The following is a 115,343-nucleotide window of genomic DNA, read 5'->3' as shown; positions in this document are numbered from 1 at the left end:
GAATATTTGCCAAGAATTGATTTCCTAAGCCCTCTCCTTTACTAGCTCCCTTTACCAAACCAGCAATATCTACAATTTCTACTGTGGCTGGCATCACCCTTTCAGGCTTAACCAATTCTTCCAATTTTTCTAATCTAGGATCCGGCACGTTTACCACACCAACGTTAGGTTCTATGGTACAAAATGGAAAGTTTGCACTTTGCGCCTTGGCGTTGGACAAACAATTGAATAAGGTTGATTTACCCACATTAGGCAATCCTACAATTCCTGCTTTCATATAATAGTATTAGTTCATTTGTAACTTTCCACCACAGTGGAAATGCGGCGCAAAGTTAACCAATTATACGATGTATTAAACAAAAAATCCTGAGTTGTTCTCAGGATTTAAAGATGTATTCTAAAAATTGTGTTCGAATTAATCTTCAGGGTGCATAAAGCGTTGTTTTCCTAGTAATTCTTCATCTGTTTCCACATTGTCATCATCTGGAACACAACAGTCCACAGGACATACCGCAGCACATTGAGGCTCCTCATGGAATCCCTTACACTCGGTACACTTATCTGGAACTATATAGTATATTTCGTCACTCAGTGGCTCCTGCGCCTCATCAGCATTTACAGACTTGCCGTCAGGTAAAATCACATCCCCATTTAAACTGGTTCCGTCATTGTACCTCCAGTCGTCGGCACCTTCATATATAGCTGTATTTGGGCATTCCGGTTCACAAGCTCCGCAATTTATACATTCATCCGTTATAATTATTGCCATAGCATTTTTTCTATTTCAGCGTTTAAATTTTCTAACTTTGTACAAAAATAAAGCCAAAACCATTCATAACCAAACACAGAATGAATTTACCAGAAAGAATTGATGCATTCGTAAAATTAGGTGATTTTTTAAGTCAGTTTGCTCAATCTGATTTTATAAAAAAAGAAAATATTCCTCATAACGATCTTTTCTTCGAAGGCTTCAAGCATCAAATAAATTTGGCCAATGAACACAATGGCTGGTTTACGAAAGAGAATATTGTTTACGCATTAAATGGATGGTCTAACTCGTTGACAAAAAGTAATATTGAAAAATGGTTGTTAAAGTATAACTTCAACCAAGAGTCTTCTAAAAAAGTGGCCATTATTATGGCTGGAAATATTCCTTTGGTAGGGTTTCACGACTTTGTTTCGGTGCTTATTGCTGGTCATGATGTTATGGTAAAGCAATCTAGTAACGACAAGCAATTACTTCCCTTTTTGGCAAAATATTTGGAATTTGTCGAGCCCGGTTTCAAAGGAAAAATCAGTTTTACAGAAGAAAAACTAGAGAATTTTGATGCCGTTATTGCTACCGGAAGCGACAACACTGCTCGCTATTTTGAATACTATTTTAAAGACAAACCTTCCATTATTAGAAAAAACCGCAATTCCGTAGCGCTTCTTACAGGTAATGAAACCGAAGAAGAACTCAAAGAGTTATCCAACGACATCTTTAGATATTACGGATTGGGCTGCAGAAATGTTTCCAAATTGTTCATCCCCAAAAACTATGATTTTGATGCCTTTTTCCAAGCCATGTACGATTGGAACCCTATAATCAACGAAACTAAATATGCCAATAACTACGACTACAATAAAGCGGTATATTTAATGAGTGAGTTTGATATTTTGGAAAATGGATTTTTGATGATTAAAGAGGATGAAAATTACGCCTCGCCTATTGCAACGGTTTTCTACGAGTATTACGATTCCATCGAAGACTTAAAGCATAAACTAACCGCTGAAAAAGAAAACATTCAATGCATTGTTTCCAACAATGTTACGGCTGGTGAAATCCCTTTCGGACAGACACAAAACCCACAACTTTGGGATTATGCCGATAATGTAGATACTATTGAATTTTTATTACAAATTTAGCTGATAAATTATTAATTTATTAACGCCTTTTTTAATATTATTTATCAACTTTGCCTTCAACACAATAAAAATTACAACTAAAAGGATTTTTCACCACAAAAATCTCTTAAACAATATATTAAACTACATTATAGATTATACATTCTAACAACACAATTTTAATATTATTCAACAAATGAAAAGACACAATTTTAGTGCAGGCCCATGTGTATTGCCGCGGGAAGTGATCCAAAAGGCATCTGAAGCTTTATTGGATTTTGATAATGGCCTGTCACTTATTGAAATATCACATAGAAGCAAAGCCTTTGTCGATATTATGGAGAATGCAAGAGCCTTGGCTTTAGAACTCTTGGGTCTTGAAGGCAAAGGCTATAAAGCCCTGTTTTTGCAAGGTGGTGCCAGCACACAGTTTTTGATGGTTGCTCTAAATTTGCTTGAAAAACGTGCGGGTTACCTTAATACTGGAACCTGGGCAGATAAAGCTATCAAGGAAGCTAAAATTTACGACGATATCTATGAGGTGGCCTCTTCAAAAGATGCCAATTACAATTATATTCCTAAAGGATACGATATCCCAACAGATTATGATTATTTCCACTGTACATCAAACAATACAATCTTCGGAACTCAAATAAAGGAATTCCCAGACTGCCCAATACCAATGGTATGCGATATGAGTAGTGACATTTTTTCCCGCACTCTTGATTACAGTAAATTCGATTTAATTTATGCCGGTGCCCAGAAAAACATGGGGCCTTCAGGGACTACATTAGTGGTAGTTAAGGAAGATATCTTAGGAAAAGTGTCCCGTAAAATCCCTTCCATGATGGACTATAAGCAACATATTGACAAAAGCAGTATGTTTAACACGCCGCCTGTATTTGCGGTATATACTTCCATGTTGACTTTGGAATGGCTTAAAAACCTTGGTGGAATTTCGGAAATTGAAAAAATAAACGAGAAAAAAGCTCAACTTATTTATTCTGAAATAGATTTAAACCCTTTGTTTAAAGGTTTTGCCACTAAAACCGACCGTTCTTTTATGAACGCCACCTTTAACCTTACAAATGAAGATTTAAAGGAAACTTTTGACACCATGGTTGAAGAAGCTGGAATTAATGGCCTCAACGGTCACAGAAGCGTAGGCGGCTATAGAGCCTCCATGTACAATGCACTTTCTTTGGAGAGTGTTGCAACGCTTGTTGAAGTAATGAGTGAATTGGAACGTAAGGCTTAATAAGTTTTTAGCTGCTAATTCAATAAAATTTAAAGCAACCAAAATAGGTTGCGACCAAAAAAATAAGCTTTAATATTTTAAAATAAGAACATGAAAGTATTAGCTAACGACGGAATTTCTAAAAGTGGAATCGAAGCCTTGGAACAGGCCGGTTTTGAAGTAAGCACCACTACCGTTGCACAAGAACAATTAATCAATTACATCAACCAAAATGAAGTAGATGTATTATTGGTAAGAAGCGCTACAAAAGTAAAACAGGATTTAATTGATGCCTGTCCAAGCATAAAAATCATTGGTCGTGGCGGTGTTGGTATGGATAATATCGATGTGGACTATGCACGCAGTAAGGATATCCACGTAATCAACACGCCTGCAGCTTCCTCCCACTCTGTAGCAGAGTTGGTATTTGCTCACTTGCTAGGTTTGGCTCGCTTTTTACACAATTCCAATCGCGATATGCCTCTTGATGGAGATACGCGCTTCAAGGATTTAAAGAAAAGCTACTCCAAAGGCATTGAATTAAAAGGCAAGACCATCGGGATTCTTGGATTTGGAAGAATTGGACAAGCTACCGCAAAAGTTGCTATTGGTCTAGGAATGAAAGTTGTAGCCTACGATCCTTTTATGGAAACCGTAAATTTAGAATTGGACTTTTTTGATGGCCAAAAACTGAATTTTGAAATCAATACCATTTCAAAGGACGATGTTCTAAAACAGTCAGACTTTATTACCCTTCACGTTCCTGCACAAAAAGAATATGTTATCGGTAAAAAGGAATTTGATGAAATGAAGGACGGTGTGATCATAGCAAATGCTGCCCGCGGTGGTATTATCGATGAAGTAGCCCTTGTTGACGCCATCAATAGCGGAAAAGTTGCAAGAGCCGCTTTGGATGTTTATGAAAGTGAACCTAAACCTGAAATTCAGTTACTTATGAACCCTTCCCTATCGCTTACGCCACACACTGGAGCAGCGACCAATGAGGCTCAAGATAGAATTGGAACCGAATTGGCAGCACAGATTATACAACTGCTTAGAGGATAGGATTTTACAAACAAAAACTTACTAACAAAAGCCTGTAAATCAATTTTTTACAGGCTTTTTTTTGTACATTATAGTCACAATCAAAACTACAGTATAATGGACGGAATTTTAGATTTATTCAATTCGGATTTGGGAAAATCCATCGTAAATGGCCTTTCCCAACACACTAACCAGCCCACCGACAAAACACAGGATATTCTCACCATGGCTTTACCTTTAATGACACAAGCCATGAAAAACAATGCCCAATCACCACAAGGTGCCGAAGGGCTTTTAAATGCCCTGAACAACCATCATGAAACGGGCCTTTTGGATGATTTGGAAGGATTATTCAAAGGAGGTGTGGACCAAAATGTTCTTGCAGATGGCGAAAAGATATTGAGTCACGTATTGGGTGAAAAACAGCAGAACGTCACCAATGTTCTAGGGCATCAATCCGGAATAGACACTAGCTCTATAGCCAATATTCTCAAAGTTGCCGCACCGATTCTTATGGGGTATTTGGCAAAACAATCTAGGCAAAGAAATGTTTCAGGCTCTTCTGATCTCACAGACATGTTAGGAGGCTTATTGGGAGGTAGTTCGGCACATAGAGAACAGGATTTCTTAACCTCAGTTTTGGATGCTGATGGAGACGGCAGTGCCATTGATGATATTGCAGGAATGGTTTTAGGAAACAGCAAAACAAAGGGAGGCTTAGGTGGAATGCTTGGGGACATTCTGAAAGGAAACACCTAACCACCTTTTATAGATTAATTCTGGCCAAGACAATCATCTTGGCCTTTTTTATTACAGATTGTTCTGTAAGGTAATTACAGGCTTTTTTCGTATCTTTAATAGAAACTCAAAACAATGAAAACCTTTGTTTCAATTATATTGCTCACCATTCTAATCTATAGTTGCCATAGTACCCAAAAAGTAGCCAGCAGCACAGTGGATACACAAATAGCGGAAAATGATACGGTAAGAATTGCCAATGACGAATTGGAATATGAAATCATCATTTTTGATCCTGGATTCAGCACATGGCTGAGAAGCATGGCAAGGCCTGAAGGGTACTATTCTCAAGAATTTATGGAAACAAGAAACTACCAATATGTGGTTTCTTGGAACCAAAGAGTACTCCAACCACAAGTTTATGACCCTAATTTATATGGCATGCAAATAAACTATGAATCCAACATTGATTACGGCTACGAGGTCAACTATAAGCTCTACAATTATTTCATTTACTTTCAATTGACTTACCGGCAACAATTAACAGGTTTTATTCCTAGAATTTAAAGTATATTTGCGCAGATTATTTTGTCTATGGAAAAATTCAAAGCAAAATGGGAAATACAGAACAATTGGCAATTGATATTTCCCCTTTTCGGACTTATAGCCCTATTCTACAGTAGTTTTAAATTAGCGAACGTGTTTTTTGAAAGTCCCAACCTACTTTTGGCACTACCTATTAGTCTAATAATATTCTACGCGCTTTTAAAGCTTACTTTGTGGATTTTTAAACGGTTGGAGCACAAATGGATTGTGACCTATAAATGGGAAATGATAAGGATTTTTATTGTTTTTGCCATTACTGGTTCCTCTTCTGTTTTTGTGGGAAGACCTTTGATTGCCTGGGCCGGAATTACTAAAGAAAACTTAAATCCTGTGCTGTATTGGGTATTATTTGTTATCATTGGCCTCATTTTTTATCAAATTCTTTTGGTAACCTTTGGTTGGCTGCTTGGACAGTTTCAGTTCTTTTGGGAATTCGAAAAGAAAATGTTACGTAGATTTGGATTGGGAAAGTTTGTAGATTAGTGCTTTAACAAATGCAACAACAAAAGCAACATACGGTTTTTAAACTAGCCACTACCCTTTTGGTAGTAGCATTGTTGCTTCCTTATATTACCAAGTTAACTCACGTTTTTACCCACCACCATCATGAGGTTTGTAAAGGAGAAAGTCAAGCACACCTTCACAGCTTAGACCAAGATTGTAGCTTTTACCAGTTTAAAATAAACAACACCTTTGTTCTTACAAGCTTCAGTTTTATAGTTCCAAAAATTGTGCCTGTAAAGGAAACCTCTATTGAGTTATACAACTTTAAATACAATCATCAGCAATTATCTTTTTCGTTACGTGGCCCTCCTGAACTAGCCTAACACTGCCAAGCTTTACCCAAAGTCTGGACTTACTACTTAGCAAACGTTATAAGTAACACATTATTTAAATACATAATGTGTGGTTAGTCATGAAAAAGAATATGAAACACCTCTTTATCACTGCCATCACCACCCTTTTAGGACTGTTGGTCCATGGTCAAAATTGTGATATTATCTTTTCAGGTAAAATTGTGGATTTCCACAATGGTGAGCCTATTATAGATGCAACTGTGCATGTTGAATCGTTGGATATTTACACAACCACTGACCTGGATGGTAAATTCATTCTAAAAAATCTATGCCGAGGACCTCTCAAGATCACTTTTTCGCATTTGTCATGCGAAACAAAAACCATTGAGATTGATTTGATAGAAAATTTAGAAAGAACCATCTATCTAGAACATCATGTTGAAGAACTGGAAACCATTGTCGTAAAAGGCGCTGAAGTGAAAAAGAAAACCACGGCAGCCCAAGAAACCATCATAAAAACAGATGTAATTGATGATTATAGTTCGGGAAGTTTAGGCGATGTCATTAAACAGGTTAGCGGCGTGACCTCAATTACTACAGGTAGTAAAATAGTAAAACCTGTTATTAACGGGCTTCACAGCAGCCGCGTTCTTGTAGTAAATAACAACGTTAGAATGGAAGACCAAGATTGGGGCATTGAACACGCTCCAAATATTGATGTCAATGCAGCTGACAATATTTCGGTGATTAAGGGAGCTGGCACTTTGGCCTATGGAGGTGATGCCATTGGTGGTGTTGTGATTTTGGAACCTAAGCATCCGCATTTGGTAGATTCGCTTTTTGGTAAAACTATCACCGGGTTTCAAAGCAATGGACTGGGGTACAACATCAGTTCTTCACTCCATAAAACCTTTGAGTCTGGCTGGTACGCAAATGGCGTTTTGGGATACAAGCAAAATGGCGATTTAAAAGCTCCAGATTACTACTTGAACAACACAGGTTCTAAAAGTTTCTCGGCAAGTTTGCAGGGTGGTTTTAAAAGCTTTGAAAAGGGTTTTGAAGTATACTTAAGCCATATCGATAATGAAATAGGTATTTTAAGTGCCTCTCACATTGGTAATACCGAGGATCTGGTCAATGCTATAAACAACCGAGAACCTTTGGTAAATGAGGATTTCAGTTACAGGATCAAGGCTCCAAAACAAGATGTCAACCATACATTGTTAAAAGCTACAGGTTTTAAGCGTTTTAAATCGTTTGGAAAGCTAAACTTTCAATACGACTATCAGAACAACCAACGCTTTGAATACGACAAAAGAGTTGGAAGCGATAAAAACAAACCTGCGGTGGACCTTAACCTTCAAACGCACAGTTTAAGAACCGATGTTAGGGTTGATAAACTTGAAGGCTATATCATGGATTTTGGAGTTTCAGGGAGGTTTCAGGACAACTTTGCCAATCCAGATACCGGGGTAAGACGACTCATTCCTGATTACGAAAAACTTGACTTTGGCATTTACGGTATAGTTAAGTCATATTTTAACGACAAACTAACAGGAGACTTGGGTGTTAGATACGATTACAACCATATTGACGCCAAAAAGTACTACAAGACAAGTAGATGGGAAGAGCGCGGTTATGATGAAGATTTCAGTGATATTATCATAGATGATTTGGGAACACAACTTTTAACAAATCCAAAGTTTTCATTTCATAACATCTCATTATCTACGGGCTTGTTATATAACCTTAACCAAAAAAATGAGGTATCGTTTAACTATAGCCTTTCGTCACGCCCTCCAAACCCATCAGAATTGTTTAGCGACGGTTTGCACCACTCGGCAGCAAGGATTGAGTTGGGAGATTTAAGAATCAACAAAGAAATTTCCAATAGACTGGGATTAAGCTATAGGTTAAATACCAAGAGAATTGTAATGAACCTAGAAGCGTACTTTAATCATATTAATGATTTCATCTACATCAAACCTACGGGAACAGAAGCCACAATACGCGGTACTTTTCCTGTATGGGAGTATTTTCAAACCAATGCTATCCTCACGGGTATTGATGCTAGTTTTGATGTGCTGTTGTCCAATAATTGGAATTTCAACAATAAATCTTCCTATGTCTATGGTCAGGATACCAAAAATGATTTACCGGTAATTGATATACCTTCGTTTAGGCTGAGCAATACACTTTCGTATTCTAAAGCCAATTGGAAAGATTTAAACATTGCTTTAAATTATGAATTTGTTGCCAAACAAAACAGGTATCCAGACTACAGCTTTGAAACTTACATCGCTTCTAGCGATAGTTATGTGCTGGTTGATATCAGTACGCCGCCTGCCGCTTACAATTTATTTAACCTTTCTGCAGATGCCACATTCGACATTTCGAATAAAATGTCATTAAATGTGATGGCTGCTGTAGAAAATATATTTGACACCTCTTACAGGGAATATTTGAACAGACTAAGGTATTTTGCTGATGATACTGGAAGGAATATAACTGTTCAATTAAAGTTTAATTATTAAATCAAAAAAATTATGAAAACTATTTTAAAATTTCTACCATTATTATTTGTTGCGCCTTTTGTAACCTCTTGTTCTAGTGACGATGATACTCCTGCTCCAGTAAACGAAGAGGAAGTGATCACTACCCTAACCGCTACATTTGTACCAGTTGGAGGCGGCACTACCGTGACATTGCAAACCCAAGATTTGGATGGCGATGGCCCAGATGCACCCGTAGTAACTGTTTCAGGAGCATTTGCTAGCAATACCACTTACAATGGCTCTGTTGAATTTTTGAATGAATTGGAATCGCCGGCTGAAGACATCACGGAAGAAGTGGAAGAAGAAGGTGATGAACACCAAATATTCTATACTACCACCAATGATTTAGGAACCTTTTCTTATAATGATTCCGATGCAGACGGAAACCCTATTGGAGTAGAATTTACGTTCCAAACCGTTGAAACTTCAACTACATTAGAAGGTGTAATGACTATCATTTTAAGGCACGAACCTAACAAGGATGCTACAGGTGTTAGCGATGGAGATATTACAAATGCTGGAGGGGAAACCGATATCCAAACTTCATTCAATATTTCAGTTGAATAAATATCATAAAGTTTGAAAAAAAGAGCGGCTTAAGTAGCCGCTCTTTTCATTTACTAAACTTCTATGATAGTTTCTTTCTTCTTACTAAAAACATAGGTGTACAACCACATGATGGTAAAGGTTGGAATAACATCTAAACCAGGCATAGCCTCTTCTACAAATGAAATGCCTGCAGCTATCCTCCCTTTTTGGCCTTTATACATTTTGGTCATGATCCATGCTGAAACTGGCGCCCAAATGATATCGGCAAACTCACCAATGCCAGGAATAACAAAACTTACATACCCCATAGCATCCAAAAGTATGCTCAAGGCCAACTTACCGTATGGCTTATTATTTTTATATTTCATTTTATAGTTTTAACCTTCTGAAAGCAAGAAGTATACCAAAAGAAATCTATGACAATTTTTCACTAATGAGCTTCAAAAACTCATTCCGGGTTTCTATCTTTTCAAACTGCCCCCGAAACCCTGAAGTGGTCGTCACCGAATTCTGTTTTTGCACTCCACGCATCATCATGCACATGTGGGAGGCTTCAATAACCACGGCTACTCCTTGAGGTTTCAGTGTATCATTGATACAATCCAGTATTTGCTCCGTAAGGCGTTCCTGCACCTGAAGTCGTCTCGAAAACACATCCACAATCCTAGGAATTTTACTCAGTCCAACGATATAACCATTTGGAATATAAGCTACATGCGCCTTCCCAAAAAACGGTAAAATATGGTGTTCGCACAAGGAATACAATTCAATATCCTTAACAATGACCATTTCGTTGTAAGATTCCTTAAACATGGCACTTTTCAGAATTTCTGCGGCATCTTGAGAGTACCCTTGGGTTAAATACAACATGGCCTTGGCAGCACGTTCAGGTGTTTTTAGCAAGCCATCCCTGTTAACATCTTCCCCTAATTCTTCGATAATGCCATTATACCGAGCTTTAATATCATCGGTAATTTGGATGTTGTACTCTTCAAATTTTTCGTAAGGCATGGTGCTTAAATAAGTTTACTTCCTTAAAAATAAACAAAATAACCGAGTTAAACCATTCAACTACAAGAGCTTTCATTCATATGAACGTTATGATTTTCACAATACAACAGCTTCCCTCCTTTTTATATGAATTTCTAATTGTGCATCACACCTTAAAATAGTATTTTCACCCTATGATTCACAACAATATGATAGAGGCGAAAAACATCCATAAATATTACAATAACCTACATGTTTTAAAGGGTGTGGACCTCTCAATTTCAAAAAGCGAGATTGTATCCATTGTAGGAGCTTCGGGCGCCGGAAAAACCACATTACTGCAGATTTTGGGAACTTTGGACAAGGCGTCACAAAAAGATACCAATAGCTTACTGATTAATGGTACGGATATTTTAAAGCTGAACGATAAAGCTTTGGCGAAATTCAGAAATGAGCATATCGGTTTCATTTTTCAGTTTCACCAATTGCTGCCTGAATTTACCGCTTTGGAAAATGTGTGCCTTCCTGCCTTTATCAAAAACACCCCAAAACCACAGGCCGAAAAACGCGCTAAAGAGTTATTGGATTTTTTGGGACTGAGTGAACGTTACGACCACAAACCCAGTGAACTTTCTGGTGGTGAGCAACAGCGTGTAGCCGTAGCCAGAGCTTTGGTAAACAACCCTGACTTGATTTTTGCCGATGAACCTTCGGGGAATTTAGACAGTGAATCGGCCGAAAACCTTCACAAACTGTTCTTTAGGCTTCGTGATGAATTTGGGCAAACCTTTGTGATTGTTACCCACAATGAGGACTTGGCCAATATGGCGGACAGAAAATTAACGATGGTTGATGGAAATATTGTGGGGTAACCCTAAAGCTCGAATGCGACTTTTATCCCCTGGATAATCATGCTGGTACCGATAATAGCAATAATCAAACCCATTATCTTACTAATTACAGTAATTACATTGTTGCCCAGCTTTCTAACAATAAAGTCACTGATGTTAAAAGCCCAATAGGTCAGGTAACAGATAAATCCAAATACTACAATAACAATTCCTATTTCGGCATAATCCCCCTTTGACACAAAGTTCATGGCCGTAACAATGGTTCCTGGCCCTGAAAGGATTGGAATCGCCAATGGAGACACGGCAATATTTTCATCGATTACAGCATTTTCCTTTAAGTGCTTTACACTCGATTTTTTGGACTGAAGCATTTCAAAACCAACAAAAAATATCAAAATACCCCCAGTAATTTTAAAGGCGGGAATGGTAATCCCGAACAGTTCAAAAATAAATTTACCCAACACCACAAACATCACCACAATTAAAAAGGCAATGATGGTTGCATTTTTACTGATTTTTCTTTTGGTAGCCTCATCTGCATCTTGTACCAACGAAGAAAATATTGGCACATTTGCAATAGGATTCATAATCGCAAAAAAACCTGTAAAAACGGTAAGTGTAAAAGGTAAAAGTGTATCCATATATTTAATATGTGTATAAAGATAGTTTTTTTAATTCGCTATCAAAACACTTGCAAATGTATTAATATTGCAACTGCAATATGATGATTCAATCCAGAAAAAAGTTCAAAACAAACAAATAAAATGCAGCAGCTTACATCTGAAGAACTTACAGAGTTTCTCAATGAAAAGACATTACAATACAACAATCCAAAATTCATTGAAACCGACCCTATTCAAATTCCTCACAGGTTTTCAAAAAAAGAAGATATTGAAATTGCAGGCTTTTTAACCGCTACCATTGCCTGGGGCAACAGAAAAAGCATCATTAACAATGCTAATAAAATCACGGAACTCCTAGAAAATGCACCTTACGACTTTGTTATGAACCATCAAGAACAGGATTTGGAGCCACTAAACGCTTTTGTCCATAGAACGTTCAATGGCATAGACCTTATTACCTTTATCAAGGCTTTACAACATATTTATAAAAGGCACGAAGGATTGGAAAACTTATTCCACAAACATGCTTCTCCAACTAGCATGCAAAATGCCATCCATGAATTTAAAAACACCTTTTTTGAAATAGAGCACCTGCCACGAACTAAGAAGCACATTAGCGATCCTCACAAAAAATCGGCAGCCAAACGCATCAACATGTTTCTACGATGGATGGTGCGAAATGACAATGCCGGTGTGGATTTTGGCATCTGGAAATCCTTATCTCCAGCACAACTCTCCTGCCCTTTGGACGTGCATTCAGGCAATGTAGCAAGGAAACTGGGCCTATTGAACAGAAAACAGAATGACGCCAAAGCTTTAGCTGAGTTGGATACCGCATTGCGTTCCATGGATCCTTCAGACCCCGTAAAATACGACTATGCATTATTTGGATTGGGCGTTTTTGAAAAATTTTAAATGAGAAGACCTATCTTTAACCTTATTTATTAAACATTACATAATGAAACTCAAATTACTAACACTATTCTTGCTCTCCGTAATGAGTGGTATTTCCCAAAACAGAACCATTCCTACGGATACCTTAATCACAACAGCACATTCTATTGAGGTTAAAGGCCAAAAAATTGATTACGACGCCACCTTTGGAATGCAACCTGTTTGGGATGACAAGGGAGAACTTGTTGCCGCGCTATCTTTCACCTATTACAAGCGAAAAAATGTTAAGGACAATAATCGGCCAATTATTTTTTCGTTTAATGGAGGACCTGGTTCGGCTTCAGTTTGGATGCATATTGCCTATACGGGACCAAAAATGTTGAATATTGACGACGAAGGCTACCCTTTGCAACCCTACGGCGTTAAGGACAACCCTTATTCTATCATTGACGTGGCCGACATTGTCTTTGTAGACCCTGTAAACACAGGCTACTCAAGAAGTATTGCCAACAAGGATGGAAAACTACCGGATAACAAACTGTTCTTCGGAATTAATGCCGATATCAAGTATTTGGCGTCCTGGATGAATACTTTTGTGACCAGGCACAACCGTTGGCAATCACCTAAATACATTGTTGGTGAAAGTTATGGTGGGACACGCGTTATGGGATTGTCTTATGAATTACAGAACGCCCAAAACATGTATTTAAACGGTGTGATTATGGTATCCCCTGCAGACTATAAAGTATTGACCTCAGGAAACCCAATATCGGATGCCGTTCATGTACCATATTACACGGCAACAGCATGGTACCATAAAATGCTGCCTTCGCATTTACAAAGCAAAGATCTGGAAGACATCCTTCCTGAAGCTGAAAGTTTTGCCATAAACTCCTATTTGCCTGCCATTTCAAGAGGAGGTTTTGTATCAACCGAAGAAAAAACAGCCATTGCCCAACAATTGGCCAACTACTCTGGATTAAGCCAAGACATTATCCTAAAAAACAACTTAAGAGTACCTTCCAGCTTTTTTTGGAAAGAATTATTGAGAGACAAAGGTATGATTATTGGAAGGTTAGATTCCCGCTATTTAGGGATTGATTATGACGATGCCGCAGATAGCCCAAGCTATAACCCTGAATTGGATTCTTGGTTGCATTCCTTTACACCTCCAATCAACATGTACATTAAAAATGAATTGAAATTCGAAACTGATGTGCCTTACCACATGTTGGCCAACGTACATCCTTGGGATCGTCAAAACGACAACACTCGTGAAGGCTTAAGAATGGCAATGGCCCAAAACCCTTATCTAAAGGTATTTTTCCAATCTGGATATTATGATGGAGCAACCACATATTTCAATGCCAAGTACACCATGTGGCAAATTGATCCAAGTGGTAAAATGAAAGACCGTTTTAGCTTTAAAGGCTACAGAAGCGGCCATATGATGTATTTGAGACAAGAGGATTTGAAATCAGCCAATGAAGACCTTAGAACCTTTATTAAGTCTTCCCTATCCAATGGAAAGGCCGCGAAATATTAAGGTTGAACTCTACAAGAGTTTATATGAATTTTATCGAAGCGGGACTTATTATAGGTCCCGCTTTTTTTGGCATAAAGCATGGCTCTTAGAGCAAATCCAAGAAAAAAAACCATGTTATATTTTTGTAATATTTTTCATATTGTAATAAGTAATTTTCTACAAAAATATTTTTTTAATATGTTTGCCGCTTTTAACATATTAAACAAATTATCATGAAAAAAAACTACCTATTATTAACCTTACTTTTAGCTTCAACATTAGGGTTTGGCCAAACCATACATGTAATTGATGACTTTGTAACAGGTGAAACCCCTGCTTACACCACTTCTACTCCAGAAGAGATCACTAACACAACCCAGTATTTTGGTGTTACCAATGAAACCGAAGTTGATGCAGTGGTTGATATAGAAGACCATAATTTTTTTGGAGCCCGCCAACTTTCATCTACCGAAAACCTTACATATTCAGGCTTTGATGTCACTGGAGAAACCAACTTTACAATTGCCATAGGTGTTGCTGAGGACGATGCCGAAGATGGTCTTGAAGATTGGGATGCTGAGGATACAGTTTCTTTTCAATACCGACTTGATGGCGGATCTTGGATGGATCTATTCGTCTTTTCAGGAACTGGAACAAATACCGCTCCTCATCTTGTTGGTGAGGGAACTATTTTAACTGATGATGTTGAGGAATTTATGGAAACAGTTGAAATTTCAGGAAATACAACTTTGGACATAAGAGTGCTTTTTGAAGGTTTAACTGAAGTAGATGAAGATATTGCGATTGAGTTCATTGCTGTTGTTTCGGATATCGAAGACCTACCTTCGATTGAAATAACTTCTCCTGAGGAAGAAACAAACTATCCAAATGAAACCACTTCTGTAGATATCAATTATACGGTAACGGGAAGTGCCGATGAGATTTTTATTTACATTAACGATGAAAGTTATGCTTTAAACACAAATGCAGGGGATTACACCTATACTGTTCCCGTAAGCAATGATTCTACTTATGAAATTGAATTGGTTGCCCTGGTAGACGGCTATAACATTTGGGGTGACGATGCCACTTTGATCATTGGATCAGGATCTCCTGTATTATCAAGTGAAACCAACCAAATTGAAGATTTCAAGGTATATCCAAACCCTGTGAAAAACAATAAATTTTCAATTTCATCTTCTAGTAATGAATTGAAAGAAATCAAACTTTACAATGTTCTTGGTAAATTAGTGCTAAGTGCAACTGCCAAAAACAATGAGTTTATCAATGTAGATCACCTAACGTCTGGTGTATACGTTTTAAAAGTTGTGGAAGGGAATAATGTGTCAACAAAAAAACTAATTATTGAATAAGCAACAAAGCTTTGTAAATAGAAAAGGGGAAGTCAAACAACTTCCCCTTTTTTATTATTGAACTATTTCATCATTTACATATTCTCACTTTGGTTTAACCATGCATTTCTTAACTCAATTTGCTTTTTCGTTGCATTTGGGTTCTCTACCAAAGTTCTATTGGTAGTAAATGCAGGAGTCAAAGTTGTTTTAATTTCAACGGTCTCTCCATTTCTATCCAATTGCACATCTACTTTTTTACCGGTTTCCCAGGCAAATATTTGGCTTACCACAAACTTGATGTTCATGTCTGATAATTTAAAGCCGTTTATACCCACCAATTGATCCCCGGGTTGAACACCTTGCTCATTCCAGAAAGAATTGTCTTCTACATTGTCTGTAAAGAACATTTCTTCAGTCTCTTTATTTCTATCCAAGACCAAACCATTGGCAGACTGTACGTAATTAGTCGCTACTTTTGTGTCTTCGTAGTGTAGTCCTACTTTTTCAAAAAACGCGTCATAATCGATAGGCTCACTTCCAACTACATGATTTTGCAAAAAGGCAGCAACCGAAGGATAAGTCATTTTTGAGATTTCGTCTATAATGCTATCATCATCAAAAGGTTTGTCCTTCCCGTATTTTGCAGACAATTCTTTGATTAAGGTCAACATGCTACGTGTTCCATCACTTTCCTCTCTCATCAAGATATCCAGACACATCCCAATTAAAGCGCCTTTTTGATAAACGTTCACATAATTGTAGGCATAAGGTTCTTCGGTAATGTTCTCACTCATTTCCGTAAAGCTTATAGTATCGTTGAAAAAGCTGGCATGCTTAATCTTTCCATCCATTGTATCGAAAAACTCTTTTGACGTTACCAAACCTTCGTATACTTGGAAATGTTGCGCAAAATACTCCGTCACCCCTTCATACATCCATAAATGCTTTGAGAATGTTGGGTTGTTATAATCGAAATAATGAATATCCTCTGAATGCACCGTTAACGGTGTAACAATATGAAAGAACTCGTGAGATACCACATCCACCATTGATTGGGCAAGCGATTCCTTAGTATCCCATTCCCTTAACACAACTACTGTAGATGTATGATGCTCCAAGGCTCCAAAACCTTTAGGTGCTTTGGCACTACCATCAGACAAAAATAAGTAGATATCATATCTCTGCGTGCTATTGATAGACCCCAAATAGTTTTTCTGAGCTTCCATCATCTGATACATGGTTTCCTTTAAGCTTTCGGCGGTGTGCTTTTTATTTGGCGAATACACACTCAAAACAATCTTGATATCTCCAACCATAAACTCCTCAACATCCAATTTCCCATACATCATTGGGTTGTCTGTGATATCAAAATAACGAGGTGCAAAATAGCTCGTGGTTATTTTTTCTCCATCGGAACTAGCACTTTCTGCAACTTTTTGCAAGGCAGAAGTTCTTTCGAAATTAGTAGGAGACACAACATCTAAAGTATACTGGCTGTTTTTAAGACTGTCAAAATATCCGATAAACCCATGAAGGTTCAACACAAAGTTGTTTGGTTCTATATTGGTACCTCCTGGAGAAAACAAATTTGGATAGTTGGGATTGCTTTCAACATCAAAAGTATCGTTAACCAAATACGTCAATTTATCCAATTGGGTAGCATTGGTAATTACCCAGGTATTTTTGTCAACTTTTTCTACCGGAAGTGCCTTCCCTTCATAATCCAATGCTTTAAAATCATCTACAAAGGCACCAAAATCACTGATATCGTAAGTTCCTTGTACAACGCGAGGCAATCTATACGTTATGGTATCTTGGATAAAACGTCCCGGATTAATGGTTACGGGTACCATATCATTCACAACAGCGGTTAAGTCCATGGAGGATTCAATTGGGCTTGAAATTGCTAATTCATTAGAAGTTCTTGGGGAGGAACCACAGGATAACATCATCATTCCAAACCCTATTAGGGCTATCACTTTCTTCATATACTCATTTTTTTAAACGAGGGGCAAATTTACGCAATCGGATGCGTTTTTCGAGTAAAGGTTTTGTTAAAATATTTTTGTATGTACCTTAGTATCATGAAACAAGACCTCGTAAGTGTGTTAACACCGTTCAAAAATACAGCCGATTTTTTACCGGCCTGCATCAAGTCCATTCAAAGCCAAACACATACGTTTTGGGAGCTCCTAATTGTAGATGACCACTCCACCGATAGCAGTTACGATATCGTCAAGTCTTTTGCTGAAAAAGACCCGCGGATTAAACTTTTCAAAAACAATGGCACTGGAATTATTTCGGCACTTCGCCTAGCATTTAAAGAAAGTAAGGGGACATTTATTACCCGAATGGACAGTGACGATATCATGAATCCAGACAAATTGCAATCCATGCTCCTTGATCTTAAAGACCACGGAAAAGGACATATTGCATTGGGACTGGTACAGTACTTTTCAGATTCAGGATCCTTGGGTGATGGATTTCAGCGCTATGAAACTTGGCTCAATAAGCTCACTTTGAAAGGTGATAATTTTAAAGAAATCTATAAAGAATGCGTCATCCCCTCCCCTTGCTGGATGGTATTCAGAGCTGATTTGGTCTCTTGTAAAGCCTTTGAGCCGAATCGTTATCCTGAAGATTACGACCTGACATTTAGATTTTACGAAGCACAATTGAACTGCATCCCAAGTAAAAAAGCACTGCATGAATGGCGGGATTACCCAAATAGGGCTTCCCGAACCGATGCACACTATTCCAAAAACCATTTCATTCCTTTAAAACTCCGTTATTTCCTAAAATTGGATTTTGATAATAGCAGACCTTTAGCCCTTTGGGGCGCTGGAAACAAAGGAAAAATGGTTGCTAAGAAATTAATAACTGAAGGCATTGCCTTTACTTGGCTGTGCAACAATGAAAAGAAAATTGGAAAGCATATTTACGACCAAGAATTGTATAGTTTCAGGCAATTACAAAACTTAAAACAACCGCAGTGCATCATAACCGTTGCTAATCCGGATGAGCAAGCTACAATCAAGCATCACTTACAATCTTTGGGAATGCAACCTATGATTGATTACTATTTCTTTTGTTAAAATTCTTGAAAGCCAAAGAGTATTATCGTCTATCATTTTCTATATTTGAATACTTGTACATTTAATCCACACGAATGCAGTTTAAATACCCGGAACTTCTTTACGCGCTTTTCCTACTTATCATTCCAATAATTGTCCATTTGTTTCAATTAAGACGCTTTGAAAAAGTGCCTTTTACCAATGTGCAGTTTTTAAAGAATGTAACGCTACAGACCCGTAAAAGTTCTCAAATCAAAAAATGGCTTACCTTAATTACAAGATTATTGTTGCTTGCAGCCATTATCATTGCATTTGCCCAGCCTTATATTACAAAATCCAACAGCTTTAATAGTAGTACAGAAACTGTTATTTATTTAGACAATTCCTTTAGCATGGAGGCCAAAGGAAAAAACGGAACCTTATTGAATACCGCTGTTCAGGATCTTTTGGAAACGGTTCCAGAAAATGACCCGATTACCTTTTTCACCAACGATTCCTATCATCCAAATACAACGATAAAAGCACTAAGAAATGAATTGATTCGTTTGAAAACATCTTCCAATCAACTCACTTACGAAGCTGCTATTTTAAAAGGAAGAAAAGCTTTTTCAAACGACCCTAGCGCTACCAAAAATTTGGTAATGATATCAGATTTTCAGGAAAAAGGGACTCCTTTCAACTTTAAGGCAGATAGTACTTTTCATGTAAACACGGTGCAATTGGAACCTGTCAATACCCGAAACGTAAGTATTGACAGTGCCTACATTTCTAAAAAGGATGTTGAAAATTTAGAGTTAACCATTACTTTAAATAATTACAATCAAAATATTTCAAATCAATCAGTTTCATTATTTAGTAATGATAATTTGACTGCTAAAAATTCTGTTGACTTTGAAGAAGGGAATACCGCAGTTTTCACACTCCCTATTAACCAGGAGGTAGATGGAAAACTGCTAATTGATGATCCCAACCTGCTTTATGACAACACCCTTTATTTCAACCTAAACCAGCAGGATGAAATTAAAGTCTTGTCTATAAATGAGGAAGACGATACATTTCTAAGAAAGATTTTTACCGAGGATGAATTTGTGTATACTTCTGCCCAGTTCAAATCTCTGGATTACAACATGATTGAAGACCAAAATTTAATCATCATTAATGAATTGAAAGACATCCCAACTTCATTAAGCACAGCTTTAAAAGCTTATAATGACAACGGTGGTTTTATTTTAATTATCCCTTCAATAGAGACAAACTTAAATGAATTAAATCAACTACTTACAAATCTAAACACAAGTTCGTTTAACAACTTCATTGAAAGCGAAAAGAACATTACCAATATCAATTTTGACCACCCTCTTTTCACCAATGTATTTGACAAAAGAGTGACCAATTTTCAATACCCAAAAACCAATTCCTACTTCACATTACAATCCCCGAATTCTTCGGCTATTTTGAAATTTGAAGATGGCACTTCATTTCTATCACAATATCATCATGTGTTTGTATTTTCGGCCGCATTGAACGACGATAATTCCAATTTTAAAAATTCACCACTTATTGTTCCCGTAATCTATAATATTGGAAAGCAAAGCTTAAAATTGCCGCAATTGTATTATACCTTAGGACAGGAAAACACCATTGACATTAACACACAACTGCAACAGGACGATATCCTTTCCCTTAAAAGTGAAGAGCAGTCTGTGATTCCGCTCCAACAAACCTACACAAATAAGGTAGAATTGAAAACCAATGAGTTTCCTGAAACCGCAGGAATCATCACGGTTATGAATAAAGATAAGTCTCTCAAAAAGTTAAGTTTCAACTACGACAGAAGCGAAAGCCAATTGGCTTACCATAACCTTTCATCAGTTGATGGAATTTCAAGCAGCAATAGTGTTTCCTCCATGATTAACGAGATAAAAAGTGCCTCCAATGTTAATGAGCTATGGAAATGGTTTGTTATTTTTGCAATAGCTTTTTTAATCATTGAAATGCTTATCTTAAAATTCCTAAAATGACCTTACTTATAAAATCTGCAACAATAGTTGATTCCAAAAGCGATTTTCACAATCAAACTGTTGATATCTTAATTGAAGACGGGAAAATTTCCCAAATCTCAGAAACCATAGAAAACACTAAAAACCACAAAGAATTAAACTTGGAAAACCTCCATGTTTCCCAAGGCTGGTTTGATAGTAGTGTAAGTTTTGGAGAGCCGGGATATGAAGAACGTGAAACGATTGTAAACGGATTAAAAACCGCTGCCCTTTCTGGCTTTACGGATGTGGCAGTAAATTCTAACACCCATCCTGTAATTGACTGTAATACGGATATCTCTTTCCTAAAGGCAAAAGCATTTGGAAATGCCGTAAACCTTCACCCAGTTGGAGCTTTGACCAGAAACAGTGACGGTGTGGATTTGGCTGAATTATACGACATGCAAAATGCAGGTGCCGTGGCTTTCTATGATTACCAAAAGCCAATTTCTAATCCTAACCTAGTGAAGATTGCACTGCAGTACGCAGGAAACTTTGGAGGGTTGGTATTGTCATTTCCTCAGGAATCAAAAATTACAGGTCTAGGAGTCATGAATGAGCATATTACCAGTACTTCCCTTGGATTAAAGGGAAATCCTGCACTGGCAGAAGAATTGCAAATAGCTCGTGATCTTTTCATTTTGGAATACACCGAAGGAAAACTTCACATTCCTACAATTTCAACTGCTAAATCTGTTGACCTTATCAGAAAGGCAAAAGCAAAGAATTTAAACGTCACTTGTAGTGTGGCCATACACAACCTGGTGTTTACAGATAAAAACTTGGTAGGTTTTGACACTAATTTCAAAGTATTGCCTCCATTAAGAACTCAAGAAGACATCGATGCCCTAATTGAAGGTTTAAAAGATGGTACCATTGATATGGTTACCAGTGACCACAATCCACTGGATATTGAACATAAAAAAGTAGAGTTTGATCACGCTCAATACGGAACAACTGGTTTAGAAAGTGCTTTTGGAGCCTTAAATGCAACCCTATCCACTAAAAAGGCTATAGAATTGCTTACCAATGGAAAAACACGTTTTGGCATTGAAAACCACCCAATAAATATTGGGGAAACGGCTTGTATTACCTTGTTCAACCCGAATGATACTTTTGTATTCTCTGCTGAAGACATCTTGTCTACTTCCAAAAACAGCTGCTTCGTAGATCATAAACTTAAAGGGAAAGCCTACGGAATTTTCGCAAACAATCAATTGGTTATAGAATAATGACAGAACAAACGATTAAAGAAGGAAAGGGCCTTGCCATTGTAAGCTATATGACATTTGTTGGGCTGATAATAGCAGTTATTATGAACCTGGAAAAGAAAAACCCGTTTACCAGCTTTCATATTCGCCAAATGCTGGGATTGATTTTAATGCTATTAGTTTCAAATGTTACGGAAAAGTATATCAATAGTTGGTTAGGTACGGTACTTTGGACCATCACCTTTGTATCCTGGGCGTTTGGTTTATTCAATGCTATCAAAGGTTCCGACAAGCCAATTCCTCTCGTTGGAGAATATTTTCAAGACTGGTTTCGCAACATCAACTAATCCCGAATGACAAATTTAGCTTTATACCACATTACCAGACCTTCATCCTTAAAAGAAAATGCCCCATTACTGATCATGTTTCACGGGTATGGGAGCGATGAAAACGACTTATATTCGTTTGCTTCGGAATTACCGGAAGAACTGTTTATCATCTCTGTAAGAGCGCCCTACCCTATGCAACCTTACGGAAATGCTTGGTACGCCATTAATTTTGATGCAGAAATGAACAAGTGGAATGACAATGAACAAGCCGCACAGTCTCGAGATTTAATTGCAACCTTTATCGATCAAGCCTGTGATACTTACCCCGTCAACAAACACAACGTTACACTTTTAGGGTTTAGCCAAGGAAGTATTTTGAGCTATGCTGTAGCAATGACCTATCCTGAAAAATTAAAAAATGTAATTGCCTTGAGTGGTTATATCAATGAAGAAATTTTACCGGAAAATCTAGACAGTAAGGATTTTAGCAATTTAGACATTTATGCCTCTCATGGAAGTGTGGACCAAGTAATTCCTGTAGAATGGGCTCGCAGAATTCCTAAATTCCTAAGTACCCGCAACATAAAACACGTCTATTCTGAATTTCCTGTAGGGCATGGCGTTGCCCCACAGAACTTTTACGAATTCAGAAAATGGTTATCGGACCGAATTTAATATGACGGTGGTGGATACATAAAGTACTCCACCACTTTAAATTTCAACTCTTCAGATTCGGAAATTTCATAGGTCAAGAAAATCTGTCCCCAGTATTTTCCATCACTAAAATCGGCAATGATCCATTTATGGTTCAATAATTTAATTTTATTGATCATCATTTTTCCATCAGTCATAGATGCATAAGGCACCAACGGATGGTCATCACCTTCGTAGACATTCAACTTATAAATTTCATCCTTAATAAAAGGAATCAATTCCTCTACATCGTAACCTTTGTTTTCAAAATAAGAAAGGGCATCCTCGTCAGTTTCAATATCAAAGTACATCAACTCTAGATTCTCATCATGCAAAGCTTCAATTTCTACTTTGTCCTTTTCCAATTTTTCCTTTAGCTGTTTGATATCCTTTTCATAGGAATCCAAAATGTTTTTAGAATTCGCATATTGGAAAACAATCAACAATACCGAAAAAATAAACAGGTACATAAAAATTCTGCTCTTCATAGTTTAAATTGAAATTTGTAGGTTATCATACGCCAAGAAAACGTTGCTTGGCAATTTTTGTTGTACGTCGTCGTGAAATCCCAAAAGATGACTGATGTGCGTAAGATAGGCTTTCTCTGGCTTTACACGCTCTATAAAATTCAAGGCTTCTTCTAAATTAAGGTGGGACATATGCGGCTCAATACGCAGGGCATTCACCACCAAAACTTTTAAATGCTTCAGTTTTTCCACCTCTTCATCTACAATGGTTTTCATATCCGTTAAATAGGCGAAATCGCCAAATCGGTATCCAAAAACCTGCAGTTCGTGGTGCATTAAATTCACAGGAATTATTTCCAAACCTCCTAATTTAAAAGGTTCACTGCTAATTACATTAGATATTACACCAGGCGCCCCAGGATATTTATTTTCGGTTTCAAAAATATAATCAAAGCGTTTCTCCAGACCTTCAATAACACGTTCATGTGCATAAATGGGCATATCGCCTTGCCTGAAGTTGAAAGGTCTGATATCGTCAAGTCCAGCGGTATGGTCGGCATGTTCATGAGTAAACAAAATACCATCCAATTTTGTGCAATCTGTCCTAAGCATTTGCTGTCTAAAATCAGGGCCGCAATCTACCACATACGCGTGGTCATTCCACTCCACCAAAACTGAAACACGCAACCTTTTGTCTTTCGGATTTTTACTCAGGCACACGGGATGTGTATTACCAATAATGGGGATTCCCTGGGATGTTCCTGTGCCTAAAAACGTAACTTTCAAATCATCTGAGTTTGGAACAAAAATAATGTTATTTTTTTGTTTACCATGGTATTTTAATACCTTTGTGCAGTACTTAAAACCCGGATTTAAAAAGATGGAAATAACCTTAAAGGGAGATAAAGAATTCGATGATGTTCCTTCGTTAAAGTCGAAAGCACTTCGAATTAACCTTAATGAGAATATTTATGGAACTTTTGCTGAAATTGGCGCTGGACAGGAAACTGTACGCCAATTCTTTAGAGCAGGAGGCGCTTCTGGGACCATCGCTAAGGCCATGTCGGCCTACGATAAAGATTTTAGTGATGCTATCTATGGAATTGAAGATGATAAACGTTACGTAACCGAAGCTCGATTGCGTAAAATGCTTAACCACGAGGTTAACTTAATTGAAAAACGACTTCCTAGAGATAAACACCCTCACAAATTATTCTTTTCTTACGCCAACACTGTGGCAACTATTGACTTTGCCAAGAACTATAAAGGACATGGTTGGGTAGGTATTAAATATCAGGTTGATCCAGAGCAGGAATACAACGAAATCATCCTGCACCTACGTTTCAAAGAAAACGATGCAAGGCTGCAACAGGAAACTTTGGGAGTACTTGGTACCAACTTGATTTACGGAGCATTTTACAAATACAACGAACCAAAGAAGCTTTTAAGATATCTGTATGACCATTTGGATAAAGACCAATTGGAAATTGATACCATCAACTTTAGCGGTCCAATCTTTAGCGAGGTTGACAACCGTTTAATGAGTTTACAACTGGTGAAAAATGGCATGACCGATGCGGTAATGTTTGCTCCAGATGGAAACAACGTGCTTCCGGCAAGAGTGCTGTACAAAAAGAACATCTTGGCATTCCGTGGTAGTTTTAGACCTGTAACTAAGGTGAATATGGACATGTTCCATAAATCTTATGACATGTTTGTTAAGGAGAATAAAGTAGATCAAAAAAACACTCAGGTAGTTTTTGAAATCACGCTTTCCAACTTACGTGCCGAAGGGGAAATCAATGAGCAGGACTTTATGGACCGCGCGAAACTATTGTGTTCTTTAGGACAAACTGTTTTGATTTCCAATTTCCAAGAGTATTATCGTTTGGTGGAGTATTTCTCCCAATATTCTAAAAACAGAATGGGACTGGCCATGGGCGTAAATAACCTTGTAGATATTTTCGACGAAAAATACTATCGCCATTTAAGCGGTGGTATTTTGGAGGCCTTCGGAAAACTATTCTTTAAAGACCTTCGCGTATACTTGTACCCAATGGTTACCAAGGACGGTACATTGGTAAACAGCGAAAACCTCAAGGTACATCCACGTATGAAAGAATTGTACAAATTCTTTAAGTACAATGGAAAAGTGGTTGATATTACCGATTACGATCCAAGTATTTTGTCCATTTTCTCCAGAAAGGTGCTTAAGATGATTACAGAAAATGAAGATGGTTGGGAAAATATGTTGCCCGAAGGTGTCGCCAAATTGATTAAAGAAGAAAACTTATTTGGATACGAAACCGAAGAAGTCTATCACGAAGAATAATTCGAATACATAACCGTATATAAAATAAGACCTTTTGAGTAATTCAGAAGGTCTTATTTTTTATGCCAAAATTTGATCTGTATGTGCCTTTGTTTTCACCTTAAGAATAACATCTTCAATAAGCCCATTTTCATCAATAACAAACGTGGTTCTATGAATGCCATCATACTCACGCCCCATAAACTTCTTAGGTCCCCATACCCCATAGGCATTGATCACCTCCTTGTCCTCATCGGCTAAAAGCGGATAAGGAAAATCATATTTCTTTTTAAAATTGGATTGGCGCTTTTGTGAATCTGCACTTACCCCCAAAATATCATATCCCAATGCTTTAAAACGCTCATAATTATTGCTTAAATCGCAAGCTTCCGCTGTACAACCAGGTGTACTTGCTTTGGGATAAAAAAACAGCACTAATTTTTTTCCTTTATAATCCGAAAGTGTTACGGTATTTCCTTGTTCGTCCTTTGCTGTAAAATCTGGAGCCTGATCTCCTACCTTTAATTGGGTCATAATTATTAACTTTGAATTTTGTACAAAAATACAATTTATGACCAAGCAAGAAAAAGTGGATTTCGTAATTACCACTTTAAAGGAACTCTATCCAACCATTCCAATTCCATTAGACCATAAAGACCCCTACACACTGCTGATTGCCGTGTTAATGTCTGCACAAAGTACAGATGTTAGGGTAAACCAGATTACCCCACTTTTATTTGAAAGAGCAGACAATCCGTATGATATGGTAAAACTTTCTGTGGAAGAAATTCGGGAAATTATAAAGCCGGTTGGTCTTTCGCCAATGAAAAGTAAAGGCATTCATGGATTATCACAAATTCTAATTGAAAAGCACAACGGAGAAGTCCCTCAAACCTACGAAGAGTTGGAGGCATTGCCTGCGGTAGGCCATAAAACGGCTGCGGTTGTACTGTCCCAAGCATTTGGCATTCCCGCCTTTCCTGTAGACACTCATATCCATCGGTTGATGTACCGTTGGAATTTAAGCAATGGCAAAAACGTGACACAAACTGAAAAGGATGCCAAACGCCTTTTTCCTGAAGCATTATGGAATGATCTTCATTTACAGATTATTTGGTACGGAAGGGAATACTCCCCTGCCAGAGGCTGGGACCTTGACAAGGATGTCATTACCAAAACCATTGGTAGGGCTACGGTAATTAACGACTACTATAAAATGAAGAAGCCCTGATTTCTCAGGGCTTACAAAGTTTAGTTTAGAAGTGCTTCAAACTTCAATTTATTACAATGTATAACACTTAAAGCCTTCGAATAGTTTAAAAGAAACTCTATCGTCTCCTTTTTAGGGTTCAGATTGTCTTTCTTTGGGGGTGTGCATTCTGAGTAAAGTTTTGCCATTATTAAATTTTTAGGTTCTTATAATTTCAATAACGCACAAAAAATCACTTTATTATATCAATTTGTTAAAATTATATTATTTTTTTCAATTACCTTTCTCAAATTGATCAATGCATAGCGCATTCTACCTAAAGCGGTATTGATACTCACGCCCGTAGCATCTGAAATTTCCTTAAAACTCATGTCCTTATACATACGCATTACCAAAACCTCTTTTTGGTCTTCTGGCAACTCTTGAATGAGACGTCTGATATCGCTTTCCACCTGATCCTTTATAATCTGTTTTTCCGCATTTAAGGCCCCATCACCCAATACCGAAAAAATACTGAACTCCCCAGAATTGTCAAATTTTGGCATCCTATTGGTCTTTCTAAAATGGTCGATTACCAAATTATGGGCAATACGCATTACCCAAGGCAAAAACTTTCCCTCTTCATTGTATTTTTTCAATTTTAGGGTTCGTATTACTTTAATAAAAGTGTCCTGAAAAATATCTTCGGTAACATCTCTATCCAAGACTTTGGAATAGATAAAACTGTAAATCTTTTGTTTATGCCTATAAATAAGTACGGAAAGAGCGCTCTCATCTCCGTTAATATAATTCCTTACTAAAACAGCATCAGTGATAAGTTCGTTTTTCATAATAATTACTTTAATGGCTCGAAGTAAAACTTCCTAGCTTGGGGTTAATTTTCTAAAGTAATATTATGTTATAGGCAAGTGGTTTTATGATTGCTTGAAGTCCAAATATAACAACTATAAAGACAAAAAAGCAAAATTTAACATTAAACTTTAACATTTTATTTATACTAAAACAGGTATTCCATGATAAACATCGCACAATTTTCACGGTAGTATCAAGAGCAACTGCACCTCTATTTTATCCATGATAAATTAATTTATTCAGATAAAATACTTGTAGTATCTTTGCAAATCTATTAGCAAAAGGCATTATGAACATTAATATTTCCGAAGTAAATCCAAAAGAGAATATCATCATTAAAGGTGCAAAACTTCACAACTTAAAAAATATTGATGTTGTTATTCCACGGAATAAATTAGTGGTAATCACAGGGCTATCAGGTTCTGGAAAATCCAGTTTGGCATTTGACACCCTTTATGCCGAAGGCCAAAGACGCTATGTGGAAAGTCTGTCCAGTTATGCCCGTCAGTTTTTGGGAAGACTCAATAAACCGAAAGTAGATTATATCAAGGGAATTGCCCCAGCCATTGCCATAGAACAAAAAGTAAACTCTACAAATCCGCGCTCTACGGTAGGGACCACCACTGAGATTTACGATTATTTAAAACTCTTGTTTGCCCGCATTGGCAAGACCTACTCTCCCATTTCCGGAAATGAGGTGAAGAAGCATACTACACAGGATGTTTTGAAATATATCAAGCAGTTTGAAGATGGTGATAAATTGCTGCTCCTCTCACCTATTATCCTCGAAGAAGGACGCACCATGGAGAACAAACTTAAGGTATTGCAGCAGCAAGGGTATGCCAGAGTAAAATATCAAGATAACGTCCTTAGAATTGAGGATGCCCTTCAAAAAGAACTGACTTCGGACATTGTTTTGGTCGTGGATCGTGTTATTGTAAGGCATGAAGAGGATTTTTATAACCGTTTGGCAGATGCTATTGAAACAGCCTTCTTTGAAGGAAAAGGTTCTTGTACAATTGAATCACTATCCAATGGAGTACAACGTTCTTACAACAATAAATTTGAACTGGACGACATGACCTTTTTGGAACCTAACGTTCACTTGTTCAGTTTTAACAATCCTTATGGGGCCTGTCCCAAATGTGAAGGTTATGGTGATGTAATTGGTATAGATGAAGATTTGGTCATACCAAATACAGGCTTATCAATCTATGAAAATGCCATCTTTCCTTGGCGTGGTGAAAGTATGAGCTGGTACAGGGATCAATTGGTGAATAACTCACACAAATTCGATTTCCCTATCCACAAGCCCTATTTTCAATTATCAGAGGCCCAAAAACAATTGGTTTGGGAAGGGAACAACTATTTTGAAGGCCTAAATTCCTTTTTTGAAGAACTAGAGGCCAAAGCCTATAAAATCCAAAACAGGGTGATGTTATCCCGTTATCGAGGGAAAACAAAATGTACGGTCTGCCACGGAAAACGTTTAAGAAACGAAGCCAATTATGTAAAAATTGGAGATGCCACCATTACCGATTTGGTTGAATTGCCATTAAACCAATTGGCTGATTTTTTTGATAAACTTCAACTAAACGAATACGATACAAAAATAGCTGAGCGACTGCTCAAGGAAATCACTAATCGCTTATCATTTCTTAAAAATGTAGGTCTTGAATATTTAACCTTGAACAGACGTTCCAACACTTTGTCTGGAGGAGAAAGCCAACGAATTAACCTTGCTACATCTCTTGGAAGCAGTTTGGTTGGTTCCATGTATATTCTGGACGAGCCTAGTATAGGACTCCACCCGAAGGACACCCAAAAACTTATAAAAGTATTGGAGTCCCTTCGAGATTTAGGCAATACGGTTATTGTGGTAGAACATGACGAAGATATCATGAATGCAGCTGATGAAATTATTGACATAGGTCCAGAAGCAGGAACCTTTGGTGGTGAAGTGGTTGCTACGGGTACTTACAAGGACATTCTAGCTTCCCATTCGTTAACAGCCCAATACCTTAATGGCCAATTGGAAATTGAAGTGCCCCAAAAAAGACGGACTTCGAAATACCATATAGATATTCTAGGAGCTCGAGAAAATAACCTTCAAAATATTGATGTGACGTTTCCTTTGGAAATGCTCACGGTAATTACTGGGGTTTCTGGAAGTGGAAAAAGTACCTTGATCAAAAAGATTCTCTTTCCAGCCATTCAAAAGAAATTAACCGATTTCAGTGACAAACCAGGCCAATTTACAGAGCTCAAGGGAAATTTTAAAAACATTAAACATGTTGAGTTTGTAGACCAAAATCCAATTGGGAGGTCTTCGCGCTCCAATCCTGTCACCTATATCAAAGCCTATGATGATATTAGGGCCTTGTTTGCTTCTCAAAAGCTGAGCAAGATTCGTAATTATCAAGCAAAGCATTTCAGTTTTAACGTGGATGGGGGGCGTTGCGAAACCTGTAAAGGTGAAGGTGAAGTGACCATTGAAATGCAATTTATGGCAGATGTACACTTAACCTGTGAAACCTGTAACGGGAAGCGCTTTAAAAAGGATATTTTGGAGGTCACTTTCGAAGGAAAGACAATTGACGACATATTGAACCTTACCATAGATGAAGCCATAGCATTCTTTTCGCAGCATAATGAAAAAAGAATCCAAACAAAACTACAGCCGCTTCAAGATGTTGGTTTGGGGTATGTAACCTTAGGACAAAGCTCCTCCACCCTTTCTGGCGGGGAAGCACAACGTATTAAACTGGCATCCTTTTTAGGAAAAGGAAGTAAAAGTGATAATGCCTTATTTATTTTTGACGAACCTACCACAGGATTGCATTTCCACGATATCCAAAAACTACTCAAGTCGTTTCAAGCCCTTATTTCCAAAGGGCATTCCATAATCGTTATAGAGCACAATCTAGATCTTATCAAGTGCGCCGATTATATTATTGACCTAGGACCAGAAGGCGGGCAACAGGGAGGACAATTGGTAGCCATGGGTACTCCAGAAGAAATTGTAAGAAATGAAGGTTCTATTACAGGGAAATTTCTCAAAGAAAAACTTTAATCGATTTTAACAGATATTAGACTTTTTATTCCTCTAAAAAACAGTATCTTGCGCCCTCGCTAAAAGCAATTGAAACCCCTTTAATTTATTAATCTACATATAGCAGGAAGCTTGTCTCATTAGTTTTGAGGCAAGCTTTTTTAGTAAAACATAAATGCGGAAAGTCCCATTACTACCACTGCCAATGGGATTACAAACATTAAAAAGGCAAAGGAAATAACATTGCATTTTACAAAACTTAAAAACCACCCCTGCCCATAAAACCGCTTTATGGCTATCAAGAGATAAAAGAAGGTAGAAAACATGACAACACTATTTATCCAACCGGGAAATCCTTTCCATATCAAGTTACAGATTACAAGAATACTAAACACCATAAACAAGAACGAGAAGAAATAAAAGGTAAATACAAGATGGTGGGCATACTTCCCCTTTTTGTAAAAAAACACTTTTAGGATCAACGCAAAAATTGGAAGCAAAATAAACATCGAAATTGGAATGCTATCATAAAATGCCTGCAGAATAGATCCTCCGCTCCTATTTTTATAAAACTTCAAGGCTTGATGGTACAATCGCCTAACAAAAGCACTGTCTCCATCATTCATCCCCATTTCTTTATAAATAACTTCATCTGATGCACCAGCCGCAATTAAAGAATCTATTGCTTCCTGATTGAAGTTGAAACCTGTTTCCACCACTTTTTTGTCTTGAGAGGATTCTAGGGAGTCCAAAACTTTAAAACCAGATTCATCCAATTGAAACCCCACATTGGCATCCTTCAGTTGTTTGTTTAAGTCTGCTACTTTTACAGAATCTGAAACCGCTTGTTTAATGGAATCTATATATTCCTGCTTATGCTCAAATTCAGATTTTAGTGCAGTATCCAGCTTCTGAGTTTGTTCTCTAGCTACGAATGAAAACACAAAGAAAAACACTACCGAAATAAACAAATACATTTGTGCAGGATGCAAATACAACAAGCGTTTTCCGCCTATAAATTTACTCGCCAAATATCCCGGTCTGGTCATTAAAGGAATAAAACTCTTAAAAAAACGGGCATCAAAAGAAAAGTAATTACTAATGGTATTGTAGAACAAGACTCCTAAAGTTAACTGCTCATCTACCTTTTGGCCACAAAAAGGACAAAACTCAAAATTGGCATCAAAGTCCCTTTCACAGTTCTTACAAGTAATTTCAGATTCACTCATCTACTAAGGTTTGGCAGTTAATGAGTTAAAAGTAATAAAAAAGAATTTTACTACATATTTAAACGCATGGATTAAAATGAATAAACCACAAATTAAATTAACCGCATAAAAAAGACCTTAAATAAGGTCTTTCCAAATTCATGTTTCCATTGAATCTTATCTAGCAACAAAATCACTTAAGAAAATAAAGATATGCCCGGTTTTACCATCTATTTCCATATTGTATTTTGTAGGGTAATTGCTTCCTGGGTTTTCAAACTGCAAGGGCTGCGTAAAATCTGAAGTAAACTCTGTAGCGGTTTGTAAAAAGTCCAAAGCAAACTTTGTTTCGACAAACACATGTTTTTGATTATAAGATCCATGTATGATTCCTGTGTCAAAGTCATTGTTTACTGCTAAGAAATCAAAAGGCAACCAATGCTTTCCAGCATAAGGATAATACCCCAATTGTCCTGGTAATTTTAAAAAGCCCACAGGCATTTTATTCACATCGGGGAATACATTTACAGCATCTACAATCGCCTGATTATTGTCATCATACGGAAGGATTTGCAAGCGTTCTTCTTCAGGAATCTCAAAAAAATGAACATCAAAATGGGGAATCCAATAGGCCGGAGCATGCCCCATTGGCTCCCAGTTAAGGGTAATATGCTCATAGGCCGTCAATTGTTTGGCCTTTAAATGAAGAGGAATTGAAGTAATTGCATCATCTTCTGGCAAACTTTCTAAATCTTCCAATGCTTCAGGGGTAATTTCAATGCCGAATGCCACAGGAAAATCATTGTCATCCACACTTACCCAAGATCTCACCTTACCTAATCCAAAATCAACCTGAGGACCTTTAAACACTAGTAATTTATCAGCCTCTCGCTTGGCTGAAGGAACATTTTCCGTTGGTATTGACACAACGGATTCTTCAATTAAATCTGTTTCCTGAGTAGAACAGGAATACATCAAAAAAGCCACAAATATCCACAGATATACAGTAGCACAACTGCAACGTTTTTTCATGATTATTGGTATTAGAATTATACAAGCAAAACAAATCATGAGCTATATCAACGACTCATGATATTAGTTACTATTATTAGAATACCTTAGGAAGAGAATTTTGTAAAAGAATAGTAACTCCTTTACTACATAAAAATAGGTAATTTAAAAAGTGGGAATTGTTGTGATAGACAAAGAAAAAGGTTTGGTAGACAGAAACATGTTTTTAATAGACGAAAAGAAAATGTTACACCCTTCCTTCATACAATTGATCAATAACGTGGCCATAACTACTTCCCACGGGAATGGATACTTTTCCAATTTCAATATCGTAATTGGTAAACGCCGTAATTTTTTTAATTGCCAAAATATACGAGCGATGTGTGCGGATAAATAAGTGTTTTGGCAAAATGGCTTCGGTGACGCTTATGGACTGCTTCACTTTGAGCTCAGGATGATCTTCACGATGGATGATGATATAATCCTTGAAACTTTCTATGTAAAGAATGCTTTTTAAAATTACCTTAACCGTTTTTCGTTGTGCCTTGAAATACAAAAATTCCTTGTTTAAAGCTCCTTCTGCTGAAAGGTTAAAATAATAACCATTGGTGTATTTTTTTACGGCCTGCAGAAACCTATCGTAAGAAATGGGTTTGGACAAATAATCTAAGGCCTCCAACTGAAAGGCCTCTATTGGTTTGTTTTTATGGGAAGACATGTAGATAACCTTAGGTGTATTTTTATGGATTTTCATAAATTCCATAACGGGTAAACCTAAACAGCCTACATCTAAAAACAATAAATCTACCTGCTCTCCTTCCAATGTACCAAAAGACTGTTGGGCACAACTAAATACCCCCACCAATTCCATTTGTTTAATAGATGCAATATGGTCCTTCAAAATTTTAATTGAAGGAGGTTCATCATCTATTATCAAACATCTACAGATCATGATTGGTTAGAAAGCACAGAAGTGCAGTTAGCTATTCTAAAGTTACATAATTATAAATTATGTGATACTTTTTTTTAATTATATGGATTTTAACTGGTATCACTCAGTATATAATTCAACAAATATCCATCTAACAAACAAGGCTATAGCTGAATAAAATCAAATGCTTTAAAATAATTTTCTCTAATTCATTTAATTATCAAATCATATTTGGCACGCTGTTTGTTTTGTATAAACCGAACCCTTAAAATCTTCTAATATGAAAAAGATTATTTTATTATTTACGAGTTTACTTCTAGCAGGGGTATCTGTAAACGCAACATCTACTTATAACAATACAAAGGTTTCCCATACCTATGTGGGAGGTTATGGCAATTCATTCATCTTTATGGAAGGCGGCATTGAATTTTCGGTATTTCCAGATGGACAATTCGATTTTTACGTACCAAAATATGGCCCTGATGTAAATGTGGCTTTTAATTCTCCTAATTTCTCCATTAGTTTCAACTCTGGATACAACTACAATCCTTATATTCAGTATGATGACTTTGGTGCTATTGTTCAAATTGAACATGTGCCTATATTCTATGATTACTACGGCAGAATTGTGCGTGCAGGAAACGTAAATATCTTTTACAACAATTTTGGTCGTATTGCAAGAATTGGAGGCCTATATGTGCACTACAACAACTACAGAGCATATACGCACTGTACTGGTTACATCAACGTATACAACAGAGCATATGTGTATCGTCCTTGGCATAGATATTATGTGGCTCCATCCTACAATTATTGCATGGTAAGTCCACAACCTTACAGAAGATATTATACTCCGGTAAGACATGCTTATTACAGACCTTATCATAACAATGTAAGACACGTAAATGTAAATGGACGTAGAAGTGCTGTTGCCAATAATTCAAGACGAACCAGTACGCAACAAAACCGAACTCATGAGCGTTATAAACAAGAAGCTGTTCCGCAAAGACGGGTAACAAGGACCAATAACAGCAATAATAGAAGCACAAACCGCTCCCAAATGAATACCAACGAGCGAAGAACTGCAAATTTTTCAAATAATAATAGTAGAAGTCAAAATTCTAGAACACAAACAACTAGAACGACAAATTCTAGACAAACCGTTAGTACCTCTACAGAAAAAAGAAAAAAATTAGAATCGAAACAACCAAATCGATCTAATGAACGTACATATACTAGCAGACAAACGAACAGTAAATCTGCTCAAGTAACACAAAATAGAAACACTACTTCTTCAAAGAAAAGAGCAACCAGTAACGGTTCTCAAAGAAGTTCTGGAAGAAGATAACATATTGAAAACTTTTTGGTTGGTTAGTTAGAAATCCCCTGTGAGAAGTATGCCTCAAAGCACCTCACGGGGTTTTCTCATTTATACTCTATTACAATTTTGAAAGAAATTTTTTTAGAACACTATTGATGTCTTCCGAGATATGAAGCTTGAAAACCATTAGCCCATACCCTAAAACTATCAGCAATGATTTTAGGGCCATATTGATTAAGGGATGAAATGGAAAGTCCCAAAAATAGAAGACTCCAAAACCTAATATGATTAGGAAACTTAACACCAAACTCCCTTTGGTTAAGGGCCACATCCCAAACTTCAATTTTACAAAGTAGATTTTTATGGAATTGTAGATGAATATCGCGATAAAAGTTGCTATTGCAGCACCATTCATTCCATACTTAGGAATAAAGGCTAAATTCAACAATACAATTAAAATGGTCAACAATACTCCAAAAAACAAGACCATTCTATAATAATCACTATTGAATAAAATGGCATTATTGTTCCCCATTACATTATCGTATAATTTTGCAGTGCTAATCAAAAACACTACCAACAAGCCTTCTCTAAACTCCTTTGGAATAATTAAATAAAGCTCATTGATATTCAAAACAATCAACAAAAAAATCAAACCACTTATGACGTACAGATTTAGAGATGACCTTTGGTAAAGTCCCTTTAACTCCACCATGTTTTTATCATTTAACAACTTTGCGGTTAAAGGCATCATAATTTGGTGCATCGCCCTTTGGGGTACCGCAATTACGGTTGCTATAAAAATGGCCACACTGTAATAGGCTACTTCTTCAATATCGGGGCGTAATTTCCCCAGCATGAACTTATCGATATCCAAAATAAGCGTAGCAATAGAGCCTGCTATAATGATAAGTGACGAATACTTTAAAATAGCGCTCAGATTTTCAATTTTATTAAATCGAATCACGGGCCAACGCACATTGTAAGCATATAGTTTCATCACCACCATTCTTAACACATATACACCCACCAAAGCATTTATAAACTGTTCTACGGTAAGCCAATTGAAATAAACAGAAAATAGGAGAATCATAATTGCTATTCGGTGGAAGACTTCCTTCATGAAATTTCCGAAAACCGTTTGCATCTGAACTTTGGCCCAAGCAAAAAATACTTCAAAATAGGCCATAGCAACAGCTGTAATAAAAATATGCCACACATAACCTTTCACGATTTCATTTTCGGCACCTAGCCAATTGGAAATCATATCATGGGCAAAAAAGCCAATAATCCCTATTGGAATGGCCATTGCCAAAGGCAGAAACAACATTAAGGTTAAAAAGCTGTTGATGCTATTATTGGTTTTATAGGTAGAATAAAACTTGATCATGGTGTTTTGTACCCCAAAAGCCATTAAAGGCATCATGATATTGGCTGCAGACAATATAAAACCAACCAATCCGTAATATTCATCAGAAATGAAATTGGTATACAAAAACAAGGTATTGATGGCCCCAATACCAAATCCTAGATACGTACTGACGGTGTTTTTAAAGGATTGTTTAATGACAATTCCCATAGAAGTTCAGGTTGGTTTATATTAGTTTGGACAGTTTTTCAGTCAACGATTTTCTGCTGTATTGTTGCAAACCAATAGGCTGTGTTACCAATGAATTTGCTTTGTAAGCTTCAAAATACAATAATATTTGCGACTTGATACGCTGCTTTTCATCGTAGTAAAAATAGTGTCCCGTATTGGTTTCCTTAATAATTCGTTCCACATCAGACTGTCTAGGCCCAATGGCAATTATGGGCGTATTGGAAATCATATACTCAAACAATTTCCCGGGAATGATCACTTTGGTATCTTCAGAATCTATTTCGATTAACAATAACACCTGCGATTGCATTTGAGCTTTTATAGCTTCGGTATGCGGCACATATCCCTGCAAGTGAACATACTCCTTTAAATTATGAATATAAATGGACTGCAATACGTCGTCACTAACCACCCCTGTCAAATTCAGTTGAAATGCTTTCCGAAAGTCTTCATTTTCATCAATCAACTCAGAAATAGCTTGCCACAATTCAACGGGATTACGTTCAGACAATAGCGACCCAATATGGGACATCGTAAACTTTGTATCCTTCTCTGGTCTAGCTACCTTATGAGTATCATATCCGTTGGTGATCACGGTAATCGGCTGGCTCGTTTTGGTTTCAAACTCCAATTTGGTATTGTTGCTGGTTACCAAAATATGGTCGGCCGTTTGCAACACTTGCTGCTCCAGTTTTATGTGCTTTTCCTTAGATGATTTTGAAAGCTTCAGTTCCTTATGATATCCAATCGTAGTCCAAGGATCCCGGAAATCAGTAATCCAAGTCACTCCTAACCTGGCCTTTAATTGCATTCCTATTAAATGCAAACTATGTGGCGGTCCTGTGGTTATAATAGTTTCAATGTTATTCTTTGAGATATATTCTGAAAGAAATTCAACCGAAGGGCTTACCCAGTTTTTTCGAGCATCCGGAATAAAAAAGTTTCCACGTACATACAGCAACAACTTTTGAATAAAGGATTGCTTTTTGGCTTTTGGAATCACACCAGAGCTAATCTCACTGGCTTTGTTCTTGGAAATGAAATTGGCAAAACGATACGGTTCTTTTATAGGTAGTTTTAAAACAGTAGTGCCTTCCGGAACTTCATTCAACATATTTTGGTCCACAATGGGATAATTGGGGTTCTCCGGACAAAACACGATAGGTTCCACAGCAAATTGTGGCAAATACTTTACGAATTTCAACCAGCGTTGCACCCCAGGTCCGCCAGCTGGAGGCCAATAATATGTTATGATGAGTGCTTTTTTAGGCACTTTCATTCATTTTTTTATATCCTAAAAATGCACCTCCAATAAGTAACAGCATCAATACGATGGAACTCGCTAAGGAAATCTTACTACCTGTGGCGATTACTTTAGGCTCAAATTTAAACTCTATGGTATGCGTACCCGATGGCACCTTCATTCCTCGTAAGACATAATCTACTCGAGTATGGTCCGCTGCTGCACCATCAACATACGCCTGCCAACCTTGACCATAGTAAATTTCAGAAAACACTACAAAACCGTCATTTGAGTTATTGGATGTATATTTTAAGTAATTCGGTTTAAAATCGGTTAAAGTGATGGTCACCAAAGAATCTACCGTAAATTTTTTCGCTTCAATTGGCAAAGAAGAAATCGCCGTAGTTTTGGTATTCAAACTATCCAATAACAAAATTTCCTCATTGGCCGTTTCCACAGCTTTCAAGTCCGAAACAAACCAAGCATTACCATTGGCTTCTTTATTGGTGTAAGGAAACACATTTCCTTTTTCATCTTGAGCTATGATGTACTTTGTATTTAGCATATTGAGGACTTCCATATTGTTTTTGGACACATGGAATTCATACAATTCATTATAACGTCCCAATTTCGCAGCGTGATATCCACTTAAAGAGTTATGGAAATAAGAAGCTCTAGCTCCTCCTGAAGTTAAATCAAATACTCTATAATGCGATTGATCCTTCATTATTTCCAGATCCACCGCAGAAGCTTGATAAGGATTGTTCACCTTTAAAGGGGATACAAAATTATCATTGTTTACATAGCGTCGATCCACACCAACCAAGTCAAACACAATCAATAAGGCCATTACCAAAATGACCTTCCCTTGGGATAATTTTTCACGGAGAAATAAGAAAATAGTGCCAGAAGCCAATAGTACCAAAACCAACGTTCTAACGGTATCTGCTGTAAACATAGACTTTCTGTCTTCTCTTAAGGCATCTACAAAACTTTGACCATATTCGCCATAAGCCTGACGGAAATAACCATCATTAATTCCCACAAAATCCAAGAATGAAGATTTGAACAATAAGAAGATTAAAGCCAAACCACCGGTGATCATAGCTGAGTACTTTAAGGCCTGCTCTTTGGTTTCCTTACTATCCTCATTTTTAAACAATTGAGCAAGCCCCAAAATCGCCAACACAGGAATGCACAGTTCCAAAATTACTTGAATGGAACTAACCGCTCTAAACTTATTATATAGTGGCATGTAGTCAATGAATAAGTCCGTTAGGAACCCTAAATTCTTTCCATAGGACAACAATAAAGACAATATAGAACCTCCCACAAGCCACCATTTCAAGCGACCTTTCATCAAAAACAAGGCTAAAACAAACAAGAACAACACAACCGCTCCTATATAGGCCGGTGCTTCCACAATGCTTTGGTCTCCCCAATACGTCGGTGCGGCTTGTACTTCTCTTGCAGCTTCTACAGGCGATGCTCCAATATTGGTATAAAATTTATACATGGCCGAATCTGACCCAACATCTTCGTGACTTCCACCTCCCATAAATCTTGGGATATACAAGTTGAAAGTTTCCAACAAGCCATAGCTGTACTCCGTGATGTAATCTTTGCTTAAGCCATTGGTTACTTCTTTTGGAGAGCCATCTGCATTAATGGTCAATTCGCTTTTACCACGGGTACTTTCCTTAACATATTCCTGAGTCGCCATGATGTTAGTGGCATTCAGTCCAACTGCTAAAATTGCCGCCACAGCAATGATTCCAACCGATTTAAAGAAATGAGACAATGCTTTGTTTCTATAAGAATCGACTAAGTAGGTTGCACCTAACACCAATACTAACAACAGTAAATAATAGGTCATTTGGAAGTGGTTGGCACAGATTTCCAATGCCAAGGCAACCACTGTTAAAAGAAAACCTGAGATGTACCTCTTTTTAAAAATGAGCAAAATTCCACTCAACACCAACGGCATATAAGCAATAGCATGTGCCTTGGCATTGTGCCCTACTCCCAAAATAATAATGAGGTAGGTTGAAAAACCAAAGGCCAAAGCACCTAAACCTGCCAGCTTAAAGTCTACCTTTAATACCAACAACAAAATATAAAACCCTATAAAATATAGAAATAGATAATCGGCTGGCCGTGGTAAAAACCGAAGGGTTAAATCTAATTTCTTGATGTAGTTATGTGGGTAATGTGCCCCTAATTGATAAGTTGGCATTCCTCCAAAGGCACTGTTGGTCCAATAGGTTTCGGAGCCTGTTTCCTCTCTAAAATCGTTTTGCTGTTTGGCCATCCCCTTATAGTGCATAATATCACTTTGGAAGATTTCCTTTCCTTTTAAAACCGGACTAAAATATGCTAATGAAACAACTATAAAACCTACTAAAACCAGTAAGTGTGGAAGAAATTTTTTGATTGGAAAATGCATGAATATATATTATCGAATGATTGCGAAAATTAATCAATTTCTTCGTAATCTATATATTCTCCTACGGTTTTATTTGAAGCGGCATCGGTTTTGGGCATCTTATCAATAACCGTTTCCCCTACGTTTTGTTTTTCCTTTTCTCTATGTGGTTGCTGCTGTTGGAATTGCCCTCCAAAACGTTCTTGCATCTTTTTGGACATATAACGCACTAAAAGCGGTGCAAAAATCCTAGAAAGGATTTTCAATCCGTAATAAATCAGCAGTATAATTAGTATTGTTCGTAAAAGGCCCACCGCAGATGCTGTTTGCAACATGAATTAGTTTTTGTCAAAAATACAATTCTCTTTGCTTAAACGCCCCCTTTAAACCTTAAAAAAAATATAAAATAGATTCTTGCCCATCCTTATTATTGTTTGATTTTAGAATGAAAAAAATTGTGTAGTTTTGAATTCAAACAGAGAACCAACAAAGCCCAACACCCAAAATTATTATGTACCAAATGAAACCCATGAAATCCTATTTATTGTTTTTGGCCTTTTTAACCACATCCTTATCCTTTTCCCAATATACAGATGTTATCAACTCCAATCGCCCCGGTGTCTCGAGAAGTGCCTTTTCTGTTGGAACCAATGTACTACAATTTGAGATGGGACCTTATTATGTAAAAGAAAAACACACTCCGCTTCAATATGAGGTGTCTGGATTTGGGGTGGATTTTATGGCACGGTATGGGCTGTTCTTTGAACAATTGGAAATCAATTTAGAAGGCACCTATCAAAATGATAAGTTTACGGATAATCGTTCTGCCATTTCAGACGAAACAAAACGCTCCAACTTTAAAAACTTTACCCTCGGTGCCAAATATTTAATTTACGATCCTTACAAAAACCAAGAGGACAAGCCCAATTTCTATAGCTATCACGCCAACAGGAGATTTCAGTGGAAATCGTTAATTCCAGCTGTTTCGGCCTATGTCGGTGCCAATTATGATTCCAAGGACAATCCATACACTGCACCGGATGTGGAAGGTTTTAGCCCTAAAGTTATGATTGCTACCCAAAACAATTTTTCCAATGGTTGGGTATTAGTTTTGAATTTTATAAAAGACAGAATAGGTTCTGATTATTCAGATTTTCAATATATCATTACCTTGACCAAGTCCTTAAACGAACAATGGGTACTATTTGGAGAAACACAGGGCATTAAAAGTGACTTTTATGCTGATAATTTGTTTAGATTTGGGGGCGCTTATCTTTGGAACAAGGATTTGCAATTGGACACAGCTATTACACTAAATACTAAAGACACTCCTTCAGTTTTCAATGTGAATTTTGGAGCGTCCTACAGGTTTGATTTCCATAAAGATAAAGAGCCGGATAACAACAATTCGGCCAAAGATGAAATGAAGCGTAAGCAACGTGCCAATAAAAACAAAAAGAAAATTGACACAGATTTTTAATGACAGTGGCAAATAGTTTGCCCGAGGAGACACATGATTACAGTAAAAGAAATACATTCCAAAAAAGATTTAAAAGCATTCGTTAAATTTCCCTTCAAACTATACAAGGACAATGAATATTGGGTTCCCCCAATGATCAATGATGAAGTTGATAGTTTTGATCCTGAGTTAAACCCTGTATTTAAACACGCACAGGCATCTTATTTTTTGGCTTATAGAAACAATGAAATTGTTGGAAGAATAGCAGCCATTATTAATTGGACCGAAGTAAAAGCCCAGGACAAAAAAGTAAGATTTGGCTGGTTTGATGTGATAGATGATATTGAAGTTACCAAAGCACTGCTGGAAAAGGTCATTGAATATGGGAAAGCTCATAACCTAGAATTTATAGAAGGCCCTATGGGGTTCTCCAACTTAGATAAAGTGGGTGTTTTAACCGAAGGATACGATCAATTAAGTACCATGGTTACCTGGTATAATCATCCCTACTATGTGACTCATCTCGAAAAATTGGGTTACATAAAACAAAAGGAATATATCGAGGGGTATTTTGATGTTGATAAGGTAAAACCGGAACAGTTTGAGAGAATGGTTCCGCTTATTTCCAGAAGGTATGGTGTACGAGCACTTAATTTCACAAATATTGATGAGCTCTTGCCTTATGTAGACAAAATGTTTGACTTGTTCAATGAAACCTATTCCAAATTGGCTTCTTTTGTGGCCATTTCAGAAGAACAAAAAGCGTATTTTAAAAAGAAGTACATCCCTTTAATCAACCCTAACTATATCAAATTCATTCTAGATAAAGAAGATAACATCATTGCATTTGCCATAGTATTGCCTTCTTTTTCCAAGGCTATTCAAAAGGCTAAAGGAAAATTATTTCCGTTTGGATTCTACCATTTGTTGAAAGCTAAAAGACATAACACTGAAGCCGTGTTTTATTTAATTGGAGTACATCCGGAATACCAAAATAAAGGGGTAACAGCCCTTATTTTTAAGGAATTCTACGACTCCTTTAAAAAAGACGGAGTAAAGCGCTGTATCAGAACTCCTGAATTGGAAGAAAATATGGCCATCCACCAATTGTGGAAAAACTTCGACTCTCCCATAACAAAGCGACGAAGAACGTACAGAAAAGATTTCTAGCATAAAAAAAGCCACTTCAAAAGTGGCTTTTCTATTTAATATACTTTACTAATTACTGTTCCATTGCAGCGGCAACAGCGGCAGAAAGTCTTTTATAAGTTCCATTTTCCAAACGCTCACGAATTGCAGAGAAAGCTTCCAATGTTTCATTGATATCTTCCATCGTGTGAGTGGCTGTTGGGATCATTCTTAGAAGAATCAATCCTTTAGGAATTACTGGATATACTACGATAGAACAGAAAATTCCATAGTTTTCACGTAAATCCTTAACCAAAGCCATCGCTTCAGGAATACTACCTTTAAGGTACACTGGTGTCACACAACTTTGGGTAGTTCCTAAATCGAAACCACGTTCTCTAAGACCTGATTGCAATGCGTTTACATTCTCCCAAAGCTTGTTTTTAAGTTCTGGCATGGTCTTCAACATTTCCAAGCGCTTTAAGGCTCCAACTACCAATTGCATTTGCAATGACTTGGCAAACATTTGGGAACGTAAGTTATATTTCAAGTAATCGATTATTTCTTGGTCTGCAGCAATAAAAGCTCCTGTACTAGCCAATGACTTCGCAAAGGTTGCGAAATATACATCGATACCGTCCTGTACGCCTTGTTCCTCACCTGCTCCAGCTCCGGTTTTTCCTAAGGTTCCAAAACCGTGGGCATCATCCACCAAAAAGCGGAAGTTGTATTTTTCTTTAAGCGCTACTATTTCTTTAAGTCTACCTTGCTCACCACGCATTCCAAACACACCTTCAGAAATCACCAAGATTCCCCCTCCGGTTTGCTCAGCCATTTTTGTAGCTCTTTCCAAGTTTTTCTCTAAACTTTCAACATCGTTGTGCTTGTAGGTAAAACGTTTCCCCATATGCAAACGCACACCATCTATAATACAAGCGTGAGCATCAACATCATAAACAATGATATCGTCTTTTGAAACCAAAGCATCGATGGTTGACACCATTCCTTGGTAACCAAAGTTTAAAAGGTAAGCAGCTTCTTTACTAACGAAATCTGCCAATTCATTCTGCAATTTTTCGTGCAAATCTGTGTGACCAGACATCATACGAGCACCCATTGGGTACGCTGAACCATAAGCGGTTCCAGCTTCTGCATCTGTTTTACGAACTTCTGGGTGGTTAGCTAATCCTAAATAATCATTAATACTCCAAGTGATAACTTCCTTGCCTTGGAATTTCATCCTGTTGGAAATTTGTCCTTCCAATTTTGGAAATACAAAATAACCCTCAGCCTGAGAGGCCCATTTTCCTAAAGGTCCCTTATCCTTGTATATTTTATCAAATAAATCTTTCATTAAAGCTAAAATTTGTCTAGTTACTGCGGCAAAATTAATTAATTCTATCCGCTTTGCATAATTAATTTATAAACTTGTGTTCATAATTTTACAGCACAAAAAAACCTATCATCTAAATAGTTATATGATAGGCTTTCTTATTGAAATATGAATCTTATTTTACGTATTGAATCGCTTCAATTTCTGTTTTACTATCAAAGAAGCCTTGGTCTTCCATCCATTTGTCACTGTATACTTTACTCATGTAACGTGATCCATGGTCTGGGAAAATAACAACAACTTTATCCCCTTCTTTAAACTCACCTTCAGCACTCAATTGCTTAATGGCCTGCATGGCAGCACCACTGGTGTACCCAACAAAAAGTCCCTCTGTTCTAGAAATTTCTCTAGCTGTATGGGCACTTTCTTCATCAGTTACCTTGATAAATTTATCAATTACATCAAAGTCTGTAGCTGTTGGAATCAAGTTTTTACCCAAACCTTCAATTCTATACGGATAGATTTCCTTTTCGTCAAACTCTTTGGTTTCATGGTACTTTTTCAGCACAGAACCATAAGCATCTACTCCAATTACCTTAACATCAGGATTTTGCTCCTTAAGGTACTTAGCTGTTCCTGAGATAGTTCCTCCTGTACCACTACACGCTATTAAGTGTGTGATTTGACCTTCGGTTTGTTCCCAAATTTCAGGGCCAGTACTATGGTAGTGAGAATCTGTATTAAGCTGATTGAAATATTGGTTGATGTAGACAGAACCTTTAATTTCTTCATGTAAACGCTTAGCTACTTGGTAGTAAGAACGAGGGTCATCTGCTTTAACATGGGCCGGGCAAACGTATACCTTGGCGCCCATAGATTTTAGCATGTCAATTTTATCTGCTGAAGATTTTGAGCTTACGGCCAGGATACACTCGTATCCTTTGATAATGCTTACCATTGCCACACTAAATCCAGTATTTCCAGAGGTAGTTTCGATAATGGTATCTCCTGGTGACAAAATTCCTTTTTTCTCTGCTTCTTCAATGATGTGCAGTGCAATTCTGTCTTTAGACGAATGTCCTGGATTGAAAGCTTCTACTTTAGCATAGAAGTCACCATCGAAGTTTGAAGTCATCTTGTTTAATTTGATAAGCGGTGTTTTCCCTATGAGTTCCAACACATTATCAAATACTTGTAAGTTTTCTTTCATAAATGCTATTTATCAGTCACAAATTAAAAAAATGTCACCTAAAACCTCGCAAAAATAACGTTTTTTTTTAAACTAGTTATTAATATTCTCCAAGTCTAGCAAAAATGCATACTCTTCCGCATCTTCTTTTAAGGCTTCAAAACGTCCTGAAGCCCCGCCATGACCTGCTGTCATATTGGTTTTAAGCAGTAATTTGTTACTATCGGTTTTCAACAATCTTAATTTGGCTACCCATTTAGCCGGCTCCCAATATTGCACCTGTGAATCGTGCAAACCAGTAGTAACTAAAATATTTGGATAGTCTTGAGCTTTGACATTATCATACGGAGAATAGGATTTCATATAATTGTAATATTCCACATCATTTGGGTTTCCCCATTCATCATATTCTCCTGTGGTTAGTGGGATGCTATCATCCAACATGGTTGTTACCACATCCACAAAAGGAACCGCTGCAATCACACCATTATACAGTTGGGGTGCTAAATTTATAACAGCTCCAATAAGCAATCCACCTGCACTGCCTCCCAAGGCGTATAAATGTTCTTTGGAAGTGTAGCCTTCAGCAATCAAATGCTTTGAACAGGTAATAAAGTCTGTAAAGGTGTTGGTTTTGGTCAATAATTTTCCATTTTCATACCATTGACGCCCTAGGTATTCTCCACCGCGAACATGCGAAATCACATAAATAAATCCACGATCCAACAAACTCAATCTAATAGTTGAAAAATAAGGATCAATAGTTGAACCATATGAGCCATAGGCGTATTGTAGAATTGGATTGCTCCCATCTTTTTTGATGCCTTTGCGGTACACCATAGACATCGGGATTTTGGTGCCGTCATCCGCAATGGCCCAAATACGCTCGGAAACATAATTCTCCTTATCAAATTTACCTCCCAAAACTTCCTGTTCTTTCTTAACCGTTTTAGTTTTGTTTACCATATTGAAATCGATGGTCGAGGAAGGCGTTGTTAAAGAGCTGTAACCGTATCTTAAGATTTCGGAATCAAAATCGACGTTGGTTCCGGTGTATGCCGTGTAAGTTTCATTATCAAATGGCAAGTAATAATCATCGGTTCCATCCCAACGAATGATTCTAATTTCATTCAAACCATTACTTCGTTCACTTACCACCAAAAAGTCCTTGAAAATGTCAATATCTTCAAGTAACACATCTTCACGATGCCCTATGACCTCTTGCCAGTTTTTAATTTCCGTAGCATTTTCAGGGGTTTTCATCAACTTAAAGTTGGAAGCTCCATCCGTATTGGTTACCACGTAGAAAGCATCTTCAAAATGGGAAATACTATACTCTACTCCCCTAATGCGCTCTTGAAACAACTTGAAAGGTTCGTTAGGTGTATCTGCCTTTAAAATGTGATATTCATTAGTTAGTGTACTATAACAGGCAATAACTAAATATTTTCTTGATTTGGTTTTATATACCGTAACCCCAAACGTATCGTCAGTTTCATGAAAAACGAGAATATCATCCGCTTCAGTAGTTCCCAATTGGTGTTTGAAAATTCTATCAGACCTTAAAGTTTCAGTATCTTTTTTAGTGTAAAACAAAGTGGCATTGTCATTGGCCCAAGATGCTGAACCTGTAGTGTTTTCAATGCTATCTGCTAGTATCTCACCAGTTACCAAGTTCTTCACGTTTAGTGTGTAGTTTCTACGTCCCACAGTATCCACTCCAAAAGAAATCAGAGAATTGTCTGGACTCACGCTAAGACCTACCAAACGAAAATAATCATGACCTTTGGCCATTTCATTACAATCAAAAAGCAATTCTTCCTCTGCTTCTAAAGTTTCCTTTTTTCTTATGTAAATAGGGTAATCTTTTCCCGTTTCGTATTTTACAATGTACCAATAACCATTGTATTTATAAGGTACAGATTGATCGTCTTCCTTGATTCTCCCCTTCATTTCCTCAAACAACTGCTCTTGAAATTCCTTGGTATGAGCCGTCATTTCATCACAATAATCATTTTCGGCATTTAAATAGTCAAGAACCTCTTGGTCCTCTCGTTGATTCAACCAAAAATAGTCATCTACTCTTACATCACCGTGAATCTTTAACTCTTTAGGAATCCGTTTAGCTATAGGAGGCTGTACCGTTACTTGTGTCATTCAGTTTAAATTTTGAAGTGTGCAAAAATAGGGTTTTAATTACAATTTGGCTGTTAACTTAATATTAATGCTTTTTTTGAACATATTTGGTAATTTTGCATAGAACCATAAAATTGAAAATTATGTTTGGAGATATGATGGGCATGATGAACAAATTACAGGAAGCCCAAAAGAAAGTTGAAGCCACTAAAGAGCGCCTAAATACAGTATTAATTGACGAGGCCAGTAACGACAATAAATTGAAAGTTACCATCACCGCCAACAGAACCATAAAATCCATTTCCATTGACGATGAATTGCTTGAGGACAAAGAAATGTTGGAGGATTATTTACTATTAACCCTTAACAAAGCCATCGAACGGGCCACAACGGTTAACGAAACCGAAATTGCTGCTGTAGCTAAAGAAGGAATGCCAAACATTCCTGGAATGGACATGTTCAAATAAGTTAAAATTTCAAGGTTTTTAAACTCGATAAAAAATAGTCATGCATTTGCGAGGTATAATCCAAATGTGTGACTATTCTTAGTTTGCCCCCTCCCATTCCAATTATATGGATGTTTTTATCTTTAAGAATATTTAAAAACACCTCCTCTTCAACGTCTGGATTCAACTCAAAAATCACAATATTGGTTTCAATAGGCTCAACACTTTTGATAACCGGTAGTTCCTTTAAAACAGCTCCAATTTCCTTGGCTTTGTCATGATCTTCTTGAAGTCTTTCAATATGATAATCTAAGGCATAAAGTCCAGCTGCCGCTAGAAAACCAATCTGACGCATATTTCCACCAAAAAGTTTTCTGTATCGGATGGCCTGTTCCATGATATCCGCATCGCCAATCAACACAGAACCTACAGGACAGCCCAAACCTTTGCTCAAACACACCGAAATGGTATCGAACAATTCTCCATATTGCTGAGTACTTTCCTTTTTTGCCACTAAAGCATTCCACAATCTAGCACCATCCAAATGATAGCCTAACTGATTGTTTTTGCAAATTTTCTTAATGCTATCCAATTCCTTAAAATCCCAACAAGCTCCACCACCTTTATTCGTTGTATTTTCAATTTCCACTAATGAGGTATGACTGTAATAATATTGCGGCGGATTGATAGCTTCCTTAACCTGATTGGCCGTAAACATGCCTCTATGCCCGTCAATTAATTTGCAGGACACACCACTGTGAAACGAGGCCCCTCCCGCCTCATAATTATAAATATGGGCGTATTTATCGCAGATAACCTGTTCGCTTGGATTGGTATGCAATTTTATGGCCACTTGATTTGCCATACTTCCCGAAGGAAAAAACAAAGCACTTGCTTTACCAAACATACTTGCTATCCGTTCCTCCAATTCCAGGACTGTAGGGTCTTCCCTAAACACATCATCCCCCAGTTTAGCTGCCATCATGGCCTCCATCATTTCAGGAGTTGGTTTCGTTACGGTATCACTTCTTAAATCTATTGTCATATTAATCTAAAACATAATTACACATATCTGTTCCAATAGGTGAACCATCTGGGATTTTAGGCGCATCTTCAAGCTCAAATTCCTTAGGTTCCTTATTGAATTCAGCAATTAACCTATTGTAATGCGCTGCATACTTGTTTTTGCTTTTCTCGAGTTCTGCAGAAATAGCCTCCAAAGCATCATTGGCTATGGCATTTACTTGAAAATAGGCCTTTTCAGTAACAGCTAAATTCATTATATATTTTAAAACATTCACGTTTACCATCTGCTGGACCTCGTTTAAATATCCATCATTATAAGATTGATGAAACGACTTTTCAATCAATTCATTTAAAACGTCTTCTAGCCCAATTTGATTTTTATCCAAGCTCTTTTGCGTCACTACTCTATTGGCTCTTTCCGGATGCAATAATAATTTTAAGGTCATATCACTTGAGGTGGCTGCGGCACTAAAAGGATCGAAAGCCACACCTGCCTTTCCTGAAAAGGATTCGCGACCTCTATTATATTGAAATGCTCTTGGCGGAAATAATTCCAATTTATCCTTCGGAATAGCCAAATGCTCTGCAGACAATGTTCCTAAAACAGCCTTTAAAGCCTCCTTTTGTACTTTGGCTTCTATCATTTTTGTAGTGAGTTGTCCATCTCCTTTTACAGCATAATTATAATCCAATCCACCTACTATTTTTACATTAGCTTCAGTTTGATACCGATGAAAAAAATACAGCGGCACAAACACATCTTCCAAAACTGAATAGGGTTCGTAAGTTCGAATATTATCCACTGAAAAATTGGCTATGGCTTGTTCCCTAACCTTCATCACTCGATTTAATTCTTCAGAAGCATTTTCTCCGTTATCCCACAAATGCGCCAAAATATGAGCGCCTCCTTGGGGCCTTGCATCGGCATCGGTGATAAAACGAAGGCCTTCCCTTTGGGCCTGATCTAAGATAGTATTTAAAGCTTCGGTTTCATTTGTGCCCTTAGGAAATTCAGAATAGCTATAGTCAACCGTAACTTTATCCCATTTTCCTATTCCTGTGGCATAGGCATTAGTTACATCGATATTTTTTCCTTGTAGCTCAAGTAGCGGATGCGGATAATCCATTACCGAAGCCCTATCATTGGTACTGGCCGCAAAATTATGAGCAAAGCCTAGGGTATGCCCAACTTCGTGAGCACTCAACTGCCTAATTCTCGCCAAGGCCATTTCCAACATTGGCTGGTAATTGTCATCGCTTTTGGCAAATGGCTGATTCAATAAAGCTTGGGCAATCATAAAATCCTGACGAATCCTTAAACTCCCCAAACTCACATGTCCTTTGATGATTTCCCCCGTTCTAGGATCAATTACGCTACTACCGTAACTCCAACCACGAGTTGATCGATGCACCCATTGAATAACGTTATATCTACAGTCCATAGGATCGGCATCCTTTGACAACATTTTCACTTGAAAAGCATTTTTAAAACCGGCCTCTTCAAACGCTTCATTCCACCAACTGGCACCTTCCAATAAAGCTGAACGCACAGGTTCTGGGGTTCCTGGATCCAAATAATAAACTATAGGTTCTTTAACCTCACTTACCTTTTGGCTGGGAAACTGCTTTTCCAAGCGATGTCTAGTGATGAAGTGTTTTTTTATAGGCTCTTGAATTGGTGTGGCATAATCCAAATAGGAAATGGAAATCGCCCCACTTCTAGGATCAAAAGCTCTTGGTTGATAACCATCATCTGGCAATTCCACAAAAGAATGATGCTGAATGACACTCACTAGTGATGGTGTTGGGGTAACGGTCCTCAACCTAGTTCCCGAAGGCTCTCCCGAGAAGGTCAACAAAGCTTCAAATTCTACATTTTTAGGAAAAGCTTTTGTGCGTTCCAATGACAATGCACTTTTACTTAAATCCACCTTGTAGTTTCCTTCTTTAGCGCGTTTCAGAGTATTACTAACCAAGTGCCTATCCTCCAATAAAAATGGTGTTAAATCGATGATGTAAGCTCCATTATTCTCCTTTTCAATTTTAAATCCAAAAAGTACGGATTTAGCAAAGGCTTGCTCTATACTTTTCTTTTCAAGCTTGTTGTCTGTATTGGCCCTGTAATCCATATTGCGTTGTACCAACAATAGTTTGTTTCCTGCCTTGGTAAAACTCACTACTCTATTGTCTCCCAACTGCCCCCTATCCAAACCAATATCATTAGAACCAACTCCTGTGGCAAGGGAATTCACATACAGAAATTCAGAATCCAACTTATCAACTTCCAAATAAATTTTGTCATCAGATTCCTCGTAGTAAAAATTGAAAAATCCCTTATAAGGTTTCAATTGCTTCCCTTCCAAAACTTGGGAAAATAATGGAGTGGCAATCAATAACAATAGAAGTTGCGCTACTTGCTTTTTCATAGAGAGAACATTAGGTCTATAAAACTAACTAATTAAATGGCTTATTCAAATTAACTCTTAAAAATGCTGTGGACCAAAAATCATGACAAATTTGCTTTTACATTGCTTTTTGTTATTTTATTGATAAATCATCAAATAATTGCAAAAACACCATATTTATATAGTAATTATTTAATTTTTACACCTATTTAAGTTAATACTTATCATTATTTTAGAGAAAATCTGTTCAGAATGAAATCGAAAATAACAAATCCCTTATTTTCTTCGTATATCAAAAACGAAAATCTTTTTGACGAAATTTTTGATGATAACAAAAAGGTTCGAAAAACATACAAGAAAATATTCGAGCTTTACAGAGACCATTCCAACTCAGATTATGCAGCTCTAAATGAAAAGGCTAAAGCGGCCTTTTTCAACCAAGGTATTACCTTTCAGGTCTATCGGGATTCTGAAGCCCAAGAAAAAATTTTTCCTTTCGATTTATTTCCAAGGATCATTGAAGCCAAAGAATGGAAAACCATTGAAAAAGGAGCCTTGCAACGTAGTAAGGCGCTCAACGCCTTCCTTTGGGATTTGTACCATGACAAGCAAATAATTAAAGCAGGAATCATACCTATGGAGCTTATTAGCTCGTCTGCCAATTATTTAAGGCAAATGCAAGGTTTGAATCCACCGGGCGGCATTTACAATCATATTTCAGGAACCGATCTTATCAAACATTCAGACGGCAAATACTATGTCCTTGAAGACAATATCAGGTGCCCTTCCGGTGTAAGCTATGTAATATGTAACCGAAATGCCCTAAAGCGCGCGTTATTTGGAGTGTTCAACCACTACCAAATCCATAATGTTACCAATTACGCCGAAAATTTATTGGAAATCATGGAATCTGTAAAACCTCCCGGTGTGGATATTCCAACCTGTGCGGTAATTACTCCGGGGATTTACAACTCGGCTTATTATGAGCATTCATACCTAGCCAAAACCATGGGAATAGAACTGGTAGAAGGTAGGGATTTGTTTGTGGAAAACGATTTTGTGTACATGAAAACCATTACAGGCCCTAAAAAAGTAGATGTCATCTATCGTAGAATTGACGATGGCTTTTTAGATCCTTTGGAATTCAGGCAGGACTCGGCCATTGGCGTGCCCGGGCTGTTTGCAGCCTACAAAAAAGGCAATGTAAGTTTGGTAAATGCTCCAGGAACAGGCGTTGCCGACGATAAGGCCATTTACACCTATATGCCGGAAATCATCAAATTCTATCTTGGTGAGAAACCCATCCTTAACAATGTACACACCTACCATTGCAGTCGCCCTGACGATTTAAAGTATGTTTTGGAAAATGTAGATAAATTGGTAGTAAAACCTGTAGACGAAGCTGGGGGTTATGGCATTTCTATTGGAAATAAATTAACCAAGAAAGAAATTGAAGACGTTAAAAAAGTGGTTAAAGAAAATCCTAGAAAATACATTGCTCAACCCATTATGTCTCTTTCGGTGCATGCCACTTATATTGAGGATTCCGATTCGTTTGAGCAACGCCATATCGACTTGAGAACCTTTACACTGTTGGGCAACAACAAAGAATTTGTGCTAAAGGGAGGCTTAACACGTGTGGCTTTACAAAGAGGCAATTTAATCGTTAATTCCTCTCAAGGAGGAGGCTCCAAAGACACTTGGGTTTTAAAAAAATAATATTCTATGCTAGCAAGAGTAGCCAATAATCTTTTTTGGATGGGACGCTATATTGAACGTGCAGAACATACGGCACGCTTTATGAACGTCAACTATTTTTCATCTTTGGACGCCCCAAATAAATTGTCGCAATCCAGACCATTTGTACTGAATTCTATTGCCACAATGGTAGGAGATGCTCCAAAAAAGGAAAAGGATCTTAAAGAAGAAGCGATCATTTACAATGTTGGGCTCAACCCAGAAAAGACCTATTCCATTTTTAATTGTATCAAATTTGCAAGAGAAAATGCCAATACTTCGCGGGATTCCATGTCCACTGAATTTTATGAATCCATCAATAAATTCTACCACTATATGAAGGACTATCCACAGGATGTTTTGATTAAAAGTGGACTACATGACTTCACAACCCACGTTACCGAACAAACCTCCATTTTAAGGGGACGAATCCGTAGTACCTTACTTCATGATGAAGTCTATGCCTTGGTACTCTTAGGTATCAACATTGAACGGGCTACTCAAATTATCCGAATCATAAAAACCAAATATGAAGATGCCCAAAAAGCTTTAGGCGGCTATTCCAAGCCCATTGAAAACAGCTTTGAGTGGACTACCCTTTTGAAATGCTGCGAATCTTACGACATGAACAGAAGGTTCTACAAAAAGACACCAAACCAACAATCTACCTTAGAATTTCTACTATTAAATCCCAACTGCCCAAGGTCCGTGATGAACTCCTTAAACCAAATAAGAAACCATATCACCACAGTGGATGCCATTAAAGTAAGAGATAAGACTTCGGCGGCATTTCTTATAGGAAAAATGCGAGCCGATTATGAGTTCAAAACCATTGAAGAAATTGAAACCAATGTTGCGTTGTTTATAGAAAATACATTACAAGGTCTCATGGATATATCTACAAAATTAGATTATGAATACTTCAACTATTAACGTTTTTTAACTCAAACTGTTAGTCGCAATAGATTATTTTTGCATCCCTATTTTATTGAAGACATGGCATTTGACTACACCATTAAATATAAGTCCAATAACACTTACGAAAACCCAGTTTTTGAGGCGTATTGGCAATTTATGATCATTCCTGAAAACAATGTTTCCCAAAAGTTGTTATCCAGTGATTTTAAAACGTCCGTGAATGCTCGAATTGAAAAATCCATCAGCGGTTACAACTTTCAAACGGCTAGAATTCATTGTAAGCAACCCTTTGAAACTATTCAGTTTGAAGCGGAATTTAAATTGACCAAAGAAGAAATCAATCCGTTTCAATTCGCTACTAAAATGGAGCCTTCACAAGAATTTGAAGCTATCAATACTTTAGAGTTTAAGGTAGAACACGAATCATTCCTAACTTCTACAAAACTCACCAAACTGCCTTCAAAAAACAAAGCCATCCATACTTTCGACACTTCAAAATCTTTAATGGATAATCTTATAGCCCTAAATCATTGGACCTATCTTTATCTATATTTTAAAACAGGCGTTACACATACAGGGACCATACTTAGCGAGGTTATAGAAAATCGGCATGGGGTTTGTCAGGATTTTACCCATTTATTTATCGCGGTTGCACGCGAAAATAACATTCCTGCAAGATATGTTTCAGGGTACCTGCATCAAGGAGATGGCTTTTTTGGGGATTCGCAAATGCATGCCTGGGCAGAAACTTTTATTCCTGGGATTGGATGGGTAGGATTTGATCCTGCAAACGATATTTTGGCCGACCACAACCATATAAAGGTTTCACACGGAAAAGATTACAACGACTGTTCTCCAATTAAAGGTGTCATCTATTCTACCGGAAAAAACGAGACTCAACATTCCGTAGAAGTCACCTACGAACAATAAATACTTCCAAAGGTTTAGTCATTTCAAAAATGTGTATTATTTTTGAGAAAAAATTAATCTTTATGACTACATCCGATCAAATAAAAGATCTTGTAGAACGCCTGGGAGCGTTGAGGAGGTATCTTTGACATTGATGCCAAACTAATCGAAATTTCTAACGAAGAAGAAAAAACATTCGATCCCAATTTCTGGAACGACTCCAAACAAGCCGAATTGGTTATGAAATCCCTTAGGGAGAAGAAAAAATGGGTTGAAGACTACAACACTTCAAAAACACTAGTTGAAGATTTAGAAGTCCTTTACGAATTCTATAAAGCCGATGATGTTTCTGCAGAAGAAGTCGACGCTCAATATGCTTCAGCTTTAGAGCTTATTGAACGCTTGGAGTTCAAAAACATGCTATCGGATGAAGGAGACAGCTTAAGCGCCGTATTGCAAATTACTGCGGGCGCAGGGGGAACTGAATCCTGTGATTGGGCAAGCATGCTTATGCGCATGTACTTAATGTACGCCGAAAAAAACGGGTTCAAAGTAAAGGAACTGAACTTTCAGGAAGGTGATGTAGCCGGAATTAAAACCGTAACCTTGGAAATTGAAGGTGATTTTGCCTTTGGTTGGTTAAAAGGTGAAAATGGGGTGCATCGTTTAGTTCGCATCTCTCCTTTTGATAGTAACGCCAAAAGGCATACTAGTTTTGCATCCGTATACGTTTATCCGTTGGTCGATGACACCATTGAAATTGAGATTAACCCCGCCGATATTGAAATTACAACAGCTAGATCCAGTGGTGCTGGAGGACAAAATGTTAACAAGGTAGAAACCAAAGTACAATTGGTCCATAAGCCCACAGGTATTCAAATTTCTTGCTCCGAAACACGTTCTCAGCATGACAACCGTGCAAGAGCGCTTCAGATGTTGAAATCTCAACTTTACGAAATTGAGTTGCAAAAACAAATGGATCAACGCGAGGACATTGAGGCCAGTAAAATGAAAATTGAATGGGGAAGCCAAATTAGAAATTACGTCATGCATCCCTACAAACTGGTAAAAGATGTGCGAACAGCACACGAAACCGGGAATGTTGATACTGTTATGGATGGAGATATCGAACCATTTTTAAAAGCATATTTAATGATGATGGGGCAACAGGAAGCTCCAGAAAACCTATAAACAACATGATTGAGATTTATCACAACCCAAGATGTAGCAAATCCAGAGAAGGAATCGAAATTTTAGAAACTTACGGAGCCCCATTTAAGGTGATTAAATATCTTGAAGACACTCCTGACAAATCCCAAGTGGCTCATTTGGTTAAGCTTTTAGGTATCAGCCCTATTGAGCTTGTCAGAAAAAATGAAGCTATTTGGAAAACGGAATTCAAGGGAAAAGACCTTAGCGATGACGACATCATTACAGCTATGGCCAACAACCCAAAACTAATTGAACGGCCCATAGTTATTAAAGACAATAAGGCCGTCATTGGAAGGCCAGCTACTAAAATCCTTACCATTTTATAGGCCTTTCTTTAGGTTTTCTTTAACATAACTTTAACCTATGCCGGCTAAACCTTAAGCTATTTTTGCGGTCAAACACGTAAAAATAGAGGTATATGCATAGGTTAATTTTGTTTTTTCTTCTCTTCATATTGGGAACATCCACAATACATTCCCAAACTAGTGAAAGCCAACAAAAAGAAATAGAGCGCTATAAAGAAAAATTGGAAGAGGAAATGGACAGATTCATCCAAGAATTTGTCGCCAGTTTGGAAGTTGACGACTTTCAAAAACACATTATCAAACAAAAACTCTACTCCTATTATGATGCCAAGCAAGAGCTTTATCAAGCTCAACTGGAAAGTTATGTCCTAAAGGAAAAACTTGCCGAACTTGATAGAACTCATTTTGCAGATTTAAATGACATCTGCACCGAAGAAACCATCCAAAAAGTTCAGGACGCTGTTCAACATCCACAAGAGCAAATTAAGAAGAACAAAAAAAACAAACGAAAAAGAAAAAAAGCTAACAACTAAAAATGAAGCATTTATTAACAACACTTATTACATTAATTTGCTTAAGCAACAATATTTACGGGCAAAAGAGCAAGGAGGTTTTAGTAACAGGAAAGGTTATGGATACCGATGTGAACCTTCCTTTGGAGTATGCCACCGTGTCTTTTTTCAGTAAATCCGAAAATAAAATCACAACAGGAGGTATTACGGATGAAGAAGGTAATTTCTCTATTAAAGTGCCTATTGGCATGTACAACGTTTCAGTTGAATACATTTCCTATAAAACAAAAACTTTTGAAAACAGAAATTTAACCCAAGATACTAATTTGGGTACCATCAATTTAGCATTGGATGTAGAATCCTTAAACGAAGTAGAAGTTATTGCCGAACGTACGTCTGTTGAAATTAAACTGGATAAAAAAATCTATAATATTGGAAAAGATATCACTACTGCCGGTGGTACCGTAAGCGACGCTTTAAACAACGTCCCCTCTGTTTCTGTAGATACCGAAGGCGCCATTAGCCTACGTGGAAATGAGAACGTCCGTATTTTAATTAATGGAAAACCTTCTGCCATGGCCGGTTTTGGAGACTCCAATATTTTAAGTCAGTTGCCAGCCGAGGCCATTGAGCGAGTGGAAGTGATTACCTCCCCTTCTGCCCGCTATGATGCCGAAGGAACTGCCGGGATTTTGAACATCATTTTACGCCAAAAGGAAACCCTTGGTTTTAACGGCTCCGTAAACTTTAATTTAGGGTATCCCGATAATGTTGGATTAACTGCCAATTTAAATTACCGAACTGAAAAATTCAATTTGTTCTCCAATATAGGTTGGCGTTACTTTGACGCTCCTAGAACCAGTTTTAGGGATGTGACATACAATGATCGAGAAGAGGATGGAGAAATCATTGAACCTGAATTTCGTCGTGTTCGAGAGGACCAAGAAGTTGAACGCTTAAACAGAAACTACAACGGTAATATGGGGATAGAATACTTCCTTACAAAGAAATCATCTTTAACCGCCAGTTTGTTTTATAGATATGGAGAAGATGCAGATCTTTCCAAAAATATTAGTGAGCGCTATAACAACAACAATATTGTGGTTGAAGAAACTTTACGACGTGAAAAGCAAACCGAGGACGACAATAGCTACCAGGTGTCTTTAAATTATATCAACAAATTTAATGACGAAGGCCACCAATTGAGCGTGGACTTTCAATATGAAAACGATAAGGAGGATCAATACACCTTTATTAATGAGGATTACGATTTTACAAATCAAGTCGATCCTGCCCCATTTCAGTCAGAGCAAGTTTTTACCAAGGAAACCCAAAACGAATTCCTAATCCAAGCAGATTATGTATTGCCAATTGGAGAAGACAGCCGTTTTGAAGCGGGATTCAGAAGTAATTTAGAAAATGAAGTTACCGATTACGTATTGGAACAGGAAGATATTTCCAATGGTAATTATATTGTTAACGATACTTTGACTAACGTTTTTGATTATACTGAAAATGTAAATGCACTTTACACGCAGTATGGGACCAAATTCGGTCAATTTTCCTTCTTGCTAGGATTACGTTTGGAACATACCCAGCTTAAGGGAGATATCGATTCGGAGTTAACAGACCAAGAATTGAATGACGCGTATGGTTTCCCTATCCAAACCAAATTTGACAACAACTATTTAGGTTTATTCCCTACTCTAAACCTTATTTACAATTTATCGGGAGATGCTACAGATTCTGAGGAAAATATTTCATTCGGATATAACCGAAGAATCAACAGGCCTAGAGGATGGTTTATCAATCCGTTCCCTAGTAGATCGAGTCGTACCAATGTGTTCCAAGGAAACCCCAACCTTCAGCCAGCTTTTGCAAGTGCTTTCGATTTAGGATATTTGAGACGTTGGGATAAATTAACCTTTACCGCTTCGGTATATTACCAACATGAAACTGATTCTTTTGAATTTGTAGAGGAAAATACAGGACAGCAAACAAGTGATGGTATCGACATTATTAGAACCATTCCTGTGAACCTTTCAACAAATACAAGAACCGGTGGAGAATTTGGAATTATGTACAATCCACAAAAATGGTTGCGCCTAAACACCAGTTTTAACTTTTTCCAATTTAATACGGATGGTGAATTTAATGGGGTAGACTATAGCGCCAAAAACAACAGTTGGTTTGCAAGATTTAGTTCTAAAGTTACCTTACCTTATAAAATTGATTGGCAAACCAATGCCCATTACAGAGGATCTGTACAAGATGCACAAAGTGATACAGATGGTATCTTTTCCATGGATCTAGCGTTTAGTAAAGAGATTATAAAAGATAATGCTACCATTTCACTAAATGTACGTGACGTATTTAATTCTCGTAAAAGAACCTCCTTAACAACAACTGATTTTTTTACTCGATATAGTGAAAACCAGTGGCGTCAACGTTCTATCACTCTATCATTTATATACCGTTTTAATCAGCAAAAACAACGTCAATCAAGACAAAACAATGGTGGCGGTGGAGATGATATGGAGTTTCAAGGATAATGTCTCCAATAGATACAAAAGAAAAAGGAAGCCGAATGGCTTCCTTTTTTATATTGTAAAAAAAAACAATCGCAGATTAACTGTTAGCGCGACTTGCCTTTTTTTCTTCTCTCATTTCTTTAAGACGTTCCATTAAAGCTCCTCCAATCCAATAAGGAATTACAAACGTCAATAAAAATATCATTAACCAGAATCCAATAGTCAAAATGGTTAAAAATGCTAAAAATCCTAAATACTGATCAAACTCAAACATGTGGTGTCTTTTTTATAACTTCCGCAAAGATAACACAAAGTGTTTTGTTTTACAATAAGTGACTGAATTTTATTAACATATTATTAGGAATGTTCTCATGCTACCGAATCCACAAGAAAACAACCTGTTTTTAACAGCTTTGGAATGAATATTTTATACCTGATTTTCATTTGATCAATTACAAAATCACTCCGATATAAAATTCTTGATAAATTTTAATTTTCAGATAATTCCTTTACTTTTTTCAAGGCTTTTGGAAACGACTCATTAAAATATCCATCAAACCCTGCTACCGTATCCAGTTTGACTTCTAATACAGTTTTGCCATTATTTTCAGTCAATGAATAAATTTCTTTAGCACCGGCCCAAGCCTTTGTTTGTTCATCCAGAGGCTGTTCTTTGCCATCCTTGAACATTCCCAAATGTTCAAATGCCATCAATTTATTAAGAACCATTTTATCAATTTTACTGAACATCCCCTCTCCTTTTGCGTCCAGAAACAAAATCCTGCTCCCTTCTTTCCAATCGGTCTCAAAATGTGAGCCCTCAGTAAACACTTTGGTCCAATTTCTGTAATTTTGATCTTCCCAAAGGGCATTCCAAACCTTTTCCTTCGGTGCTTCAATTGTGGTAGAAAACTCTAATGTTTGTAACATTTTTTTAAATTATTTAGTGTTTGTATTATAACTCACCATCCACATTACTCCAAATTGATCCAACAACATTCCAAAATAGTCACCCCAAAATACATCGGCTAACGGCATGGTGACCTGCCCTTTTTCCGAAAGGCCAGTAAACAGTTTATCTGCTTCATCTTTGGTGTCTGCCGAGATGGAAATATTGATGTTCTGCCCAAAGCTTACTTTGCCATAAGCAGGATGGTTATCACTTCCCATTAATATGGTATGTTTTCCAATAGGTAGGGAAACATGCATGATCTTGTCCTGATACGCTTCGGGAATACCAGGCCCAGCTTCCCCTGGTGGAATTTCGTTAAACCTTCCCAAATACACAAACTCCCCGCCAAAAACCGACTTGTAAAAGTTAAATGCCGCTTCGCAATTTCCGTTGAAGGTCAAATAAGGATTTATAGTTGCCATAATTTCAAAACTATTTCACCTTAATTAAGGTTTGGCTGTGGTGTGATACGTAAATAGGGCTTCACTTCGGTATAACCCTTTGGGAACAATTCGGCAATTTCTTCTGTAGTTACCGAAGGTGAAATCACACAATCTTCCCCTGCTTGCCAATTGGCTGGTGTTGCCAATTTATGATAGGCCGTAAGTTGCAAGGAATCTATCACCCGCAAAAGCTCGTCAAAATTTCTACCTGTAGACGCTGGATACGTAATAATGAGTTTTACTTTTTTATCGGGATCGATCACAAACACTGATCTTACTGTAAATTTTTCACTGGCATTGGGATGTATCATATCATAAAGTTCAGATACCTTTCGATCTTCATCGGCTATAATAGGAAAGTTGACTATGGTGTTTTGTGTTTCGTTAATGTCATCAATCCACCCCTTGTGGGATTCCAGTCCATCTACGCTCAAAGCCACGACTTTAACGTTTCGCTTGTCAAATTCCTTCTTATACTTTGCTACGGTTCCTAATTCGGTGGTACACACGGGTGTATAATCGGCTGGATGGGAAAATAAAATCCCCCAACTATCCCCTAACCATTCATGAAAATTGATGTCTCCTTCGGATGATTGCGCCGTAAAGTTGGGTGCTTCATCTCCTAATCGTATTGCTGCCATAATAACTAAATTTTAATTCCTATCTAAAGGTAACAATAAAGCCATTGAAAACGAAACAGTTAACACAAACATCACTTTTTATTCATCTTAATTTCAACACCTTAAAATCGCCAAACAACTATCTTTCAATCATTTTTTATGTACTATAAATACTAGGAATTTTCATTGGGTTTACTATTCAAATTTCATATCGAAAATGCCTGTCAATTATTGTGGAATCATTATTTATTCATCTTCAAATGACTTAAATTTGTGTTTTTAAATCAAAATCCTAATCATCATGAATTATAGAATAGAAAAAGACACCATGGGAGAGGTACAAGTACCTGCAGACAAACTATGGGGTGCACAAACCGAGCGTTCAAGAAACAACTTTAAAATTGGAGCTCCTGCTTCGATGCCATTGGAAATCGTTTATGGATTTGCCTACTTGAAAAAAGCGGCGGCCTATACCAATTGTGATCTTGAGGTACTTTCTGAAGAAAAAAGGGACTTAATTGCTCAAGTATGTGATGAAATTCTAGAAGGAAAACATGATGACCAATTTCCATTGGTAATCTGGCAAACAGGATCTGGCACCCAAAGTAACATGAACGTTAATGAGGTTATTGCCAATCGAGCCCACCAAATTTCAGGAAAAGTTATTGGAGAAGGCGAAAAAACCATTCAACCTAACGATGACGTAAACAAGTCGCAATCTTCCAATGATACGTTCCCTACGGGAATGCATATTGCTATCTACAAGAAAATTGTAGAAAACACCATTCACGGTGTGATTAAATTACGTAACACACTTCACGAAAAATCATTGGCCTTTAAAGATGTGGTAAAAATAGGTAGAACCCACCTTATGGATGCGACTCCCCTAACTTTAGGTCAAGAGTTTTCTGGTTATGTTTCACAATTAGACCACGGCTTAAAAGCTTTGGAAAACACTTTGCCACATTTAGCTGAATTAGCTCTTGGTGGAACCGCTGTTGGAACAGGTCTAAACACTCCTAAAGGGTATGCTGAATTGGTTGCCGAATACATTGCAAAATTCACAGAGCAGCCTTTCGTATCAGCTCACAACAAATTTGAAGCTTTAGCTGCTCACGATGCCTTGGTAGAAACCCACGGTGCTTTAAAACAATTAGCGGTTTCCCTAAATAAAATTGCCAACGATATTAGAATGATGGCTTCTGGACCGCGTTCAGGAATTGGAGAAATCATCATCCCTGCCAACGAGCCAGGAAGTTCAATCATGCCAGGAAAAGTAAACCCAACACAATGTGAAGCGCTAACGATGGTTTGTTCCCAAGTAATGGGTAATGATGTTGCAGTAAGTGTTGGAGGTACGCAAGGACACTACGAATTGAACGTATTTAAACCAATGATGGCTGCCAACGTACTGCAATCTGCCCAACTTTTGGGTGATGCCTGCGTAAGTTTTGAAGAGCACTGCGCGTCTGGTATCGAACCAAACCACGCTGTAATCAAGGAATTATTAAACAACTCCTTAATGTTGGTAACGGCGTTGAACACCAAAATTGGCTACTATAAAGCTGCTGAAATAGCAAATACTGCCCATAAAAATGGCACTACCTTAAAAGAAGAAGCCATTAATTTAGGGTATGTAACAGCCGAAGACTACGATGCTTGGGTGAAACCAGAAGATATGATTGGAAGTATCAAATAATTGGCTGTGATATTCAAAAACTGATAAATATCATGATATCAAAAGAAAACGCCGACAATTGATGTTGGCGCTTTTTTTTTAACAAAAAATTAAAGAAATTTGAAAAAAATACTTCGTTTTGTCCATACTTATTAAAAACATTAAGGAATTGGTTCAGGTTCGAGAAACCAATGTAACCATTGTAAAAGGTAAGGATATGAAAGTCCTTCCAACCCTAAAAAACGCCTATTTGCTTATTGAACATGACACCATTGTGGAATTTGGCCCCATGGAAGATTGTGAAGACCTCTATGCAGAAGAGGTGATTGATGCCACTGGTAAAATAGTAATGCCTTCTTGGTGCGACTCCCACACACATATCGTGTACGCGGGCAATCGTTCTAAAGAATTTGTAGATCGCATCAATGGCCTGAGCTATGAAGAAATTGCAAGTCGAGGTGGCGGAATTTTAAATTCTGCTGAAAAATTGCAAAACACGAGCGAAGAGGAACTTTATAAGCAATCTTTGGAACGTCTCAACAAGGTGATTAAACTTGGAACGGGTGCCGTTGAAATAAAATCTGGCTACGGGTTGACAGTTCCCGCCGAACTTAAAATGCTTCGCGTTATCAGACGGTTGAAAAAAGAGTCTCAAGCCTACATTAAACCTACCCTTTTAGGAGCTCACGCCGTTCCTCTAGAATACAAAAACGACAAACAGAGTTACGTGGATTTGGTGGTTAACGAAATGATTCCTGAAGCTGCCAAGGATCGCTTAGCGGAATATATAGATGTATTTTGCGAACAGGGCTATTTCTCTTTAGAGGATACTGAACGTATCTTAAAAGCGGGTATCGAACACGACCTAATTCCTAAAATACACGTCAACCAATTTAATGCTTTCGGTGGGGTCGCCTTAGGGGTCAAATACAATGCCCTATCTGTTGACCATCTGGAAGAGATGGCCCCAGAGGACATCGAAGCTCTTAAGGACAGTAACACCATGCCGGTGGCTTTGCCCTCCTGCTCCTACTTCTTGAGCATCCCCTACACGCCAGCACGTGATATTATTGATGCAGGCCTACCTTTGGCCTTAGCCACAGATTACAATCCAGGTTCTACACCAAGTGGCAATATGAACTTTGTTGTAAGTACGGCATGTATAAAAATGAAAATGACTCCTGAGGAAGCCATTAATGCTGCTACGATAAATGGAGCCTACGCTATGGGAATTAGTAATATGTACGGCAGTATCTGTAGAGGTAAAAAAGCTAACATTATTATTACAAAACCTATTTCGGGATATGAATATTTACCCTACGCCTTTGGTGACAATTTAATTGAGCAAGTCATCATAAATGGTCAATTGGTAAAATAAAAAAAGCCGAAAGTTAAACTTTCGGCTTTTTTCATCTTAATCTATCAATCAATCAAAACAATGTAGTTTATTGAAGTGTGAATTCTGTAGAAGAAATCAATTCCTTTTCATTGAACACATTTACGACATAACGTCCTTCTTCAAAGTTATCCTCATTTGGAGTAACAAACTCACAAATATTCAAACTTCTGTTTTCATAGTTAAACTTACTTATCAAACTATAGTTTAACACTTTATCTTCAAATTGAATCTGCTCATTGGCGCCCAAAACGTTGTCTTGTGGATCCAATACCTGTACATACAATTCTTTATCTCCAGCGCCAACCAACGTGTTTTTGGCAACTGTAAAACAAACTCTAATTTTATCACTTCTACGAGCTCTTTCAGTTGGAATTAATTTTCCTGAGCTTCTTTCAATAACTCCAAAACCTTTCAATCCTACTGTTTGTAAGGTAGAAGCATTGGCCATAACCGTAGCAAGCTCTGTGTTCTCAATCAAAAGAGAATCGGTTTTCATGGTGCGCTCTGCCAATTCTACTTGCGTACTGTCCAAAGAAGCCGCCAATAGTAGTTTTTCAGCTTTTAACTGATCATTTTCAACCAAAAGTCTTTCATGTTCTTCCTGAAGGGCTAAATATCTCTTTTTATATCTCCATAGGCTGTTCACACTATTTTGGGATATTTTTAATGAATCCATCAAACCTTGGATACGCTCTCTGTGCTCTACAAGTTTTTCATTGGCAACTTGATTTTCACTAATGGCTTTATCATATTGCTTTGCCATATTGGTTAAATCGGTCATTACCTGATTTTTTTCCTTGATAAGCGTAGCTTCGGTTTGCTTTTTGTCAGTGTACAGTTTAGAAGTATAAAAACCAGTTCCAATAAACAGAACCAATAAAATACCTATGGCTACCTTTAATCCCGTACTCTTACTGTTTGTATTCTCCATAATTGTTCTTTTTTTTAGTGAGTGTAACGTTAATTCTTAATTGTTTTTGCGAATCGAAAGTAAATAAATAAAACTGTATTTTTACGTTTTTAAACCAAAAATCCTACATGGACCAACTTATACTTTTTACAGAGCAAGATTTAAAAAACCTAACTAAAAAAGGTTCAGCCGATTCCAAGTTTGGAACACAGGTCCAATTACTTTCAAGCCTCACAAATATATACGACGATATTGTTAATTTGGACGTTGACTATGTTGTTTTTGGTATTCCTGAAGATTTAGGAAACTTCGCCAACACCAATAAAACAGGGACTTTTAAGACGTGGAAAGCGGTTTTAAAAAAATTAACAAATCTAAACCGTAATACAATTACTACACCTGAAAAAGTTCTAATTCTTGGTCATTTAGACTTCAAAAAAATCCAAAAAAAACTACTTTCTTACGACCAAAACAACAAAAAGGACATGGATAAAGCTAGGCGAAAAATGGAGTTAATAGACAAAAAAGTGGCCTATGTTGTTCACCAAATCATTAAGGCTGGAAAAAAGCCCATAATAATTGGAGGAGGCCAAAACAACGCCTACGGAGTACTTAAAGGAGCATCCCTTGCCCTAAACACTAGATTTAATTCCATAAATATTTCACCACAATCTGGTTTTATGAAAAAAGAAGGTAGGCATAGTGGCAATGGATTTAGTTATGCTTATGCAGAAGGTTTTTTAAAAAATTACTTCATACTTGGACTCAACACCCAAATAACGGCAGAGATCATTCTTAAAACGTTGGGTAAAATCAAAGCTGTTAAATATGGTTCTACAGAAGATTTTGAGAATAAATTTAAGAAACAAATACGCCGGGCTACCAAACATGTTACGGAAGCGCCTTTTGGTTTAGATGTAAATTACGAGATCGTAAATCACAGCAAAGAGAATGCTAATATTATCATGGAACAAGTAACGGAGGTTTTAAGGCATTTTAGTCAACTTCCAGAAGTTTCCTATCTCCATATCAGCAGCGCTGTTGTAGATCCAGACAATAGGAAAGCGGTAGCAAAAAATGTCACGCATATGATTGTTAATTTTATAAATGGAGACACCAATTGAAATCTTGCCCTATAAATCAGACTATGCAGGCTCGTTTTATGAGCTCAACATAGAATGGCTACAAACCTATTTTTATGTAGAATCCTACGACGAAGAAGTTTTAAGAAAGCCTGATGAATACATTTTAGACAAAGGAGGGCACATTTTCTTCGCAAAATTTAATAGGACCATTGTAGGTACCCTTGCACTTATGCCCACTTCGAACAATCTAGAGTTTGAACTCACTAAAATGGCAGTCTCTCCAAACTACAGAGGACAGGGTATTGGGCAGCAATTAATGGCCTATTGTATAGACTTTGCCAAGCAGCAGCATTATAAGTCACTAATACTCTATTCCAACACCAAGCTAGAAAACGCTATTTACATTTACCGCAAGTTTGGTTTTATTGAAATTCCTATGGAAGATAACTCCCCCTGTAAACGAGGAAATATCAAGATGGAATAACTTTTTAGTTTTCAACTAATTTACATTCCAATAATTCACAATACTTTTTGTTATCGCGACATAAAACACTTAAGGTTTGCAACATAGCGTCATTAAGTGCTTCATCCTTGGGATTTATTTTAAATGCCAACTCAAATTCATTGTAGGCCTCCAAGTAATGATGTCTTTTAAGTCTTTCCATTCCAGAATGGACTAAAAAAGTAAACGCTTCTTGTTCCTCTTCATAAATTCTTTTTGCATACAATTTGTCAACTTTATTTCTGTGATTTAAAACTTCAGGTACCATATAATAAACTACTACCCCTCCAAAAATTAACATCAGGAAGCTCATTCGTATATAAAAGTTACCAGAAGATTTACTTGGCTGAAGTTTAAATTGTCTGGAATAGGTATCCAGTTTGGTAAAACTAGGTTTTCGTTCCTTGGAAAACGGAGCACGTGGACGCATACTATAAATCCACTTTTGAATACCGAATCCCATGTAGCCCATTGCATAACTAATTTGACTTATTAGTGTCAAAATGGATGTCTTTGTTACAAAATACTAATTTTGAACGGCTTTCAAAGAATCAATCTGTTTTTGCAATTTTTCTATTTCGTCTTTGTTGGGATCGATTTTGGGAATCATCTTTAAAGAGTCTACTTCTTGCTGTTGCACCACATCAATTTTTTTCGTCTGCTCTACAAAGTACTCATCTATACCTTCACTAGAGCGCCAAGCTTCATTCAGTTGATCATAAACAGCTTTATCCCAAGTACTCGGGCGTTTTACGTCAATCCAAACAACATCGCGATATTCACTGTCCACCAAAGCTAAATCTGGAGTTGCTGCCCCATCAAAATTTTCAGAGTCCTCACGCACTGCTGAAATAGTCCCTAAAAAAAACATGCGCTTTTTCCCTGCTATATTTTTTATATACGGCCTAAACTCTACAGGCTTGTTCACGCTCCAATCAAATTCCTTCCTAGATTCAATTACTTTTAAAGGCATCGCCGAAACTCCCGCATAGCCTTGCTTTTTGGCTGCATGGTCGTAATAATACAAAGCATCTGTACCGTCTGCGGGTATAAATACGCTAAAGGTTAAACTGGTCCGCTCATCTCCTACAGGCTCCAATCCAAACCAATGGTACAACCCATTATAAGCCCCTGCCTGTGTATCCGAAAAATCACAATCGGTAACAAATGGTTGTTGGTTTTGGTCGTCTGGAAGGTTTGGAATTTTTACGGCTGTTTTCATATTCCATGGTAATGGATCTGAAAAGCCTCCTAAAAACTTCAAGGATTCAGCTTGTATTCTCGACACCTTTTCCGATAGGATATTTTGTCTCAAAAGAAAATCATGATTTTTCATGTTTTCTGGACTTACAAAGGTTCCCTTTCCAACAAAAATACGCTCCAAATAGTCCTTAAAATCATGCTCTCCATTGTCAATAATCATCACGCCTCCAAAGGTTGGATACGGAAAGAAAAATCCATTCCATTTAATTAGACTTACTACTTCCACCCATTTCCCGGAATCATCTTTCATATAAAACACATCCCCTGGCTCATAATTCAACAGCATCCATGGATTGAATCTCTGTACTACCGCATTGTAGGTGTTTCTACTAAATTTTAAAGACTCCCCAATTGAAAAGGTTACAGGAATTCTATTGTCACTAGAAAATCGAGGAAACGGTGTGGTACTGGAAACCGCAAACACCTCTTCGGTATTGTCATTGATACGTTGCCACACATATTTCTCGGTTGGCTGAATGGCCATGGTCCATTTATTTTCGCCATCCACCCTAACTAAATGTGGCAACGACACATCCTTGGTTTCGCCAACACTTTCGTTGGCCATGGAAAAAATATTCTGAAGCGGTTGGATACGCTCATTTTGTGTAAGCGGTAAATCATCTATTTCTACCCTATTGAGGTGGTTATAAACGTTATAGGTTTTCATATAATCGTACATTTTAAAATGCCAACCCAAGGCATATAGAAATGCAAAAAACACCAACAAAAGTCCTAGAATTAGAATTCGTTTCCCTGTATGGGCTTGATTACGGAATTTATGTAAACCAAAGGCCAATATAATACCCGACAATAAAATGAAAAAGATATATTTTCTAATGAACAACAGCGCAGGTTGATAATCATCCCTTAAAATGAATAGTGCAAACAATATCACAATACCCAAAATGACAGTGATTTGCTTTTGGCGCTTTCCTTTGTTCCAGTAATTTTTTATCATGGTAAATGTTAGTTCAATTTATAATAGCCCCTTGTCTTTTAAGCGCTCTCTGGCACTTTTTTGTTCCTTATCGGTTGGAGTTTCTTTGGGTAATTCCTCTTTTGGAATTTCTTTATCCAAGCTTTTTTGTTTGAAATCGTCTATAAAATCCTTTCCTTTTTCCAAGGTTTCCTGAACCATACCCTCCAGAGACTCACTTTGTTCATCAATGACCTCATTCGACTTGAATATCAATTGTGCCAAATACGTACCTAAAATAGTTCCTACGATCATGGAAGCAAACAATGAAATAGCAGCTAAATCGATGGGTAATAAAAACTGAGCAATAACAATACCAATCAAAAACAAAAATGTAATGGATACCAACCGGATTAAAAACGATTGCTGATATACAAAACCTGTTTTGTCTTCAGGCTTCATCTGCAATTTTTTGGAATTTATTATTTTGTTAAAGGACCTATATAATCCATTTCCGTTGGACTCTCGCCAATAGATAAGAAGTCCAAATAGGATTGAAGCAATAAATACAATGAGTTCTAGTGTCATGATACTAAGATTGAAGTCAGAAGCTCGAAGTCTGAAGTTAATATTTCTCTTTTATTATTCATTTATTTTATTTCTAAATGCAATAGTCATATTCATTAAATCAAAACAATTTTTATAATAGGTTTGAAAATCCTGTTCGGAGATATAATCTCTTCGTTTGGCTTTATGCAAACAGGTAACGACTTCACCTATGGAACGTATAGCATATCCCAAAAATTTGCGATACTCTTTGCCTGATTGCAAAATAGAACCTTCAGAAATATTTAAAGCAATAGAATCTGAAGCTCTCTTTAATTGAGAAGATAAATTGAAAACTTCATCATTTGGAAAGGCTCTAGCCAAGGAATTCATAGATTCTCCTAAATCCATCCCTTTTTGCCAAATTATCAAATCTTCAAACTTAAATCTCATACCTGTTTTTACTATAAAGATACTAACTTCAAAATTCTCTTTTGTACTCCGCTCTTCAAGCTTCCTCCTTCTAACCCAACTAAATATTGTTACGTATGGTTTGGATTACCCAGTCCTGAAGGGAATCCTCCCAATTATTAAATTCTTGATAAAATGCTTCCTTGTCGTACCAATACAAAAACAACACATCTTTTGGTGAAATATTCACCAATAATTGCCAAATCAGGTCTTGGTGTTTCGCTTTCAAAGAGGAATGAGGACTATGAAGCGCTTCGTACATTTTCAAATCTACGATATCAGATATTTTATATTGATTGCTCACTTCCATTTTCTCCAAATAACGTTCAACACTCATCACTCGCTTACGGCTTTCAATATCCAATTTGTTCAAGTAACTTTTAAACAGTACACTGTCGTTAAGAATATCGCAAATAGGATGATTGGGTTCCGTTAGGCTTTCCGCCAATTCCATTTTTTTAACACGGTCATACCGATCTGTTTTCACAACCTTTTCCAAATCGCATTCAATCAATACATGGTCCCGTAATTTGTCCATCAATTCCGGTTGAGACACATGATAAATCAACACTTCATAAACCGTATCCTTAATAGCCTCCTTGTACCAATGTAAATCTTCAAAAACCACTATAGGCATGATAAAATCTCGCAACACATAAACCCCCCCAAAGGCTCTTGTATAGAAGGATTCGGTTGTAAATTGTAAATCGGACAACTCTAAATCACGATTGCGCAAATCCCCATATTTCTTGGCAGATTCCAGTAATTTTGAATGAAGCCCTTCATCTATAAAATTTTGATCTTTTTTGAACTTTTCAATTAGCTGTATTTGTTTTTTCTTCGCTTTATCAAGGTCATTTATCAAATGAAACCGTATTTGAACATCTTTATACTTAAGCAAATCCAAGGGTTCATAAAACACATCTATTTTTTGGTCAAAATCCAAACAAATAGCACAATCTCTAGTGATATCAGTAATTTTTTGACCATGAACCCTAAACACATACTGCATGATTTCCCTATCGAACGTATGAAAAGGCACATACACAGGTTTCCCTTTTTGTAAAGGCGAAATTAAAATACCATGTGCATTGGCTTCCCCGTTATTGAGATAGTGTATTTCGTTTTTTTCTTCGGCAATTTCTGGACTCCAACCAATCCCATCAATCGAAAACTGTGTCAATTTTGTAGGTGTAAATCCAAGCTTTACCAAGCATTGGTTGTAGCGCTCTACCAATTTTCCACTTACGGGAAGCAACTCACTTCTAAATAAATTTGCCGCTTTTAGCTTTTCCATCACAATAACTTATGAATTTGGGCATATTGTACTAAAATAATAGTTTTGGCATCTTGGATTTGGCCATTGCCTACCATTTCAACAATTTCTGAAAAAGGCAATTCCATCACTTCGATATCTTCCAGCTCACTCTCAAGACCACCACCTTCACTAACTTTCATGTCCTCGGAATATTCTCCAACAAAATAGTGCATTTTCTCGGTAACTGCTCCAGGAGAAGAATAAGCTTCCATGATCTTTTTAACTTCCTTAATTCGGTAACCTGTCTCCTCTTCTACCTCCTTAATGATACAATCTTCCGGATGGTCCTTATCCAACATACCGGCACAGGCTTCAACCAAAAAACCATCGCTATTGTCATTTAAATAGGTCGGCATCCGAAATTGTTTTGTCAAAACCACAGTCCCTTTTGGTGGATTGTAAAGCAAAATGGCAGCACCATCTCCACGGTTATACGATTCCCTGTTTTGACGTACCCACTTCTCTGATTTTAACTGGTAATCATAATTTACTTTTTCCAACAAAGCCCATTGGTCTGACAGTATTTCTCTCTTTATATTTTTCACACGATTAGTGCCCATTCTCAAACATTTTTCTTGCTGCTAAATCTATATTCAATTGTGCTACACGCTCATCAACTTTACGCTTAAAATCAGTATCGGCAATGGTCGCTACGTTATCTAAATAACGAACTACTTCCTGTCTTCTAATTTCCGAAAAGTTCAAACCATTCATATTTTCACGCATCAATTCTTTCAACATCCCAAATTTGGTTTCATAATCCTTTTTGAAATAGATTTCCGGATTGTCAAACCAATTCTGATCAAGGTCAAAATCAGTTAAACGCAATGAAATAGCCGATTGGATATTACGAACATCTCTAGACGAAAAGAATGGAAAAACGGTTTGAATTTCCTTATACAAATTGGCGTAAAACAAATGTGAATTGGAAGGATATGAAGCTTCCACTCTGTCATAAATGTCATGTACCCTTGCCTCTGTTGGTTTATCCACAATTTGAAGAATCTCTCCCATGTTTTTAGCCAAGCCTTGATGCTGTAAATAGGTATAATCCTTTGGGTTTTCCATATTCACAAAATCCGGCATGGTATCTTCAAATTTGCGCCACCATAAATAATCCTGATCCAAAAAGTCATGCTCTGTCTGCGCTCCATCAATTTTAAAACGTCCCTGCACACGGGAAATCACTGCCTTATCCAACATTTCCGGAAGGTTGGTAAACAAACCAATGGAACTATTTCCGTAATTCACAGCGTAAGCTCCTTCTGTATAACGTAAAAAGACACCAATAACTTCCTTAACTCCTGCCGAGACCCCTTGAGAAGTTCGTTCCTGAAGGTTGTTTTCGGCATCATCAATAGGTGCAAAAATCAATTTTGAAGGATCCTGCAAAGGCTTCATCCATTCCACCATTTTCTCTGCGGAACCTCCCTGAAACGTACTAATGAGAGTATCTGGCATTGGGTGAAACAAAAATGGAATATCCAAATTGTCACAATGCTCTTTAAGTCGTGTGGCAATAGCGGCAATCAGCATACTTTTTCCAGTCCCTGGAATTCCATACCCCATAAAAACCGGCATAAAACCTCCCAACTCTTGAAAAGGATTCTTCTTTTCAATGAAATCATAACTCAACAAACGTTCTGTTAAACGTCGAGCAAAATGCTTTGCATCACGATTTCCAACGATTTGTTCAAACTGAATTTTATTAAACTCGACACTTTTGGCAGCCCCCATAAACACATTTTCCCATCCCGAAATGGCAAAATCTGAATTCTCCAATTTATAGGTGCGATCTAAAATGGTTTCTTGGTATTCCAAAGTACTTTTACGCATTTGGATTTCAGCAATTAAAGCTTCAAAATATACCACGGTAAAATCCACAACATCCTTATCTGACTTGATAATATCCGGATGTGACAAATATTTATCATAGTAAAACAGCATACAGGAAATTCCTTTTAAAGGAGACAACAAAGACACTTCTGGAATACCGGCAAACTTTTGCTTCATCACACTTAAATCGTCTGAAGCGACAGACTTTAAACGAAATAAAATATTATAGGCCGTAGCATATAACATAAATGCTGTAGCCGTTTGCATTTTGCTTTCGTACTCACGCTTCCCTGAAGTATCCAAAGCAGATTTACGCTCATTCAAACTAGAAAGGCCCGAAGCATCATAATAACTATCCTTAATCCAAATACCCAGAGTAATTCCTTCCTGAACAGCATAAAGGGTCTCATTTAAATACAGAGGGATGGCGACAGATTCTGGCAACAAACGCTTCTTTAAACCTAAAATAGTTTTGGAAATAGACGTGATTTCAGTTGCGCTACCTCCGTTATTTGCTCTAGATAAATACAGCAAAATGGAATCGTCCTTACTATCCTTATCTCGATTTTTTGCACGCTGCCCCTGTTCCCATTGGATACTTTTTAAATATGAGGTTGCTTCATCGCGAAGCATGTCCAATTCATTTTGCTTTATAGGAAAAGTGGAATTATGTTCCATATAATTTCATTCAATATTTTGAAGGTCATTCGTTGTTCTTCTTTCTATCTTCTATGATTGACCTAGGTTGATTATTTTTTAATATTTATTTGGATGGCAAACTACTAATTTCAATAGGCGGTTTTGCCAATTGGTTCATGACCTCTTGCGTTTTACTGTATAACATCTGAATAACCCTATGAGGTGCAAAAACGTATTTTTCCTTTGTAGGTTCACTCCATTTTTGAAATGTTTGCTTAGAAAAATAACCACCTTTACTAAAGTCTCCATTGGAACCTACTTCATCTATTTCCAAAGACATGGCATAGGATTCCACTGGAATTTCCTTTTTACCTATCCCCTGTAAAATGGCATGGGTTATTTTATTTTCATCCTTGGCAAACACATTGTGAAGTGGGCCCAAGTCAATTCGTTTGATAAGTTTTGGGTAGATATTGGGTAATTTTTTATCGATGCCATACGCCATGGTATCCAAAGCCATTTTTCTATCCCCAACCGCTTTTAGCACTTCATAAATATCATTTTTAATGTCTTCAATACGATTGCTTCCTTTTAAGTCGAAATACATAAAACATATGAAAGGACGGTTGAGTACGACATCAAAGAAACTCCAGCTCGTCATCAATTCACTTGGAGCACCTTCTGGAGCTTCAATAATTTTGCTCTGAACAAAACGATTGAAAATATAATTTTTGTTCACCGATTGATAATAGGAAATGGAAGCCGCCTGAAACAGCCTGCTTCGCTTTACCGGCTGCTTTTTTCGTAACAAGGTATCTAGAAACTCTTCTTGTAGCACTGGGATTGGGGTCAATTTATCCAAATATTGGTCACGAAGTTCAAGGTCGTTGAACAAATACCGGAACTCCAAATAATTTGGAAAGCCAGACTCTGTTAAATCCACTTTCATATTATCCTCATCATCATACATATACTTGATACGCATCGCCTCGATGGAATACATCAACAAGTCACAATATTGCTTAAAAAAGATAATTTCCTGTTTTGTGCACAATGCATTGCGCTGCACACTAACAATCAATTCCTTCAAGGCAAAATCCACCATATCATGGTAAAAATTATAATGCTCCTTTGAATCGAGAATCGCCGAATCCAAGGGTGTTACAATATGCTCTACAGACATTTAAAAATTACTTTAAACTTTTATTTGATTAGATAATTATGAAGTTTCCTATTATCTAACCTTAGACCAATATACCTAAGCGGTGCTAAAAAAAAGAGATTCCCTCTTTCGAGGGAATGCTTCTATTTAACTTAACAAATCGTCATTACCTTCGTTTGTTTTTTTTGCAGGTTTTGTAGTTTCTATTTCAACTGATTCTTTCGCATCTGCCTTATAGTAATCTTCAAAGATTTCTTTCATATCGATTCCATAACGCTCAGCGAAGTTCTTTTGGATATCCGTATCCTTTTCACGAATTTCCTGTAGCGCTTCGGCATAACTACTATACACACCTTGCATTACTTTTTCATGAACAGGAATATTATCCATCATTTCTTGGCGTGCTCTAGCACTAGCCGTATGCATCGAAGCTAAAGTTTCCCCAATGTGTTCATCTGTTTTAACTCCCAGATGTTCCAAAATTGCAGCAAATTCTTGATCGGTACGAGCCTTTAAAGCCACAACATAACCATCGTAGTATTTTAACCGCTCTTCAGTATCACTCTTTAATTTTGCTCTATGCGTTTGCAGGTTACTTCTAAGAGAAGTCAATACCTTAATCGTTAAATTATGCTTGTGCACAAAACTATCCTTAGAAGCCGCCAAAGTTGTGTAGGCATTTTTAAGACCTTCCAACTCTTCAACCTTTTGCTCAAGTTCGGTTACTTTTCCAACGGCTTGCGCATATTCTGCAGATTGCTTATCGGCAATTTCTTCCAATTCTTGACGCGCCTGCTTCAACAAAGCATATTGCTCTTCAAGTTTTGCTTCAACCTCTTTTTTCTTTTCAAGCGCTTTGGTATGGTTTTTAGTTGCTTCTACAATGGCATCCTGGAGCTTATCTTCAACTTCCTTGATTTCCATTTCACGATTTTTCAAACGTGATACGGCCGCCTGACTCTTAAAAGACAACTCGCTTAATAAAGTTTGCACATCGGCTGATTCTATACGCTGTTGAAACAATGCTTTGGCTTTATTATCTGCCGCATCCCTATCTTTTTGTGCATTTTGCAGTTCTTGCTCAGCTTCCTTGATTTTGCTTTTACGCCCCCAAAGGTTGTTCCACCATGTGTCTGGTTTTGCTTCGGCATCTTCAAGTTCAACCCTAGCACGCTCCAAGCGTTTTATGGCATCATCAATAACTTTTTGCTCTTCCGCATTTAAATGAGAAAAGTCCTCAAATATGATTCCTACTTCATCCTGATAATCTGTTAAATCCTTAATGGCATCCAACAAGGTAGAACGGTCCTTTTCGGCCATATGAACAACATCATCCAAAGTGGCATTCAATATTTTCTGACGCACTTCGGGGTCATCTTCTTGTGCTAATTTGGACTTCATGGTGTCAATGGCTTTTCCCCAATTGACATCTACTTTTTCTTGGCTTGGATTGGAGTTCGTTTCCAATAAATCGAAATCATCAGACATATTTAGTTGTAATTTTTAGTTGAACGTTAATATTTTTTGGATAGGCAATTTCGTTAAAAAAATATCATTTATAAAATTAAATCCTTGTAAAAATATAAGTAGTTTAACAAACTAATTTGTTACATGATATTTATTTAAAATTTCTTATTTTATATTTAACTAAAAACTAAAATCTTATGACCAATAAATCCTACATTACATTAAGTTTAGCCGTAGCCTTACTATTATTTAATTGTAAGAGTGATAAAAAAGAACCCCTTGAAACACCTTCAACAGTAGAAAGTCCAACGCCCACTACTCCTGAAGATATTGAAGAAGTAGAAAAAGACTCTTCCGCCACAGTAGTACCAACTAAGGAAACAACTCCTACTCCTGCAAATAAAAAGTCTGATGTTAAAAAAAATACCGCAAGCAATGTTTCCATTGATGGAGATATCAAAATTACGGCCATAGAGCATGCTTCCATGATTTTAGAAACTAAGGGAACAACAATCTATATTGACCCTGTTGGTGGTTCAGGACTATATGAAGGCATCAATCCTCCTAATTTCATCTTAATCACGGACATCCATGGTGATCATTTGGATGTACCTACCTTAGAGTCCATAATATCATCAAATACCATAATTATTGGTCCAAGAGCTGTAAAGGAACGGTTAAGTGCTTCTCTACTTAAAAATTTTGAACTTATGTTTAATGGCTTAAGCAAAGGTTATAAAACTTCTAAAGTAGAATTGAATATAGATGCCATTCCCATGTATAATTTAAGAAAAGAGGCGCTTCAATTTCACCCTAAAGACCGTGGAAATGGATATGTTTTGGATATTAACGGTATCAAAGTATATATTTCGGGAGATACAGAAGACATTCCAGAAATGAGAAACCTTAAAAACATCGACATTGCATTTGTGTGCATGAACCTTCCATACACCATGACTCTTGATAGTGCCGCGAGCGCTGTGCTTGATTTCAAACCTAAAAAAGTATATCCTTATCATTACAGAGGAACCAAAGGCTATAGTGATGTGGAAAAATTTAAGGATTTGGTAAAAGTGGGTAATAAAAATATCGAAGTCGTACAGTTGGAATGGTACAACCAAAATCTGTAAATCAATTTGTTAACAAATAAAAAATGAAGCAACGCTGTTAAAATTAATATTGTATATTTGATTTGCAAAACCCTATCTATCTGTACAATGATGAAAATATTAGCCTACTCATCTCATTTTTTGGTCAGTACAACGCAGCTTACGGTAGTCCTAATTCTAACCGCTGCTGTCTTTATATTTTTTATAGTGGTTGCCATTATTAAAATGTACAAATTAAAGGCCGAAAACAAAAGGTTGACCGAAATGGAATCTTATAAAGCATCGGTAGATGAAAGTTATAAAGATTTTACTGAAGGCCATTTATACGATAACAATTAAGAACCAAAAAACGGTTCTTTTTTTATGATGTTAGCTTACCCAAACTACTTCCCCATTGAATATTTGAATCAAAAACTTTAATGGATTCACAATTATTCGATAAGGTTAATCCCATTCATTTAGAATTGAGCATTCTCGAATAAATTCACATTAATTTTAACAGCTTTTTTTAGATTATTAATTATATAAGTATATCTTTGGCAACGAAAATTTAATTTTAAAACAACAACTATGAAAAAACTTTTATTATTATGTTCTCTTTTTGTGGGAACATCTGCCCTAGTTTCATGTAGTAGTAGTGATGATGATTCTTCTGGAGGAGGAGATCCAGTTGCTACTTCAATTAACTTAACTGCTGATGTGACAACTATTGAATTAGGAAGTTCTGTAACGCTATCTGTTATGAATGATCTTAATGAAGATGTAACAAGCGCTTCAACTTATTTTGCTAGTGGTACTGCATTAACTTCTAATGTATTTACCCCTACTGCAGGTGGAGAATATACTATCCACGCAACCAATGGTGAATTGGTAAGTAATACTATCACTGTAACCGTTGAATTACCATTAGTAGAAGCTTCTGATTCTTTTGTAATTGATGGAACTCAAGAGTTTACAACTTCAATTGGTGCCTTCGCGTTTGCTGGTATTGCTGAAGGAGGTATTACTTACATGTACTTTAATGCTTACGAAGCAGTAGATGGTGAGTATCCAAACGACCTTTATATTGGTGTTGCTTATCAAGCTGCTGATCCATCTGGTACTGATGAAGAAACTGGAGAACCAGTTTATACACTTGCCGATGTTACACCTCCAACAGGTTCTTACACTTGGTATGGTGCTGATTGGGATGGTGTTACTGTACCTGCAGCATATGAGGCTTATATAATTGCTGGAAATGAAGATGTAGTTGGTTTTGAAGATGACCAAGCAATCATAGAAAGTGTTGAATTCACTTTAGACGCTATTAGCTGGGCAACAGAAACTGAAGAAGGTGTACTTGAAGCTACATACACAATCACCCTAACTGATGGAACTGTTATTGAAGGTGAATATAGTGGAGCTTCTGGTTTCTACTCTTTAAGCGGAGGAAGATTTAACCTTGATTTTTCAAATGTATCTCCATCTGTTTTTCAAGCAAAAACAGTTAACTTGAAATAATATATATTTCTAAGTTATTTCGATATAAAAAGCCTGCAATTAGCAGGCTTTTTTATTTCAGCCTAATTCCCAACAATCATAGAGTATAACAACTTCATTCTATACTCTAGTTTATAGGGTATCATTACTCTGATTTAATCCTAAGTAATAGAAAAGTTTTACGCTGAACTATAAACAAAAAAACAGCCTGCAAATGCAGGCTGTTTTTTTGTTTATTCAATTGAAAAGATGTTATCTCACCAACTTCTTGTACTTGATACGTTTTGGCATTAAGTCACCTCCCAAACGTTTCTTTTTGTTCTCTTCATATTCAGTAAAGCTACCTTCAAAGAAATACACTTGGCTATCACCTTCAAATGCTAAAATATGAGTACAGATACGATCCAAGAACCATCTATCGTGACTGATGACTACCGCACATCCCGCAAAGTTTTCCAAACCTTCTTCTAAAGCCCTCAGCGTATTTACATCCAAATCGTTGGTAGGCTCATCCAAAAGCAATACGTTTCCTTCTTCTTTTAGCGTCATCGCTAAATGCAAACGGTTACGTTCACCACCAGAAAGTAAACTTACCTTTTTGTTCTGCTCACTTCCTGAGAAGTTAAATCTGCTTAAATAAGCTCTAGAATTTACTTGACGCCCTCCCATCATGATCAACTCCTGTTCATCACTGAAGTTTTGCCAAATTGATTTTTCAGGATCTATATTGGAATGGCTCTGGTCTACATAGGCAATCTTTGCAGTTTCACCTACTACAAATTCACCTTTGTCCGGAGTTTCCTCTCCCATAATCATTCTAAAAATCGTGGTTTTACCGGCACCATTAGGTCCAATTACCCCTACAATTCCTGCTTGTGGTAAGTTAAAGTTCAAATCTTCATAAAGCAATTTGTCTCCATAAGCCTTGCTCACACCTACTGCCTCAATAACATTGGTACCCAAACGAGGTCCATTTGGAATGTAGATTTCCAATTTTTCATCCAATTGCTTTTGGTCCTGGCTCATCAACTTATCATAATTCTTCAAACGTGCCTTTTGCTTGGTTTGACGTCCCTTAGCTCCTTGGCGTACCCATTCCAACTCGCGCTCTAACGTTTTTTGACGTTTAGATGCCGATTTACTTTCTTGCGCCAAACGCTTGGACTTTTGATCCAACCAAGACGAATAGTTCCCTTTCCAAGGAATGCCCTCTCCTCTATCCAATTCCAAAATCCAACCAGCTACATTATCCAAGAAATATCTATCGTGGGTTACCGCAATAACAGTTCCTTTATATTGTGCCAAGTGATGTTCCAACCAGTGCACCGATTCTGCATCCAAGTGGTTGGTAGGCTCATCCAATAACAGAACGTCCGGCTCCTGTAGCAACAAACGACATAAAGCAACCCTACGACGTTCCCCTCCTGATAGGACTCCAATTTTTTTGTCGCCTTCGGGTGTTCGAAGTGCGTCCATGGCAATTTCTAATTTGGTATCCAATTCCCAAGCATTGGTGGCGTCTATTTGGTCCTGAAGTTCCGCTTGGCGATTCATCAACTTTTCCATTTTATCTGGATCGCTATACACTTCCTCCAAACCAAACATATCGTTGATTTTGTTGTATTCCTCTAAAATAGCCACCGTTTCGGCAGCCCCTTCACGAACCACTTCCATGACCGTTTTATCATCATCTAGCTTTGGTTCCTGCTCTAGGTAACCTACACTATACCCTGGAGAAAACACCACATCTCCTTGATAATTTTTGTCAACCCCAGCTATGATTTTTAGCAAGGTAGATTTCCCAGAACCATTAAGTCCCAGAATACCTATTTTTGCCCCATAGAAAAAGCTCAAATAGATATTTTTAAGCACCGGTGTATTGGCGCTCTGAAATGTCTTGGTAACACCAGACATTGAAAAAATCACTTTTTTATCGTCACTCATGTGTTTTGAAATATTATTTTATAAAAAAACTCGACATCGGTAGAAATGCCTAAACCCTTCCTTTAAGCGCATTAAATACCCAAGCAATGGCAAAAAAGCCAATACCTACTGCGGCAAAGCCCCATCCTGCAACTTCGTTGTATCTAAAAGCACCCAGTGCTATTAAACCTATTCCTACAAATATCATAATGGTAGTAGCCCAAGCCAAAACCGTATTTTTATTCATCGCCATAATCTCTATTTAATTTAGATAGTTAGTGGAGTACAAATATCGTGTTTTTAAACGAAAAAATGCGCCACTTTCATGACGCATTTCTATTTGTGATATTCTTAAAAGCCCTTAAATCATTGGAACTTCAATACATAGAATTTCAGAATCTTCATTGGCAAGAACTTCAAAGGAAGCTGTCTCCCACACCCCAATGGCATCTCTAGTTTTCAAGTTTTCATCTCCAATTTGAAGGTCTCCATGGATATTCATCACGTAAACTCCGTGGTTCTCCGATTTCAGTTGATACTGGAAACTCTTTCCTGCATCCAAGTCTATTCGTGACAATACGGCATCTTGATGGATTTTCAAACTTCCTTCAAAATCTTCATCAATGGAAGTCACCAAGGTCTGCAATTTGTTTTTACGTTCTGAAGGTTCGAACCCTTTTTGGTCGTAACGCGGCGCCACATCCTGCTTGTTTGGAAATACCCAAATTTGGAACAAACTCAAATGTTTATCTTCCGAACCATTAATTTCGGAATGCTGTACTCCTGTTCCGGCCGACATCACCTGCACTTCTCCCGGTAATACAGACTGCCATTCGTTGTGCATAGAATCTCTATGTTTCAACACGCCTCCCAATGGAATCGTGATGATTTCCATATTATCATGCGGATGTGTTCCAAAACCCATTTTGGGCGCTATAACATCATCATTAAGCACCCGTAAAGCACCAAAATGGATTTTTTCTGGGTTATAAAATCCCGCAAAGCTAAAGGAGTGATTTGCCTGTAACCAACCATGGTTGGCAAAGCCTCTACTATCTGCTTTATGAACTACTGTTTTCATTCTAATTTCCTTTCTTTTGCTCTTCTGTTCAGAAGATTTATTCAACTTAAATAGTTACTCAAATTCTTATCAACGCATTTTATCTAAAAGGTCACTTAACAAACCGGCTTCTTCTTCTGTAAGATTCTTTACCAATTGCACATCAAAATCGTCTGCAATGGCATCTAAAAGTTCTAAGCCATTTTTAGTGATTTCTATAAACACCACCCTCCGGTCACTCTCACATGGAATGCGCTCTATCAATCCCTTGGAACACAATTTATCCATGAGCCTTGTAGCATTCGGAGCACGATCTATCATGCGCTCCTTGATGGTTTGGACCTTTAAGGATGATTTTGCCCCTTTTAAAATTCGTAATATGTTATACTGTTGAGGAGAAATACCAAAGGGCTTGAAAAAGTTATTTTGATGGTTGGTAATCCAATTTGAAGTATACATAATATTTATCAAGGCCTTCAATTTGTTGTTGGCAAAACTTGAATTGATGTCTTTTGAAATATCTCCCATAACTTCTATACTTTTTATTGTAAGGCTTTCTTAAATTTGGAAATCTCCTCCTTTAATTCCTCATTCAACTCCTCATTAGCAATGCTGCCGTCAGAAAAATTATCATTGAAAGATGGCAAAGAAAACTTAGCAACTATATTGGCGCTGTGCCTTGGAAATCTATCTGAGGCCATTGCCATAACCGAAGCTCCTCCTCTGGAACCGGTTGAACTAGCCATCAATAACATAGGCTTATCATTGAAAAGTTTTCTATCAATTCTAGACATCCAATCAAACATATTTTTAAATGCTGCTGTATAAGCCGAATTATGTTCTGCCAAGGATATCACTACGCCATCTGCCGATCGTATTTTTTCCAAAAACCGTTTCGCATTTTCAGGATATCCCTGTTCCTTTTCTAAATCGACACCAAATAATGGTACGGCAAAATCATTTAGATCGAGCAATTCTGCAGTTGCACCATCCAATTGCTCCAAAGTATACTTCACCAATTGTTTATTGATGGAGTTCTTACTGTTGCTACCGGCAAATCCTATAATATGTTTCATGACCTTTAATTTAGTTTCCATGGAAATATACGACAAACCAAATTATTTTCCAAGGAAACTATTTACATGTAATTTAATAATTCTTATTTATTCTTATCAAAATTTATACTTTCAGCAAAAAACTTATTTTTTTACTTTAGCGAAAATTAAAATTCAGCTATGGACATCAACTTCAACAAAAACGAAGACCACAATAAATTACTACTCTCCGACTTAAAAAGACGCTTAGCTACTGTGAAATTAGGTGGTGGCAAGAAACGAATAGAAAAACTTCACGAAAAAGGGAAATTATCGGCCCGCGAACGCATTGATTATCTTTTGGACAAAAATTCCAAAAGCATTGAAATAGGTGCCTTTGCAGGGGAAGACATGTATACGGAACATGGCGGCTGCCCTTCCGGAGGTGTGGTTGTAAAAATTGGTTATATAAAAGGGAAACAATGTATTGTTGTCGCCAATGACCCTACAGTTAAAGCAGGGGCTTGGTTTCCCATCACAGGTAAAAAGAATTTACGTGCCCAGGAAATAGCCATTGAAAACAAACTTCCTATCATTTATTTAGTGGACAGTGCCGGAGTGTATTTACCAATGCAGGACGAAATCTTCCCCGATAAGGAACATTTTGGTCGCATTTTTAGAAATAACGCCGTAATGAGCAGTATGGGAATTACCCAAATTGCTGCCGTTATGGGAAGTTGCGTTGCTGGTGGTGCCTACTTGCCAATTATGAGTGATGAAGCATTAATTGTAGATAAAACAGGAAGCATCTTTTTGGCGGGAAGTTATTTGGTGAAAGCCGCCATTGGAGAAACCATTGACAACGAAACCTTGGGTGGCGCTACAACGCATTGTGAAATTTCAGGTGTTACAGACTATAAGGCCAAAGATGACAAGGATGCCTTGGACACTATTAAAAATATCGTGGATAAAATTGGTGATTTTGATAAAGCGGGTTACAATAGAGCTGCAAGTGCAAAACCAAAAGAAGCTCCAGAAGATATTTATGGTATCCTTCCTAAAAGTCGTGCCGAACAATATGATATGTACGACATCATCAAACGTTTGGTGGACAATTCAGAATTTGAAGAGTACAAGGCAGGCTATGGACAAACCATTATTACGGGCTATGCCCGCATAGATGGCTGGGCTGTTGGAATTGTGGCCAATCAACGGAAATTGGTCAAAACCAAAAAAGGCGAAATGCAATTTGGAGGGGTCATATATAACGACTCAGCCGACAAGGCCACAAGATTTATTGCCAACTGTAACCAAAAGAAAATCCCATTGGTGTTCCTTCAGGATGTTACAGGATTCATGGTAGGAAGTAAAAGCGAACATTCAGGAATCATAAAGGATGGTGCTAAAATGGTGAATGCCGTAAGCAACTCCGTAGTTCCCAAATTCACCATCGTCATTGGAAACAGTTACGGCGCGGGTAACTATGCGATGTGTGGAAAGGCTTACGACCCAAGACTAATTGTGGCATGGCCAAGTGCAGAACTTGCTGTGATGAGCGGTAATTCGGCTGCAAAAGTATTGTTACAAATTGAAACAGCTGCTTTAAAGAAACAAGGTGAAACGATCACTAAAGAAAAGGAAGAAGAACTGTATAAAAAGATCAAAGACCGTTACGATAATCAAGTATCTCCATACTATGCTGCTGCACGTTTATGGACCGATGCCATTATCGATCCTTTGGATACTCGAACTTGGATAAGTATGGGAATTGAAGCCGCTAATCATGCCCCTATTGAAAAGTCTTTCAACTTGGGCGTGTTACAGGTATAATTTCCTTATCTCGCTTATTTTTTGTAATTTAAAGACTAATAATCAACACTTTATTAGTCATGGGTACCATAAAAACATTGAACAAATGGGCCAATGCACATACCTATTATCCACTAGATTTGTTACGTATTGTGCTGGGAGTCTTTTTGTTTACAAAGGGCATTAGTTTTATGGCCAATAGCCAAATTTTAATGGACCTCTTCTCTCCTATCCAAAATATAGCTGGAGGTATGATAACGGTTCATTATGTTGCTCCTGCCCACTTTATCGGCGGAGCTTTAATAGCTTTTGGCCTGCTTACAAGATGGGCCATTATCGCTCAGCTTCCAATATTAATCGGGGCCATTCTGATTAATTTTGTAGGAGAAATGAATACCACCAATTTGGTGGTGGCCACTATTACACTTTTGGTGTGTATTTTCTTCTTGTTCTATGGATCAGGAAAACATTCTGCAGATTATTATTTTAAAATGCAGCAATGAGAAGGCATAAAAAAAGCCACTCTTTTGAGAGTGGCTTTTTTTACTTATTAAAATTCTAAAGTTTATTCAATATTATAACAGATTCCACTGTACTAGTAACTTGAACTCCTTGTTGGCTTTGACTTAAATCTTGAGATTGTGTTATTGTTAAGGTTTGCCCATTATTAGTCAAGGTATATTGACCAGTTTGAGCCTCTCCAAGTGCAGAAGTATCTAGACCGTCCACTTCCAATTCAAATAGAGAACCATCAAATGTAATGGTGTTGCCACTTGTTGAATAATTTCCATTCCCATCAACATCTGTAAGTGATGATGTGGTTGTGCCATTATCAATTCCATTTACAGTCAAATCAGTTTCAATATCATAACTTCCAGCTGAAGTAAACGAATTTTCTGTAAATGTTACTACATAATCCATATTCACAGCTTCCATAACAGCCTCTACATCCATATTCATCCCTCCCATTCCTGTAGAAGTATTCATGGTAGCATTAAAAGAAATCGTCTCCCAATCGCCAACCAATGCTCCATTAGAGGCTCCATTATTGCTTCCATCGGCTCCAGAAATATCACTATCTAAAGGCTCATTCTCACAAGTAAATGCAGACAAAAGGACAAATAATGATAAAAGCATTCCTAATTTTTTCATAACAACGTAGTTTTTTAGTTAAAGAATAGTTTTGAGTTGATTCCACAAACATAAACATTTTAATCAGTTTGTGAAATTTGTTTTGGCACACGTAGTAATAAAATGATACCGATTAAAAAGAAAATGAATAAAAATAGGATTGAATTACGCATGCTTCCAGTAATTTGGTCTATGGATCCATAGATGACCATTCCGATTACAATGCCTATTTTTTCAGACACATCGAAAAAGCTAAAATACGAGGTTGTGTCCTTGGTTTCCGGTAAAAACTTGGAATAGGTAGAACGGGATAGAGCCTGAATGCCTCCCATCACCAAACCTACAAATGCCGCAGTAATGTAAAACTGAATAGGCGTTTCCACAAAATACCCATAAAAGCAGAGTGCCATCCATATAAAATTGATGACAATTAATGTTGGGATATTACCAAACTTTTCTGAGGCTCTTGATGTCAAAAAAGCTCCCAAAACAGCCACCACCTGAATAACCAAAATACTCACAATCAACCCTAAGGTCTTTTCGCTTTCTCCTCCCCAATTAATTTCCTGCTCCCCAAAATAGGTAGCCACCAACATAATGGTTTGAACTGCCATACTGTATACAAAAAAGGCATAGAGATAACGTTTCAATCTTAAGTTATGGGTCAATCCATCCCATACTTTTTTAAGTTCCTTAAAACCGTTGAACAATACCTGTTTATTGACTTTTCCGTTACTCTTGGAAAGCCCTTTAGGTAACACCTTAAACGTATATTGACTGAACAACACCCACCATAAACCTACGGTGATAAAGGAAGTACGCATGGCTTTTATAGAGGCCGAATTATAGGATTCCTCAGTTGTTCCTACATCAAACCCAAACCAATTTGGTTTCATTACCATGGCTAAATTCAACAGTAATAATAAAACACTTCCAATATACCCTAAGCTAAAGCCTTTCGCACTGATTTTATCCTGTTGTTCTTCAAAAGCGATATCTGGTAAATATGAATTGTAAAACACTAAACTCCCCCAATATCCTATCAATCCAAAGAAATAGAACAACAAGCTCAAATAAATATAGTCTAAACTGAACAAATAAAGTCCCACACAGCCCAGACCTCCCAAATAGCAAAAAAACTGCATGAACACTTTCTTGTTCCCAATGTAATCTGCAATTCCCGACAATATTGGAGAGATAACTGCCACTACCAAAAATGTAAAAGCAGTTATAAAAGTGATCAATGCTGTATTCTTAAATTCAAACCCGAAGGCATGAATCTTATTGCCATCGACAAACTTTAAAGTGCCGTAAAAAATCGGAAAAATGGTTGAAGCAATGGTTAAGGTATATACAGAATTGGCCCAATCATAAAAGGCCCAGGCATTAAGAAGTTTTTTACTTCCTTTTGGGTATGTCGTCATATAAATGGTTATAAAAAAAGCTACACCTATACGGTGTAGCTTCGAAAGTAAACAAATTTTTTATTTTATACTTTATTTGATAAAGGAAGTCACTCCAAACTTTTTAGCCTCTGCCCTTGCCGTGGGAACCAAAGCTTTCAAATTATTGATTCTTGTTTGGTTGGAAGGGTGTGTACTTAACAATTCAGGCGGCGCCTGTCCTCCACTTTCAGCTGCCATACGTTCCCATAAACCAACTGCTTCTGCTGGATCGTACCCCGCAATGGCCATTAGGGTCAGCCCTATTTTATCAGCTTCGCTTTCGTGACTTCTGCTAAAAGGCAACATTCCCAATACATTGGAACCTACGCCGTAATAAGAATTAAACGCATCTCTATCACTCTCATTGTTGATGGCCATATTTCCAGCCATGGCAATTCCCTGCTGCACATATGCGGCACTCATTCGCTGTTGACCATGGTTTGCCAATGCGTGCGATACTTCATGTCCCATAATAGTTGCTACCCCAGCTTCTCCATTGGCAATTGGTAAAATTCCTGTGTAGAACACAATCTTCCCTCCCGGCATACACCAAGCATTTTTTTGGTCATCCTTGATAAGATTGTATTCCCACTTATAATCCTTTAGATAGCCTTGATATCCGTTGGCATCCAACCATTGTTTTGCTGCTGTCGCAATTTTTTCACCCACACGTTTGATCATTTCAGCATCTTTCGTGCCCTTGATGACATCATGTTCATTTAAAAACTGATCGTATTGTTGAAATGCAGCCGGAAACAACTCTGAATTTGGCACAATGGCCATGGTCTGTTTCCCTGTAAACGGATTGGTTGCACATGAAATAAATGCCAAAGTTATAACAGCAGTAGCGAATAGATTTTTTGAGGTCATTGAATACATAGTTCGATTTGAAAGTCTAAAATTACAAAAATCATTCAAGACAGATTATAATTTCAATTTTCAAAACCAGTTATTTTCGGCCTTACTCACCAATAATATGTAACTGAGTGAATTTCTCACTAACTACCATACTGTTACTGCCATTCATTTTAACTTCAGACAAAGGAATGTCTACATTATCAATTTCAATTTTTGTTACGTGAAATGGCAAACCATGAAACTTCACCATAAAAGTATCAATGGTAGCGTCATACTTGCCTTCCTTATGCTGTTGAATGATTACCTCATTGGATTTCCCCGTTAACTTAAAGGTTCTCAAACTATATCTACCCTTGGTATAATCGTAGCCGTCATGGGCATCATCATACAAAATAGAATCCTCTTTCCCTTCCTTATAATAGACCTCTAAAGTAACCTGATCGATCTCTTTCTCGTCCACATATTGCTGTACCGGATACATTGGAATTATGGCGCCAGCCTTGATAAACACTGGGATACTATCAATATCGGCATCTACCCACATTTCTCTTCCTCCCATCACCAAATCGTCATTCCAGAAATTATACCATTCGCCTCTTGGAATGAACATTCTACGGCCTCTTGCATTTGGTTCTTGTACAGGACACACCAAAATTTGATCTCCATACATAAACTCATCTGTTCTGTAATGAGTATGGATATCCTCTTGATCAAACAATACAAGAGATTTCAATATAGGGATTCCTTCGTCAACTAACTGCCAAAAAGTAGTATATAGATAAGGAAGCAATTGATAGCGTAGCTCAATGAACTTTCTAACAATTTTGGTAACATCATCATCAAATGCCCAAGGCTCCTGGTTACCATGATCTCCAGAGGAATGCACACGACAGAACGGATGAAAGACCCCTAACTGAATCCACCTAGTGAACAATTCCCCTTGGGGTTGCTCTGCAAAACCACCGATATCACTCCCTACAAAAGAATAACCAGACATAGCCATTCGTTGCGCTTGAATATTGGCAATCCATAAATGTTCCCAGCTCGCCACATTATCTCCCGTCCAAGTGGAAGTATAACGTTGAGTTCCGGAATAGGCAGCCCTGGTTATTACAAAAGGTCGTTTTGGGTACGTGTAACGCTTAAGCCCTTGGTAAGTAGCTCTTGCCATTTGCATTCCATAAACATTATGCGCCTTTCTGTGACTACAAGGGTTTCCTTCGTAATCGTGACGCACATCATCCGGGAATGTTTTGTTGGGTACTTCCATAACGGCTGGCTCATTCATATCATTCCAAACACCTCTAACGCCGGTTTCTTCTATAAGCTCCTTAAAAAGGCCAGACCACCACTCCCTAACTTCTGGATTCGTAAAGTCGGGAAAATAACATTCTCCTGGCCAAACTTTTCCTTTCATATAAGGTCCGTCTGCCCGTTTACAGAAGTAATCGTTTTCCAGACCTTCCTTGAAAATATTGTAATTATGGTCTATTTTAATTCCAGGATCTATGATAACTACCGTTTTAAACCCTTGGTCCATGAGTTCTTCGACCATTCGCTTAGGATCTGGAAAATAATTTTTATCCCAAGTAAAACATCTAAACCCATCCATATAGTCTATATCCAGGTAAATGGCATCGCATGGAATTTTAAGATCCCTGAACTTTTGGGTAATCTGCTTTACCTTCGACTCTGGATAATAACTCCACTTACATTGATGGAACCCAAGTGCCCACAATGGCGGCAATTGATGTGGTTTCCCCGTTAAATCTGTATAATTGGCAACAACATCGCTCATTTGCGGTCCATAGATGAAATAATAGTTCATCTCTCCTCCCTGTGCCCAAAAACTGGTGACATTTCGTCGTTCTTGAGCAAAATCAAAAAACGACCTAAACGTGTTGTCGAAAAAGATCCCGTAGGACTTATTCCCATTTAATCCTGTATAAAAAGGAATGGCTTTATAAATAGGATCGGTGTTCTTTCCATAGGCATAGGAATCGGACACCCAATTTTCAAAACGCTTTCCTTTTAAATTCAGCTTTACGGGTTTATCTCCCAAGCCAAAATAACATTCGCCATCATGGGACGTTTTACTCATCTTTACAACATCACCTCCAAATTCATAACTTTCTTCCCAATGGAATCCCAATTCATCTTCATTAATAAGCGTCATATCCTTGGCATCAAACAAGGTCACTTTTAAGTTCAATTTGGAAATATGGCAAATAAGTTTGGAAGTCGTGATTTTATATAAAGTGGATTCTTCCTCGATCTCCAAAAAATTATAGCCGGTACTGGCATATTTGGTAATGGCATAGGAAAAATCATTATCGAATGTTCCTGAAGTGGTGTAACGAAATCGTAAAACACTATCTCTTACAACCGTTAACTCCAGAATGACATTATTTTCTGTAGTAAAATATAAGGTATCTACATCCTTATTGTATGCTACAATTTTAGAAGGAAACAAATCTCCCTTTCTTTCTAATTCAGTATTTAAAATCATAAGTCATAGTTCTTATATACTAACAAAAAAACGCATTAGTTTAGAGATAAAAAATACTCGACACTAAGTTTTGCCAACTAAACAATTAAAGGCTTGAATTTTAAACATAAAGCAACAAAACCCTCTGTTTTATAACAAATTACATTTTAACATTTTGATATTTAAAGGCCACCATTCCTAATGGTGGAATTGTAATTTCCACAGAATCATCACGATAATGCCATGGTATATCCTGAGAAGATTTCATCTTATTTTTATACTCCCCAGTGCCTTCATATTTTTTGAGGTCACTATTGAAGACCTCTTTTAATTTTCCTTTAAAAGGCAATCCAATTCTATAGTCAATTCTTGGGGTTGGTGTCATATTGCAGGCCACAATTACATGGTCTTTTTGGTTGTTCCCTTTTCTGAAATACACCAAAACAGAACTCTCCGAATCACTGAAATCTATCCATTCAAATCCATCATTGGTAAATTGCTTTTCGTGAAGTGCCGGCTCTGTTCTGTAGAAGGCATTTAAATCTTTAACCAAGGTTTGCACACCTTTATGCACTTTGTACTGCAACAAGTGCCAATCGATACTCTGCAAAAAATTCCATTCCTCTCCCTGTCCTATCTCACCTCCTTGGAACAATAATTTGGTTCCTGGGTGGGTAAACATATAGGCGTACATCAACCTAAGGTTAGCAAATCGCTGCCATTCATCGCCAGGCATTCTTCCTAATAGGGAACGCTTCCCATAAACCACTTCATCATGCGACAATGGCAAAATAAAATTCTCCGAAAAGGCATAGGTCATGGAAAAGGTCAAATCGTTTTGATGGTATTTTCTATAAACCGGTTCCTTTGAGAAATATACTAAGGTATCGTGCATCCAACCCATCATCCACTTCATTCCAAAGCCCAAACCTCCTAAATATGTCGGTTTTGACACCATTGGAAAAGCTGTAGATTCTTCGGCAATGGTTTGTACATCTGGAAAGCTTTTAAACACTTCCTCGTTCAATTCCCTTAAAAATGAAATAGCTTCCAAATGTTCCCTACCTCCAAACATGTTAGGTTCCCACTCACCTTCTTCCCTGGAATAATCCAAGAACAACATAGACGCTACAGCATCCACACGCAAGCCATCGGCATGGAACTGCTCCAACCAAAACATGGCATTGGAAATCAAGAAGGATTTCACCTCATTTCTTCCATAATTAAAAATCAAACTTTTCCAATCTGGGTGATACCCTTTTCGTCTATCAGGATGTTCGTAAAGACTGGAACCGTCAAAATAGCCCAATCCATGGGCATCTTCCGGAAAATGGGAAGGCACCCAATCCAAGATAATTCCAATATCGTTTTGATGCAGTTTGTCGACCAAAAATTTAAACTCTTCGGGGTAGCCAAAACGTGATGTTGGCGCAAAATACCCTGTTATTTGGTAACCCCAAGAGGGGTCGTAAGGAAACTCCATGATTGGCATCAACTCCACATGAGTAAAGTTCATGTCCTTGACATACTTCACTAAATCTTCTGCAAATTCGGCATAGGATAAATAATCCTCGCCATTATTCTTTCTTTTCCAAGATCCTAGATGCACTTCGTATACAGAAAAGGGGGCATCCAAAGCATTGTGATCTTTTCTTTTTGCCATCCATTGTTTATCCTTCCATTTGTAAGCATCGTCCCAAACAATAGAAGCTGTTTTTGGAGGCAACTCGCATCGTCTTCCGTAAGGATCGGCCTTTTCTGTAACGATGCCATTATGGTGACTGTGGATTTTATACTTGTACAGACTTCCTTTGCCTACACCAGGAATAAAACCTTCCCAAATCCCACTTTTGTCCCAACGCACATGTAATTGGTGCTCTTGATCATTCCAATAATTAAAATTGCCAACAACAGCAACCGATTTGGCACTAGGCGCCCACACAGCAAAATACGTACCTTCCTTACCTTCCAAAGTCATAATATGAGAGCCAAATTTCTCGTATAATCTATAATGCTTACCCGCTTTAAAAAGATCGATATCAAATTCTGAAAACTTACTGTGTACAATTACTTCGGCCATATAGTATGAAGGTTTTGGTATAACTGCGATGGATGTACTAGCAATCCATCCATAAAAAATCATAGCTTGTAAAGTTCTAAATTAGCAATTTTAAACGCATAAACCCATTAAGCAACGTAAATAAAATCCTAAGAATTAATTATAACGATTTCGTAATGACATTCTTCCTACATCGACTAAACCCAAAATGTAAGTTTTTTTGAATCTGTCCTATCATGAAAAAAATCCTCACGGTTATGCTTATCAGTCTTGCGTTTAGCTGTAATTCCACGGCACAAAAGGCCAATGAACCTAAAAACCAAACATATAAAATGAACAAAACAGAAGAAGAATGGCGCAAAACACTTACGCCACAACAATACCAAGTCTTGCGTGAAAAAGGCACCGAGCGCCCTTTTACAGGAGAATACAACCTGCATTTTGAAAAAGGGTCCTATACTTGTGCCGGATGTGGCACCAAATTATTTGAAAGTACTGATAAATTCAGATCAGATTGTGGCTGGCCAAGTTTTGACAATGCCATTGAAGGCAGCATCACTTACAAAGAAGACAGAACCCATGGCATGGTAAGGACTGAAATACTCTGTTCCAACTGTGGAGGCCACTTAGGGCATGTATTCAACGATGGCCCAACTAACACTGGATTGCGCTATTGTGTCAACTCCCTAAGTTTGGATTTTGACAGCAACGCAACCCAAAAAGATTCTACAGAAAACACCCCTCCTAAAAATTAAAAATTTCATTTAGACATTTTAAGACACTCACTTTATTTATATGGGCGGAGTGCCTATTTTTTTGTTGGCTAAATTCATATTTAAAAATAGGTTTCGTAAATTCGTAGCGTCAAAAAAATACACTAAACAAATTCTCATGAGTAAATATGATATAATTGTTCTAGGTAGTGGACCTGGAGGCTACGTTACAGCTATTAGAGCGTCTCAATTGGGCTTTAAAACTGCAATAGTAGAAAAGGAAAATCTTGGTGGAGTATGCTTAAATTGGGGGTGTATTCCTACTAAAGCCTTATTGAAATCGGCACAGGTTTTTGAATACCTAAAGCATGCCGAAGACTACGGCCTTTCAGTAAAGGGTGCCGATAAAGATTTTGGTGCTATTGTAAAGCGCAGTCGTGGTGTTGCCGAAGGGATGAGCAAGGGCGTTCAATTTTTAATGAAAAAGAACAAAATTGACGTTATTGAAGGCTACGGAAAACTTAAAACTGGAAAGAAAGTTGATGTAGACGGTAAAGAATATTCTGCAGACCACATCGTTATTGCTACCGGAGCACGTTCTCGTGAGTTGCCAAGTTTGCCACAAGACGGTAAAAAAGTGATTGGCTACCGCGAAGCCATGAGCTTAAAGGAACAACCTAAGAAAATGATTGTAGTTGGTTCTGGTGCTATTGGTGTAGAATTTGCTTATTTCTACAACTCTATTGGTACCGAAGTAACTATTGTTGAATATTTGCCAAATGTAGTGCCTGTTGAGGACGAAGAAGTTTCTAAACAATTAGAGCGCAGCTTCAAGAAAAACGGTATTAAAATCATGACTTCTGCCGAAGTAACTAAAGTTGATACTTCTGGAGCAGGAGTAAAAGCAACGGTGAAGACCAAAAAAGGAGAAGAAGTATTGGAAGCTGATGTTGTGTTATCTGCTGTAGGTATCAAAACCAACATTGAAAACATTGGTTTGGAAGATGTAGGTATTTCCGTAGACCGCGATAAAATATTGGTAAACGATTACTACCAAACCAACATCCCTGGATATTATGCTATTGGAGACGTAACGCCTGGTCAAGCTTTGGCTCACGTTGCTTCTGCTGAAGGAATCCTTTGTGTTGAAAAAATTGCAGGCATGCATGTAGAACCAATCGACTATGGAAACATTCCTGGCTGTACTTACTGTGCTCCTGAAATTGCAAGTGTAGGTTTAACCGAAAAGCAAGCTAAGGAACAAGGATACGAGATTAAAGTTGGTAAGTTCCCATTCTCTGCCTCTGGTAAAGCTAGTGCTTCTGGAGCTAAGGACGGATTTGTAAAAGTAATCTTCGATGCCAAATATGGAGAGTGGTTAGGTTGCCATATGATTGGTGCCGGTGTTACCGACATGATTGCTGAAGCCGTTTTAGGTAGAAAATTGGAAACTACAGGTCACGAAGTGCTTAAGGCAATTCACCCTCACCCAACTATGAGTGAAGCGGTAATGGAAGCTGTAGCCGATGCTTATGATGAAGTAATTCACTTATAAGAAACAAATTCATTGATAAAAAGAAAGACGATACTTTTGGTATCGTCTTTCTTTTTTTATTAAAACTTGTAGCCTACTCCTACCCTCAATGTATTTCTATATCCCCCATAAAAATCTTCAATATATATTTGATCTACCAACCCATACCCAAACCTAGCTTCTGCAAAAAATTTCCTTGAAAAATCATACTGCACCCCAATTTCAAGCGAAACCCCCATTCTTCTTAAATGCTCCTTAGTCAACTCATCGTTCAAAATAAGATCTATTTTTGCTCCACCAAAAGCACTAAATTTATCCGTAATATGATATTTCATTACCAAAGGAATTTCTAAGAATAGGTATTCATCGGTGTAAGAGAATACCAATTCATTTTGAAAACTCCATCTCTCCGTCAATCGTGTTTCCGAGAAAAAACCACCATAAAGTTCCAACCCTTGATAGCCATCAATAGAATAATGTCCTGGAACAATAAAACTTTGGTTCAGTCCTGCTTTGAAACCAAAGGTAGTAGTGTGCAATTGGTAGTCTTGCGACTTTTCCTGTGAAAAAGTAAATTGTGTCAACCCAAGGAATAAGCTGAAAAGAAAAATAAATTGTTTCATCCGATTTAATTGTTTGGTTAATAATTAACAAATATATTCTTACAGATTGTTAAAAATTCCTAACCATTTGCCAAATCGAAGCCAAGGAAAGGTTAAATAATTCCCAAAAAGTTGCTCATTCACTTTATAACAAAGTTTATGATTTCAATCTCACATTATGATGAATTAAAAATGTTTCAATTCCATTGGGTAAACTCATCCACCATCATTTTAAAAAATTCATCAAGGGTAATATATTCAGAAATATCAGGTCTTGTTTTTTGAGAGTTGAAAGTTGCGACTATTGATAATTAGTCCCTTATGAAGCATCAAACTAAACCAAGACATAAAAAAACCGAAGCACAACGCTTCGGTTTTAATTTATAAAACTATTAAAATATTAAAATTTGTATCCAACACCTACTTTCAATACATTTCTATTCCATTTACCATTAATTTCAGAATCAACATAAGTGTCAAGTCCAAAACTGTATCGCGCTTCAATAAAAAAATGTTTGCTCATATCAAACTGAGTTCCAATTTCAAAAGAAGGCGTTAATATTGAAACTTTGTCAGATGAATTAAATTGAAATGAATCTCTCCAGTGCAAACTATTACCTAAATAAATATCCAGCTTGGGGCCAGCAAAAACACTCCAACTATTATTAAAATAATACTTTGCAACTATTGGGATTTCTAATGTTGTTGAACCATAATAAGTAAAATTTCCAATTACATCTCCCTCAATGGCCCAACTTTTTGCAAGGCGTTTTTCTACAAATAAGCCTAAATACAATGCTCTAATGTAGTTGTAGTGGTGATATTTGGAAATATTAGTGTGGCTTTCACCCAACTTAACACCAAAAGTCCAACTTTTGATTTGTGTAGAGTCGTTTTGAACCTGAGAATCCTGAGCTTGTATCCATTGAATACTGCTAAGAAGGCAACATAAAATAATGTAATACTTTTTCATTAAAAATTTGGCTATGGTTAATATTTAACAAATATATTCTTACAATATGTTAAATATTCCTAACCATTTCCCAAATCGAAGCCAACTAAAGGTTAAATAAATCACAAAAAAATTTGGATACCCAATTCGTAGCTTTGAAGCCCAAAACCAACGATCACACCTTTCGCATTTGGAGAAATAAACGACATATGCCTAAAAGATTCCCTATCGAAAGTATTGGAGATATGCACTTCCACAACAGGGGTTTCAATGGCAGCCACAGCATCCCCAATGCCCACTGAAGTATGCGTATAGGCCGCTGCATTTAAAATAATACCATCATAACTAAACCCAACTTCTTGAAGTTTATCGATCAACTCCCCTTCTATATTGGACTGAAAATGTTCCAATGCTACTTGCGGGTATTTGTCAACTACCGTTTCAAAAAATTCATTAAAAGTGAGACTTCCATAAATATCAGGTTCTCGTTTCCCCAATAGATTAAGGTTTGGACCGTTGATGATGATGAGTTTCTTCATAAAGTAAATATATTAAAAATAGCACATAAAAAAACCGAAGCTTTTCAGCTTCGGTTTTGAATATTCTATAGTGACTTATTAAAACTGGAACAACACCCCAATATTGGCATTTCCCCAATTCAAACGGTCGGAATAATTTTCATAAGAGGCATTAATTTCAATAAAATTGCCTACATCAATCCCCACTATGGGACGTACATAAAAACCGCCGTCCAAGTAATCTGTAATTCCAAAAGCATAGCCTACATCTATTCCACCAGTAAAAATCCGAAACAACTTCACGCGCCCCGCACCGGCCACAGGTACAAATTGGGCATCATCCCGGTAAAAGTAGCGGTTGTCATTATTCATAAAGAAGTTTCTAAATCCAACCGTAGGACCAAAACTTAGAAAGGCGTCTCTATACCCAAACATATAATAGGCATCCACCCCCAAGGACCAATCGGACACATCCCCGGCATCGGATGAGGCTAAGCCAACACTACCTCCCAACTTAAAAACACCTTGGGACTGGCCAGCTAGACTGATTCCCACAATAAGAACCACAGTTAATAATAATTTTTTCATGATTAATAGCATTTATGTTTACATTTTAAAAAGAGTATTCAATACCAATATTGAAAGAGTTAAACCCATTGACATTATAGAAATAGTCTTGTGACGAATGGTTGACTTCTGCAGTAATCACTTGAAAGGAAGCCAGTAGATTAATCATTCCCAAATTGTACCCGAACTTAGGTCTAAAGTACATTCCTGTATCCGCATCACCCGACACATTAACGGCAAATCCAAGATCCAAACCAGCAAAAAAAGCATGGTCCATAAAATGATATCGAGCAGTAGCCGCAATAGGCAGAAATGAATTGCTATCATTGTCAATTCTAATCGTTGTATCACCCTGATAACGGTAATGATAACCATCGCCTGAAAAGTGGGTGTAGGCCACCAAGCCTCCTACTTCAAGGTTTTCAATAACCTCGAACAAGTAGGTGCCATAAAACCCAAAATTAAAATTAGAAATATCAGTTGTGCCACTCAACGGAAACCCTACATCTGCTCCAATTTTAAAGCCTCCAGTTTTCACTTTTTCTATCATATCATCCGTTACCGTTTCCGCATCTGTCTGGGCCTTAAGACTTATTACACCAAATGACATAAACATTGCAAAACATAAAATTTTTTTCATACGAGTTCTAGTTTAATTGAATTACTATTAGTTTTTAGGAATTAAATTTCATTATTGTTTTCTCTTACAGCTATTTAAAACAGCACTAACAAATTTACCTTATATAACTTATTTATAATACTTTATCACCATTTTTTTCATAATTTTCTTTCAAAACCCGCATTATACCTTCATTTTAATTTGATAACTCCCTCAAAATAATAGTACTTTTAGCCAATGAATTGGCAAAACGCACTTCAAGATTATAAGCATTATTTAAAGATAGAAAGGGGACTTTCCCAAAACTCTATTGATAATTACGAATACGATATTCTAAAGCTAATTAACTATTTGCAACAAAACGATATTTCAGTTTTGCCTCTTGATATTTCCAAAGAAACGGTTCAACCCTTCATTTATGAAATCTCCAAGACCATCAATGCTAGATCCCAATCGAGGTTGATTTCTGGACTTCGGAGTTTTTTTGGCTATTTGGTATTTGAAGAATACCGGGATACCAACCCCATGGACCATATTGAATCACCTAAAATTGGACGGAAACTGCCCGATACGTTAAGTGTAGACGACATAGACCAGCTTATTGCCGCCATCGATTTAAGTAAAGCCGAAGGAGAGCGTAACCGGGCTATTTTAGAAACCCTATACAGTTGTGGCCTTCGTGTAAGCGAGTTGACCAACCTCAAATTGTCTGACTTGTATTTTGAAGAAGGCTTTATAAAAGTAACTGGGAAAGGCGATAAACAACGATTTGTCCCTATCGATCCGCAAACCCAAAAATATATCAATATTTATAGGAAAGAGGTGCGTATACATCTTCCCGTAAAACCAGAATTTAAAGACACATTGTTCCTTAACCGAAGGGGGCGACAACTTACAAGAGCCATGATTTTTACCATTATCAAACAATTGGCTGTTAAAATTGATCTTAATAAGAGTATCTCTCCACACACATTTCGGCATTCCTTTGCTACTCATCTCCTTGAAAATGGCGCCGATTTGAGATCTATACAAATGATGTTGGGCCACGAAAGCATTACCACTACAGAAATCTACATGCATTTGGACCGAAGCCACTTAAAAGAAGTTTTAATGAAATATCATCCAAGAAAATCTGAGGAAGAGGGCACTAAAGAACATATTGATTCTGACAACCCTAGTATATAAGAAAAAAGGCATCCGAATTGGATGCCTTTTTTATAATTAATTTTCTGTAGTTATTTAGCAATGTTCACCGCTCTAGTTTCTCTAATTACGGTAACCTTTACTTGTCCTGGATAAGTCATGTCTGTTTGTATTTTTTGTGAAATCTCAAAAGACAATTTAGCTGCTTGATCGTCAGAAACCTTTTCACTTTCTACAATCACCCTTAGCTCTCTACCGGCTTGGATAGCATACGCTTTGTTTACGCCACTAAATCCAAAGGCCACATCTTCCAAATCTTTCAAACGTTGGATATACGAATCCAAAACTTGACGTCTTGCTCCTGGTCTTGCTCCTGAAATGGCATCACATACTTGGATAACTGGCGCCAATAAAGTGGTCATTTCAATTTCATCGTGGTGCGCACCAATAGCATTGCAAACCTCTGGTTTTTCACCATATTTCTCCGCCCACTGCATACCTAAGATCGCGTGAGGTGTTTCAACATCTGCTTCTGAATCTGGCACTTTTCCAATATCGTGCAACAGTCCTGCACGTTTTGCCAATTTCGGGTTCAAGCCCAATTCCGCGGCCATCACTCCACAAAGTTTTGCAACTTCTCTAGAGTGCTGTAATAAGTTTTGACCGTAAGAAGAGCGGTATTTCATACGTCCTACCAATTTGATCAACTCTGGGTGCAATCCGTGAATTCCTAAATCGATTACCGTACGCTTTCCTACTTCAATTATTTCTTGATCAATTTGCTTTTGGGTCTTCTTCACCACTTCCTCAATACGTGCCGGGTGAATTCTTCCATCTGTCACCAATCGGTGTAACGATAAACGTGCAACTTCACGACGCACAGAATCAAAACAAGACAAAATGATAGCTTCTGGTGTATCGTCTACTATAATTTCAACACCTGTAGCGGCTTCAATGGCACGAATGTTACGTCCTTCCCTACCAATAATTCGTCCTTTAACGTCATCAGATTCAATATTGAAAACTGACACACAGTTGTCAATAGCTTCTTCTGTACCTATTCGTTGAATGGTATTAATGATGATCTTTTTAGCTTCTTGTTGAGCAGTAAGTTTGGCTTCTTCAATGCGGTCTTGAACATAAGCCATGGCATCCGTTTTAGCCTCGTTTTTAAGAGACTCTACCAACTGCGCTTTAGCATCTTCTGCCGAAAGGCCAGAAATCACCTCTAACTGCTTAATTTGGCTCTTGTGGGCCTTTTCCAACTCCACTTTTTTCTTTTCCAAAAACTCCAAACGAAAATCATAATCTTTCATCTTCGCTTCAATGGCTTGATTGGTCTTTTTATGCTTGGACAACTCATTGGACACCTGCGATTCCTTATCGCGTGTACGCTTCTCGGCATCGGCCATTTTTTTGTCCCTCGACAAAATTACCTTTTCATGCTCAGATTTTAATTCAATGAATTTCTCCTTAGCCTGAAGTATTTTGTCTTTTTTAATAGATTCTCCTTCGGCGGTTGCCTGTTTGATGATTCCTTCGGCCTCTTGCTTAGCATTGGCTACAACTTTTGATGCATTGTTCTTTTCCAGAGTCTTTGCAACAATATATCCAATGACTACACCAAGTACCACGCCTCCTACAATCAATAAAATTGTGTTCATTTCCATGTTTAGTTAGTTAATATATATAAAAAAGCCTACATCGGTTTTACATTCTGTATAAACTCCTTAAAAACAAGTTTAGGGCTAACAAACTGATCAACCCTCTACTCAGAGGTAGCTCGGTCTTACAGCTTAAACTCACCCTTTTTAAAGAATTAACGTTGAGTTTATCAAAAAAAAATAACCAATGTAGGCAGTAACCTTATTTTATTTAAAGAACGTTATGAGTTTAAATGCTGCTCCAAAAGTTCATCCAAGGCTAACAACTTGTTTTCCACCTCTTCGCTAACATTTTCTCTATCTATAGATTTTTGCTCTAATTGAGAGGCAAACTGTAAGGCACACATGGCCAATACATCTTGCTTATCTCTCACAGAATAATTTTGCTCAAACTGGCCTATCATTGCTTCAATCTTCTTCGCCGCCTTTCGTAATCCTTCCTCCTGACTTGGAGCTATTGTTAAAGGATATACCCTATTTGCAATGGATAGCTTTATCTTAAGCTGTTCTGACATACATCATACAATTACATTATTCAGACAATTGCGCAATACAGTGGTCAATATCCCTGATTAATGCGTTTATTTTGAGCTTCGTTTCTCTGTTATCTTCGTCACTGCCCAGTAATGATTTTGCTACCTTGAGCGCTTCGTATTTTTCAACCCAAGCACTTATTTCTTCCTGGTATTGTAAATTCTTTTGCTGTTGAAGAGCTAATTCCTCTGAAAGCTTAGCGTTTGTCTGCTTTAAAACTTCGAGTTTGTGCAAAAGCTTGCTAATTTTATTCTCTAAAGAATCTACAATCTCTTCAATTTTACTCATTTGCAATATCCACTACTGTCTCAACAAAGTTAACATACCAAAACAAAAATCACAATTGTTTTACAATAAATTTTAAAATAATTAATTATAGATTGTAAAGTGCTGTTTTCTACTATTTATGGGCTTTCCCTTTTGAAGATTAGCTCCAAATTAATATTTTAGCCCCACAAATTTGCTTATGAAAAAAATCCTATTTTTCCTACTATTACTTGGCCAAATTGGCAATTCCCAAACCCAATATCCTCAGGATTATTTTAGAAACCCTATGGAGATTCCAATTGTACTTGCAGGGACTTTTGCAGAGTTGCGCCCAAACCATTTTCATGCCGGATTGGATATCAAAACACAGCATCGAGAGGGTTTAAATGTACATACGGCTGCTCCCGGTTATGTTAGCCGGATCAAAATTTCGCATTTTGGCTACGGAAAGGCCCTATACGTAACCCACCCAAATGGGTATACCACAGTGTATGCGCACCTTCAAAAATTTTCAGATAAAATTGAAAAGTATATCAAAGAATGTCAATACCAAAAGGAAAGCTATCAGGTAGAGGTCTTCCCCACTCCAGATGAACTTCCGGTAAGCCAAGACGAAATTATTGCACTCTCAGGGAACACTGGTGGCTCTTATGCGCCGCATTTGCATTTCGAGATTCGCGACAATGAAGAACGCCCGATGAACCCTATGCTTTTTGGGTTGGATGTAAAGGATTCACGAAAGCCTACCATCAACGGGATTTTTGCCTATGCCAAAAACGAAAAATCGCATGTGAACGGGTCTCAAAAACGAATTGAACTTCGATTGATCCCAACAGCAGGTAGCGATTTCAACGTTGAAGAAATTGAAGCCTTAGGGGATATAGGATTCGGAATCAATACCTACGACAGATTGGATGAGGCGCCCAATAAAAATGGCGTGAACAGCATTCAGTGTTTTTACAACGGAAGCAAGCATTTTGAAATTGACTTCAAACGCTTTAGCTATTCAGAAACGAAACATATCAACCGCTTGATAGATTTTGAAAACTATAAGACCAAGCACAATTATATCCAAAAACTCTTTGTTGAACAAAACAATCCATTGAGCCTTTATAAAGATGTGGAAAACAACGGCTATGTAACTGTTCTGGACAGTACATCCTCTGTATATAAAATCAGGGTAAAGGATTTTAAGGACAATGATGTTTGGGTTACCATTCCTATAAAAGGAAAAAAATTGGACACCCCCGAACCCATCGACGACATCAAACCTATGCACTATGCTTTGCCAGGAAAGGCTACCAATTTAGAAAAAGGCAATATTTCAGTCTATATTCCACAAGGTACTTTTTACGATGATACCTACTTGGATTTTGATGTTAAGGCAGACACGCTTCTGTTAGGAAAGGATATTGTTCCGCTTCAAAAAAGCTTTACCATTAGTTACGATATCAGTAATTATCTGGACGAAGACAAAGAGAAACTCTACATTGCCGAGCTTACCGGATACTATAAAAAACCTAGATATATTGGGACGTCCCGTCAAGGTGAAACCCTTTCGGCCAAAAGTAAATCCCTGGGGACCTATACCCTAGAATCCGATTTGGTGCCACCAACCATTACACCCGTAAATTTTTACGATGGCAAATGGATGAGCAATGCCACCGAATTAAAGGTAAAGATTGGAGACAAAGATTCCGGCATCAGTAATTACAGGGCTACCATTAATGGAAAATGGATCTTAATGGAGTATGAATATAAGAAAGGTACCCTAACTTATAATTTTGAGGATAATATTATTAGCGACACCGAAAACAATTTGAAGGTCATCGTTACCGATAATGTAGGAAATAGTTCTACATTTGAAGCTACGTTTTTTAGAAAATAAAATCTCAACTATTGAAACCTAACGTTTATCTAGTACTTTTTGCATTTTTCTGTTTCTCCCTTTTGGGCTTTTCTCAGCAAGCCACTATAAAAGGGGTTATTTTAGATGACACCCAACTACCGGTGCCAAATGTTTCCATCAAAGCAGGTGCCAATGGTACTTCCTCTAATAATAATGGATTTTATGAGTTGAAAATTCCTTCCAATACAGAGGTGACTATTGAATTTACGCATCTGTCCTATAAACGCGTGGTTGTTACCTTCAACCTTAAAAATGGGCAAGAATTGGAGTTCAACCCAGTCATGAAGGTGGATATCGAGCAAATCGGTACCGTGGTTATCAATACCAACACTAGGCAATCTGTAAATGGGGTAACCACAATTACTCCAGAAGTCATCAGAACAATAAAAGGTGCACAACCAGGTGTCGAGAATATTTTAAAGACACTTCCTGGGGTAAATGTTTCCAATGAATTGAGTACACAGTATTCTGTTAGAGGCGGAAATTTTGACGAAAATTTGGTGTATGTCAACGAGATTGAAGTGTACAGACCGTTCCTGATCCGTTCGGGCCAACAAGAAGGTTTGAGTTTTGTAAATACCGACTTGGTTCAAAATGTAGATTTTTCCGCCGGTGGATTTCAAGCCAAATATGGAGACAAGCTATCTTCTGTGCTTGACATCACTTATCGTACGCCTGTTAAATTTGGAGTTCGCACCGATTTAAGTTTACTTGGTGGAAGCATTGCTGCCGAGGCTATCAGTAAAGATTCTAAGTTCTTAGGAATTGTTGGATTACGTTACCGCGACAATAGTCTGCTTATCAATTCCATGGAAACGGAAACTAATGTGCGGCCAGTATTTGCCGATGCCCAAACTTATTTAACTTATAAGTTTTCGGATAAATTTCACTTGAATTTCTTAGGAAACTTTTCTGTCAATAAATACCATTTTGAACCACAGAACAGACAAACCAATTTTGGAACTTTAACCGATCCTATTGCCCTTTTGGTTTTTTATGAAGGTCAGGAAAAAGACGAATACGTTACCAATTTTGGAGCATTTAAAGCCAATTACTTCGTATCGGATAAATTGACCTTAAAATTAATTGCTTCTGGATACCACACCACAGAAGAGGAATATTTCGACATATTGGCCCAATACCGCTTAGGAGAAGTTAACAGTAGTATCGGAGATGAAAATTTAGGAGAAGTGGAATTTAGTGAAGGGATTGGTTCACAATTGACACACGCCCGAAACGATTTGGACGCTCTCATATTTAATGCAGAACACAAAGGAGATTACAAACCAAGTGAAGACACAACCATTGAATGGTCTGTAAAATACACCCATGAGGATATAAGAGACCGTTTGGTAGAATGGGAAGTTATTGACAGTGCTGGTTTTTCCATCACACCTCCTACCCTTCACATTCCCAATAATCAGCCTTATAGTCCATACGAAGGTCCTTTGGTAGCGTTTCAAAACGTGCGAGCCACTAACAAGGTTCAGATCGATCGTTTACAGGCCTATGCCCAATGGAGCAAACGATCCACTTTAGGAAATCATGAGGCATTCTACAATATAGGAGCTAGAGCACATAATTGGACAGTGAGCGGTGACGTGGTTGAAACGGTAACACAAACCGTGATTAGCCCTCGTGGACAATTTGCCATAAAACCAGATTGGGATAAAGACATGCTCTTTAGAATTGCTGGAGGATTGTACTACCAACCGCCTTTCTATAGAGAACTTAGGGATTCTTCCGGAGTGGTGCAACCTCATGTAAAAGCCCAAAAGTCGACGCATATCTTACTTGGGAATGAATACAGCTTCGAGCTTTGGGACAGACCTTTCAAATTGGTTTCTGAAGCTTATTACAAGCACCTTTCAGATGTAAATCCATACACATTGGAAAATGTTCGTATTCGCTATCGCGCAAAGAATAATGCCAAAGCTTACGCCTATGGATTGGATATGCGACTTAATGGAGAATTTGTAAAAGGGACCGAGTCGTGGTTCAGCTTTGGATATTTAAAAACTGAAGAAAACATCGAAGACCAAGGCTATATTGCCAGACCAACAGACCAACGTTTAAAATTTGGAATCCTATTTCAGGATTATGTGCCAAGCATCCCGGAACTTAAAATGTACCTGAATTTGGTTTACAATACGGGAGTTCCCGGAGGTTCGCCAAGTTATGCCAACCCTTACCAATACCAAAATAGGCTTCGCGACTACAAACGTGCGGATTTAGGGGTAAGCTATGTATTGGTAGATCAAAACAAAACTTACGATAGCTGGAAGCGCCATTTTAAAGACCTTACCTTAGGATTTGAAATCTTCAACATGTTTGATGTTCAAAATTCCATTACCAATACTTGGGTAAGGGATGTTTACAGCAAGCGTCAGTATGCCATTCCAAACTATTTAACGCCTAGAGTTTTCAATGTAAGATTATCTGCTCGTTTATAATCTAAACAACTGCCCATATTTTTGTAAATTAGAGAAGCTAATTCACAAATAGTCAAATTATGGGCAATAGACGGTCATTTCTAAAAACTTCAGGGATCCTTTTGGCGGCAAGTGCATTGCCTCTATCCAGTTTTATGATTCCACAAAGGAAATCAAAGTTAGGAGTCGCTTTGGTGGGGTTGGGCTATTACAGTAAAGATATTTTGGCACCTGCACTCCAGTTAACCAAATATTGTGAATTAAGAGGTATTGTAACTGGATCCCCTGAAAAAATTCCTATTTGGCAGAAGAAATACAATATCCCGGATGCCAATGTTTACAATTATGAAAACATGCATACCATTGCTAATAATGACGATATCGATATTGTCTACATTGTCCTTCCCAATGCACTTCATAAACCGTATAGTATTATTGGCGCCGAAGCAGGGAAACATGTATGGTGCGAAAAACCAATGGCCATGAATGTTTCGGAATGTGAAGCCATCATCCAAGCCTGTAATAAAAACAAAGTGCAGTTAACCATCGGTTACCGTCTTCAGCATGAACCAGTAACCCAAACCATCATAAAATGGTCACAATCCAAACCTTATGGTGCTATAAATTCCTTATATGCTGAAGCGGGTTTCTATAATAGAGCAAGCGACCATAATAATTGGAAACTTCATAAAACTTTAGGTGGGGGCGCTATGTATGACATGGGAGTGTATCCACTCAATGCGGTTCGTTACGCTACAGGACTGGAACCAATTTCTGTGAGTGCCACCCACGAATATACACGTCCAGATATTTTCACTGCAGATGAAATTACCAATTTCAACTTAGAATTTCCAAATGGCATCACGGCTCAATGCAAAACATCTTTTGCTGAAAACATTAATACCATGAAAGTTGACTGTGCCAATGGCTGGTACAAAGCTGAACCTTTGCAATATTATAGCGGGGTAAGTGTACAAGGAAGTGATGGACAAAAAATATCACCATTTCAAGGAAACCAACAAGCCAAACAAATGGATGATGACGCATTGGCAATCATGAATAAAACGGCACCTATAGTCCCTGGTGAAGAAGGTTTGAAAGATATTAAAGTGGTTGAAGCCATCTACAAATCAGCGGCCCAAAATGGAAAAAGAATTCCTATTGCCTAGTATTTGTATCGGTTCGGAACTTAATTTTCTTCTTAACATATTATAGTCAATCTTCGAGTAATTTGGAATAACTATTCAATAAGAATACTTTATATTTATACCAATAAATGACGTTCCAAATTGAGAAATATACAATATCTCCTACGCAATAACTTCAATACCTTAAAATATTGTTTTAAGCGCATGTTTATTATGTTTTATCTCTTTGTTTTGGGGTGCACTACAAGCAATTCCCCAAATAAAATTGAGAATCCCAGAGAGCGTATTTCTATAAATGAAGGTTGGAAATTCATGAAATATGAATCGGAAGCCTTGGCCGACAATCTCATTTATGATGTAAGACCTGCTATTGAAAATGTTGATGACACCAAAGAAGCGGATTCCAAACCTACCGAAGCAGTTGAAATGGCTACTTCTGCCGAAGTTCTAAAACCCTATATTTTACCAACTGCCAACCATTTTATTAAGGACAGTACCAAACATCACAAAAGACCTAAGGGTAATCCTGGAGAAAACTTTCCTTTTGTACAAATTAATTTTGATGACCATGATTGGGAAACGGTGGATTTACCCCATGACTGGGCTATTAAAGGTCCTTTCATGAAAGGCAATGATGCTGAAGTTGGCGGAGGCATGGGACGGCTGCCTAGTAATGGTACGGCATGGTACCGAAAACAATTGGAAATACCCAAAAGTGATCAAGAAAAATCTATTTTTTTGGACATAGATGGCGCCATGTCCTACGCCATGGTATGGCTTAATGGTAATCTGGTTGGAGGCTGGCCCTATGGCTACAATTCTTGGCGATTGGATTTAACGCCATACATCAAATTTGGAGAAAGTAACCAACTAGCCATAAGGGTTGATAACCCTAATCATTCGGCTCGATGGTATCCTGGTGGAGGGATTAATAGAAATGTTTGGCTTACCAAAACCAACAAAATTCATATTGGTCAATGGGGAACCTATGTAACCTCCCAAGGGGTTTCTAAAGATTCTGCAACCATCGATTTTGAAGTAGCTATCGTAAATGATGCCTTGAGTAATGAAACTGTTGATGTCGTAACAGAAATTTATCCCTTAGAAAATGACTTTAAAAGATTAGGATTAAGAGCTGCGAGTATTAAAGAAAATAACATAAGTCTAAACTCTTTCAGTCAAACAACAATAAAAGGATCCGTCGTCATAAAAAATCCAAAACTATGGGGCCCTCCACCAACTCAAGCTCCCAATCTTTACAAAGCGATTACAACCATTCATTCTCAAGATGGTACTATTTTAGACAATTACGAAACTGTTTTTGGCATTCGCGAAGTAATTTTTGATAGCGAAAAAGGACTTATAGTGAATGGAGAATCTATAAAAATACAAGGTGTTAATCAGCACCATGATTTAGGTGCTTTGGGGGCAGCCTTCAACCTAAAAGCGGCCAAACGTCAATTGGAAACCCTAAAAGAGTTAGGATGCAATGCCATTAGGATGGCTCATAACCCTCCTGCTCCAGAACTTTTGGAGTTAACTGACCAAATAGGCTTTTTGGTAATTGATGAAATATTCGATAGCTGGGAACGTAAAAAAACACCTCATGATTTCCATCTTATTTTTGATGATTGGTTTGAAGCCGACACGCGCTCTTTTGTAAGACGAGACAGGAACCATCCTTCCGTAATATTATGGAGTTTCGGCAATGAAGTTGGAGAGCAGTATACAGATGAAGAAGGTGCTAAAGTGGGTTCTAAATTAAGTGCTATTGTAAAAAGTGAAGACCCTTCCAGACCAACCACTGCTTCCATGAATTACGCGAAACCCAATATGCCCTTCCCTACCATTATGGATGTCATCAGCTTAAACTATCAAGGAGAAGGCATTAGGGATGCCCCCGCTTATGCTCATCTACAAGGTATCAAAACGTCCCCCTTGTACCCAGCCTTCCACGAAGCATTTCCAAACAAAGCTATTATCAGCAGTGAAACGGCTGCGGCCTTAAGTTCGAGAGGAACTTATCTGTTTCCAGTGACAGGAGATATCAGTTCTCCTATTTCAGATGGTATTGGAGGTGATCCCAAAACTGGTTATGTGAGTTCGTATGAATTATATACCGCCAATTTTGGATCTTCCGCAGATAAAGTATTTGCATCGCAGGACAAACACCCCTTTGTAGCAGGGGAATTTGTCTGGTCCGGATGGGATTATTTGGGAGAACCTACTCCCTACTATTCCTCTAGAAGCTCCTATTTTGGACTTATTGATTTGGCAGGCTTTAAAAAGGACCGTTTTTATTTATACCAAGCCAGATGGCGACCTGATTTACCCATGGTACACATTCTTCCGCATTGGAATTGGCCAGAACGTACCGGACAAATTACTCCAGTGCATATTTTCACCTCTGGAGATGAAGTAGAATTGTTTTTGAATGAGAAATCCTTGGGACGCAAAAAGAAAGGACTTTTTGAATACCGTTTACGTTGGGATGATGTTGTATATAATCCAGGAACTTTAAAAGCTGTAGCTTATAAAAATGGCCAGTTTTGGAGCGAAGAAACTGTTCACACTACTGGGGAACCTTCAAAATTGGACTTAAAAACAGATCAGGACGACTTGCTCTCAAATGGGAAAGACTTGGTATTTATAACAGTAAAAATCACGGACAACAAGGATCATTTTGTGGCCAATGCCAACAATCCCATATCCTATACAATTGAAGGGCCTGGTGAGATAGTTGCCACTGACAACGGAGATCCAACTGATTTGACCACCTTTGCTTCCACAGAAAGAAATGCCTTTAATGGATTGGCTCTCGTTATTATTAAAGCGAAGAAAGGGGCTAGCGGCCAAATAAAAGTAACGGCGAATTCTAGTGGTTTACAGAGTGGTTCTGTAACCATAAATTGCCAATAAACAGGATCACGACTATTTACCTATAATCCAATAAAAAAGGAGTATAAAATTTATACTCCCTTTTTTTTTTTTATACGTTTTGAAATATTAGGCTTCCGGTTCCTCATTTTTACCTCCAAACAAACGCTTTCTAAAACCACTGAATAAAGCCACAGCTCCAACGGCAATAATTTTCCAAAATTTTATAAGCAATGCAAAAAAGCCAGCTTTAGCCAATACTTTTCCGGCAATAAGTCCTCCAATGCCATAGGCAGCCACTTCGTCTAAATCAGGATTAAAATCGGAGTAGCGATTACCTTCTGAAAATCTTACACTCTCAATAATTTGATCTCTGTCTCGGTTGAATGTATCCAACATATCGATATCCCCAATGGCATTCAAATTAAGGTATCCCTTTCTCCCCAGCACTCTAATGTTATAATTCAACGTATTGATATCTGTTCCTTCAAAATGTAATTCCTTGGCCCAGTGCAGCTTTTTAGTCACATTATCATAGTATGGTGCAGAAGCCCATCCTACCAATTCCATTTCGCCGTACCCTTGTACCACACGCTCTGGATTACCTGCTTTGATATCCTCCTGCATTTCCTCTAATAGATCGTCATAGTCTAAATCTTCGGCATCTTCATCTTCGATATAACCTTCTTCGGAATACCCTATTTCTACGCAATAGGTGAAGTTATCACTAAGAGGAAACATATTCTCCGGAAATAACAACCCTAAGGTTTCACTTGGTGGATTTTCCCAAAGCTCTGTAAGCACGTAATTACTTTGTTCTGGATCTAGATATTTAAAGCCTTGAGGGACTTCCAAAGTGGCAATGCCATCCTGCAAAGTGATAGTTCCCTTTTGAAATTCAAAGGAATTGTTGATGCTATCTGTGTAGAACTTTACAACATCCAAGTCAAAGGAAATGGTGTCAGTTTCAGTTTGGGAATAGCCCAACTGTAATAGCATTAAAAAACATAGGTTAAGTACAATCTTTTTCATGATTTAAGATTAGGTTTGGTTACAGTTTAAGAGTTGAAATATAAAAAATAATGCCCCCTTTTGACCAATAAATCTTAACAAATAAAGAAAATACTTAACCTATGAATCTAACTTAATAATTGTCAAACCTATAGCACGTTATCCATAATCTCCTGAACTACCTCAGGGTTTAACAATGTGCTGGTATCTCCAAGATTAGAAGTGTCGTTACTCGCTATTTTACGAAGAATACGACGCATGATCTTACCACTTCGTGTTTTTGGCAATCCTTGGGTAAACTGAATTTTGTCCAACTTAGCAATAGGTCCAATACGATCGGTTATCAATTGGTTGATCTCCTTACGAAGGTTCTCATGGTTTCTGCTTTCACCCGTATCTTTCAAAGTTACATAACCATATAGCGCATTTCCTTTCACATCATGCGGGAACCCAACAATTGCAGATTCTGACACTGCAGGGTGTTCGTTGATGGCGTCCTCAATTGGTGCTGTTCCAAGGTTATGTCCAGAAACAATAATTACATCATCCACTCGACCTGTGATACGATAGTAGCCAACTTCATCTCGCAAGGCTCCATCCCCTGTAAAATATTTATTTTCAAAAGCAGAAAAATACGTGTCTTTATACCTTTGGTGATCTCCCCAAATGGTTCGGGCCATAGAAGGCCAAGGGAATTTAATACATAATTTCCCATCTACTTGGTTGCCTTTTATTTCTTGGCCATTATCATCCATTAATGCTGGTTGTACCCCAATAAATGGCAAAGTGGCATAGGTAGGCTTTGTAGGTGTTACAAAAGGAATTGGCGTGATCATGATGCCTCCTGTTTCAGTTTGCCACCAGGTATCAACAATAGGGCTTTTCCCTTTCCCTATGGTATCGTTGTACCAGTGCCAGGCCTCTTCATTAATAGGCTCACCAACCGACCCCAACACTTTCAAGGAAGACAAATCATATTTATCAACCAATTCCACACCTTGTTTTGCTAGCGCTCTAATAGCCGTAGGCGCTGTGTAAAATTGGGTGACTTTGTGCTTCTGAACAATTTCCCAGAAGCGTCCAAAATCAGGGTAACTTGGTACGCCTTCAAACATCACGGTTGTGGCGCCATTTGCCAACGGTCCGTATACAATGTAGCTATGGCCCGTAATCCAACCTATATCGGCGGTACACCAAAAGATGTCATGCTCTCTATACTGAAACGTGTTTTTAAATGTGTAGGCTGTATACACCATATAACCAGCCGAAGTATGTACCATCCCTTTTGGTCTTCCCGTAGATCCAGAAGTATATAAAATGAACAAAGGATCTTCGGCATTCATGATTTCCGCCTTTCCTTCTTTGGAGGCCTTATCCAATAAAGGTTCCAGCCAATGGTCACGACCTGCTTCCATATGAACGTCTTCATTGGTGCGTTTAACCACCAAAACACTTTTCACGGAAGGACAGTTCTGAAGAGCTTCATCTACAATACCTTTTAAATCGATAGTTTTTGCTCCTCGATACGAACCATCTGCAGTAACTACTAATTTACATTCACTATCATTGATTCTTGTAGCTAATGCTTTGGAAGAAAAGCCTGCAAATACCACCGAGTGAATAGCCCCAATTCTAGCACAGGCCAAAATGGAAATCGCCAATTCAGGAATCATCGGCACATAAATACATACTCTATCCCCTCTTTGAATGCCCTGTTCCTTCAGTACATTGGCAAACTGATTCACGCGTTCATAAAGTTGTCTGTAGGTAATGTGTTCTGCTGGTTCATTTGGGTCATTCGGTTCAAAGAGAATCGCGGTTTTGTCCCCTCTTGTAGATAGATGTCTGTCGATACAGTTTTCTGTTATGTTCAATTGGGCTCCTTCAAACCATTTCACTTCCGGTTTGGTAAAATCCCAACTCAGGACTTTATCCCATTTTTTTCGCCACAAAAAGTGTTCTTCTGCAATTTCTTCCCAAAAATTTTCTGGTTCCCTTACCGACTTTCGGTACACTTGGTAATATTCTTCTAAATGTTTTATATGATAATGACTCATGTATTAAAATTTGTACCCCAATTTTGACAAATTGAGAGAATTGATTTGGTTCTAAGTTATAAAAATTATGTTTAGAGACAGTTCTTTTTCTACCGACAACATTTTTCTGTCGACGGAAGTATCCTACTCAAAAGATTAACGATAAATCCTATTCTTTCTTATTGAAAAAAGCCTCTTCCTCTTCGGACAACAACCTTGAATGAATCAAAAACCTGACACCCAAAGGTATTTCCAGAGAGAAACTAGCCCCTCTTCCCTCAGTGACATCTACTGTTAAATGGGTGTGTTTCCAATATTCAAACTGATCGCGATTCATATAAAAAGGAATGTCGTTTAAATACCCCAATAGCACATCGCTCTCATCAATATACATGTCTTCTTTTTCTAAAATCATTGGCGAGGATCCATCGCAACAGCCACCACTTTGATGAAAAATAAGCGCTCCATACTTCTCCTTTAGTGTCTCTACTATTTCAGCGGCCTTTTCTGTAATTGCTAATCGTTCCATAGTTATAAGATAAAAAAAAGGCTGACTTTGGGGACATCAGCCTTCTTCAATTGCTATCAATTACTTCTAAAAAAAGCCTAGTTTATTCTTATCATAAGAAATGAGCATATTCTTGGTTTGGCGGTAATAGTTAAGCATCATAACATGGTTTTCTCTACCAAATCCTGATTTTTTATAGCCTCCAAACGGTGCATGCGCAGGATAGGCATGGTAACAGTTTACCCAAACCCTACCTGCTTTTATTGCTCTAGGAATTTGATACAATTGGTGGGCGTCACGTGTCCAAACTCCTGCTCCCAATCCATAAAGTGTATCGTTTGCAATTTCAATGGCTTCAGCTTCATCCTTAAATTTGGTCACACATACCACTGGTCCAAAGATTTCCTCCTGAAATACACGCATTTTATTGTGTCCTTCCAAAATGGTAGGCTTAATATAAAATCCATTGGCTAAATCACCATCCAACTTATTGGCCTCCCCTCCTGAGAGTACTTTGGCACCTTCTTCTTTCCCTATTTTTAAATAAGATTGAATCTTTTCATACTGATCGTTCGAAGCCTGAGCTCCCACCATCGTATTGGTATCATAAGGATTCCCTTGAACGATGGCATTGGTTCTTGCAATAACGCGCTCCATAAATTGATCGTAGATATCCTCTTGAACCAACAATCTGGAAGGGCATGTACATACCTCCCCTTGGTTAAAGGCAAACAATACCGCTCCTTCAATAGCTTTATCCAAATAAGCATCATCTGCATCCATCACACTATTAAAGAAAATATTAGGTGATTTCCCTCCCAATTCCATGGTCA

Annotated in this window: 106 protein-coding genes and 1 other RNA gene (2 of these 107 cut by a window edge); 48 read left to right on the top strand and 59 right to left on the bottom strand. The window is 37.6% G+C overall.

From position 1 onward, the window contains the following. On the bottom strand, positions 1 to 277 hold the 5' portion of the coding sequence (ychF, locus tag ZA05_RS15115; RefSeq protein ID WP_053992516.1) for a redox-regulated ATPase YchF. It extends 818 nt beyond the left edge of the window; the window shows 277 of its 1,095 coding nt (coding positions 1–277); its start codon is at positions 275 to 277; the stop codon falls past the left edge of the window. A 138-nt stretch (positions 278 to 415) separates the two neighbouring features. Then, positions 416 to 769, bottom strand: a complete 354-nt coding sequence (locus tag ZA05_RS15110) for a 4Fe-4S dicluster domain-containing protein (protein ID WP_053992515.1) — start codon at positions 767 to 769, stop codon at positions 416 to 418. 80 nt (positions 770 to 849) lie between these two features. Between ZA05_RS15110 and ZA05_RS15105 the strand changes: the two genes are divergently transcribed. The 9 genes from ZA05_RS15105 to ZA05_RS18375 all read left to right on the top strand — a co-directional run bounded on the left by ZA05_RS15105 (position 850) and on the right by ZA05_RS18375 (position 9,431). Further along, a complete protein-coding gene (locus ZA05_RS15105) occupies positions 850 to 1,908 on the top strand; it encodes an acyl-CoA reductase (protein ID WP_053992514.1) in 1,059 nt (352 codons plus the stop codon). 175 nt (positions 1,909 to 2,083) lie between these two features. Further along, positions 2,084 to 3,145 (top strand): 3-phosphoserine/phosphohydroxythreonine transaminase, encoded by a 1,062-nt coding sequence (gene serC, locus ZA05_RS15100; RefSeq protein ID WP_053992513.1) that lies wholly within the window; start codon positions 2,084 to 2,086, stop codon positions 3,143 to 3,145. 90 nt (positions 3,146 to 3,235) lie between these two features. Further along, on the top strand, positions 3,236 to 4,189 hold the full coding sequence (locus ZA05_RS15095) for a D-2-hydroxyacid dehydrogenase (protein WP_053992512.1): 954 nt from the start codon (positions 3,236 to 3,238) through the stop codon (positions 4,187 to 4,189). 96 nt (positions 4,190 to 4,285) lie between these two features. Continuing rightward, positions 4,286 to 4,927: a DUF937 domain-containing protein gene (locus ZA05_RS15090; protein ID WP_053992511.1), complete on the top strand. Its 642-nt coding sequence runs from the start codon at positions 4,286 to 4,288 to the stop codon at positions 4,925 to 4,927. 114 nt (positions 4,928 to 5,041) lie between these two features. Then, positions 5,042 to 5,473, top strand: coding sequence for a DUF6146 family protein (locus tag ZA05_RS15085; RefSeq protein ID WP_053992510.1), 432 nt, complete (start codon positions 5,042 to 5,044; stop codon positions 5,471 to 5,473). Between the two features lie 27 nt (positions 5,474 to 5,500). Beyond that, complete coding sequence (locus ZA05_RS15080) at positions 5,501 to 5,995, top strand: DUF6787 family protein (RefSeq protein WP_053992509.1); 495 nt, start codon at positions 5,501 to 5,503, stop codon at positions 5,993 to 5,995. An 11-nt stretch (positions 5,996 to 6,006) separates the two neighbouring features. Then, positions 6,007 to 6,339 carry a hypothetical protein gene (locus ZA05_RS15075; RefSeq protein ID WP_053992508.1) on the top strand — a complete coding sequence of 111 codons (333 nt, stop codon included), beginning with the start codon at positions 6,007 to 6,009 and terminating at the stop codon, positions 6,337 to 6,339. A 101-nt stretch (positions 6,340 to 6,440) separates the two neighbouring features. After that, entirely contained in the window at positions 6,441 to 8,843 is a 2,403-nt protein-coding gene (locus ZA05_RS15070) for a TonB-dependent receptor (RefSeq protein WP_053992557.1), read from the top strand. 12 nt (positions 8,844 to 8,855) lie between these two features. Next, a complete protein-coding gene (locus tag ZA05_RS18375) occupies positions 8,856 to 9,431 on the top strand; it encodes a hypothetical protein (RefSeq protein ID WP_053992507.1) in 576 nt (191 codons plus the stop codon). 53 nt (positions 9,432 to 9,484) lie between these two features. Here the strand turns inward: ZA05_RS18375 and ZA05_RS15060 are convergent, their stop codons facing one another. Both ZA05_RS15060 and folE read right to left on the bottom strand, forming a co-directional pair. Next, the gene (locus ZA05_RS15060; protein ID WP_053992506.1) at positions 9,485 to 9,781 is read right to left on the bottom strand and encodes a hypothetical protein; all 297 of its coding nucleotides are present in this window, start codon (positions 9,779 to 9,781) and stop codon (positions 9,485 to 9,487) included. Between the two features lie 46 nt (positions 9,782 to 9,827). Next, the gene (gene folE / locus ZA05_RS15055) at positions 9,828 to 10,424 is read right to left on the bottom strand and encodes a GTP cyclohydrolase I FolE (RefSeq protein ID WP_053992505.1); all 597 of its coding nucleotides are present in this window, start codon (positions 10,422 to 10,424) and stop codon (positions 9,828 to 9,830) included. 188 nt (positions 10,425 to 10,612) lie between these two features. Here folE and ZA05_RS15050 point away from each other — a divergent pair, with 188 nt between their 5' ends. After that, positions 10,613 to 11,275, top strand: coding sequence for an ABC transporter ATP-binding protein (locus ZA05_RS15050; RefSeq protein ID WP_053992556.1), 663 nt, complete (start codon positions 10,613 to 10,615; stop codon positions 11,273 to 11,275). 2 nt (positions 11,276 to 11,277) lie between these two features. Here ZA05_RS15050 and ZA05_RS15045 read toward each other — a convergent pair whose 3' ends face one another. Then, complete coding sequence (locus ZA05_RS15045) at positions 11,278 to 11,895, bottom strand: MarC family protein (protein WP_053992504.1); 618 nt, start codon at positions 11,893 to 11,895, stop codon at positions 11,278 to 11,280. A gap of 123 nt (positions 11,896 to 12,018) precedes the next feature. Here ZA05_RS15045 and ZA05_RS15040 point away from each other — a divergent pair, with 123 nt between their 5' ends. The 3 genes from ZA05_RS15040 (at position 12,019) to ZA05_RS15030 (ending at position 15,669) form a co-directional block, all read left to right on the top strand. Continuing rightward, on the top strand, positions 12,019 to 12,792 hold the full coding sequence (locus tag ZA05_RS15040) for a TIGR02757 family protein (RefSeq protein WP_053992503.1): 774 nt from the start codon (positions 12,019 to 12,021) through the stop codon (positions 12,790 to 12,792). A gap of 43 nt (positions 12,793 to 12,835) precedes the next feature. Then, positions 12,836 to 14,317 carry a S10 family peptidase gene (locus tag ZA05_RS15035; protein WP_053992502.1) on the top strand — a complete coding sequence of 494 codons (1,482 nt, stop codon included), beginning with the start codon at positions 12,836 to 12,838 and terminating at the stop codon, positions 14,315 to 14,317. A 212-nt stretch (positions 14,318 to 14,529) separates the two neighbouring features. Continuing rightward, a complete protein-coding gene (locus tag ZA05_RS15030) occupies positions 14,530 to 15,669 on the top strand; it encodes a T9SS type A sorting domain-containing protein (protein ID WP_053992501.1) in 1,140 nt (379 codons plus the stop codon). A 74-nt stretch (positions 15,670 to 15,743) separates the two neighbouring features. On the opposite strand, the gene ZA05_RS15025 is transcribed toward ZA05_RS15030, so the two are convergent. Next, positions 15,744 to 17,639, bottom strand: coding sequence for a peptidase M61 (locus tag ZA05_RS15025; protein ID WP_053992500.1), 1,896 nt, complete (start codon positions 17,637 to 17,639; stop codon positions 15,744 to 15,746). Between the two features lie 96 nt (positions 17,640 to 17,735). On the opposite strand from ZA05_RS15025, the gene ZA05_RS15020 reads away from it, so the two are divergent. From ZA05_RS15020 to ZA05_RS15000, 5 genes are all read left to right on the top strand, one after another. Then, the gene (locus tag ZA05_RS15020) at positions 17,736 to 18,746 is read left to right on the top strand and encodes a glycosyltransferase family 2 protein (RefSeq protein ID WP_053992499.1); all 1,011 of its coding nucleotides are present in this window, start codon (positions 17,736 to 17,738) and stop codon (positions 18,744 to 18,746) included. Positions 18,747 to 18,820: 74 nt separating this feature from the next. Next, positions 18,821 to 20,746: a BatA and WFA domain-containing protein gene (locus ZA05_RS15015; RefSeq protein WP_053992498.1), complete on the top strand. Its 1,926-nt coding sequence runs from the start codon at positions 18,821 to 18,823 to the stop codon at positions 20,744 to 20,746. Further along, positions 20,743 to 21,996 carry a dihydroorotase family protein gene (locus tag ZA05_RS15010; protein ID WP_053992497.1) on the top strand — a complete coding sequence of 418 codons (1,254 nt, stop codon included), beginning with the start codon at positions 20,743 to 20,745 and terminating at the stop codon, positions 21,994 to 21,996. Before ZA05_RS15015 ends, ZA05_RS15010 begins: the two co-directional genes overlap by 4 nt. Beyond that, positions 21,996 to 22,322 (top strand): DUF4870 domain-containing protein, encoded by a 327-nt coding sequence (locus tag ZA05_RS15005; RefSeq protein WP_053992496.1) that lies wholly within the window; start codon positions 21,996 to 21,998, stop codon positions 22,320 to 22,322. Before ZA05_RS15010 ends, ZA05_RS15005 begins: the two co-directional genes overlap by 1 nt. A 6-nt stretch (positions 22,323 to 22,328) precedes the next feature. Beyond that, on the top strand, positions 22,329 to 22,979 hold the full coding sequence (locus ZA05_RS15000) for an alpha/beta hydrolase (RefSeq protein ID WP_053992495.1): 651 nt from the start codon (positions 22,329 to 22,331) through the stop codon (positions 22,977 to 22,979). Here ZA05_RS15000 and ZA05_RS14995 read toward each other — a convergent pair. Beyond that, positions 22,976 to 23,485 carry a hydrolase gene (locus ZA05_RS14995; protein ID WP_231632501.1) on the bottom strand — a complete coding sequence of 170 codons (510 nt, stop codon included), beginning with the start codon at positions 23,483 to 23,485 and terminating at the stop codon, positions 22,976 to 22,978. The two genes, ZA05_RS15000 and ZA05_RS14995, sit on opposite strands and share 4 nt — an antisense overlap. A 3-nt stretch (positions 23,486 to 23,488) precedes the next feature. Then, the gene (locus ZA05_RS14990; protein WP_053992493.1) at positions 23,489 to 24,250 is read right to left on the bottom strand and encodes an MBL fold metallo-hydrolase; all 762 of its coding nucleotides are present in this window, start codon (positions 24,248 to 24,250) and stop codon (positions 23,489 to 23,491) included. A gap of 94 nt (positions 24,251 to 24,344) precedes the next feature. Between ZA05_RS14990 and ZA05_RS14985 the strand changes: the two genes are divergently transcribed. Beyond that, complete coding sequence (locus ZA05_RS14985; protein ID WP_053992555.1) at positions 24,345 to 25,796, top strand: hypothetical protein; 1,452 nt, start codon at positions 24,345 to 24,347, stop codon at positions 25,794 to 25,796. Positions 25,797 to 25,856: 60 nt separating this feature from the next. Here ZA05_RS14985 and bcp read toward each other — a convergent pair whose 3' ends face one another. Next, a complete protein-coding gene (bcp, locus tag ZA05_RS14980; RefSeq protein ID WP_053992492.1) occupies positions 25,857 to 26,309 on the bottom strand; it encodes a thioredoxin-dependent thiol peroxidase in 453 nt (150 codons plus the stop codon). Between the two features lie 37 nt (positions 26,310 to 26,346). Between bcp and nth the strand changes: the two genes are divergently transcribed. Further along, on the top strand, positions 26,347 to 27,006 hold the full coding sequence (gene nth, locus ZA05_RS14975; protein ID WP_053992491.1) for an endonuclease III: 660 nt from the start codon (positions 26,347 to 26,349) through the stop codon (positions 27,004 to 27,006). A 224-nt stretch (positions 27,007 to 27,230) separates the two neighbouring features. On the opposite strand, the gene ZA05_RS14970 is transcribed toward nth, so the two are convergent. Continuing rightward, entirely contained in the window at positions 27,231 to 27,815 is a 585-nt protein-coding gene (locus ZA05_RS14970; protein ID WP_053992490.1) for an RNA polymerase sigma factor, read from the bottom strand. A 311-nt stretch (positions 27,816 to 28,126) separates the two neighbouring features. Here ZA05_RS14970 and uvrA point away from each other — a divergent pair, with 311 nt between their 5' ends. Next, on the top strand, positions 28,127 to 30,910 hold the full coding sequence (gene uvrA / locus ZA05_RS14965; protein WP_053992489.1) for an excinuclease ABC subunit UvrA: 2,784 nt from the start codon (positions 28,127 to 28,129) through the stop codon (positions 30,908 to 30,910). A 140-nt stretch (positions 30,911 to 31,050) separates the two neighbouring features. On the opposite strand, the gene ZA05_RS14960 is transcribed toward uvrA, so the two are convergent. From ZA05_RS14960 to ZA05_RS14950, 3 genes are all read right to left on the bottom strand, one after another. Further along, entirely contained in the window at positions 31,051 to 32,118 is a 1,068-nt protein-coding gene (locus ZA05_RS14960) for a DUF3667 domain-containing protein (protein WP_053992488.1), read from the bottom strand. A gap of 156 nt (positions 32,119 to 32,274) precedes the next feature. Next, positions 32,275 to 33,129: a hypothetical protein gene (locus ZA05_RS14955; protein WP_157514724.1), complete on the bottom strand. Its 855-nt coding sequence runs from the start codon at positions 33,127 to 33,129 to the stop codon at positions 32,275 to 32,277. A gap of 226 nt (positions 33,130 to 33,355) precedes the next feature. After that, a complete protein-coding gene (locus ZA05_RS14950; RefSeq protein ID WP_082333803.1) occupies positions 33,356 to 34,060 on the bottom strand; it encodes a LytTR family DNA-binding domain-containing protein in 705 nt (234 codons plus the stop codon). A gap of 259 nt (positions 34,061 to 34,319) precedes the next feature. Here ZA05_RS14950 and ZA05_RS14945 point away from each other — a divergent pair, with 259 nt between their 5' ends. Further along, a complete protein-coding gene (locus tag ZA05_RS14945; protein ID WP_053992485.1) occupies positions 34,320 to 35,387 on the top strand; it encodes a hypothetical protein in 1,068 nt (355 codons plus the stop codon). A gap of 91 nt (positions 35,388 to 35,478) precedes the next feature. Here the strand turns inward: ZA05_RS14945 and ZA05_RS14940 are convergent, their stop codons facing one another. From ZA05_RS14940 to ZA05_RS14925, 4 genes are read right to left on the bottom strand one after another with little or no spacing between them, the layout of a single operon-like run. Further along, complete coding sequence (locus tag ZA05_RS14940) at positions 35,479 to 36,939, bottom strand: lipopolysaccharide biosynthesis protein (protein ID WP_053992484.1); 1,461 nt, start codon at positions 36,937 to 36,939, stop codon at positions 35,479 to 35,481. 16 nt (positions 36,940 to 36,955) lie between these two features. Continuing rightward, positions 36,956 to 38,239, bottom strand: a complete 1,284-nt coding sequence (locus ZA05_RS14935; protein WP_053992483.1) for a glycosyl transferase family 1 — start codon at positions 38,237 to 38,239, stop codon at positions 36,956 to 36,958. Next, the gene (locus tag ZA05_RS14930; protein WP_053992482.1) at positions 38,226 to 40,649 is read right to left on the bottom strand and encodes a YfhO family protein; all 2,424 of its coding nucleotides are present in this window, start codon (positions 40,647 to 40,649) and stop codon (positions 38,226 to 38,228) included. Before ZA05_RS14930 ends, ZA05_RS14935 begins: the two co-directional genes overlap by 14 nt. A gap of 29 nt (positions 40,650 to 40,678) precedes the next feature. Next, the gene (locus ZA05_RS14925; RefSeq protein WP_053992481.1) at positions 40,679 to 40,963 is read right to left on the bottom strand and encodes a DUF4834 family protein; all 285 of its coding nucleotides are present in this window, start codon (positions 40,961 to 40,963) and stop codon (positions 40,679 to 40,681) included. Positions 40,964 to 41,157: 194 nt separating this feature from the next. Between ZA05_RS14925 and ZA05_RS14920 the strand changes: the two genes are divergently transcribed. Continuing rightward, complete coding sequence (locus tag ZA05_RS14920; RefSeq protein WP_369793863.1) at positions 41,158 to 42,108, top strand: transporter; 951 nt, start codon at positions 41,158 to 41,160, stop codon at positions 42,106 to 42,108. Between the two features lie 33 nt (positions 42,109 to 42,141). Beyond that, positions 42,142 to 43,257 (top strand): GNAT family N-acetyltransferase, encoded by a 1,116-nt coding sequence (locus ZA05_RS14915; RefSeq protein ID WP_053992479.1) that lies wholly within the window; start codon positions 42,142 to 42,144, stop codon positions 43,255 to 43,257. A gap of 52 nt (positions 43,258 to 43,309) precedes the next feature. Here the strand turns inward: ZA05_RS14915 and ZA05_RS14910 are convergent, their stop codons facing one another. The 3 genes from ZA05_RS14910 to ZA05_RS14900 all read right to left on the bottom strand — a co-directional run bounded on the left by ZA05_RS14910 (position 43,310) and on the right by ZA05_RS14900 (position 47,894). Then, positions 43,310 to 44,569 carry an aminotransferase class I/II-fold pyridoxal phosphate-dependent enzyme gene (locus ZA05_RS14910; protein ID WP_053992478.1) on the bottom strand — a complete coding sequence of 420 codons (1,260 nt, stop codon included), beginning with the start codon at positions 44,567 to 44,569 and terminating at the stop codon, positions 43,310 to 43,312. 154 nt (positions 44,570 to 44,723) lie between these two features. After that, the gene (locus tag ZA05_RS14905; protein WP_053992477.1) at positions 44,724 to 45,758 is read right to left on the bottom strand and encodes a PLP-dependent cysteine synthase family protein; all 1,035 of its coding nucleotides are present in this window, start codon (positions 45,756 to 45,758) and stop codon (positions 44,724 to 44,726) included. Between the two features lie 72 nt (positions 45,759 to 45,830). Further along, positions 45,831 to 47,894, bottom strand: a complete 2,064-nt coding sequence (locus ZA05_RS14900; protein WP_053992476.1) for an oligopeptidase B — start codon at positions 47,892 to 47,894, stop codon at positions 45,831 to 45,833. A 122-nt stretch (positions 47,895 to 48,016) separates the two neighbouring features. On the opposite strand from ZA05_RS14900, the gene ZA05_RS14895 reads away from it, so the two are divergent. Beyond that, a complete protein-coding gene (locus tag ZA05_RS14895) occupies positions 48,017 to 48,340 on the top strand; it encodes a YbaB/EbfC family nucleoid-associated protein (protein WP_053992475.1) in 324 nt (107 codons plus the stop codon). Between the two features lies 1 nt (position 48,341). Here ZA05_RS14895 and ZA05_RS14890 read toward each other — a convergent pair whose 3' ends face one another. Both ZA05_RS14890 and ZA05_RS14885 read right to left on the bottom strand, forming a co-directional pair. Beyond that, positions 48,342 to 49,364: a low specificity L-threonine aldolase gene (locus ZA05_RS14890; RefSeq protein ID WP_053992474.1), complete on the bottom strand. Its 1,023-nt coding sequence runs from the start codon at positions 49,362 to 49,364 to the stop codon at positions 48,342 to 48,344. A gap of 1 nt (position 49,365) precedes the next feature. After that, positions 49,366 to 51,771, bottom strand: a complete 2,406-nt coding sequence (locus ZA05_RS14885; RefSeq protein WP_053992473.1) for a zinc-dependent metalloprotease — start codon at positions 51,769 to 51,771, stop codon at positions 49,366 to 49,368. 231 nt (positions 51,772 to 52,002) lie between these two features. On the opposite strand from ZA05_RS14885, the gene ZA05_RS14880 reads away from it, so the two are divergent. The 7 genes from ZA05_RS14880 (at position 52,003) to ZA05_RS14850 (ending at position 59,895) form a co-directional block, all read left to right on the top strand. Then, complete coding sequence (locus ZA05_RS14880; RefSeq protein WP_053992472.1) at positions 52,003 to 53,469, top strand: circularly permuted type 2 ATP-grasp protein; 1,467 nt, start codon at positions 52,003 to 52,005, stop codon at positions 53,467 to 53,469. Positions 53,470 to 53,475: 6 nt separating this feature from the next. Continuing rightward, entirely contained in the window at positions 53,476 to 54,420 is a 945-nt protein-coding gene (locus ZA05_RS14875) for an alpha-E domain-containing protein (RefSeq protein WP_053992471.1), read from the top strand. A gap of 63 nt (positions 54,421 to 54,483) precedes the next feature. Continuing rightward, entirely contained in the window at positions 54,484 to 55,335 is an 852-nt protein-coding gene (locus ZA05_RS14870) for a transglutaminase family protein (RefSeq protein ID WP_053992470.1), read from the top strand. 62 nt (positions 55,336 to 55,397) lie between these two features. Continuing rightward, a protein-coding gene (gene prfB / locus ZA05_RS14865) for a peptide chain release factor 2 (RefSeq protein ID WP_157514723.1) occupies positions 55,398 to 56,505 on the top strand; the annotation gives its coding sequence in 2 pieces (ribosomal slippage) (positions 55,398 to 55,460 and positions 55,462 to 56,505; 1,107 coding nt in all). Between the two features lie 5 nt (positions 56,506 to 56,510). Continuing rightward, positions 56,511 to 56,852: an arsenate reductase (glutaredoxin) gene (gene arsC, locus ZA05_RS14860; RefSeq protein WP_053992468.1), complete on the top strand. Its 342-nt coding sequence runs from the start codon at positions 56,511 to 56,513 to the stop codon at positions 56,850 to 56,852. 92 nt (positions 56,853 to 56,944) lie between these two features. Beyond that, on the top strand, positions 56,945 to 57,364 hold the full coding sequence (locus tag ZA05_RS14855; RefSeq protein WP_053992467.1) for a hypothetical protein: 420 nt from the start codon (positions 56,945 to 56,947) through the stop codon (positions 57,362 to 57,364). Between the two features lie 2 nt (positions 57,365 to 57,366). Then, positions 57,367 to 59,895 carry an outer membrane beta-barrel family protein gene (locus ZA05_RS14850; RefSeq protein ID WP_053992466.1) on the top strand — a complete coding sequence of 843 codons (2,529 nt, stop codon included), beginning with the start codon at positions 57,367 to 57,369 and terminating at the stop codon, positions 59,893 to 59,895. Between the two features lie 76 nt (positions 59,896 to 59,971). Here ZA05_RS14850 and ZA05_RS18370 read toward each other — a convergent pair whose 3' ends face one another. The 4 genes from ZA05_RS18370 to ZA05_RS14835 form a co-directional block, all read right to left on the bottom strand. Further along, on the bottom strand, positions 59,972 to 60,148 hold the full coding sequence (locus tag ZA05_RS18370; RefSeq protein ID WP_197276109.1) for a hypothetical protein: 177 nt from the start codon (positions 60,146 to 60,148) through the stop codon (positions 59,972 to 59,974). A 215-nt stretch (positions 60,149 to 60,363) separates the two neighbouring features. Continuing rightward, positions 60,364 to 60,804: an SRPBCC domain-containing protein gene (locus ZA05_RS14845; RefSeq protein ID WP_053992465.1), complete on the bottom strand. Its 441-nt coding sequence runs from the start codon at positions 60,802 to 60,804 to the stop codon at positions 60,364 to 60,366. 9 nt (positions 60,805 to 60,813) lie between these two features. After that, complete coding sequence (locus ZA05_RS14840; protein WP_053992464.1) at positions 60,814 to 61,248, bottom strand: VOC family protein; 435 nt, start codon at positions 61,246 to 61,248, stop codon at positions 60,814 to 60,816. 20 nt (positions 61,249 to 61,268) lie between these two features. Further along, entirely contained in the window at positions 61,269 to 61,910 is a 642-nt protein-coding gene (locus tag ZA05_RS14835) for a peroxiredoxin (RefSeq protein WP_053992463.1), read from the bottom strand. Between the two features lie 280 nt (positions 61,911 to 62,190). Between ZA05_RS14835 and fumC the strand changes: the two genes are divergently transcribed. Both fumC and hutI read left to right on the top strand, forming a co-directional pair. Next, on the top strand, positions 62,191 to 63,588 hold the full coding sequence (gene fumC / locus ZA05_RS14830; RefSeq protein ID WP_053992462.1) for a class II fumarate hydratase: 1,398 nt from the start codon (positions 62,191 to 62,193) through the stop codon (positions 63,586 to 63,588). Between the two features lie 118 nt (positions 63,589 to 63,706). Next, positions 63,707 to 64,945, top strand: a complete 1,239-nt coding sequence (gene hutI, locus ZA05_RS14825; protein WP_053992461.1) for an imidazolonepropionase — start codon at positions 63,707 to 63,709, stop codon at positions 64,943 to 64,945. 67 nt (positions 64,946 to 65,012) lie between these two features. On the opposite strand, the gene ZA05_RS14820 is transcribed toward hutI, so the two are convergent. Beyond that, positions 65,013 to 65,897: a hypothetical protein gene (locus tag ZA05_RS14820; protein WP_053992460.1), complete on the bottom strand. Its 885-nt coding sequence runs from the start codon at positions 65,895 to 65,897 to the stop codon at positions 65,013 to 65,015. Positions 65,898 to 66,004: 107 nt separating this feature from the next. On the opposite strand from ZA05_RS14820, the gene ZA05_RS14815 reads away from it, so the two are divergent. Together ZA05_RS14815 and ZA05_RS14810 are read left to right on the top strand one after the other, a co-directional pair. After that, entirely contained in the window at positions 66,005 to 67,000 is a 996-nt protein-coding gene (locus ZA05_RS14815; RefSeq protein ID WP_053992459.1) for an arginase family protein, read from the top strand. Then, entirely contained in the window at positions 66,984 to 67,445 is a 462-nt protein-coding gene (locus ZA05_RS14810) for a GNAT family N-acetyltransferase (protein ID WP_053992458.1), read from the top strand. Before ZA05_RS14815 ends, ZA05_RS14810 begins: the two co-directional genes overlap by 17 nt. Before the next feature lie 4 nt (positions 67,446 to 67,449). Here ZA05_RS14810 and ZA05_RS14805 read toward each other — a convergent pair whose 3' ends face one another. From ZA05_RS14805 to ZA05_RS14765, 9 genes are all read right to left on the bottom strand, one after another. Further along, positions 67,450 to 67,935, bottom strand: coding sequence for a hypothetical protein (locus ZA05_RS14805; RefSeq protein WP_053992457.1), 486 nt, complete (start codon positions 67,933 to 67,935; stop codon positions 67,450 to 67,452). 54 nt (positions 67,936 to 67,989) lie between these two features. Continuing rightward, positions 67,990 to 69,684: a hypothetical protein gene (locus tag ZA05_RS14800; RefSeq protein WP_053992456.1), complete on the bottom strand. Its 1,695-nt coding sequence runs from the start codon at positions 69,682 to 69,684 to the stop codon at positions 67,990 to 67,992. Between the two features lie 18 nt (positions 69,685 to 69,702). Further along, positions 69,703 to 70,230: a hypothetical protein gene (locus tag ZA05_RS14795; protein ID WP_053992455.1), complete on the bottom strand. Its 528-nt coding sequence runs from the start codon at positions 70,228 to 70,230 to the stop codon at positions 69,703 to 69,705. Between the two features lie 54 nt (positions 70,231 to 70,284). Further along, positions 70,285 to 70,641: a four helix bundle protein gene (locus ZA05_RS14790; RefSeq protein ID WP_053992454.1), complete on the bottom strand. Its 357-nt coding sequence runs from the start codon at positions 70,639 to 70,641 to the stop codon at positions 70,285 to 70,287. A gap of 79 nt (positions 70,642 to 70,720) precedes the next feature. Then, positions 70,721 to 71,956, bottom strand: a complete 1,236-nt coding sequence (locus ZA05_RS14785; protein ID WP_053992453.1) for a DUF6638 family protein — start codon at positions 71,954 to 71,956, stop codon at positions 70,721 to 70,723. Continuing rightward, positions 71,956 to 72,537: an NUDIX domain-containing protein gene (locus ZA05_RS14780; RefSeq protein WP_053992452.1), complete on the bottom strand. Its 582-nt coding sequence runs from the start codon at positions 72,535 to 72,537 to the stop codon at positions 71,956 to 71,958. Before ZA05_RS14780 ends, ZA05_RS14785 begins: the two co-directional genes overlap by 1 nt. Then, a complete protein-coding gene (locus tag ZA05_RS14775) occupies positions 72,527 to 74,491 on the bottom strand; it encodes an AAA family ATPase (protein ID WP_053992451.1) in 1,965 nt (654 codons plus the stop codon). The genes ZA05_RS14780 and ZA05_RS14775 overlap by 11 nt, the downstream gene beginning before the upstream one ends. A gap of 85 nt (positions 74,492 to 74,576) precedes the next feature. Next, positions 74,577 to 75,635 carry a hypothetical protein gene (locus ZA05_RS14770; RefSeq protein ID WP_053992450.1) on the bottom strand — a complete coding sequence of 353 codons (1,059 nt, stop codon included), beginning with the start codon at positions 75,633 to 75,635 and terminating at the stop codon, positions 74,577 to 74,579. A gap of 126 nt (positions 75,636 to 75,761) precedes the next feature. Further along, positions 75,762 to 77,102 carry a hypothetical protein gene (locus ZA05_RS14765; protein WP_053992449.1) on the bottom strand — a complete coding sequence of 447 codons (1,341 nt, stop codon included), beginning with the start codon at positions 77,100 to 77,102 and terminating at the stop codon, positions 75,762 to 75,764. A 176-nt stretch (positions 77,103 to 77,278) separates the two neighbouring features. Here ZA05_RS14765 and ZA05_RS14760 point away from each other — a divergent pair, with 176 nt between their 5' ends. From ZA05_RS14760 to ZA05_RS14750, 3 genes are all read left to right on the top strand, one after another. Continuing rightward, the gene (locus tag ZA05_RS14760) at positions 77,279 to 78,211 is read left to right on the top strand and encodes an MBL fold metallo-hydrolase (RefSeq protein WP_082333801.1); all 933 of its coding nucleotides are present in this window, start codon (positions 77,279 to 77,281) and stop codon (positions 78,209 to 78,211) included. An 87-nt stretch (positions 78,212 to 78,298) separates the two neighbouring features. Further along, on the top strand, positions 78,299 to 78,529 hold the full coding sequence (locus ZA05_RS14755) for a hypothetical protein (protein ID WP_157514722.1): 231 nt from the start codon (positions 78,299 to 78,301) through the stop codon (positions 78,527 to 78,529). A 231-nt stretch (positions 78,530 to 78,760) separates the two neighbouring features. After that, on the top strand, positions 78,761 to 79,690 hold the full coding sequence (locus ZA05_RS14750; protein WP_053992447.1) for a hypothetical protein: 930 nt from the start codon (positions 78,761 to 78,763) through the stop codon (positions 79,688 to 79,690). Positions 79,691 to 79,921: 231 nt separating this feature from the next. Here the strand turns inward: ZA05_RS14750 and ettA are convergent, their stop codons facing one another. The 5 genes from ettA to ZA05_RS14725 form a co-directional block, all read right to left on the bottom strand. Beyond that, positions 79,922 to 81,613 (bottom strand): energy-dependent translational throttle protein EttA, encoded by a 1,692-nt coding sequence (ettA, locus tag ZA05_RS14745; RefSeq protein ID WP_053992446.1) that lies wholly within the window; start codon positions 81,611 to 81,613, stop codon positions 79,922 to 79,924. Between the two features lie 49 nt (positions 81,614 to 81,662). Further along, positions 81,663 to 81,845 carry a CAL67264 family membrane protein gene (locus ZA05_RS14740; protein ID WP_053992445.1) on the bottom strand — a complete coding sequence of 61 codons (183 nt, stop codon included), beginning with the start codon at positions 81,843 to 81,845 and terminating at the stop codon, positions 81,663 to 81,665. Between the two features lie 108 nt (positions 81,846 to 81,953). Next, entirely contained in the window at positions 81,954 to 82,673 is a 720-nt protein-coding gene (locus ZA05_RS14735) for a pirin family protein (RefSeq protein WP_053992553.1), read from the bottom strand. Positions 82,674 to 82,742: 69 nt separating this feature from the next. Then, positions 82,743 to 83,180 (bottom strand): MarR family winged helix-turn-helix transcriptional regulator, encoded by a 438-nt coding sequence (locus ZA05_RS14730; RefSeq protein ID WP_082333800.1) that lies wholly within the window; start codon positions 83,178 to 83,180, stop codon positions 82,743 to 82,745. A gap of 14 nt (positions 83,181 to 83,194) precedes the next feature. Beyond that, positions 83,195 to 83,728, bottom strand: coding sequence for an NADPH-dependent FMN reductase (locus ZA05_RS14725; protein ID WP_053992552.1), 534 nt, complete (start codon positions 83,726 to 83,728; stop codon positions 83,195 to 83,197). A 159-nt stretch (positions 83,729 to 83,887) separates the two neighbouring features. Between ZA05_RS14725 and ZA05_RS14720 the strand changes: the two genes are divergently transcribed. Together ZA05_RS14720 and ZA05_RS14715 are read left to right on the top strand one after the other, a co-directional pair. Then, complete coding sequence (locus ZA05_RS14720; RefSeq protein ID WP_053992443.1) at positions 83,888 to 85,516, top strand: acyl-CoA carboxylase subunit beta; 1,629 nt, start codon at positions 83,888 to 83,890, stop codon at positions 85,514 to 85,516. A gap of 59 nt (positions 85,517 to 85,575) precedes the next feature. Then, a complete protein-coding gene (locus ZA05_RS14715) occupies positions 85,576 to 85,998 on the top strand; it encodes a DoxX family protein (RefSeq protein ID WP_053992442.1) in 423 nt (140 codons plus the stop codon). A 55-nt stretch (positions 85,999 to 86,053) separates the two neighbouring features. Here the strand turns inward: ZA05_RS14715 and ZA05_RS14710 are convergent, their stop codons facing one another. From ZA05_RS14710 to glgB, 5 genes are all read right to left on the bottom strand, one after another. Then, on the bottom strand, positions 86,054 to 86,647 hold the full coding sequence (locus ZA05_RS14710; RefSeq protein ID WP_053992441.1) for a hypothetical protein: 594 nt from the start codon (positions 86,645 to 86,647) through the stop codon (positions 86,054 to 86,056). 59 nt (positions 86,648 to 86,706) lie between these two features. After that, positions 86,707 to 88,050, bottom strand: a complete 1,344-nt coding sequence (locus ZA05_RS14705; RefSeq protein ID WP_053992440.1) for an MFS transporter — start codon at positions 88,048 to 88,050, stop codon at positions 86,707 to 86,709. Between the two features lie 72 nt (positions 88,051 to 88,122). Continuing rightward, positions 88,123 to 88,941 carry a M48 family metallopeptidase gene (locus ZA05_RS14700; protein ID WP_053992439.1) on the bottom strand — a complete coding sequence of 273 codons (819 nt, stop codon included), beginning with the start codon at positions 88,939 to 88,941 and terminating at the stop codon, positions 88,123 to 88,125. Between the two features lie 91 nt (positions 88,942 to 89,032). Further along, a complete protein-coding gene (locus ZA05_RS14695; RefSeq protein ID WP_053992438.1) occupies positions 89,033 to 91,438 on the bottom strand; it encodes a glycoside hydrolase family 31 protein in 2,406 nt (801 codons plus the stop codon). 139 nt (positions 91,439 to 91,577) lie between these two features. Beyond that, positions 91,578 to 93,497, bottom strand: a complete 1,920-nt coding sequence (gene glgB / locus ZA05_RS14690; RefSeq protein ID WP_053992551.1) for a 1,4-alpha-glucan branching protein GlgB — start codon at positions 93,495 to 93,497, stop codon at positions 91,578 to 91,580. 311 nt (positions 93,498 to 93,808) lie between these two features. Between glgB and msrB the strand changes: the two genes are divergently transcribed. Both msrB and lpdA read left to right on the top strand, forming a co-directional pair. Continuing rightward, the gene (gene msrB, locus ZA05_RS14685; protein WP_053992550.1) at positions 93,809 to 94,231 is read left to right on the top strand and encodes a peptide-methionine (R)-S-oxide reductase MsrB; all 423 of its coding nucleotides are present in this window, start codon (positions 93,809 to 93,811) and stop codon (positions 94,229 to 94,231) included. A gap of 136 nt (positions 94,232 to 94,367) precedes the next feature. Then, positions 94,368 to 95,744, top strand: coding sequence for a dihydrolipoyl dehydrogenase (gene lpdA, locus ZA05_RS14680; RefSeq protein WP_053992549.1), 1,377 nt, complete (start codon positions 94,368 to 94,370; stop codon positions 95,742 to 95,744). Between the two features lie 59 nt (positions 95,745 to 95,803). On the opposite strand, the gene ZA05_RS14675 is transcribed toward lpdA, so the two are convergent. The 5 genes from ZA05_RS14675 to ZA05_RS14655 all read right to left on the bottom strand — a co-directional run bounded on the left by ZA05_RS14675 (position 95,804) and on the right by ZA05_RS14655 (position 99,002). Then, positions 95,804 to 96,346: an outer membrane beta-barrel protein gene (locus tag ZA05_RS14675; RefSeq protein ID WP_053992437.1), complete on the bottom strand. Its 543-nt coding sequence runs from the start codon at positions 96,344 to 96,346 to the stop codon at positions 95,804 to 95,806. A 379-nt stretch (positions 96,347 to 96,725) separates the two neighbouring features. After that, positions 96,726 to 97,298, bottom strand: a complete 573-nt coding sequence (locus ZA05_RS14670) for an outer membrane beta-barrel protein (protein WP_053992436.1) — start codon at positions 97,296 to 97,298, stop codon at positions 96,726 to 96,728. Positions 97,299 to 97,399: 101 nt separating this feature from the next. Continuing rightward, positions 97,400 to 97,816, bottom strand: a complete 417-nt coding sequence (aroQ, locus tag ZA05_RS14665; protein ID WP_053992435.1) for a type II 3-dehydroquinate dehydratase — start codon at positions 97,814 to 97,816, stop codon at positions 97,400 to 97,402. A gap of 78 nt (positions 97,817 to 97,894) precedes the next feature. Next, positions 97,895 to 98,383, bottom strand: a complete 489-nt coding sequence (locus ZA05_RS14660) for a hypothetical protein (protein ID WP_053992434.1) — start codon at positions 98,381 to 98,383, stop codon at positions 97,895 to 97,897. 25 nt (positions 98,384 to 98,408) lie between these two features. Continuing rightward, on the bottom strand, positions 98,409 to 99,002 hold the full coding sequence (locus ZA05_RS14655) for a hypothetical protein (RefSeq protein WP_157514721.1): 594 nt from the start codon (positions 99,000 to 99,002) through the stop codon (positions 98,409 to 98,411). A gap of 216 nt (positions 99,003 to 99,218) precedes the next feature. On the opposite strand from ZA05_RS14655, the gene xerD reads away from it, so the two are divergent. Next, on the top strand, positions 99,219 to 100,166 hold the full coding sequence (gene xerD / locus ZA05_RS14650) for a site-specific tyrosine recombinase XerD (RefSeq protein ID WP_053992432.1): 948 nt from the start codon (positions 99,219 to 99,221) through the stop codon (positions 100,164 to 100,166). Positions 100,167 to 100,216: 50 nt separating this feature from the next. Here the strand turns inward: xerD and rny are convergent, their stop codons facing one another. The 4 genes from rny to ZA05_RS14635 all read right to left on the bottom strand — a co-directional run bounded on the left by rny (position 100,217) and on the right by ZA05_RS14635 (position 102,610). Continuing rightward, positions 100,217 to 101,794, bottom strand: coding sequence for a ribonuclease Y (gene rny / locus ZA05_RS14645; protein ID WP_053992431.1), 1,578 nt, complete (start codon positions 101,792 to 101,794; stop codon positions 100,217 to 100,219). 53 nt (positions 101,795 to 101,847) lie between these two features. Continuing rightward, positions 101,848 to 101,955, bottom strand: a non-coding RNA gene (gene ssrS, locus ZA05_RS18095) — 6S RNA. 54 nt (positions 101,956 to 102,009) lie between these two features. Beyond that, complete coding sequence (locus ZA05_RS14640; RefSeq protein ID WP_053992430.1) at positions 102,010 to 102,303, bottom strand: cell division protein ZapA; 294 nt, start codon at positions 102,301 to 102,303, stop codon at positions 102,010 to 102,012. Positions 102,304 to 102,319: 16 nt separating this feature from the next. Next, entirely contained in the window at positions 102,320 to 102,610 is a 291-nt protein-coding gene (locus ZA05_RS14635) for a hypothetical protein (RefSeq protein ID WP_053992429.1), read from the bottom strand. A 178-nt stretch (positions 102,611 to 102,788) separates the two neighbouring features. Between ZA05_RS14635 and ZA05_RS14630 the strand changes: the two genes are divergently transcribed. From ZA05_RS14630 to galB, 4 genes are all read left to right on the top strand, one after another. Beyond that, positions 102,789 to 104,477 carry a M23 family metallopeptidase gene (locus tag ZA05_RS14630; protein ID WP_053992428.1) on the top strand — a complete coding sequence of 563 codons (1,689 nt, stop codon included), beginning with the start codon at positions 102,789 to 102,791 and terminating at the stop codon, positions 104,475 to 104,477. 11 nt (positions 104,478 to 104,488) lie between these two features. After that, the gene (locus ZA05_RS14625; protein ID WP_053992427.1) at positions 104,489 to 106,951 is read left to right on the top strand and encodes a carboxypeptidase-like regulatory domain-containing protein; all 2,463 of its coding nucleotides are present in this window, start codon (positions 104,489 to 104,491) and stop codon (positions 106,949 to 106,951) included. Positions 106,952 to 107,010: 59 nt separating this feature from the next. Beyond that, on the top strand, positions 107,011 to 108,099 hold the full coding sequence (locus ZA05_RS14620; RefSeq protein WP_053992426.1) for a Gfo/Idh/MocA family protein: 1,089 nt from the start codon (positions 107,011 to 107,013) through the stop codon (positions 108,097 to 108,099). Between the two features lie 192 nt (positions 108,100 to 108,291). Beyond that, positions 108,292 to 110,997 (top strand): beta-galactosidase GalB, encoded by a 2,706-nt coding sequence (galB, locus tag ZA05_RS14615; protein ID WP_231632500.1) that lies wholly within the window; start codon positions 108,292 to 108,294, stop codon positions 110,995 to 110,997. A gap of 87 nt (positions 110,998 to 111,084) precedes the next feature. Here the strand turns inward: galB and ZA05_RS14610 are convergent, their stop codons facing one another. The 4 genes from ZA05_RS14610 to ZA05_RS14595 form a co-directional block, all read right to left on the bottom strand. After that, a complete protein-coding gene (locus ZA05_RS14610) occupies positions 111,085 to 111,987 on the bottom strand; it encodes a DUF2167 domain-containing protein (protein WP_053992424.1) in 903 nt (300 codons plus the stop codon). Positions 111,988 to 112,115: 128 nt separating this feature from the next. Then, on the bottom strand, positions 112,116 to 114,023 hold the full coding sequence (gene acs, locus ZA05_RS14605) for an acetate--CoA ligase (RefSeq protein ID WP_053992423.1): 1,908 nt from the start codon (positions 114,021 to 114,023) through the stop codon (positions 112,116 to 112,118). A gap of 148 nt (positions 114,024 to 114,171) precedes the next feature. Beyond that, entirely contained in the window at positions 114,172 to 114,531 is a 360-nt protein-coding gene (locus ZA05_RS14600) for a DUF779 domain-containing protein (protein WP_053992422.1), read from the bottom strand. 66 nt (positions 114,532 to 114,597) lie between these two features. Beyond that, on the bottom strand, positions 114,598 to 115,343 hold the 3' portion of the coding sequence (locus tag ZA05_RS14595; RefSeq protein WP_053992548.1) for an aldehyde dehydrogenase family protein. The gene runs 754 nt beyond the window's last position; 746 of the gene's 1,500 nt are visible here — the last part of the coding sequence; its start codon lies beyond the right edge, outside the window — the gene reads right to left on this strand; the stop codon is at positions 114,598 to 114,600.

This window comes from Mangrovimonas sp. TPBH4 (genome assembly GCF_001280505.1).
GTDB lineage: Bacteria > Bacteroidota > Bacteroidia > Flavobacteriales > Flavobacteriaceae > Mangrovimonas_A.
Note: the sequence above shows the minus strand (reverse complement) of the source record. Positions and strands in the feature narration are given on the sequence as shown.

Excerpts from the sequence above, each read along its gene's own strand:
- ZA05_RS14850 (WP_053992466.1), top strand. The coding sequence starts at position 57,367 with ATGAAGCATTTATTAACAACACTTATTACATTAATTTGCTTAAGCAAC.
- ZA05_RS14900 (WP_053992476.1), bottom strand. The coding sequence starts at position 47,894 with ATGACACAAGTAACGGTACAGCCTCCTATAGCTAAACGGATTCCTAAA.
- ZA05_RS14765 (WP_053992449.1), bottom strand. The coding sequence starts at position 77,102 with ATGTCTGATGATTTCGATTTATTGGAAACGAACTCCAATCCAAGCCAA.
- bcp (WP_053992492.1), bottom strand. The coding sequence starts at position 26,309 with ATGACCCAATTAAAGGTAGGAGATCAGGCTCCAGATTTTACAGCAAAG.
- ZA05_RS14800 (WP_053992456.1), bottom strand. The coding sequence starts at position 69,684 with ATGATAAAAAATTACTGGAACAAAGGAAAGCGCCAAAAGCAAATCACT.
- ZA05_RS14610 (WP_053992424.1), bottom strand. The coding sequence starts at position 111,987 with ATGAAAAAGATTGTACTTAACCTATGTTTTTTAATGCTATTACAGTTG.
- ZA05_RS14795 (WP_053992455.1), bottom strand. The coding sequence starts at position 70,230 with ATGACACTAGAACTCATTGTATTTATTGCTTCAATCCTATTTGGACTT.
- ZA05_RS14600 (WP_053992422.1), bottom strand. The coding sequence starts at position 114,531 with ATGGAACGATTAGCAATTACAGAAAAGGCCGCTGAAATAGTAGAGACA.
- ZA05_RS15010 (WP_053992497.1), top strand. The coding sequence starts at position 20,743 with ATGACCTTACTTATAAAATCTGCAACAATAGTTGATTCCAAAAGCGAT.
- aroQ (WP_053992435.1), bottom strand. The coding sequence starts at position 97,816 with ATGAAGAAACTCATCATCATCAACGGTCCAAACCTTAATCTATTGGGG.
- ZA05_RS14730 (WP_082333800.1), bottom strand. The coding sequence starts at position 83,180 with ATGGGAGATATTTCAAAAGACATCAATTCAAGTTTTGCCAACAACAAA.
- galB (WP_231632500.1), top strand. The coding sequence starts at position 108,292 with ATGTTTTATCTCTTTGTTTTGGGGTGCACTACAAGCAATTCCCCAAAT.
- rny (WP_053992431.1), bottom strand. The coding sequence starts at position 101,794 with ATGGAAATGAACACAATTTTATTGATTGTAGGAGGCGTGGTACTTGGT.
- ZA05_RS14890 (WP_053992474.1), bottom strand. The coding sequence starts at position 49,364 with ATGACAATAGATTTAAGAAGTGATACCGTAACGAAACCAACTCCTGAA.
- ZA05_RS14655 (WP_157514721.1), bottom strand. The coding sequence starts at position 99,002 with ATGAAAAAAATTTTATGTTTTGCAATGTTTATGTCATTTGGTGTAATA.
- ZA05_RS14705 (WP_053992440.1), bottom strand. The coding sequence starts at position 88,050 with ATGACGACATACCCAAAAGGAAGTAAAAAACTTCTTAATGCCTGGGCC.
- ZA05_RS14920 (WP_369793863.1), top strand. The coding sequence starts at position 41,158 with ATGAAATCCTATTTATTGTTTTTGGCCTTTTTAACCACATCCTTATCC.
- ZA05_RS14710 (WP_053992441.1), bottom strand. The coding sequence starts at position 86,647 with ATGAAAAAATTAGGAATGCTTTTATCATTATTTGTCCTTTTGTCTGCA.
- ZA05_RS14815 (WP_053992459.1), top strand. The coding sequence starts at position 66,005 with ATGGACCAACTTATACTTTTTACAGAGCAAGATTTAAAAAACCTAACT.
- ZA05_RS15110 (WP_053992515.1), bottom strand. The coding sequence starts at position 769 with ATGGCAATAATTATAACGGATGAATGTATAAATTGCGGAGCTTGTGAA.
- ZA05_RS14910 (WP_053992478.1), bottom strand. The coding sequence starts at position 44,569 with ATGAAAGATTTATTTGATAAAATATACAAGGATAAGGGACCTTTAGGA.
- ZA05_RS14660 (WP_053992434.1), bottom strand. The coding sequence starts at position 98,383 with ATGAAAAAATTATTATTAACTGTGGTTCTTATTGTGGGAATCAGTCTA.
- ZA05_RS14935 (WP_053992483.1), bottom strand. The coding sequence starts at position 38,239 with ATGAAAGTGCCTAAAAAAGCACTCATCATAACATATTATTGGCCTCCA.
- ZA05_RS14740 (WP_053992445.1), bottom strand. The coding sequence starts at position 81,845 with ATGGCGATGAATAAAAATACGGTTTTGGCTTGGGCTACTACCATTATG.
- ZA05_RS14720 (WP_053992443.1), top strand. The coding sequence starts at position 83,888 with ATGGACATCAACTTCAACAAAAACGAAGACCACAATAAATTACTACTC.
- ZA05_RS14960 (WP_053992488.1), bottom strand. The coding sequence starts at position 32,118 with ATGAGTGAATCTGAAATTACTTGTAAGAACTGTGAAAGGGACTTTGAT.
- ZA05_RS15060 (WP_053992506.1), bottom strand. The coding sequence starts at position 9,781 with ATGAAATATAAAAATAATAAGCCATACGGTAAGTTGGCCTTGAGCATA.
- ZA05_RS14775 (WP_053992451.1), bottom strand. The coding sequence starts at position 74,491 with ATGGAACATAATTCCACTTTTCCTATAAAGCAAAATGAATTGGACATG.
- ZA05_RS14915 (WP_053992479.1), top strand. The coding sequence starts at position 42,142 with ATGATTACAGTAAAAGAAATACATTCCAAAAAAGATTTAAAAGCATTC.
- ZA05_RS14875 (WP_053992471.1), top strand. The coding sequence starts at position 53,476 with ATGCTAGCAAGAGTAGCCAATAATCTTTTTTGGATGGGACGCTATATT.
- ZA05_RS15050 (WP_053992556.1), top strand. The coding sequence starts at position 10,613 with ATGATAGAGGCGAAAAACATCCATAAATATTACAATAACCTACATGTT.
- ZA05_RS14840 (WP_053992464.1), bottom strand. The coding sequence starts at position 61,248 with ATGGCAACTATAAATCCTTATTTGACCTTCAACGGAAATTGCGAAGCG.
- folE (WP_053992505.1), bottom strand. The coding sequence starts at position 10,424 with ATGCCTTACGAAAAATTTGAAGAGTACAACATCCAAATTACCGATGAT.
- ZA05_RS14770 (WP_053992450.1), bottom strand. The coding sequence starts at position 75,635 with ATGTCTGTAGAGCATATTGTAACACCCTTGGATTCGGCGATTCTCGAT.
- ZA05_RS15035 (WP_053992502.1), top strand. The coding sequence starts at position 12,836 with ATGAAACTCAAATTACTAACACTATTCTTGCTCTCCGTAATGAGTGGT.
- ZA05_RS15075 (WP_053992508.1), top strand. The coding sequence starts at position 6,007 with ATGCAACAACAAAAGCAACATACGGTTTTTAAACTAGCCACTACCCTT.
- ZA05_RS14695 (WP_053992438.1), bottom strand. The coding sequence starts at position 91,438 with ATGATTTTAAATACTGAATTAGAAAGAAAGGGAGATTTGTTTCCTTCT.
- ZA05_RS14950 (WP_082333803.1), bottom strand. The coding sequence starts at position 34,060 with ATGATCTGTAGATGTTTGATAATAGATGATGAACCTCCTTCAATTAAA.
- ZA05_RS14620 (WP_053992426.1), top strand. The coding sequence starts at position 107,011 with ATGGGCAATAGACGGTCATTTCTAAAAACTTCAGGGATCCTTTTGGCG.
- ZA05_RS15025 (WP_053992500.1), bottom strand. The coding sequence starts at position 17,639 with ATGAAGAAAGTGATAGCCCTAATAGGGTTTGGAATGATGATGTTATCC.
- ZA05_RS14885 (WP_053992473.1), bottom strand. The coding sequence starts at position 51,771 with ATGAAAAAGCAAGTAGCGCAACTTCTATTGTTATTGATTGCCACTCCA.
- ZA05_RS14995 (WP_231632501.1), bottom strand. The coding sequence starts at position 23,485 with ATGAAGAGCAGAATTTTTATGTACCTGTTTATTTTTTCGGTATTGTTG.
- ZA05_RS14925 (WP_053992481.1), bottom strand. The coding sequence starts at position 40,963 with ATGTTGCAAACAGCATCTGCGGTGGGCCTTTTACGAACAATACTAATT.
- acs (WP_053992423.1), bottom strand. The coding sequence starts at position 114,023 with ATGAGTCATTATCATATAAAACATTTAGAAGAATATTACCAAGTGTAC.
- ZA05_RS14845 (WP_053992465.1), bottom strand. The coding sequence starts at position 60,804 with ATGTTACAAACATTAGAGTTTTCTACCACAATTGAAGCACCGAAGGAA.
- ZA05_RS14630 (WP_053992428.1), top strand. The coding sequence starts at position 102,789 with ATGAAAAAAATCCTATTTTTCCTACTATTACTTGGCCAAATTGGCAAT.
- ZA05_RS15090 (WP_053992511.1), top strand. The coding sequence starts at position 4,286 with ATGGACGGAATTTTAGATTTATTCAATTCGGATTTGGGAAAATCCATC.
- ZA05_RS14945 (WP_053992485.1), top strand. The coding sequence starts at position 34,320 with ATGAAAAAGATTATTTTATTATTTACGAGTTTACTTCTAGCAGGGGTA.
- lpdA (WP_053992549.1), top strand. The coding sequence starts at position 94,368 with ATGAGTAAATATGATATAATTGTTCTAGGTAGTGGACCTGGAGGCTAC.
- fumC (WP_053992462.1), top strand. The coding sequence starts at position 62,191 with ATGAATTATAGAATAGAAAAAGACACCATGGGAGAGGTACAAGTACCT.
- ZA05_RS14985 (WP_053992555.1), top strand. The coding sequence starts at position 24,345 with ATGGAAATAACCTTAAAGGGAGATAAAGAATTCGATGATGTTCCTTCG.
- ZA05_RS15000 (WP_053992495.1), top strand. The coding sequence starts at position 22,329 with ATGACAAATTTAGCTTTATACCACATTACCAGACCTTCATCCTTAAAA.
- ZA05_RS14930 (WP_053992482.1), bottom strand. The coding sequence starts at position 40,649 with ATGCATTTTCCAATCAAAAAATTTCTTCCACACTTACTGGTTTTAGTA.
- ZA05_RS14780 (WP_053992452.1), bottom strand. The coding sequence starts at position 72,537 with ATGGGCACTAATCGTGTGAAAAATATAAAGAGAGAAATACTGTCAGAC.
- ZA05_RS15015 (WP_053992498.1), top strand. The coding sequence starts at position 18,821 with ATGCAGTTTAAATACCCGGAACTTCTTTACGCGCTTTTCCTACTTATC.
- ZA05_RS15080 (WP_053992509.1), top strand. The coding sequence starts at position 5,501 with ATGGAAAAATTCAAAGCAAAATGGGAAATACAGAACAATTGGCAATTG.
- ZA05_RS14750 (WP_053992447.1), top strand. The coding sequence starts at position 78,761 with ATGAAAAAACTTTTATTATTATGTTCTCTTTTTGTGGGAACATCTGCC.
- ZA05_RS14635 (WP_053992429.1), bottom strand. The coding sequence starts at position 102,610 with ATGAGTAAAATTGAAGAGATTGTAGATTCTTTAGAGAATAAAATTAGC.
- ettA (WP_053992446.1), bottom strand. The coding sequence starts at position 81,613 with ATGAGTGACGATAAAAAAGTGATTTTTTCAATGTCTGGTGTTACCAAG.
- serC (WP_053992513.1), top strand. The coding sequence starts at position 2,084 with ATGAAAAGACACAATTTTAGTGCAGGCCCATGTGTATTGCCGCGGGAA.
- ZA05_RS14760 (WP_082333801.1), top strand. The coding sequence starts at position 77,279 with ATGACCAATAAATCCTACATTACATTAAGTTTAGCCGTAGCCTTACTA.
- ZA05_RS14790 (WP_053992454.1), bottom strand. The coding sequence starts at position 70,641 with ATGAGATTTAAGTTTGAAGATTTGATAATTTGGCAAAAAGGGATGGAT.
- nth (WP_053992491.1), top strand. The coding sequence starts at position 26,347 with ATGACCAAGCAAGAAAAAGTGGATTTCGTAATTACCACTTTAAAGGAA.
- ZA05_RS14805 (WP_053992457.1), bottom strand. The coding sequence starts at position 67,935 with ATGGGCTACATGGGATTCGGTATTCAAAAGTGGATTTATAGTATGCGT.
- msrB (WP_053992550.1), top strand. The coding sequence starts at position 93,809 with ATGAACAAAACAGAAGAAGAATGGCGCAAAACACTTACGCCACAACAA.
- ZA05_RS15095 (WP_053992512.1), top strand. The coding sequence starts at position 3,236 with ATGAAAGTATTAGCTAACGACGGAATTTCTAAAAGTGGAATCGAAGCC.
- ZA05_RS14755 (WP_157514722.1), top strand. The coding sequence starts at position 78,299 with ATGATGAAAATATTAGCCTACTCATCTCATTTTTTGGTCAGTACAACG.
- ZA05_RS15105 (WP_053992514.1), top strand. The coding sequence starts at position 850 with ATGAATTTACCAGAAAGAATTGATGCATTCGTAAAATTAGGTGATTTT.
- ZA05_RS15005 (WP_053992496.1), top strand. The coding sequence starts at position 21,996 with ATGACAGAACAAACGATTAAAGAAGGAAAGGGCCTTGCCATTGTAAGC.
- ZA05_RS14835 (WP_053992463.1), bottom strand. The coding sequence starts at position 61,910 with ATGGCAGCAATACGATTAGGAGATGAAGCACCCAACTTTACGGCGCAA.
- ZA05_RS14640 (WP_053992430.1), bottom strand. The coding sequence starts at position 102,303 with ATGTCAGAACAGCTTAAGATAAAGCTATCCATTGCAAATAGGGTATAT.
- ZA05_RS14855 (WP_053992467.1), top strand. The coding sequence starts at position 56,945 with ATGCATAGGTTAATTTTGTTTTTTCTTCTCTTCATATTGGGAACATCC.
- ZA05_RS14700 (WP_053992439.1), bottom strand. The coding sequence starts at position 88,941 with ATGACCTCAAAAAATCTATTCGCTACTGCTGTTATAACTTTGGCATTT.
- ZA05_RS15070 (WP_053992557.1), top strand. The coding sequence starts at position 6,441 with ATGAAACACCTCTTTATCACTGCCATCACCACCCTTTTAGGACTGTTG.
- ZA05_RS14820 (WP_053992460.1), bottom strand. The coding sequence starts at position 65,897 with ATGGAGAATACAAACAGTAAGAGTACGGGATTAAAGGTAGCCATAGGT.
- ZA05_RS14870 (WP_053992470.1), top strand. The coding sequence starts at position 54,484 with ATGGCATTTGACTACACCATTAAATATAAGTCCAATAACACTTACGAA.
- ZA05_RS14880 (WP_053992472.1), top strand. The coding sequence starts at position 52,003 with ATGAAATCGAAAATAACAAATCCCTTATTTTCTTCGTATATCAAAAAC.
- ZA05_RS14905 (WP_053992477.1), bottom strand. The coding sequence starts at position 45,758 with ATGAAAGAAAACTTACAAGTATTTGATAATGTGTTGGAACTCATAGGG.
- ZA05_RS14675 (WP_053992437.1), bottom strand. The coding sequence starts at position 96,346 with ATGAAACAATTTATTTTTCTTTTCAGCTTATTCCTTGGGTTGACACAA.
- arsC (WP_053992468.1), top strand. The coding sequence starts at position 56,511 with ATGATTGAGATTTATCACAACCCAAGATGTAGCAAATCCAGAGAAGGA.
- ZA05_RS15030 (WP_053992501.1), top strand. The coding sequence starts at position 14,530 with ATGAAAAAAAACTACCTATTATTAACCTTACTTTTAGCTTCAACATTA.
- ZA05_RS14785 (WP_053992453.1), bottom strand. The coding sequence starts at position 71,956 with ATGGAAAAGCTAAAAGCGGCAAATTTATTTAGAAGTGAGTTGCTTCCC.
- ZA05_RS14715 (WP_053992442.1), top strand. The coding sequence starts at position 85,576 with ATGGGTACCATAAAAACATTGAACAAATGGGCCAATGCACATACCTAT.
- ZA05_RS14670 (WP_053992436.1), bottom strand. The coding sequence starts at position 97,298 with ATGAAAAAGTATTACATTATTTTATGTTGCCTTCTTAGCAGTATTCAA.
- xerD (WP_053992432.1), top strand. The coding sequence starts at position 99,219 with ATGAATTGGCAAAACGCACTTCAAGATTATAAGCATTATTTAAAGATA.
- ZA05_RS15045 (WP_053992504.1), bottom strand. The coding sequence starts at position 11,895 with ATGGATACACTTTTACCTTTTACACTTACCGTTTTTACAGGTTTTTTT.
- glgB (WP_053992551.1), bottom strand. The coding sequence starts at position 93,497 with ATGGCCGAAGTAATTGTACACAGTAAGTTTTCAGAATTTGATATCGAT.
- uvrA (WP_053992489.1), top strand. The coding sequence starts at position 28,127 with ATGAACATTAATATTTCCGAAGTAAATCCAAAAGAGAATATCATCATT.
- ZA05_RS15085 (WP_053992510.1), top strand. The coding sequence starts at position 5,042 with ATGAAAACCTTTGTTTCAATTATATTGCTCACCATTCTAATCTATAGT.
- ZA05_RS14940 (WP_053992484.1), bottom strand. The coding sequence starts at position 36,939 with ATGGGAATTGTCATTAAACAATCCTTTAAAAACACCGTCAGTACGTAT.
- ZA05_RS15020 (WP_053992499.1), top strand. The coding sequence starts at position 17,736 with ATGAAACAAGACCTCGTAAGTGTGTTAACACCGTTCAAAAATACAGCC.
- ZA05_RS15040 (WP_053992503.1), top strand. The coding sequence starts at position 12,019 with ATGCAGCAGCTTACATCTGAAGAACTTACAGAGTTTCTCAATGAAAAG.
- ZA05_RS14810 (WP_053992458.1), top strand. The coding sequence starts at position 66,984 with ATGGAGACACCAATTGAAATCTTGCCCTATAAATCAGACTATGCAGGC.
- ZA05_RS14970 (WP_053992490.1), bottom strand. The coding sequence starts at position 27,815 with ATGAAAAACGAACTTATCACTGATGCTGTTTTAGTAAGGAATTATATT.
- ZA05_RS14725 (WP_053992552.1), bottom strand. The coding sequence starts at position 83,728 with ATGAAACATATTATAGGATTTGCCGGTAGCAACAGTAAGAACTCCATC.
- ZA05_RS14735 (WP_053992553.1), bottom strand. The coding sequence starts at position 82,673 with ATGAAAACAGTAGTTCATAAAGCAGATAGTAGAGGCTTTGCCAACCAT.
- ZA05_RS18375 (WP_053992507.1), top strand. The coding sequence starts at position 8,856 with ATGAAAACTATTTTAAAATTTCTACCATTATTATTTGTTGCGCCTTTT.
- ZA05_RS18370 (WP_197276109.1), bottom strand. The coding sequence starts at position 60,148 with ATGTTTGAGTTTGATCAGTATTTAGGATTTTTAGCATTTTTAACCATT.
- ZA05_RS14955 (WP_157514724.1), bottom strand. The coding sequence starts at position 33,129 with ATGAAAAAACGTTGCAGTTGTGCTACTGTATATCTGTGGATATTTGTG.
- ZA05_RS14895 (WP_053992475.1), top strand. The coding sequence starts at position 48,017 with ATGTTTGGAGATATGATGGGCATGATGAACAAATTACAGGAAGCCCAA.